This is a genomic window from Corynebacterium sp. H128, assembly GCF_037482625.1.
Taxonomy (GTDB): Bacteria; Actinomycetota; Actinomycetes; order Mycobacteriales; family Mycobacteriaceae; genus Corynebacterium.
The window spans coordinates 1-115,343 of sequence record NZ_JBBHKW010000005.1 but is presented as its reverse complement, the minus strand read 5'-3'; the positions used below and the strand labels follow the sequence as shown (position 1 = coordinate 115,343).

The following is a 115,343-nucleotide window of genomic DNA, read 5'->3' as shown; positions in this document are numbered from 1 at the left end:
TGTCCGCGAAGCGGGAGGAGATGACTACGCGGAAGCCGTAGTCCATGAGCGCCCAGACTGCGTGCTCGCGCGAAGATCCAGTGCCGAAATCTGGACCGGCGACCAACACCGAGCCCTGCTGATAGGCGCTTTGGTTCAGGACAAAGGCTGGATCCTTACGCCAGGAGGCAAAGAGCCCATCCTCAAAGCCAGTGCGGGTGACGCGCTTGAGAAAGACCGCCGGGATGATCTGGTCGGTGTCCACGTTGGAGGCCTGCAGGGGCACGCCAACACCGGTGTGAGTGCTGAACTTTTCCATGACGTTGCCTTCTTTCCTTAAATGTCTGCCGGGCTGGCCAGATGACCGGCGACGGCGGTGGCTGCGGCGACTGCTGGGGACACGAGGTGGGTGCGTCCGCCGGGGCCTTGGCGCCCCTCGAAGTTGCGGTTGGACGTGGAGGCGGAGCGTTCACCAGGGGCGAGCTGGTCTGGGTTCATTCCCAGGCACATTGAGCAGCCCGGTGCGCGGAACTCGGCGCCGAAGTCGGTGAAGACTTTGTCGATGCCTTCCGCAATGGCTTGTTCCCGAACGCGCGCGGAGCCGGGGACGACGAGCATGCGGGTCCCGGCTGCGATGGTGCGGCCACGGACAATGTCGGCGGCGGTGCGCAGGTCTTCCAGGCGGCCGTTGGTGCAGGATCCAACGAAGACGGTGTCAATCTTGATCTCCCGCAGCGGTTGGCCGGGGGTCAGGTCCATGTAGGCGATTGCTTTCTCGGCGGCGGCGCGTTCGCCGTCCTCGGCGATCTCCTCGGGCACAGGAACCGTGCTGGCCAGGGGCAGCCCTTGTCCAGGGTTGGTGCCCCAGGTGACAAAGGGAGTCAGCGCGGAGCCGTCAATGTTGACTACTGTGTCGAATTCGGCGTCGTCGTCAGTGCGCAGTGAAGTCCAGTAGTCCACGGCGGCATCCCAGTCTGCACCCTGTGGCGCATGTGCTCGCCCCTGCAGGTAGTCGAAGGTGATCTGATCCGGCGCGATCATGCCAGCGCGGGCACCGGCCTCGATGGACATGTTGCAGATGGTCATCCGGGCTTCCATGGACAGCTTCTCAATCGCCGGGCCCCGGTATTCGATGATATGCCCCTGGCCACCACCGGTGCCGATTTGCGCGATGATTGCTAGCACCAGGTCTTTGGCGGAGACGCCGGGTTGTAGCTCGCCGGAGACGTTCACCGCCATCGTCTTGAAAGGCTTGAGCGACAGCGTCTGGGTTGCCAGCACGTGTTCAACTTCCGAGGTGCCGATACCCATGGCGATGGAACCGAAGGCACCGTGGGTGGAGGTGTGGGAATCGCCGCAGACGACGGTCATACCGGGCTGGGTGAGGCCGAGTTGGGGGCCAACGACGTGAACGATGCCTTGTTCGATGTCCCCCATTGGGTGCAGTCGCACACCAAATTCGGCAGTGTTCTTGCGCAGCGTTTCCACTTGGGTGCGGGAGATCGCGTCTTTAATTTCTTCGATTGCGCCGCTCTCGACGCCGGTCGTGGGCACATTATGGTCTTCGGTGGCAATGGTAAGATCTGGGCGTCGGACCTTGCGGCCAGCTAGCCGCAGACCGTCGAAGGCTTGTGGGGAGGTCACTTCGTGGACAAGATGCAGGTCAATGTAGATGAGATCGGGTGAGCCCGCCTCGCCTTTGGTGACTATATGGTCATTCCAGACCTTTTCTGCCAGGGTTAAACCTGTCCCCATGATGAGCCTCCTACTGCCCGTCGTTATGGAATTCACTCCAATAATTGAATTCCACATATTGAGATGTTAATATCATAGCATGGAACACGATAGCACAGGAGACATTACAAGCGGCATTAAAGTGCTGGATCGCTCAGTACTCATTTTGCAAGCTGTCGCCGATGGCCCGCGCTCCCTCGCGCAACTTTGCGAAGACACCGCGCTCCCCCGGGCCACGACGCACCGCCTCGCCACCGCACTGGAAGCCCACGAATTCTTATCCCGCACTGAGGACGGCCGGTGGCGCATCGGCCCCGGTCTAGTCTCACTCTCAGCCGGCCACGGCGATCTCCTCATCGAGGCCGCCACCCCCCTGATGCACTCGATCATGGAAAAGACCGGCGAATCAGTGCAGCTCTATCGCATCTCGGGAAACAAGCGCCTCTGTGTCGCCGCCGTCGAACCCTCCTCAGGCTTGCACAACACTGTGCCCGTTGGCTCGCGCCTCTCCCTCAGCGCTGGCTCAGCCGCCCAGGTATTCGCCGCGTTCAGCGCCCCTGAGGTACGTGAGCGCGTGCTTGTCGACGCCGCCTTCACCGCAGCCGACCTGGAAAAAGTCCGTGCTCAAGGTTGGGCCGCTTCCTTCTCAGAGCGCGAAGCCGGCCTGGCTTCCGTTTCCGTCCCAGTCAACAACGCCAGCAACACGATCATTGCTGCCCTATCCATCTCCGGCCCAGATGCCCGCTTCCCGCGCGATGCTGGCCAACAATGGGGAGCCTTGCTCATCGACGCCGCGCAGCAGCTAGAAAGCTAAGACAGCAATGACTCCCCACGTCCCCGAGGCAGCTCGCCAGCTGGTAGCGGAAGCCGAGCACATTGTCGCTTTCACGGGCGCCGGCATGAGCGCCGATTCTGGACTGGAGACCTACCGCTCACCCAAAACGGGGCTGTGGGAAAACGTTGACCCCACCGCGATGGCCAGCATCGATGCGTGGGCCCGGGATCCAGAACCGATGTGGACGTGGTACCGCCACCGCGCCTTGATTGCAGCGGCGGCGCAGCCCAATGCCGGCCACGTCGCGCTCGCCGGAGTGCCGGTGATCACTCAGAACATCGATGACCTACACGAGCGTGGCGGAGCAGGTGAGGTAGTCCACCTGCATGGCAGCCTGTTCAGCTACCGCTGCACCATCTGCAGTCGGCCGTTTCGTGGTGAATTGGGCGATACTCCCCCACAGTGCCCGCTCTGTGGGAATCTTATCCGCCCCGGAGTCGTGTGGTTTGGGGAGATGCTGCCCAGCGCAGAATGGGCTCGCGCCGAGGAGCTCATCCGCGATTGCGATTTGCTGCTCGTGGTGGGCACATCGGGCGTCGTCCAGCCGGCAGCTTCGCTGCCCCGACTAGCGCGGCGAGTGCTGGAGATTTCACCGGATCCCACGGAGCTGACGAGTAGCGCTGACTTTTCCTGGCGTACCACGGCTGCGCTGGGATTACCGCAATTGCTGACGAGTAAATAAAACAAGGGAAATCAGCTCTTGCTTTTCGCAAATTATCAAGCTTTTCTTAAGGTCGGACGTTAGCATCAGATACATGGGCCAAAATCTGACGCGAGAACGCATGGTAGGAGTGCGCGAGCGCCTCCTGCTAGCGGGAATCGCGGCAGTCGGAGCGAATATCAATCGCGAGATATCTCTTCTCGATGCAGTTGCACAGACTACGGTGCCCCTCACCGTGGCCCACAAGTATTTTCCCGATGATGAACACTTCCGGGCTGCGATGCTTGATCACCTCGAAATGCGGCTCCAGCACTACGTCCCGAGCAACCCCGAGGGTGAGCTTCCCCAGCAATTGGAAGTTCTAAGCGCGGGCTATTTCACCTTTGCGCAGTTCGAGCCCCCTAATTTCCGGGCACTGCACCTGTTGCTACCCCAGCAAGGCAAACTTCACCCGTCGCTTAGCCTATTTAGGAATCTCTCCAGTGCCGCCGGTATTGAAGACTGGAAAACCAAAAGCCTGGCGATCATGGCCAGCATCCACGGCATGTGCTGCCTGTGTACCTGCGGCGCAGCCCGTTGGCTTTTGCCCACCGCCAAGTCCCAACTGCTGCGCCGCCTCATCAGAAACCTCACGCACATCATCGACGCGCCCGCGCCCGCCCCGATCAAACCCGCGTACCCGCAACGCCTTACCCACGCACCCGCGAGTTCTTCCTACTCCAAGTCCACGCGCGAAGGCATCAAGCACGCGCTATTCCGCGCGGGCATCGAGAACGCCGCAGAACAGGGTCTCGACGCACTCACCCTTGAGGCCGCAGCCAACCGCATCGGCGTATCCCCCGGCACCGCCTACGCGCTTATCGACGGCGATTCCGCCCTCTCCCAAGAACTGGAAGACTGCCTTGACTCCCGCGTGCGGGTACGCATCCAAAGCCAAATCCACTCGCTACCGCAGACAGCTAGCTGCTTGAACAACATCAAGGCCGGCTACACCGCCTACCTCAGCTATGCAAAGAGTGACCCCCAGGGATTCGATGTACTCACCGCCATTTCCAGCGGCTCCGTCATCCCCGTCCCAGAAGAATCGCCAGTACCCGAGTCTGCGTTTGGCGAGCTCACCAGCTTCGCCAGGGCCGTAATGTCCGAGGTTGGCCAGCCCCACAACTCCTGGCATGCCTTCGAACTCAACTTTGACCTATGGTCCATCGCCCAAGGCATGGCACACCTGATCTCCACCGGCTTCCTGCGCGAACTCAACTTAAGCGCGCCAGTTATCTCCAAGATCGCAGACTACGTCCTCTTCGCGATGGCCGATAGGCTCGAGTTGGACACCACTGCGGTCCTGATTGAGCCGGAAGAAGCCTGCGTTTAAGTGGGCGTTTGCGCGACGATAGCAGAATACAAAATGAGGTAGCTAGTCCTAGTGGACCTGCTACCTCATGTGGTACCCCAAACGTTACGCAACATATACAGGGACTTGTCAAGGCTTACGGAAGTACCAAATCTGGCAGCACAGACCGTATAAAGCTAGAAAGATTGACTACTCCAATCTGCTGTGAAAATTGGGCTCAACTGGATCCACTTGCCATGCGGAGATGTACAACACATAAACCTCTATTTCGAAACTAGACAGAAGATCACAGCTTCACTCTCCAATGGTGACGATGTTCCAACCACTGTTACGGAGCGTGTTTATGGAGTTCAACTGGAGAGCATCTTCGCGGCTGCTGAAGCCCAACGAGGAATATGGCATCGCAATCGCTACCAGGGATGTTGGACGCGTTAAGGCAACATAGCATTCACGCATTCGGCTCAGCCTTCTCTTTCCCTTCTTCTGCGAATTCTCTTCCGTACCGGAGATAAACGAAAACACGTCCTTTATTTTGTGATCGTATGCGAAGGTCTCAAGAAGGAGTGTTGCAACGTGAGTCTCCCCTTTTACGGAGTGTATGCTTCCCAATTCAATCTTCACCCCGTCATAAATGAAAGTATTATCTTGAGTGCCACTTGACTTCGCTGCAGAAATTCCTCGACTATTATCGAACGCTGACGCAAAGCGTTGTTGACGATCAGTCGGAGGTGCTACTTCACCTAGCAGTACCAGATCTCTTTGCACTTCCAAAACAGCAGCCTGAATTTCACTAAACGAGTCTTCCGACAGTAATAGATCTGGGCTAACGGTCTTCACGATTCGAGAGATCAGAATTTCTGACACTGATGAAGAAGTGATCAACCCTTTAAGTTGCAGAAAAGGCCTAGAATTTTTGCGCACCCCCAAGGCAGTCAGTACTCCCGTACTTAGGAGGTTTACACCATCCCCAGTTCGCCCAGTATGTAAGACTATGTTTCGACTCTGTAGCCAGTAGTCGTGCAATGTAAAGAGTCCCGATTCCGAGACATCCTTACCTTTGGGCCTATAGGTTGGCAGGTAGTCCGCGATAGAATAAGGCTTGTTTGCTTCTCGCTCTTCAGGGGCTCTATCGTCGGTATGCCTACCCCCCACTGCAGCGATCTTCCCGGAATGAATTTGCTTTGCCGTTAAGTTCTCGATACATATTTGCCCAAATGTAGGCAATACGCTAACGATGTCGTCTTTGGGATTGAACAAGATCAAATGACGAGAAGAAGCAACTGATTCCGCGGCAAGGCCCTTTAGGCCATTTGGCTTTACAGATTCAACGGCAAGACCATTGGCAGCGTCCGCAATACTGGGACTGAATCGGAAACTGTCCGAGATCGAGTGACATTCCACGGATGGAAACGACTCGTCAATGTCTTCGTCTCCCAATCTCTGATTTGGATCTCCTATTCGCTGAACGACCGATCGCCCATCGAATATCAGTTTAAGAATTTCCGAGCGCAAGACATTGGTATCTTGCGCCTCATCCACGATTACGAAGGGAAATCGACGGGAGACTGCTTTTGCAATCGAGGGGTTTTCCTCGAGACAATTCTTGGCAAAAAGGAGTATCTCGTCATAGGTAAACAGACCCTGACTCATTGAGCTGCATATCGCGGAGCTTACTTCCTTGTAGGTTTTAGTGTCTTTTCCTATGGTTTTCTTTCCGCTGCCTAGAAGCTTACCGCAGGGATTTATTGTCGACGCAACTTTTGCTTGCAGGATACTGTCGATATCTCGCCTCTTTGACAGGCTACCTCTTATAATATTCGCAGGTAACAAGTTTTTGCGTCGGCTCAACACTGTGTCGGTATCAATAGTCGACGGAGTACATTCTAGGGATGCTAAATATGGTGTAGCCAAGAATCGGTTGAGGAAATTATCAATAGTACCGACGAAATGCGGCCGTCCGTCGGTATTGATAGCCTCACCAAGGTTGTTAAGTCTCGAGGTTATTTCATCTTTAGCTACATTTGTGTGAGAAAGTACGCAAATACCCGAACCTTCCTTGCTCCACCTCCTGGTTAACGCGATGAATTTAAGAACCACGAGCGTTGTTTTACCACTACCAGGACAAGCGGCAATGTCAAGTGATGTTGTGTTTCTAACAAACTCGCTCCGGGATGAGTCGAGCTCGCTTAAACCCAGTTCTGCTGCCAGTGATTGAACGAGGTCGTCATCGAGTTCTGGGATCATGATTGAATTCGGGTTATCCATCCTGACTATCACCGCTCACGGCCCATTCAATTGCCTCGTTTAGATATCGCGGTAGTACTTTGGAGAGCCCGTCTGGATCGTTTACAAACTTCTCTTCAAGAAGGTCACAAAGATACTGGGCTGCCACCGCTTTTGATGCCCCCTGCGAAACGAACTTCCGATAGACATGCGAGGCAATTTGATCGCTGTCGTTTTGTTTGACCAGATCATCAAAACTATATTCGGCTGTGCATCTGACACTCTCCAGACCCATTTCAGGTTTATTCGGGTCATGAATAGCATCGTCTTTGAGAGCAAGCTCTGCAGAAATAAATACTTCCCTCGCCAGACCCGCCTCAGCAAGGTCGTATTCGAGCGTCCAATGGTCTGAAATAAACGTCTTAACTAGACCACTGTCAGCCGCTTTCTTTTCTTCAAGGTAGATGTCCTTTCCTAGAGTAATAAGACTAGTGTCTCCATACTTTCCACCTTCCGGCAACAGTGCGAAAAGTGGGTCATTTTCGCTTCGCCATTTCCTTTTGGCACCATTAGGTAGATCGTTCTTATCAGGGTCTTTCTGGTAATCCAACTCATTCTTGGACTGCTGGAACTTATTCGACATGAGGCTAATAGCTGTATCTGGGACAATATCTCGGTCGGTGATACACGCCACCCTTATCGGAATTTCGTCTTCCTTGAGATCTCTCCTGAGAAATATCCTCGCATACCTTCTTAGACCAACCCCTCGTACATTTACCACTGATACGCCGAACTTAGTGAAGTCGCATCCAATCAGTTTTGCGATAGTTGGAAGAAGGATTTCTTCAGCATCGCCCTCAACGATTAGGACATTTTCTGAAAAGAAAAGGTTTGATCTAGTTACGTCGAGGAACCTGTCGAGATACCTGTAATCACTTGAGGAAAGTTTTGTGCAATTTTTAGCTAAAGAAAAAGGGCCTTTACGTGTGACTAGAACTGCATTTTCAGTCTTAGCTTTCGACGCCAGAACAGGGCTATGAGTGGTAACGATTACTTGAAGGCCATCTTTTTCGGCCTTTTCTCGGAGAAACACAAGAGTTTGAAGCTGTCGCTGGGGGTGAATGTGAGCTTCGGGCTCTTCTACTAAAAGCAGACCTAGCCCCTCACTATCCTGGGCAATAAGCAATAGCTCGCATGCAATGTATAGAAGATTGTTGGAACCAAGACCATATCGACCACGAGCCCTCTCAGTTTCACCCATGTTAAATAGGTTGAGTTGTAGACGTTCCAGGATTTGCCTTAACTTTTGAACATTGTTTTGCGGCGAGACTAGTCCGATCGCTCCTCCAAGCGAATCGTTTTTCAAAGTGAGGTTTTCAAGATACTGCGTGTTAAGAGTTTTGGCAGCGCTATCAACACCCTGGTTCTTATTTACCAGATACTCAAACAGTTGTGCTTGCGCTGAAAGACTAAGTCCTTCTAGATCCGCCTTACTTTGCGGAACGTTTTCTGAGTCAAACTCTCCACCAAGATCAATCGCCTGATAGCTTTGCAGAACCCTGGATAGTCTTGATCCTCTACCGGGCGCGAGCTCTCTTTCCGCATCTCGAAGAGGTCTGAGGTAGGTACACGCGAGTAGTTCGCGAGTCAACGAGTCAACTAATGCCCCTAGCCCATCTTTCCCTGAGGTAACTGTTGTATAGACACCTGTCCTACCGGCTCTTTGCCTTATCTTCGCGGTCAGCGTGAGGTCTAAGAAGTAAGTCTTATCTTCGTAAGTTAAATACTCAACGAATCTGGAAATATCGCTCGCCCCAAGATTCGAAAAGCGGGCGCTAATTTCATATTCCTCCGCTTGTTTTCCATTTGAGGCAATATGAAAATCGTTAAGATCTGAGCGAATGTATTCCTGGTCTCGAGTCGTCAAGATGTATCGAATTGCATCTAGTATTGCAGTCTTACCACTATCATTTGGCCCTAAAAGTACGGTCACTCCCGGCTCGAACGGAATATTGACCCCGCTTCCGCCAAACTGGCGAAAGTTACGAATCCTCAGTTGACTTAGATACATCGGCCCGTGAGCATCGTCGTTTCCATTTTGTACTGTTGACCCCACCTGCGAAGTGTCCGTTGCGCCTAAAGCAAGGTTTGCTAACTCATCGATGCTCATGGTTTCCGCATCCTTATCTGTTCTCATATGCCAATAATTATATCAAATTCAATTTCTATAGTGGAGAGTCTTGCGCCTCCGGATATTTTTTCGACGTCGCACAATCAACGTTATATGACATACAACCGAACAAAAACAGTATTCTACCCACCCGCCAAAACACTGAACAGTAGAGCGAGGACGGGACACTATTAAAATAAGTTATGTGTCTAATGGTACCACTTTCACCATTTGAATCTTACACATAATTCATGATTTTAACAGAGGTGATCCCGCTTATGGCTGGATCATTTTTGATTACATTCGACGACCGACATGTAAACACAATTCTCGCAATTCAGCGATTTTTGCGTCAATTTGCTCAAAACTTTCTTACCGTTTCCTATTAGGTTAATTGGGAATATAAACCCACCCTCCAGTGCGCACTTTTACCGAAGAAATCAGCTCATATTCATCTTGTCATTTTCGATTTCTGCATCAGGAACCCGACTCGCAAGCTGCTGCACCAGTCTCTCCCGCTCAAACCCACCAACCGTCGGAACAATCGGCATTTTCAGCTGTCGCATTGGGTTGCGATCGTCAAGATGTCCCTCACACCACGACAGCCACTCCACTGCCCGATCATGCTCGTCACCAGAAAGCTCTCCTACCCGCGCACGCATTTCCTCTATATACCGCCGAACCTTCTCAAACCGATCCCACGCCATCGCCTGCTTCTCCAACTCATCGTAGAGACCACGATTGCGAAACACCTCGTCAGCTTGTTTCTCAGCGATGGCCACCTTTTTGGCCCACCTGCCTTTAGCCCGGCGATCCATTTCAGCATCGTAATCTGACCAGAACTGATCCAGGGTAATTCCAGCCAGTACCTTCGCAAATCCATCTTCAGCCACCCGTGTTTTCGTATCCTTGGCTTGGTAGCGACCAATCGTGATAGTCAACAGCCCGTTGTACGGATGGTCATAGAACTTCTTCAGCTCAGCCTTTGGATACCACCGCTTGCGGTCTTCGAAGCCCGCCAGCTCTTTCTTCGTCGCCGGCCGCTCCACCCGATCAACCTGCTCAGTAGCAGAGACAAAGAAATCACGCCCATCGACCTGGAACCCATAGCCGGTATCCCGCGCGTTTAGTGAACCTCGTTCCCGCGACGTCTTATGTCCCGAGTACGGATCAACCTCCACTGCTCCGTACGACCAACCCCGAGCATCCACCTCTAAAAACAGCTGATGTAACAGACGTCGGGCACGAGGCTTCATTTCTGTCGACACATTCGTCGAGTACTTCATCACCTGACTCACAGCTCGGTGATGACGCTTGATTTCCTCTGGAAGCGGATCACTGAGCCAATGATCTACCGGCACTAACGCTATATCCACGTCATACTTTTTCTTGCACCAACTCCCGACGTTTCGTGACCGAGTGCTCACCCGCCAGGTATCACCAAGCAACGTTTTCGCTGAACGCAGCTCATTAGCCCTCTGGTTCCAATCCACCGCCCCGTCATCCTCCAGCTCAGGACGAGCCACGATGTGAAACTCCGTCTCCAGAATCTCCTCAAACAACAACCTAGTGCGAGCCGACACGACCGGCCCCATCGCTACCACCGGCCGCGATGCTGGCTTTTCGGACACCACTGGCTTAGGAGCTTTTCTGTTTGGACAGCGTTTCCAAGGCTTTTTCGTGGCAAGCGTTGCCCCTAATTCCGAGATGGAAAGATTCGGCCATTTCTTCCCGAGCTCAGTTAGCCAAACTTGCCAAGAATCTCCTCTTCCATAGATCTCAACCAGCCCAAGCCGCTCAAGCTTGCGCGCATGACCCCGGTAAACAAGATCCGAATCCTTGATCGGATCATCCTCAGGCTGACCAGCCCTAATCCACTCCAAGACTTCGACCTGAAGAGCAGTTAACCCCTTGATCTTATGCGCCACAACGACCACCGATCTCGCTCGCTATCTGAAGTCATTGTGCCACGAACTCGCGCCTAACACGCGCCTTTCGCTGTGCGATCTGAGGTTAGCCGTTGCGCCTACAACATTTTGTCCTTTAACCCCAGGTGTGGCCGTTTAAGGGCGAAAATAAAGAGCTCCTTCCGAAGAAGGAGCTCTTTATTTGGTACCCCGTACGGGATTTGAACCCGTGTTACCGCCGTGAGAGGGCGGCGTCCTAGGCCGCTAGACGAACGGGGCGCGGCATCTGCTTTTAAAAGCGGACTAGGCAATAGTAAACATAAGGGAACAAAAGCACCAAATCTAGGCCATAGCCTGCAGATTTGCTAACTTGCCACATTCTCACTTTCATCTCGTGTACAAGTGAAATCGGCAATAGACTGTAGGCATGACCACTGCCAAGTTTCCTGTTCTCATTGTCGTCGCCACGCTTGCTCTTGGCCTTTCCTCCTGTGGAGCAGATAAAAAGCCTGAGCCGGAAGTTCACACCGCCGTCGTCACCGTCACGACCACGTCGGAGTTGGCACCCACCCCACCGCCGATAGCAGCAGTGACGACGACGTCGACAAAACAGATTCCACCACCACCACCGCCTCCTCAACAGGCCTCGCCTAGCAACTTCCAGCAGGAGATGGCGGCGAAGCTGCAACAAAGCATGCATCCAGGAGACCCCATCGAGATCTATGGCAACAACATGACGCTGTGTACCCAAGGCGACGGCTACGGGATCCACATGCTGGCGGCCGGAGAAAACACAAGCTGCGAGTTCGCCCTAGCGTTGATGGGTGCTCAGATCGCTGGCCTCAACGCTACTGATGACAACGTCCGCGAACATCTGCAACCTTCTGTAGCCGTCACCAGTCCGGTAACCCATCAGCCTTACACCATGACCTGTGGCACTGACGCGAACAAGGTGATCACTTGCTCAGGCGGCAATGACGCGCTCGTGGTGCTGTACTAGCACTCCTGCAGTTCTTCGACCAGTGCAGAATACTGCGACAGCACTGGCGAATCCGGGATTCGCGCCTGTGCCACCTCTAGGATCGAGCGGTACCACCACTGTTGGCGCTCCTTCCCAGCGTTGAAGCGCTCCCACAATTCCGCGCCGATTTCCGAATGATCAGTCAGGATGCTCATGAGGTTGTGCATTTTGTCGCAGAGTGAGACCAGCACCGATTCTGGCGATGCCTCATAGCGTAGGTGCTCCAAGTAGGCGTCCGCGCGTTCTTGCCAGGTGGGCAATTCCTGCTTCGTCACGCCCAGCACGATGGCGGTCACTCGCTCACCAAAGTCTGCGCCCATCTGGGCAGCGCCATACTTTTCGGGAACGTCCTCGATGGCGTCGTGAAGCAGGCAGGCGATCAGTACGTCCTCGTCGGTTGTCGCACTGGCGGCGATACTCATGACACCAAACAGATGAGAAACATAAGGGATGTTCGTGCCTTTGCGGAGGTGTCCATCGTGGGCCCAGGCTGCGGTGTTGATGGCGCGCATAAGGCGAGGTGTGAACATGGATTCTCCTATGACGTGGAAGAAGCCCCACCATTTCGGTGAGGCTTTCCGTTGATAACGCAGTGGCCGTATCTAAGCGGTGTTCACAGCTTAGTTCGACATCCGGAGCGGAAGTTTCGTTTACACCATTTGCTTTCGATGCAACGTCCGCCATATCTCTGAAGGGAAGTTATGTCGAGTGTGCGCTTAGCTGACCGTATTTGCGGACGCTCTTTCGCATTCACACTTCTTTCTGTTAGCTCCACCTTCGCGCATATCTGGCGCTTGTAGAAGGATTGGATTACGGCTGGGCACGCTTTACAGAAGGTGCGATTGGAGTGCGTCGATAATTTTTCAGCTCTTCCATTCACTCTCCTATCTAAGTTGGGTGCTACTTGCGATACAACGTTGTATACCTGAAGCATAAACACCGCCCCAGCTGCAGGGAAGCCTTTGTGAGAAGCTCCATTATCCGGTGGTTATGACCAGTTTTTCACTCTTTTGCCAAACCGGGTACACGGGGTCCGTTAACCAATTAGACTTATTGAGGTTGCTCGCGCTTCGCTCCTACGGCTTGATCAACATGCAAGTTCCAACTGTGGCCGTTTAAGAGCGAAAACAAAAAGCTCCTTCCGAAGAAGGAGCTTTTTATGTTGTACCCCGTACGGGATTTGAACCCGTGTTACCGCCGTGAGAGGGCGGCGTCCTAGGCCGCTAGACGAACGGGGCAGGACTTCTGTTGATTATGCAGTACAGATAACTGCGGCTGGCCTACCAGGACTCGAACCTAGAATGACGGTACCAGAAACCGTAGTGTTGCCAATTACACCATAGGCCAATGTTTCCAGCGTTTTGTGCGCTGTGCAACGAGGAATACTATAACCACAATCGCGCAACTTCAACAAATCCGCTGGTGGCAGGTGCCCTCTGAGTTGGATTTCTGCCCCGGGGTCGGATTACTCACCCCGGAACGTCGGAAAACCGGCTGAAACTTCCACCCGAAGTGGGAAATTCCGCAACCGCCACCTAATCCCTAAGCGAAAGGAGTTGCTTCCCGCGCAGCGCGCAGACGGTTCAGCGTGGACTCCTTGCCCAGCAGCTCCATGGACTCGAATAGCGGTGGGGACACCGCAGCACCGGAAATTCCCACGCGCAGGGCGCCGTAGGCTTTACGAGGCTTGAGCTCGAGGTCGTCGATAAGCGCCTTGGACAGCGCTGCCTCGATGCTCGCAGTGTCAAAGGACTCGAGCGCGGAAAGCACCGAAATGGCCACCTCCAGTGGCTGCACGGCGTCCTCCTTCAGATTCTTGCGCGCCGACTTCTCGTCCAGCACCAGGTCAGAATCCGCGGTGAAGAGGAACTTGATGAGCTCCCAGCCCTCGGAAAGGGTCTTGATGCGGGTCTGGGTCAGGGAGGCAAGGAAGGCGAACTTCTCGGCGTCATAGGACGCTGGGAAGTCCGTGTACTCCTCCAGGTAGGCGCGGAAGCGCTCGGCGAAGTCTTCCGCCGAAAGCAGTCGAATGTGGTCCGCGTTGATGGCCTCGAGCTTCTTCTGATCAAAGCGAGCCGGGTTGGAGAGCACGTCGGCGACGTCAAAGTTGGAGATCAGATCATCCACAGAGAAGATGTCCTGATCGGCGGACAGGGACCAACCCAGCAAAGCCAGGTAGTTCAGCATGCCCTCTTTGATGATGCCGTTGTCGCGGTGATTGAACAGGTTGGACTGCGGATCGCGCTTGGAGAGCTTCTTGTTGCCCTCGCCCATCACGAACGGCATGTGGCCGAACTCCGGCGTAAACGAAGTCACGCCGATGCGCTGCAACGCCGCGTACAGGGCGAGCTGACGCGGGGTGGACGGGAGCAAGTCCTCGCCACGCAGCACATGGGTGATGCCCATGAGAGCGTCGTCGACCGGGTTCACGAGGGTGTAGAGCGGCGCACCATTGGAGCGAGCAACCACGTAATCCGGCTGGGTGGCGGACTGGAAGGAGATCTCGCCGCGAACGAGGTCATTCCACTTCCACTCCTGATCCGGCATACGCAGGCGCCACACCGGCTTGCGGCCTTCTGCCTCGAAGGCGGCAATCTGCTTTGCGGTCAGCTCACGATCGTAGTTGTCGTAGCCCAGCTTCGGGTCACGTCCGGCAGCCTTGTGGCGCTCTTCCACTTCTTCGGCGGTGGAGTACGCGGGATAGACTTCGCCGGCGTCGATAAGCTTGCGCAGCACATCCTCATACAGGGACATGCGCTGGGACTGACGGTACGGCTCGTGTGGCCCGCCGATGACCACGCCTTCGTCCCAGTCCATGCCGAGCCAGGTGAGGGAATCGATGATTGCTTGGTAGGACTCTTCGGAGTCCCGGGCGGCGTCAGTGTCTTCGATGCGGAAAACCAGTTTGCCACCAGTATGGCGAGCATAGGCCCAGTTGAACAGTGCGGTGCGGACCATGCCGACATGCGGGGTGCCGGTGGGCGACGGGCAGAATCGTACGCGTACTTCAGTCATGGCACCCAAGTCTAGTCCAGTAAGCTGTTGTGATTATGAGTAACCCTCGGCCGTCCACCGCCCCCGATTTCCTGCTCTCCCGGTCGCATGGCTCCGTGCGCACCCAGGGCAGTTTGGAGACATACACCGACGCCTGGGATGCCGCCGCCGCGTTAAAGGCCGGCAAGCACGACATGATCGTGGGTGCACTCCCCTTCCTGCGTGACGCCCCAGCCGCCCTTACCGTCCCTGCCCAGGTGATCCGCGAGGACGGCCCACTGGAGCCGCACTCCTACTACCGGATGGGCCCCGGCTCCGAGCTATCGGCACGCGTCACCGGATTCGACCCCTCACCCGCCGAGCATGTGGAGCGCGTCGCTGCCGCCGTATCGACGCTGTCCTCGACCCTGTTGGAGAAAGTGGTGCTCGCCCGCGCTGTGGACATCCGCTTTTCGACGCCCGTAGACCCCCGACTCGTCGCCGCGCGGCTGATCGACAACTCCCACAACTGCGACGGCTTCATCGCCAACCTCTCCCCCGTGGGCCGCGGCTTCCTGGTGGGTAGCTCCCCCGAGGTCCTGATCAAACGCCAGGGCTCGACGGTTTCTGCCTACCCGCTCGCCGGCTCCGCACCGCGTGTCGACGACCCGGTGGCCGATCACCTGGCCGGCGCCAACCTCCAGGCCAGTGCAAAGGATCTCTCCGAGCATCGCTTCGTAGTCGAGCACTTGCAACGGATCCTCACCCCGCTGTGTTCTTCGCTTTCAGTCCCAGACCAGCCCGAGCTCACCAAGACTGACGAGATGTGGCACTTGGCCACGCCGATTGTCGGCACTCTTGCGCAGCCGACAACTGCCCTTGAGCTCGCGCTACGCGTCCACCCAACCCCCGCGATCTGTGGCACGCCTGTCGACGCCGCCGAAGCGCTCATCGAATCCGTGGAAACCCCCCGTGGCTTCTACGCAGGAGCCGTCGGCTGGTGCGATAATGCCGGCGACGGCGAATACATGGTGGCCATTCGTTGCGCGGAAGTTTCTCCAGACGGTCTCACAGCTCGCGCTTGGGCAGGCGGAGGGATTGTTTCCTCCTCCTCACCGACCGCAGAGCTTGCGGAAACCGATGCCAAGCTTCGCACGATCATGCGCGCTCTGGGGTTGGGATCTCAAAACCGACGGTGAATGCAGCACTTCCACCCGAAGTGACAAATCCGGCGGCCGGAGCACACAACAAAGCCCAACCACTCAAAGAGCGGCTGGGCTTGATGCATCTGGCGTTAAAGAACTAGGCCCGCTCGATCGGGTTCCCCAAAGAGCCGATGCCTTGGACCTCGATCTCGATGAAGTCGCCGGGGACCATTTCTTTGGTGCCCGCTGGGGAGCCGGTGATGACGATGTCGCCGGGCAGCAGGGTCATGGACTCGGTGATCATTTCCAAGATCTCGCCGAAGGTCTTGATCATCTGGTTGGAGTTGGAGTCCTGCGGCGTGGTGGTCTCGCCGTCGTGGGTTAGGTGCGCCTTGATGGAGATGTTGTCGAACTCAAACCTGTCCAGGTCGGTTTCGATCCACGGGCCCATCGGCGCGAAGGTGTCGATGCCCTTGGCACGCGCCCACTGGCCGTCAGAGAACTGGAGGTCGCGGGAGGAGACGTCGTTGAGGATGGTGAAGCCGAGGATGTAGTCGCGCCAGTCGTCGGCCTTGACGTTCTTGCACGGCTTGGAGATCACCATGGCGACCTCGCCCTCAAATTCCACCTTGGTGGCAAAGTCTGGGATTTTAATGGCTGCGCCTGGCCCCACGACTGCGGTGGAGGGCTTCAGGAAGATCGTCGGCGGCAGCGCCTCGGCACTCTTGTGGAAAACCTCTGCCACGTGATCGGCGTAATTGCGCCCGAGGGCGACGATCTTGCCCGGCAGCATCGGGGCAAGCAGGCGTACCTCGGAGAGCGGCCACTGCTTGCCCGTGAATTCTGGGGCCTGAAATGGGTGGCTAGAAATCTGCTTCGCAGTGGTTCCTTCGTCGTCGATAACGCAGAAACACATTCCCTCTGGGGTGGCAATTCTTCCGATACGCATAGGGTGATCATACACACACTACGCAATTAAGGCTGCAGTTCCCTTAAGGTACGTAAGGAAAATTGCGCTACCAAGCAAAGGTAGAGTTCCGCACAGGAAATTGCATCCATTAAGGCGTTGTGAGCTCGGTAATTGGGCAAACCATAGCGCTGCCGAATCCGCGGGAGTCGAAGGTCCTCGCCGCGCGGATAGGTGCCCATGCGTTCCATGTGGCGTCGTTCTAGGGCGAAAGTATCCACTACTTGGGGTTTGAATCGCCGACCGATCGCGTGACGGAGGAACTGGGTTTCTATGGACGCATAGTGCGCGAGCAGCACTCGCCCCGAGAGCGCCTCTTGGAACAGCGGTAGCACGCTGTCCAGCGCTACGCCCGCGGCCAGTTGATCATTGGTGAGGCCGTGGATGTTGACGCTCCCGCTGACGTCGCCGGTGTCTGAAATGACAAAGTACTGTGCTTTGCCGAGGTGGATCACGCCGGCGTCGATAGGCACCCATCCGATGGACAGGATTCGATCCTTGCCTGCCTTGAGGCCCGTGGTTTCGATGTCGACGGCCAGCAAGCGCAGCTGCGAGACTGGGGTTGAGCGCGGGATTTTCATATGCTGCGGACCGGGAATTTCGTGGCCAGCGCGGTCTGCATGCTCTTGATGATCTGGAAGGCATCGCGCAGGTGCTCGCGGTCCATCTTGCTCAGCGCCTTCGGGTCCACGTGGTAAGAAGGTCGCTCCCCCGCCCGGACTTGGTCGGCCTGCCACCGCAAGGACATCGTGAAGAGGAACTCATAAGCATCGACGAGGTCACTGGCTCCCTGCGCCGAGACGGCCTTGCCTGCCGACGCCTGGAGCCGCGCAACCGTGCCCACCTCAGCGACTCCTGAAGCCAGCGCATACAGGCGCGCCATTTGAACTACCGCCGCGATACCGCCCTTCTTGACGTCGAGCGTGTTTGCGTATTCGCCGGAGCGATCCAGGACGAAGCCCCGGAAAAAGCCGAGTGGCGGTTCACGCCGTGCGGCCAGCGCAGCCAGGTGGGCGTGCATTCGGCCCGCCCCCTGAGCCATCTCGACGGCCGCCGCATGCACCTGCTCCGCTAAGTCGAGCGCACCATAAATCCCGCGGTAGTCGAAGAAGGTCTGCGCGTGCAGCAAGGCGTCCGGTTCTGGGGCGGAGATCCAGGTGCGGAAGGTGCTGATCCACTCGGAGACCGTCATCCGCCAGTTGGGGTTCATCGCCATCATGTCGCCTGGGCAGCGCACCTGGCCAGCTTTGTCGAGGCCTTCGCAGACGAAGGTGGTGAGTTGCGCGAAGTACTCTGCGTGTTCGGGGCGGTAGTCGTCGGAAAGCACCAGGCAGTTGTCCTGGTCGGAAGCGAGCCCCATGCCGCGACGCCCCTGGGAGCCCACGACCACGAAGCAATATGGCACCGGCGGTGGGCCGAGCTTCTCTTCCCCGAGCACTAGGAGCCGACGGGCCAGGGAATCCGCGGCAACTGTCAGCAACGCGGTGACTTCCTCCGCAGAGGCACCCCGCTCAATAAACCGCACAGCGACCTCCGCCGAGTTGGCATACACCGTGCCAAGCTCCTCCGGCGAGTTACGGCGGGAGAGGTCTGCGGTGAGGTAGATCGGATCGTGGCGCAGCAGTCTCATGATGTCGGCGGAAGCAATGATGCCGGCGATCTCGCCGTTGGACACCACTGGCAGATGATGGATGCCCCGCTCGGCCATCATGAGCATCGCCTCAAAGGCGAGTGCGTCTGGTGCAGCGAAAATCGGCGAGGGGGTCATCACCACGGAAACTGGTTGCGTGATGTCATCGCCGCGGGCAACTACTTTGCGCAGGTCTCGGTCGGTCAAGATCCCCTCGAGTGTGGACTCCGGCGCAATGAGCAGCGATGATACGTCCGCGTCCTGCATAGCTTGTGCAGCCTGCTGGATCGTGGCCTCTGGGCTGATCTGGGCCGGCTCCGGAATCATGAAGTCTGCCAGCTTGGTGCGGAGCACCTCGGCGGAGGTGTTGTCCCGCAGCTGGCTCGCGGCCTGGCGGATGCGCGCGCTCTGGGTGGAGAAATAGCTGTCCAACAGGGGGTTTCGCTCCGCCAAGATGGTGAACTGCTCGCGTAGCAGGCGCAGCAGCAGCGAATCTTCCTCCGCAAGCATCGTATAGAGGGAGGAAGAGTCGCCCTTGAGGGTGGAATAGCCAAAGGAACGGCCCGCTTCCCGCCGGTCCAGCAGCACCCCTTCGGAATCGAGGACGTCCACGGCCCCGGAGCGGATGACATAAAGGTAATCGTTCTTGTCACCTGCTTCGAAGATCTTTTCTCCGCGGCGAACATAAATCGCTTCCATTTGCCCTGGCAGCGCGGCCAACTCTGGCGCGGGCAGCTCGGAGTACGGGGTGAAGCCGGAAAGGAAGTCGCGGATCTCCTCGAGTTCAACTGTCATGCCATGAGACTAAACGCTGGCGGCGATCCTGTCTCCGATTTCGGTCGTAATAATCTCGGTGCGGGAAACTACATCGGCAGCCACGGCTTTTTCAATCCGCAGCGCATTGGGCTCGTCCCCTAAGTGGCGTAGTAGCATCGCGGCGGACAGGATCGCGGCAGAGGGATCAGCAATGCCTTGTCCGGCAATATCCGGTGCCGAGCCGTGGACGGGCTCGAACATGGACGGATTGGTGCGGGTGGCGTCGATGTTGCCGGAGGCCGCGAGGCCGATTCCGCCGGTAACGGCGCCGGCGAGGTCGGTGAGGATGTCACCAAAGAGGTTGTCGGTAACGATGACGTCATAACGCTGCGGGTCGGTGACCATGTAGATGGTGGCAGCATCAATGTGGTTGTAGTCCACCGTCACTTCCGGGTAGTCGCTGGCTACCTCGGCGACAGTACGTTCCCACAGGCCGCCGGCGTTCACCAGCACGTTAGTCTTGTGCACCAGGGTGAGATGCTTGCTGCGAGCCATTGCCCGCTCGAAAGCGTCGCGCACCACGCGTTCCACGCCGAAGCGGGTGTTCTGGCTGACCTCCGAGGCGACTTCCTGTGGGGTGCCCACACGCAGCGCTCCACCGTTGCCGCAGTACAGCCCCTCAGTGCCTTCCCGCACCACCACGAAGTCGATCTCCCCCGGGTTTGCCAGCGGGCTTGTCGACGTCGGGTACAGCTTCGCCGGCCGCAGGTTCACATGGTGATCCAACGCGAAGCGCAGTTTCAACAGCAGTCCCCGCTCGAGCACGCCGGGTGGCACGGCACCCGGGGCTCCGATCGCGCCCAAGAGGATCGCGTCATGTTTCCGCAGGGATTCCAGATCGGCGTCGGTGAGGAGTTCGCCGTTCTTCAGGTAGCGGCGCGCGCCGAGGTCGAAGTCGGTGGTTTCGATGTCTTCGCGCACAGCGCGCAGGACTTTCAGCGCTTCGGCGGTGACCTCAGGGCCGATGCCGTCGCCACCAATAACAGCAAGTTTCAACATTTGGGATTCCTCTCTCACCTAATGGGATGAGTGAGAGTGTAGCACGCACCAGCGTGTTAGGAACCGATAATTCCGTTCGCGTACACCATCGGGGGATTCCCTGACAGCTCAAGGTGGGAAACCGCGATGGTAACGATGGTGTGATCGCCGCCGGGAAACAATCCGGCCACGCGGCCGGAAATCCAACCGGCAGCATCTTCGATCACTGGAACGTCTCCTAGGCGTCGACAAGCAACGCCAGCAAACTTATCGGGCAGTCCGCTAGCAAACTGCCGCGCCACCGCGCCCTGATGCGCTGCCAGGATAGACACCGCGATCGGAGCCCCCACCGACAGCACCGCCAGTGTCCGAGAGGAATTGTCGATGCTGACCAACACCATCTCTGGATCCAAAGAAAGTGAGGCGAAGGCACTCACCGTCAGCCCTAGGTCCTCACCTTTATGGTGAGTAGTCACCACGGTCACCCCCGAAGGGAAAGCGCCGAGGACCTGCCGAAATGTTGCCTTCGCCATCAAATTAATCCAGCTCCAGCTGGAACTTCTTGGCACCGCCGAGGGATGCGCCGATCTCCTCGAAGAGCTCGTCCGGAACTTCCTTGTTCACGCGCAACACGAGGATAGCGCCGTTGGACTCCTGCTCCAGGGACATCGCGGCGGCTTCAACGTTGATGTCTTGAGCGCCCAACAAGGTGCCCACCTTACCCAGGGCGCCAGGCGCGTCTGGGTAGAACATGAACAGGTTGCGGCCGGTGGCGCGCATATCAATCCCGCGGCGGTTGATCCGCACGATCTTCTCCTGGCCTTCCAGACCGGCGCGCGCACCAACTACCGATGCCTTCGAGCCATCAGCAGCGAAAGCCCGCACGATCAGGGAGGAACGATGCGTGAGCGACTCAGAAGAAGAGGAAACCTTCAGCTCTACTCCGCGGTCAGCGGCGAGCTGAGGCGCGTTCACGAAGGTGACCGGCTGATCTACCTGGCCTGAGAACAGGCCACGCAGTGCAGCCAAGCCCAACACGTCCGTGCTCTCGGAGGAAAGCTCACCACAAGCCTCAACTTCGATGGTTACCGGCACGCCGTCCAGCAGGTTACCCACGACCAAGCCCAGCTTCCGGGCCAGCTCGAGCCACAGGGAAACCTCTTCCCCAACACGGCCACCGGAAACGTTGACTGCGTCAGCTACGAACTCGCCGGCCAGTGCCTTCAACACGGAATCGGCAACGTCGGTGCCAGCGCGATCCTGGGCTTCCACCGTAGAGGCGCCGAGGTGCGGCGTGACAACGACCTCGGGACGCTTATACAGTGGCGAATCGGTGCAAGGCTCAGTATCAAAGACATCGAAGCCAGCGCCACGGATGTGGCCGGACGCAATGGCGTCGCATAGCGCCTGCTCGTCCACCAGACCACCGCGGGCAGCATTGATGATGATCTGCCCCTGCTTCGCCTTGGCCAACAGCTCGGCATTAAACATGCCGGCAGTTTCCTTAGTCTTTGGCAGGTGGATGGTGACGAAGTCTGCGCGCCCCATCAACTCATCCAGCTCAACGAGCTCCACGCCCAGCTGCGCGGCGCGCGCAGGATTAGCGTATGGGTCATAAGCGATGATGTTGGTTTCGAAAGCGGCAAGACGCTGCGCAAACAGCTGACCGATGTGACCGAAGCCGACAATGCCGACAGTCTTGCCGAAGATTTCCACACCCTTGAAGGAGGAACGCTTCCACTCGCCACCACGGAGGGAGGCATCGGCGGCAGGAATCTGGCGCGCAGTGGACAGCAGCAGCGAAATAGCATGCTCACAGGCGGAGTGAATGTTGGAGGTTGGGGCATTACAGACCATCACGCCGCGATCAGTAGCAGCCTGGATATCAACGTTATCCAGGCCGACGCCTGCGCGACCAACGATCTTCAGATTAGGGGCAGCGGCGAGCACCTCTGCATCGACAGTGGTGGCGGAACGCACCAGCAAGGCATCTGCCTCTGGGACGGCCGCGAGCAATTCAGCCCGATTTGGACCATCTACCCAACGAACTTCAACAGCATCTCCGAGCGCATCAACAGTGGACTGCGCGAGCTTATCGGCGATGAGAACTACAGGACGGTCATTCGAGGCCACTTAAACATCTCCTGAGGATGGGATTGACCACTTCACGCAGGCACGACCGCGTCGGCGCGAAGCAGGTTGCCGCCGGCACGAGTGGCGACAACTGGTTCAACAGTCTAGCTTCCAGCGCGACTTAGGCAATGGCTACTCACAAATATAGGGGTGATTCTATTCATCCCATTGCATAGCTACTGGTACGTTACCAACCACGGACGCGGCGAGACGCCCATTGTGCGCTGCGTATCAAACATCGGAGTGTCCTCATCGTGGAAGTTCTTCCAGGCCAGGAAAACGCGGGGATCCAGGTCCTGCTTGACTGCCTCCCAGGTAGCCAGCTTGTCCCCTTCGCTCCCGTGGCCGTCGACATGCAGCACCGTAGCCAATTCATCATGGAATTGCATATTTTCCCGATCCCGGATCATTTGCAGCTGGAATTGGTGCAGTACGAAAGGCTTCTGCGGCAAATCATTGTCCCGGGTGAGCTGCGCTAGCCATTCGGAGACTTCATTCACCTCAGCGATCTCGACATGCCCCACTTCCTGCATAGGCCGTTGCTCCCCATACAGTTTCCATTCTGGGTCCAACGCTAGCCCGACATTAGGGCGCTTGAGCAGCTCCTCGTAGCGCTTGGCCTGATCCAAGAAGGAAGCCCGGCCCGGCTGGAGATCCAGGATCGCATAGCCGCCCGCCGCAGTGATGGCATCGATGTAGGGCGCTAGTTCTTCTGGCTTCGATTCATTGGAAAAGTCCCCGTCTGCCCCCGGGCCACCGGAGGCAACCGTAGCGATGATCTCAAACGCGGGAACCACGGGGTCTGCCGTGTGTTCCTGGTACTGCGCAACCCGGCGCTGCACCTCAGCCGCGGCCTCAGCTGGAGGTTGCTCGCCCATCACTCCCAGTGCAGGGCCACTTGGGTGCCCGTAGAGCGCCACTACGTGACGGCCGGGGAATACGAGTCCCCCACCTCCGGGCTGCTCGGCCTGCGTTTGAGCTGCCTCGATCCGCGACTTGAGCTCTGCCGAGGTTCCAAACTCGTCCCCCAGCGCCAAAACTGGTTTATCTGCCAGTCCGACCGTCGCCGCCTTCGATTCAGCGTTAAAGCGCGGATCGGCATAATCCAGCACTTTCACCGGCGCCCCAAAGGCGCGCGCTGATGCGACCGCAGCTACGGAAGTTTCTGGCCCCGCGAGCACCGGCGGAGCGGTCCCACCATCTTGGGTGCTTTGCATCGGGAAGCCCTTGGGGGCAGTAATATCCCGCGGCGCTAGTTCCTCCCCCGGCACGTTGAGCAGCACCGGGTGATCCAGATCCAAGCCAGCGACATCGCTGAGCAAATGCTCTGCAGGCCGCTCCTCAAACTGCACGGCTGTGAGGTCTCCCAGTGCTTCCTTGGTCCCGGGATCCGGAATGATGCTGAGGCCGGGCTGTTCCACCGGCGTGGCATCACCGACCATCAGCACGGTGTGTACACCCAGCTCCCCGAGCGCTGCGACCACGTCCTGCTGTGTTTCCGGTGTGGAGATCAGCATCGGTGCATGCGCCACGACGCTTATCGACGCCGCTCGCGCTTGCGCCGCCACCTCGGGCCCGGACACCACCGCTACTTCCGACTTCTCGAAGATCAGCTGAGCCACAGGCGCCCCCGATTTTTTCGGATCCGAGACCACCTGTGGCTCTTCACCAAATCGCGGTGCCACCTGGGCGGTCTCCTTCATATTCTGCTCGGCTGCGCTCATGCCGTCCTGCGAAGGCGCCACGTTGCAGGACGCGAGCAGCAAGCTGCAGGCGAGGATAATCGAAGCACGAGAGATGGAAATAATGCCGGCACCTTTCGAAGTGTTTAACTATGTTGCAAGGGTCAACAATACCCGAGGCGTGGGTTCGTGCATGGAAATGCAAAGGCCGCGGCCCTCGGGAATCCCGGAGCCGCGGCCTTGAGAAAACTAACTAGACGAGTGGATTTTTGACCCAGCTCATGAGTTCCCGCAGCTTGGCGCCAGTGGCTTCGATTGGGTGGTTGGCAGTTTCCGCGCGCAGCTCTTCGAGCTCCTTGTTGCCACCCTCAACATTGGCAACGAGGCGCTTAGTGAAGGTGCCGTCCTGGATGTCTTTGAGGATTTCGCGCATGGCGGCCTTGGATTCCTCGCCGATAACGCGTGGGCCGGAAAGGTAACCGCCGAACTCTGCGGTATCTGAGATGGAGTAGTTCATGGCAGTCAGACCGCCCTCGAACATTAGGTCAACGATCAGCTTCATCTCGTGCATGCACTCGAAGTAGGCCATCTCCGGCTCGTAGCCTGCCTCGACGAGCACGTCGAAGCCAGCCTTGATCAGTTCCTCGGCGCCACCGCACAGGACAGCCTGCTCGCCGAAGAGATCGGTCTCGGTCTCGTCCTTGAAGGTGGTCTCGATGATGCCGGCACGGCCACCACCGATCGCCGAGGCGTAGGACAGGCACAGTGCCTGCGCCTCACCCTTAGGGTCCTGATCAACAGCGATCAGACACGGCACACCCTTGCCATCTTCGAACTGACGGCGCACCAGGTGTCCTGGGCCCTTAGGGGCAACCATACCGATGGTGACATTGGCTGGTGGGGTGATCAGGTCAAAGTGGATGTTCAGGCCGTGGCCGAACAGCAGAGCGTCGCCGCCCTTCAGGTTGGGCTCAATGTCCTGAGTGAAGATCGCTGCCTGCGAGGTATCAGGGGCCAGCAGCATGATGACGTCTGCCCAGGCAGCGGCATCCGAGTTGGACTTGACCTCGAAGCCAGCCTCGCGGGCCTTATCGGCCGAGTTGGAGCCATTACGCAGGCCGATGGCAACCTCAACGCCGGAATCACGCAGATTCTGCGCGTGGGCGTGACCTTGGGAGCCGTAGCCGATGATGGCAACCTTGCGCCCCTGGATCAGGGAAAGATCGCAGTTGTCATCGTAAATCATCTCGATAGCCATGGTGATGTAGTGCCTTTCTATAGGTGGTTTCTAAAGTCTATTGGGGGCCATGGTCTTTGGCCCGCGGTTCATTGCAATTTCACCCGAATGTAGGATCTCCCGGATGCCGAAGGGTTCCAGCACCTCCAGCAGTGCCCGGAGCTTACCAGGAGTGCCGGTGGCCTCGATCACAACTGATTCGGGCGCCACGTCGACCACACGAGCTCGGAAAATATTCGCAGCATCCACGACGTGCGGACGAGTGGTGTTATCCGCGCTGACCTTGACGAACATCAGCGCGCGGGCAATCGTGTTTTCCTCATCCAGCCGTACAACTTTCAGGACGGGCACCATCTTGTTGAGCTGCTTGGTGATCTGCTCCACGGCATGTTCCTCACCGTAGAACACGATGGTGATGCGGTTGATGCCTTCATTCTCCGTGCGCGCCGAGGACATGGAATACATGCTGAAACCGCGGCGGGCAAACATTCCGGAAATGCGGGAGATGATGGCGTCTTGGTCTTGGACGAGCACGCTCAGGGTATGGCGTGGTCCGCTTGGCGTGATCATTAGTGCTCCCTCTCCATAACCTCGGAAACGTCCTGTGGGCTGTCTTCTTCAAACAGTGGCTGCAAGCCCTTGGCGTACTGGATATCTGAGTTGGAGTGACCGGCAGCGACCATCGGCCACACCTGAGAGTCCTCCCCCACGATGAAATCAATCACCACCGGTCGGTCATTGATTTCTCGCGCCTTCTGAATGGTCGGCAGGACTTCCTCATCTTTGGTAACGCGGAATGCCGCGCAGCCCATCGCCTCAGCCAGCCCGACGAAGTCCGGAAGGTAGTTGTCCCGCTCGCCCAGGTTGGAGTTGGAATGTCTACCGTCATAGAACAGCGTCTGCCACTGGCGGACCATACCCAGGTTACCGTTGTTGATCAACGCCACCTTGATAGGAAAGCCCTCCACAGCACAGGTAACCAGCTCCTGGTTAGTCATCTGGAAACAGCCGTCGCCGTCGATCGCCCAGACTTCCTTGTCCGGGTGTGCGGCCTTGGCTCCCATGGCTGCCGGGATGGCATACCCCATGGTCCCGAGACCGCCGGAGTTCAGCCATGTGCGGGGCTTCTCAAAATCAAGGAACTGCGCTGACCACATCTGATGCTGACCGACGCCCGCACAGTAGATGGCATCAGGACCTGCCTCCTGCGAAAGCGTCTGAATCACAAATTGCGGCTCCACGATGTCCGGCCCCTGCTCCTCATAGCCACGCGGAAAGCGACTCTTGAGGTCATTGAGGTAGGTCAGCCACTGGGACATACGCGGCGCGGGCAGGTCATGTGCCCGATATGCCTCCAGCAGTGCGCTGAGCACTTCGGCAGCGTCTCCGACGATGGGAACTGCGGTTTCGCGAATCTTGCCGATCTCCGCCGGGTCAATATCAGCGTGGATGACCTGTGCGCCGGGGGCGAAGCTCTTGACTTGTCCGGTGACGCGGTCGTCGAAACGCGCGCCGATGGTGATCAGCAGATCGGCGCCTTGTAGCGCACCGACGGCAGGAACCGCACCATGCATCCCCGGCATGCCCATGTGCTGTGGATGGGAATTCGGGAATGCTCCGAGTGCCATGAGGGTGGTGACAACCGGGATGCCCGTGTGCTCCGCAAATGCGTGGAGCTGGGCGGAGGCGTTGGCTTTGATCACGCCACCGCCGATATAGAGGACAGGTCGTTCTGCTGCGGCGATCATCCGCACTGCCTCATCGATCTGGCGCGCGTGCGGGGTAGTGACCGGGCGATAACCGGGCAGATTCATCACCGGCGGCCAGGAAAACTCCATCAGCCCTTCCTGGACGTTCTTCGGAACATCCACCAGAACCGGCCCTGGGCGGCCTGTCGACGCCAGGTGGAAAGCCTCCGCGATCGCGGCCGGGATTTCCTGTGGATCAGTGACCATGAAGTTGTGCTTGGTCACTGGGATGGTGATGCCGCGGATGTCGGCTTCCTGGAAGGCATCGGTACCCAGCAGACCAAGACCCACCTGGCCGGTAATGGCGACGATAGGGACTGAATCCAAGTTGGCGTCGGCAAGCGGAGTGACCAAGTTCGTGGCGCCCGGGCCGGAAGTCGCGATGCACACACCGACCTTTCCGGAGGCTTGAGCATAGCCGGTGGCGGCATGGCCCGCGCCCTGCTCGTGTCGCACAAGCACATGGTTGATCTTCGAGGAGGAATGCAGCGGATCGTAGAGTGGGAGCACCGCTCCACCTGGAATACCGAATACAACGTCGGTGCCTAGTTCTTCCAGCGCACGAACGATGGCCTGCGCGCCGGTCATTTTCTCCGGCTGCTGAGATCTAACTCGCTTGGCCAACGCCGCAGGGGACGGGGCCGGACCGGTGGTTCCTGGCTCAGTCACAAGATGCTCCTTTAAGTATCTGCATTGATTTCCTCTCCTCGCTTTGCCTGGGGTCCTGCGGGTGGTGGTCCTGAGCTACAGCAACTTGATGTGAAAACGGGGCTTAAACGTCAAAACCCTCGTCCAACACTGTGGTGGGTGTTGTCGAGGGCGCTTGACTGGGGACGACTTGAAGCAGATGTCGCTACGGCAAGCGCCGTGTGCGTACGAGTACTACAAGTCGAATAATGTGCATGCCTCGATAATACACATTGCAGTTCGGGCGGTTGGTGGTTTTGGGAATTTAGTTCCACTCCCCAGAATTGTCCCACACTTTGAAACAGTTGTCCCATTTTTTCCCCCATTGCTGGCGAGTGACTTCGATCACCTGCGCAAATGTGACCGCCGCTACCAGGCGGCCTACCCCGACTGCCTCAAAACCGCTCTTCCATGCCTACAATGACAGCTATGAGTTCTGACACCGCCCAGGCATCACAAGTGCCCTCGGCAACCACGTTCAACGCAGACCGCACCCACCTACTTGGTGCGGGTGTCATGGGACTGATTTCGCTCCTCGTGATCGGCGCTAAGCCGCTGTATCTGTTCTGGCTCTTGGCTATTCCCCTCGTATTCGCCTACTGGGTCCTCAAATCTAAGACCACGGTCGACGAGCGCGGCATCACCGCGCACTACGCCTTTTCCAAGCCAAAATCAGTGATGTGGGAAGAATTCAGCGGAATCCGCTTCGGAGGCAGCAAAGCCTACGCGCGGACAACATCAGAATCAGAGTTTTCCCTCCCGGGTGTCTCATTCAACTCTTTGCCTGCGCTCAGCCAGGCCTCCCAAGGTCGCATCGTCGATGTCCTGACCGCGGGCCGCGAAGCAGCTGATGAAAAGGTGGTCATCTTTCACCGCGACGGCCGCCAAGTCATCATGAGCAAAGAGGAAGCCGAGAGTCGCACAGACTGAGGCGCCACGGGAACGAACCAACCCAAGAAAATGAGCCTGAAGCCATGATTCCCCTTCGTTCCACCGTAACCACCGTTGGCCGCAACGCTGCTGGTGCCCGCGCGCTTTGGCGCGCAACGGGCATGGGCGACAATGACTTTGGCAAGCCAATCATCGCGATCGCCAACTCATATACTCAGTTCGTTCCCGGCCATGTCCACTTGAAGAACGTGGGCGACATCGTAGCGGAGGCTATTACAGCCGCCGGTGGCGTAGCCAAAGAATTCCACACGATTGCTGTCGACGACGGCATCGCCATGGGCCACGGTGGCATGCTGTACTCACTGCCTTCCCGCGAGATCATCGCCGATTCCGTGGAATACATGGTCAACGCACACACCGCTGATGCCCTGGTATGCATTTCCAACTGCGACAAGATCACCCCAGGCATGCTCAATGCCGCCCTACGCCTTAATATCCCCGTCGTTTTTGTTTCCGGTGGCCCGATGGAGGCTGGCAAAGCAGTAGTGGTCGATGGCGTGGCGCACGCACCGACGGATCTGATCACCGCGATCTCCGCCTCAGCAAGCGATGCCGTAGATGACGCCGGACTCAGCGCTGTGGAGCAGTCCGCCTGCCCAACCTGCGGTTCCTGCTCCGGCATGTTCACCGCAAACTCGATGAATTGTCTTACCGAAGCCCTCGGGCTTTCACTGCCAGGCAACGGCTCCACGCTGGCGACTCATCAATCCCGCCGCGCGCTCTTTGAAAAGGCGGGCAGCACGATCGTCGAGTTAGCACAGCGCTACTACCAGGATGGCGACGAGTCCGTCTTGCCGCGCAACATCGCCAACCGGGCAGCCTTCGAGAACGCAATGGCGCTGGACATGGCGATGGGCGGCTCGACCAACACCGTCCTGCACATCCTCGCTGCAGCTCAGGAAGGTGGGATAGATTTCGACCTGGCTGATATCGATGCACTGTCCAAGAGGGTCGGATGCCTGTCCAAGGTCTCCCCTAATTCGAATTACCACATGGAGGATGTCCACCGAGCAGGCGGTATCCCGGCGATCCTCGGCGAACTCTATCGTGGCGGCCTCCTCAACACCGCCGTCCACTCGGTGCACGCCGACTCGCTGCAGGAGTGGATCGCCCAATGGGACATCCGCTCGGGCACGGCCAGCGCGGAAGCTATTGAGCTCTTCCGCGCCGCGCCAGGCGGCATCCGGACCACCGAGCCTTTTTCCACAGCCAACCGCTGGGAAACCCTCGACACCGACGCAGAAAACGGCTGTATCCGCGACGTGGCCCACGCCTACACCAAAGATGGCGGCCTCGCCGTTTTGCGTGGCAACGTCGCTCCCGACGGCGCGATCATCAAGGCCGCGGGCATTGAAGAAGAGCTCTGGCATTTCAGCGGTCCTGCCCGCGTGGTCGAGTCCCAAGAGGAAGCCGTGTCCGTGATCCTCAATCGCACTATTCAGGCCGGCGAGGTCCTGGTGGTGCGCTATGAAGGCCCCTCCGGCGGACCGGGGATGCAGGAGATGCTGCACCCGACAGCCTTCCTCAAGGGCGCAGGACTTGGCAAGAAGTGCGCCCTCATCACAGACGGCCGCTTCTCCGGAGGCTCCTCTGGGCTCTCCGTCGGCCACATCTCCCCTGAGGCCGCACATGGCGGAGTTATCGGGTTGATCGAAGACGGCGACATCGTCACCATCGACGTGCACACCCGCGAGCTGTCAGTGGCTGTCGACGAGGATGAGTTGCAGCGGCGTCGAGAAGCGATGACGGCAAGCGATCGCCCCTGGCAGCCACGCGCGCGCAACCGCCCGGTGACCAAGGCATTGCGTGCCTACGCGGCGTTGGCAACCTCCGCCGACAAGGGGGCCGTCCGCCAAGTGGACTAAGATACAGTCCCATGACTTTTGAGGTTTCTCCGAAACTCCGGAAAACGATCACCGCCATGGGACTGACAATCGGCCTCTGGCAGATCATTAACTACTTTCTCAACTGGCATTCCCGCATCGATATGGAGGTGTACCGGGCGGGGGCGCGCGCCTTCATCGACAACAAATCCTTATACGAAAGCCCCTTTGATGTTGGTGGCATCGCGCTGCCCTTCATCTACCCACCATTCGGTGCGGCGATCCTGACTCCTTTCGCCTTGATGAGCGACGTGGTGGCGGGAATCGCGATCATTCTCATGTCGGCGGCGCTGACCTTCCTATGCATCTTCGTCATCGCACGAGCCCTGATGCCCCGCACCCCAGAGCTCGCGCTGATGTACACCGCGCTGATCTGGCCACTGGCGCTGCTGTCCGAACCCCACACACAGAACGCCAACTTCGGCCAAATCAACGTCCTAGTGATGGCGCTGTGTGTGCTCGACCTCGTCCCACGCAAGCGCTTTCTGCCCCAAGGCACCCTGATCGGTATCGCCGCCGCAATCAAGCTCACCCCGGTGATGCTGTGCCTGTACTTCCTACTCCGCAAAGACTTCAAGGCCATTGGATTCGCCGCGCTCTCTGGTGTCATCGTCACCGCACTCGCCGCCTGTATTCGCCTGAGCGCGACCAAGGAATACTTCCTCGGCATGCTGCTAAAGATGAATTCGACCTCCGGGGCCGGAGTCGGCACTGCCTACTTGTCGAATCAGTCGATCAAGGGCATGCTTGCGCGCTGGGCACCTTCGGAAGAGGCCGCGATGGCGCACCAAGGCTTGATCGATACAGCCTGGCTGGTGATCGTGCTGCTCGCAATTGCGCTCTGTGCGCATTTGATGCTGCTGATGCTGCGCCGCGGCATGCTTATCGACGCCGGGCTGGTCAACGCCGGCCTGATGCTGATGATCTCCCCCATCTCCTGGACCCACCACTGGGTCTGGATGCCGCTTTTCGCCATGGCTCTCATTTACCGCTGGGTGAACACGCCAGGAAACCCGGTTGAGCTGGCAGTTTCCGGAATAGCGACGTGGCTATTCTGTCTCCAAATCAAGCCGCAGTGGATCTTCGGCGACCTTGGCAACGAGATGTTCCAGCTCAACTTCGGCCAGAAGTTCATCCTGTCCGGTTACTTATGGCTGATGATCGCGATCCTGATCAGCCTGTATGTGTCGCTGCTGCGAGGTTCGCGGCGAACCATCGATAGCTAACTTCCCTGGATGTCACTGGTTTTCACTAAGCCTGTACTGGGAAGTTCGGCATTTAAAGTTCAGCGGAATACCCGACTGTTCGGCTTAGGCAAACGCTTGCAGTTGATCGCGAACCCCTTTTGCCGAACTTCCCAGGGCGGTGTCACCGGTTTTCACTAACCCTGAGCACGGAAGTTCGGCATTTGAAGTTCTACAAGTAGCCGCCGAACATGCAAAAAGACCGGAGCCCACCTCGGGGCTTTCCGGCCTTTTCAAGAACTTAAACTGCTAGCCCAGCGGGTTGGTGCCCGCCAAGAACCACCACATGAGGACTGCACCAGCGATACCGATGATGACCCAGATCCACGAGGAAGCCAGTGGGCGACGAGCCCAGCTGCGGGAGACGTCGAGGGAAACTTTGCCGGGGCCGGTGAATTGCAAGCCAAGTGCGAGCACAGCAAGCAGGATCGGCAGGAGGAGTTCCGGTGCTGGATTGAGCAGGTTAAGTCCCTCGGATTGCGCGATGGCGTGGACGGCGTTGAAGCCAGTGACCGCAGTGGCTACCGCTGCGGCTACCGGGGTAAGCAGGCCTACCAGCAGGAAAACGCCTGCGATAAGCTCCATGGTTGGCACCATTAGCGACAACAGTTCCGGCATCGCGTAGGTACCGTACTCGCTCTTGAGCTCGTTGAGGCCTGGGGCGCCGCCGAGCTGGAAGAAAGTGCGCAGCGCGGACAGGAGCAAAACGGCACCAACCACTACGCGGATAATCATCAGGCCGAGGTCGATGGTGCCGCGGCGACCGTCGCCGTGGCGGTTATCGATAACTGTCTCGTCCTCGCTGTACGTACCGACCGCCGGAGCTGCGTATGTGTCATCAGGTAGCGGCGCAGCCATGGTTTGCGGCTGGTAGTTGTTAGTAGGCGCGGAAAACTCCGCGGTCGGCTCGGGCTCACTGCTTACGCGGTAAAGATTACTGGTGGCTTCGGGCTCGTTCTTCATCTCTGCCTCGCTCGTTGTAGTTGTTGGCTTGTCAGTAGCATCCGGCTCGATGTTTTTCGGCGCGGTCCTACCAAAACGCTGATAGAACTTACCCATCGAACCAGTGTCCGAAGATTCATCCGCCTTGTAGGTGGGTACGTCCTCAAGGCCGTCTAGCTCGTTTGGCTGTGCTCGATCTGGCGTTGGTTGGTTGCTCATGCACCAAGATTAAGTCAGAAGATCTGCTTACGTGCCCACAAACACGGCAATTTCTGGAGTCGATTGGGTAACGGCAGGGTTGACTCCAAAGGAAAGCCCCCATATGGTTGACACATCATCATTGAGGAGTGGAGGCGAACATGTGCGAAGACTGGGCAGGGGATCCACAGAACGCGTCCCCGGATGGCGAATTCATCCGCGACACCAATTACATTGAAGATCGAATTGTGGCGGGCAGCAGCGAGGTCACGAGGCAACCCGACGGCACCTATCATTGGCCAGTTGCAGCGGGCCGGTATCGACTCATGGCGGCCCGCGCATGCCCGTGGGCACACCGCACGATCATCACTCGGCGCCTGCTCGGCCTCGAGAAGGCGATCTCACTATCGCTCGCCGCACCGACCCATGACATCCGCTCCTGGAACTACGAGCTCTACGCAGACGGGGCCGACCCCGTGTTAGGTATCCGCCGTCTGCAAGAAGCCTATTTTCGGCGCTTTCCCGACTACCCGCGCGGCATCACCGTACCCGCCCTGGTAGATATCCCCACTGGCAAGGTAGTGACTAACAACTATCCCCAGATCACGCTGGATTTCGGCTCCGAATGGCGCGAGTTCCACCGCGAGGGCGCGCCAGATCTCTACCCAGCACAGCTGCGGGAGGAGATTGACGCGATAAACCGGCGAATTTTCACAGAAGTAAACAACGGTGTCTACCGCTGTGGCTTCGCGGGCAGTCAGGAGCATTACGATGCCGCCTACCAGCGCCTATTCAACGCACTCGACTGGTTGGAGGAGCGGCTAGCAACGCGCCGATACTTAGTCGGCGGGCACATCACCGAGGCCGATGTGCGCCTGTTCCCCACGCTAGTGCGCTTTGACGTTTGTTATTACTCGCACTTCAAGTGCAGTCGCAATCGAATCAAGGATATGCCCAACCTCTGGGGCTATCTGCGCGACCTCTTCCAAACTCCCGGCTTCGGCGACACCACCGATTTAGCGCAGGTCAAGCAGCACTATTTCATCACGCACGCCGAGATCAACCCGACCCGCATCGTGCCCCAGGGGCCCGACATGAGTGATTTACTCTCCCCACATGGGCGCGCGGAGCTGGGTGGGGAACCATTTACGGCAGGAGCAACCCCACCCGGCCCAGTCCCTACCGACGAGCAAGTCCCGCCGCTGCTTTAGCGCAAGTACTTGGCGGCGGCCGCCACCACCGAGTTAGTGAGGTCTTGGAGCATGGCGGACTGCAGTCGCCAGTGCTGCCAATAGAGCGGGACGTCGACGACACTGTCGTCGAGAAGCACCAGCTCACCCGAGTCCAAAAGTTCCTGACCTTGAATCTCCGAGACGAATGCCCAGCCCAGGCCGGTGCGCGCCGCCTCCAAAAATGCTTCCGAAGACGGGATTTGGGATACTCGGCGCTCGCGCGGACGTTCGGGAAGTCGGCCCCGCCAGTCATTTTCCTGCAGCGCGTCGTTAGGCCCATAACGCAGGACCGGCATTTCGGCCCAGTCGATACCCGAATCAGTAGTGTAGGCGGCCTTGAGCTGGGGAGCAGCGACCGCGCGATAACGCATAACACCCAGGTCGCGCACATCACAACCAGCGACCGGATTCGGTTCCGTCGTGACAGCACCCAAACAATCACCGCGGCGCAGCAGGGCCAACGAGTGCGCCTCATCTTCGATGCGCAGCTGTAGCGTGACATGATTCCACCCTGCGACTTCCGCAAACACCGAACTGAACCACGTGGCCAGCGAGTCCGCGTTAATTGCCACCGATAGCGGTACCCGCGCGATGCTCCGCTCGAGCGCAACATCCGTTTCTGCCTGCAGTAGTGCCATCCGTCGCGCCGCCTGGGCCAGGATTTCGCCAGCATCTGTGGCCGCGACGGGACTAGTGCGTCGAATGAGGACTCGCCCCATGTCCGACTCCAAGGCCTTAATACGCTGACTCACCGCACTGGGAGTGATGTGGAGCGCATCTGCGGCACCTTCAAAGCTGCCTTCGTCCAGCACTGCAAGCAGCGTGGATAGGTGGTTTTGGTTCATGAAGCAATTCTAACCTAGCTTAACGGAAACACGATAAAGAAACGCTCTCCAAGGATCCCCCAATGTAAGCGCCATTCAACTAGGATCAAAACCGTTAATTTTGCTTAAGTGATGATATTGGAGAGAAAAAGGCCATGAGCATCTTCTTGAGTGGCGTATTGATCGGACTATCCCTCATTGTGGCGATCGGCCCCCAAAACGCACTCATTATTAAACAGGGCATCAAACGCGAGCACGTGGTACCCGTCATCGGCGTGTGCCTACTCTCCGATGTCATCCTCATCCTGGGTGGCACGATTGGCGTCGGCAAGCTCATCGATAGCGCCCCCGAGTTCCTCACCGCCCTGAAGTGGCTCGGCGTCGTCTATCTGAGTTGGTTCGCCTTCACCTGTTTCCGCGACGCAACTCACCCCGCCACCAGCACCGTCGTAGCAGAGGTGGCGCCAGAACCCGCCAGCTTATCGACGTCCGCAGTGCTCACCCGCACCGTCACCCGCAACAAGCCCACGACAACGTGGCACAAACCAGTCCTCGCAGCTTTGGCTTTCACCTGGCTCAACCCAGCAGCCTATATAGATGCCCTCATCATGCTCGGCGGAATCGCCAATCAACACGGCGATGTGATGCGCTGGTATTTCTCGGCCGGCGCACTACTGGCAAGTGCGATTTGGTTCCCTACCATCGGATTCCTGGCTATCAAAGGTGCCGGTGCACTACAAAAGCCACACATCTGGCGAATCCTCAATGCTGTCATCGGCATCATTATGGTGTACATGGCGCTGCGGCTAGCCCTGCACTAGCAACAGTCGGCGCAGCAAAAAGCTCGCTGCCCATCCCCCTCTCATTTGGGATGGACAGCGAGCTTTAATCAGCTGTTAAGCAGCTCCTAGGCAGCAAACTTGCGGCGAGCAGCGAAGCCGCCAGCAGCGATCAGAGCCAGCAGCACGCCTGCGAGCAGCTGAGCAGCAGTATTATCGCCAGTCTCAGCCAGCACGCCACGCTTTTGTGGGCCTACACCCTTCACTTCGCCGGTTGGAGCAGGGCCACCATTAGCAACGCCTCGAACGTCACCCTTTGCGCCACCTTCTATGTCACCCTTCGGAGCCTCTGGCTTAGCAGAAGAACCCTTAGCAGCAGCGCTGGAGCCTTCAGTGGAAGTATCCGAAGATCCGCTAGAGCCGGCAGTGGAGCCAAGGTTCGCGCCGCCCTCAGAGGAAAGGATGCCACCGAAGGACAGCAGAGCAAGGGTCAGGCCGGTGAAGCCCAAGATGGTACGCGCATCCAGGTTGGCGGACGATCCCGTCTCATTCTCACGAGTAGTGGTGGTTGGCTTTGCGGAAGAGCCAGTCTCTAGCGCGCCTTCAATGCTGGTGGACAGATCCTGCGGCAGCGTAGCACCGGTGGAACCTGCAGTCACATTGCCGTTGATGTTCGCATCGGCAGCCTTGGTGTCAGTCGTTGGCTTCTTGGTGGTATCGCTAGCACCAGAGGATAGCAATGAAGCGGCAGCGCCAGCCTTCTCGGTGGAACCGGCGTTAGCCACTGCGTTGTCAGTGTCCTTTTCGCTGGCGGTCTCCCCCTCAGCCTTAGCGGCAAGTTCCGCGTCGGCCTTGATCTTCAGCTCGACCAGCTTCATGAGGTCGCCTGCCTGGATAGCCAGGTTGATCTCAGCTTTCAGCCCCTCGGACAGTTTGTTGTAGTTTTCCAGGGAACCAGCGATCCCCTCGATCGAGTAAGAGGAACCGTAGCTTGCCGACTGCGCAGCAGCTGCAGGCATCACTGCGAGAGACATGGCACCAGCAACGGCGAGTGCGGTAACGGAAGTCGCAAAACGCTTCATAGTAATCCTTCGTATAAAAATTAGGGCCATCACTGGCGTGCCACAATGTCGCCCCAGCCATGCGTGAGCCGGTCACTCACTTAAGCAATATCATTGCGCACTTCAGCAACTTTGGAAACTTAAACCACTCCAGTCACTTACATCACTTTCGTACCATTATCCACAATTGCCAGCTTATGGCATGTTTTTAAGGGCTGCCACCTACCCTAATGTAGGGGTAATTCCCATAAAGAAAATAGACTCCACTAGGGAAATTCCCAGTGAAGTCTACAAAAAAGCTATAACCGGATTTCTGGCAGCGGTGGCAGCGGCGGCGGAGGAAGCACCGGTGGCGGTGGCAGCGGTGGCAACTCCGGTGGCGGTGGCAATGGCGGCAAGGCCGGTGGTGGCGGCGCCGGTGCAGGCGCGGGCGCGGGTGCGGGTGCGGGAGCAGGTGCCGGTACCGCTGGCGCCATTGGAGCCCGGGGTTGCGGCACAACACTCGACGTTGGAGTCGGTGTCGCTTCAGTTGTCGGCGTTGCTGTTGGGGTCGGCGTCTCGGTTTCCGTCGCAGGTGGCGTCGATAAGCCCGCCTCTTCCCCGCCTGTTATCCCCTCAAGCTGCCAACCAACAACAGCGTTCTTCACCGAGCTAGCAAGGGGGTTGGGTGGCTGAATACAGCTAATCGTGAGCAGTCGGCCCGGCATAGCCGCCGTTCCCCAGATCTCATCTTGTCCACTGAGCGTGTCCTTGCTCGGCGCATGGAAATCGGTTGCCCGATACACCAACCAGCGCTCCCCCGAGTTGGCGGTGCGCACGAACAGCTTCGCGCCTTCACTAATCGTGTGGCGGTCTTCCTTGCCGTCATAGAGGTTATTGAACACCGCCGGAACCCCAGCACCCGTATGCCCGGCGATTACGACGATGTCCTGAGAATTCGTACCTGGCAGCGTGTAGGGCCGATCATCAGCGGTATAAACGCAGGCGTTTCCCATGGATTCCGGATCGATGGCGCCATTTTTGACCCGGCAGGAATGCTCATCCACATTGGCCCGGATCCCCACATCGGGGATGACGATCTCGAGCGCCTGGCTCGGATCAATGCGCGGCAGATCCTGAGTCTGCACTGTCCCCGCGGTCACCGCCGCGGGCATCTCCGCCTCGCGTGAACACCCAGCTGCGAACATCAAAGACGCACACAGGGCCGCCGCCACGACCGCCTGTTTTCCCATCGCCAGTGACCTTTCTTCAAACGCTATATTTTGGGAATATTAACACCGCTTATCGACGCCCCGGTTGCGCCACACTCATCCCACTGGCGCAAACACCAAAACCCCGTCACTCAAGGAGCGACGAGGTCAGGTAGAACTAGCAGAACTAGACAGTCTTGCGACGCAGGATGAAGGCAGCACAACCTGCAATCGTCACAGCGAGCATAGCCAGGATGGCCATGGAGCCAGACTCCGAGCCGGTCTGGGCAAGCACGCCACGCTGCTGGGTAGCAGGAGCAGCTGGCTTAACGCCCTTCTGTGGTGCGTTAGGGTCAATGCCCTTCTGCGGTGCGTTAGGGTCAATGCCCTTCTCTGGCGCAGCTGGCACCTCTGGAGCAGGGGCCGGAGCCTCAGGGGCTGGCTGCTGCTGGTCAGAAGAAGCACCGGAAGACAGCAGCGCGGAGGAACCCAGTACTGACAGACCAACGCCTGCAGCACTCAGGGCATCCTCGGCAGAGGAACCTTCATCAGGAGTAGGAGCATCAGTTACGGACAAAATACATACGGTTTCGCCGGCAGCTGCATTCTGCGCCGCTACGAGGGCCTGAACCTGGGCCAAGTTCGCAGCTCGCTCCTCAACTGGAAGAGCATTGTGAGCTTCAACAGCAGCCAGCACAGCAGCCGAGCACTCGCCATTTTCAGTGTTTTGTGCAACCACTACCTGAGCGGTCTGAGCATATGCAGGGTTAGCACCGAGAGCCATTGCGCCAGCGATTGCAATGGCGGAAGCAGACTTTACAAAGCGCTTCATAGGATATTCTCCTCTAGTTCAACGGTGCCGACTTGTTTCAGCACCTCTCCCAGAACCTAACGTGCCAAACCACTTCACAACACCGGTACGACGGCCAACTAAGTCACAACCTCGCTTTGGTAGCTTTTTTGCTACTAAGAACTTGCCAGCTGGCAGCTATTAATTTCACATACAAAAGCAAATATTACAAAACCGTAACAACACCCCGAAAGGGGGTGAATATTGTGACGTTTGATGTCAGTTAAACATACTCCAGCCACTCCAACCACAAGAAAACCACCCAACGCGGCGTGGGAGCCGTGCTGGATGGTTCTTTAGGACTAAGCTATTTGCACTTTTGCGCAATCAGCTTATTCACAGTCGCCGGATCAGCCTTACCTCGGGTGGCTTTCATAACCGCACCAACGATGGCGCCGCCAGCCTTCGCATTGCCGCCCTTAATCTTCTCAACGATGTCAGGGTTCGCAGCAAGTGCCTCATCAACAGCCTTTTCGATGGCACCATCATCCTGCATGACCTCTAGGCCACGCTTCGCGACGACCTCATCGACATCGCCTTCGCCGGCGAGCACGCCGTCGATAGCCTGTCGGCCCAGTTTATTGGTGAGCTTGCCGTCCTTAATGAGCGCAACAACCCGAGCCACCTGCGCTGGCGTGATCGAAAGCTGCTCGAGCTCCACCTCGGCTTCTTTGGCCTTTTGTGCAAGATAAGAGACCCACCAGGAACGTGCTTCGTCAGCGGTTGTGCCCGCCTCCACGGTGTCAATGATCAGCTCAAGGGCACCCGCATTCACCAAGTCACGCATCTCGGCGTCGGAAAGCTGCCATTCCTTCTGAATACGAGCCTTACGCACCCATGGCAGTTCGGGCAGCGTGGCACGAATTTCCTCGACCCATTCCCGTGGTGCAATGACCGGTGGCAGATCCGGGTCGTTGAAGTAGCGATAGTCCTCCGCGGTCTCCTTCACGCGGCCGGAGGTCGTGGTCCCATCAGTTTCCTGGTAGTGACGAGTTTCCTGAATGATCTCCTCGCCGTTCTCGATGGCTGCTGCCTGACGCTGCATCTCGAAGCGGACAGCCTGCTCCACAGACTTCAAAGAGTTGATGTTCTTGGTCTCCGTGCGGGTACCGAACTCAGTCGTGCCGACTGGGCGCAAGGAAAGGTTCGAGTCCACACGCATCGAGCCCTGGTCCATGCGGGCATCAGAAACGCCCAAGGCCTTCACCAGGTCTCTTAGCGCGGAAACATAAGCGCGAGCTACCTCTGGGGCGCGTGCCCCGGCTCCCTCGATTGGCTTGGTGACGATCTCAATCAGCGGCACACCAGCACGGTTGCAATCGACCAAGGAGGAGGTAGCGCCATGAATACGGCCACTGGTGCCACCGAGGTGCGTGAGCTTTCCGGTGTCTTCTTCCATGTGTGCACGTTCGATTTCAATGCGCCAGGTTTCGCCATCATCCAACACCACGTCGAGGTAACCGTCATAAGCGATTGGCTCGTCATACTGGGAGATCTGGTAGTTCTTCGGCTGGTCTGGGTAGAAATAGTTCTTGCGGGCAAACCGGGAAGACTCTGCGATGGAGCAGTTCAGGGCGAGGCCAATCTTGATGGCCCATTCGACGCCCTTTTCATTTACCACTGGCAGCGCGCCCGGCAGTCCCAGCGAAACCGGATCCACGTTCGTGTTGGGCTCCGCACCAAAGTATGCGGAGCTGGCGGAGAACATCTTGGTTTCCGTCGCCAATTCGACGTGAACTTCCATGCCCATTACCGGGTCGAACTTCTCTAGGACCTCGTCAAAGTCCATCAGATCATAAGCCACTGCAGTCATGCAGAACAGTCTACTAAGAACTCAGCAGCCGGGGCGCTTGGGGCTGCAACTAGCCGAACAAAGCGCGTGCAGTTTCATAACGCCGGAGCGGAACCTTCTTCAACGTGCCCACTGCTTCCTCGAGATCGATGAGTTCAATGTGCTCACCGTGCAACGCCACACACTTGCCACGCTCGCCACGGTGGGCAGCGCGTGCGGCCTGAACGCCATAGCGCGTTGCCAATACCCGGTCAAAGGCGGTTGGGGTGCCACCTCGCTGGATGTGCCCCAGCACGGTCGTGCGGACGTCGTGACCAAGACGCTGGTTAATTTCGTCGGCGATCACTTGGCCGATGCCGTTAAAGGTCTTATGCCCATACTGATCCTCAGAGCCCTCATCGAAGTCCATCGTGCCTTCTTCCGGCAGCGCGCCTTCTGCAACGACGATAATGCCGTATTTTTCGCCCATCTGGAAGCGACGCTCCATTTGCTTAGCAATCGCCTCGATGTTGAAGGGCACCTCGGGGATCACGATGTGGTGCGCACCGCCGGCCATTCCGGCATGCAGCGCAATCCAGCCGACGTGGCGCCCCATGACCTCCACGATCATCACGCGGTTGTGGGATTCTGCCGTGGTGTGGAGACGATCGATGGCGTCGGTAGCCACTGCAACTGCGGTGTCGAAACCAAAAGTGTAGTCGGTGCCGTTGACGTCATTATCGATGGTCTTTGGCACACCAATCACAGGGATACCATTGTCCGACAGCCACTTGGCGCCCTTGAGTGTGCCTTCACCACCGATGGCGATCAACGCGTCCACGCCGGCATCTTCTAGGTTGGCTTTGATGGTATCCAGGCCGGCCATGAACTTGTCCGGATGTAACCGACCGGTGCCCAATATGGTGCCGCCACGCAGCAGAATCTTGTCGATGTTGGCGTCGTCATACAACTGAACTCGGCGATCTTCCATGAGTCCGACCCAGCCGTCTTCATAGCCCACAACTGTAGAGCCAAACTCCGAAGAAGCAGTACGGACAATGCCGCGGATAACCGCGTTGAGGCCGGGGCAGTCGCCACCAGAGGTAAGAGTCGCAATTCGCATGAGCCCCATAGTAGTCAGCTCCCCCGCCGCTGTCTGGTTGAGTCCCTTAAGCCTTAAAGCGGGACACGCTCACAAAACCAAGGATTAGCACCACCATGGGGACAATCATCGCCAATCCCATGGCATTTGCCACACTAGTGTGCTGCACAAACACCTGCATAGCAGCACCGATAGCTGCCGAGCCCACCACTGCGCCAACTTGCCGCGAGGTGTTGTACACCCCAGAAGCAGCCCCCAGCAAAGCGACGTCCATGTCTCGCATCGTAGTGGCAGCGTTCGGCGACCACACACAAGCATTCCCCAGCCCCAGCAGGGCGGAACCCGCAAACATCCACCCCACTGGCACCGAATCCCGCATGATCAGCACCAGGCTCAGCATCGACGCGACCATCAACCCGAACCCCAGCATCGACAGCACGCGCGGGTGCAAACGATCCGCCAGCCGTCCCACGATTGGGGCGAAGAAACCCGAGAGCAAGGCCATCGGAACCAGCATCAGCCCTGCCCGCTCGGCAGACATTCCCCTGCCCTGTTGGAGATACATCATGATCGGCAGCATCGTTCCAGCCACCGCAAATCCCATGGTGAAGATGGAGAACGCACCGTGTGAAAAGTTCGAGTTGCTAAACAGCTGCAGTGGCACCAGCGGATGAGCCGCACGAGATTGCAGCCACACGAAGCCGAGCAGCAGCAAAAGACCCAGCACCAGCCCGAGCAGCAGCCACCACGCCCAGCCGAAATTCGGCCCCTCTTGCAGGGAGAACACCACAAGGAACATCGCAGGGATGATGGTGAGGACACTGAGGACGTCGATACGCGAGGCGGTGGCGTGCAGGTCAGGCACCCAAGCAAGCACCATCGCTATGCACAACACGCCCACGGGAACATTGAGGAAGAAGATCCACTGCCAGCCGACGGTGCCGACGATCAGACCGCCCAATACCGGACCGATCAGCGAGGCCAGGCCTGCCACTGCTCCCCATACTCCCATGGCTGCGCCGCGTTTCTCGCGCGGAAACACCCGGTTGATCACGCTCATTGACTGCGGGGTAAGCAAGGAGGCCCCTAGGCCCTGCACCAACCGCGCTAGGATGAGCAGCTCGATGGACGGAGCGAGGCCACAGGCCAAGGAGCTCACCGTAAATACCGCCATGCCGGCGACGTAAAGGTTTCGCTGCCCGAAGCGATCCCCGAGTCGGCCAGTCACCAGCAACGGAACGGCGTAGGCCAGCAGATAGATTGAGGTCACCCAGACCACACCGCCCAATCCTGCGCCCAGTTCCGCCTGCAGCGCCGGCGTCGCGACGGCCACAATCGTCTGATCCAGCAGGATCATGAAGAAGCCGGTGCACAACGCTGCCAACGCTTTCCAGGCGCCCCGCAGCTCGGATTGAGTCTGGTTCATTCGTACTACTCTGCAGGCACTGGCTCCTCCAGCGCAACATAGCGTGGCAGCACCTGCAAACCGCGCAGCAGCGCCCACCCGCCGGCGAGTACCCACAGCGCCGCGATAACCGCTGCTACCTGGTAAATGCTCGCACGCGCCAGGAAGAGGGTCGCCAGTGAGAGGCCGATGGGCGCGGCGAACAAATTGATCGCGCTAAACAGGGAGAACGCCCGGCCGCGCACGCTTTCCGCGATATTCTCCGTCACCAACACCATCTGCAGTGGGCCGATGAGGCCGATCGATAGACCTCCCAGCACCATCCCGATCAGCACGGCAGCGGTGTGCTGGAGAAATCCGAGTCCCAGGAACCCACCGGTGATCAACAGCATGCTGGTGGTCCAGAGCCGGCGTCGATAAGCAGCGCCGACCACCGCAACCAGGCCGCCGCCCGCAATCATCCCTACCGCATAGGCCGACAGAGAAATGCCCAGTAGCGCCGGCTGAGCGACCTTCTGGAAGTGTGCTGGCAGGAGCACGCTGAGATAGGGGCTGATCAGTGCCGTGGAGACAAACATCACCACCACCAGCAACCGGACTGGGGCGCTACTGAGCACAGAGCGCCAGGCGCGGACCCCACTGAGCTGATCTGCTGTGGGGTCCGCGGAGCGAGCGCGCAGGCGCAGCATGGCGGTAAGAGCGGCCGCAAGCAAGGAGCATGCGGCAGTGATCCATAGCACGGCCTCGATCGGCAACACTTGCATCAGAAAGCCCGCGACCGCCGGACCGAGCAAGAACATCACGCCCATGACGGATTGGTTCGCGCCGGAAATCTTCTCCACGCTCATCCCAGAAGTGACAGAAACGTCCCCGACCAGCGCTGCGCGCGCCGCCATGCCGGGAACATCGCCAACGGCGCCGAGAATGCCGATGGCGATAAACCACCACAGATCAAGACCTAAGGATTGGCCCACCATAATCAAGGCGATGACGGAGAGTCCGCTAATGATGTCCGAAATGATGCTCATCCGCTGTCGGCCCACGCTGTCAATCAGGTGCCCTCCCAGCACGGCAACTGCAATAGCAGGCAGGGCTATACATGTAGCCACCAATCCGGCGGCGGCGGGGTCCCCGGTGCGTTCGAGCACCAGCCACGGCCACACGATATTGGCCACGGCGTTACCGAACATGGAGGTACCGGCACTCGCCAGGTAAATGGCCACAGCTTGGTTGCCCTTTGCGCTCACAAAAATGAGACTACATTGGGGGCCATGGAATTCAAGACGAAGGACGCAACAGACGTCAACACTGCATCGATTATCGCCACCGGACTCATCGGCGGCTGGATCACCGCCCGCGAAACCGGCATCCGGCCTCTCGGTGGCGTGGTGCTCGCGGCCGCTGGAATCTGGGCAGGCCGCTCCTGGCTCGCCAAGCAGGGGCCAGTAACCACCGCAGCACTCACCGCCACCTACCTTGGGGCTTTCGGGGCATCCCATCCCCTAGCAAAGAAGATCGGCGCCTGGCCAGCCGTCCTACTGGTGACGACGGTAGCCTCAGGCGCCGCGTGCGTGCTCTCTGATATCCGCTAGAAGGTAGCTGTATCGATGACGAAGCGGAACTGGACGTCGCCAGCGACCACGCGGTCATAAGCCTTATCGACGTCCTGCACCGCGATCTTCTCGATCACCGCGCCAAACCCATGCTCCGCACAGAAATCGAGCATTTCCTGGGTCTCCCGGATGCCACCGATGTTGGAGCCGGTGAGCACCTTGCTCCCCATGATCAGTGAACCGAAGCTCAGCGCTTGCTTCTCGGGAGGCAAGCCGACCACAGCCATCACGCCACGTGGCTTGAGCAGCTTTAGATAAGCATCGAGATCAATGTCAGCGCTAATCGTGTTCAGAATGAAGTCGAATTCGCCGCGGTGCTCCTGGAAGAAGCCCTCCTCGGTTGTGGCTAGAGTGCGCACCGCGCCGAGCTCCTTGGCTTTCTCGGCCTTCTTGAGGCTGCGGCTCAACACGGTTACTTCGGCGCCTTTTGCAGCGGCGATCTGCACGCCCATGTGGCCGAGGCCGCCGAGTCCCAAAACGGCCACCTGTTGCCCTGCTTCCACCTTCCAGGCGGCCAGCGGCGAATAGGTGGTAATGCCCGCGCACAGCAGTGGCGCGGCGACATCAAAGTCTAGTTCCTCCGGGATGCGGCATAAGAACCTCTCATTGACCACCACTTTCTGGGCATAGCCACCCTGGGTGATGGTGCCATCGACGTCCTCGGAATTGTAAGTTCCCACGGCACCGTTTAGGCAGTTGTTCTCATAGCCTGCCTGGCATTGCTCGCATTCGCCACAGGAGTTGACCAGGCAGCCGACGCCAACCCGGTCGCCTACCTGCCACTTGCTAACCTTCTCGCCGACCTGGGACACCACACCTGCGATCTCATGACCCACAGTGAGCGGGAAGTGCGCCTCGCCCCACTCGTTGCGGATGGTGTGGATATCGGAGTGGCAGATCCCGGCGGCTTTGATGTCGATCACGACGTCATCCTCGCGAGGATCACGGCGCTGAATCGTAGCTACCTGAAATGGCGCCTCAGGGCTGGTCTTCTGGAGGACTTTGGTCTCAATAGTCATGGGGGCCAGTGTAGGTTTTCACACTCCGAGCTGCATAAATGCATTTGTTTTCAATTGGCGTGTTGGCTTCAGCGCAAACACCGAACCACAAATGCCGAACTTCCCTGGTCATCGTTAATGAAAACGACTGACATCCAGGGAAGTTCGGCAAAAGGGGTTCACGCAAACCCCAAAACGCAACTACGCGCGCCCAGCCTCAAACGCTGCGCCAACTCGGTACAGACGGTCATCGGCAAAAGCTGGTGCCATGATCTGCAGACCAGTCGGCAAGCCAGTATCCGAAGCTAAACCGGCAGGCAGGGACATGCCACACAGTCCAGCGAGGTTCAGCGGCAGGGTACATAGGTCGAAGTTGTACATCGCCATCGGATCGGAGACCTTTTCGCCCAGTTTGAAGGCGGTGGTTGGCGTGGTTGGTGAAACCAGTACGTCGCACTTTTCGTAGGCCGCAGCAAAGTCCTGCGCAATCAGCGTACGCACGCGCTGTGCCTGGATGTAGTAGGCGTCGTAGTAACCCACAGAGAGCGCGTAGGTGCCCAGGATGATGCGGCGCTTCACCTCAGGACCAAAACCCTCCGCGCGCGAAAGTGCCATGACTTCGTCCGCGGAGCGGGTGCCGTCGTCGCCAACACGCAGGCCGTAACGCATGCCGTCGAAACGCGCGAGGTTTGAGGACACTTCGCACGGCAGGATCAGGTAGTAGGCGGCGAGGGCGTCGTCGAAGTGCGGGCAGTCCACTTCCACTACCTCTGCGCCCTGCTCTTGCAGCTGCTTGACGGCGGCGTGGAATTGCTCGAGCACGCCCGGCTGCCAGCCCTCGCGGTCGAATTGCTTGACCACGCCGATGCGTACGCCCTTGAGGTCGCCGTTAGCGCCTTCGCGGGCCGCTGCCGCCACAGGGGCGACTGCACGGTCAACGGAGGTGGCATCGAACTTGTCGTGGCCAGCGATGACCTCGTGCAATAGCGCGGTGTCAAGCACCGTACGGGCGGTGGGACCGGCCTGATCCAGGGAAGATGCACAAGCTACTAGGCCGTAGCGAGACACGGTGCCGTAGGTCGGCTTAACACCAACGGTGTTGGTCAGTGCGGCTGGCTGGCGGATGGAGCCGCCAGTGTCGGTGCCGATGGCCAATGGAGATTCGCCGGAGGCCAGCGCGGCGGAGGATCCACCACCGGAACCACCCGGGGTGCGCTCCAGATCCCACGGGTTCTTGGTGGGACCGTAGGCAGAGTTTTCGGTGGACGAGCCCATGGCGAATTCGTCCATGTTGGTCTTACCGAGGATCGGGATTCCCGCCTCGCGGATCTTACGAGTGACGGTAGCGTCGTAAGGGCTGATGTAGCCATCGAGCATCTTGGAGGCACACGTGGTGGGCGCGTCGGTAGTGGTCAGCACGTCTTTTAGCGCCAGCGGCACACCAGCGAGTGCAGATTGCACCTCACCGGCTGCAATGCGCTTATCGACGTCCGCAGCCGCGGCCAACGCAGCATCTGCACCCACATGCAAGAACGCATGCAGTTCACCATCGACTGCCGAGATGCGATCCAGGTGTGCCTGGGTTACCTCAACCGAGGAGACCTCGCGGGAGTGGATCTTATCCGCGAGCTGTGCCGCGGTCATGGTGGTCAGCTCGGAGGATCCTTCGCCACCAACTAGGTATTTGCTCATGTTCTTTACTCCCCCAAAATCTGTGGCACGACGAATCGCTGCTCGGCTACGTCTGGCGCTTGGTCAAGGGCCTGCTCTGCGGTGAGCGTCTTTTCTACGACGTCGGCACGCATGGTGGTTTCGATGTCGTGTGGGTGGCTCATTGGCTGGACTCCCTCGGCAGCAACTTTGCCGACTGCACTGACGTTGGCGATGATGCCATCGATTTGAGCTGCGTACATGTCCAGCTCTTCATCACTCAGGGCGAGTCGAGAAAGTTTTGCCAGGTGAGCGACCTCTTCGCGCGAAATTTCAGGCACGAGCGTAACTCCATTCAATTGGGCTTTAGTACTGCATTAAACGCTACCCGAAAAGTGTAGCCGACCGGGGCTGCAGGCTACCCCAGAGGGCAACATGGAACATTTGATAAGTGACGAGCGTTATAGTTGTAAAGCTGTGTTATCTATCCGCGAAAGGCGGCATCAGAAATGTCCTACCTCATTCGTGTCATGATTCCTGACATGCCAGGTAGCCTCGGCAAGCTGGCTGATGCAATGGGAACCATGGGCGGCAATATCGAGTCCGTGGATGTCGTGGAGGCGAACGGTGACCTGGTCACCGATGACATCGTCGTTTCCCTGCCCGCAGGTACCCTCCCGGACAGCATCATCACCGCAGCCCAGGCAATTCCGGGCGTCCAGGTCGATTCGATTCGCCCCTTCTCTGGCCGGGTGGATCGACGTGGACAGATTGAGATGCTCGCGACGGTCTCGCAACACCAGCGCAAACGCAATCAGGCCATGGCAGACTTTGTGGACGTGCTGCCACGAACCATGACTTCCGGCTGGGCAATTGTGTTGGAAAACGCGGAGCGGATGTCCCGGATCGCGGCATCCAGCGCAGCACCAGAAGATGACGGCACCAACCCACCGCACGCTGACGTTGCTACTGCGCGCATCCTTCGCGAGGAGGAGGACTGGGTTCCCGAATCCTGGCGGATGCTCGATGCGTCGCTGTGCGCCGCGCCCATCGGAAAGACCGACATGATGCTAGTAGTCGGTCGTCCCGGTGGCCCCGATTTCCTCGCCACTGAGGTCGAACAGGTCGGGATGCTGTGCAACATCGTCGGGTCGATCCTGAACTAGTCTGCGGAGCCGCTTTCCAGCAGCCGGGTGAATTCCGCCTCACTCAGAATTCTCAATCCTAGCTCGCGAGCCTTCGTTTCCTTGGAACCAGCGTTTTCCCCCACCACCACATAGTCCGTTTTCTTGGACACCGAACCGGATGACTTCCCGCCACGACTGACGATGGCCTCTTTTGCGGAGTCTCGGGAGTAGTTGTCCAGCGTGCCGGTCACCACGATCGTGAGGCCGGCGAGTACCTGCTCCGGCAGCTCACTGATCTCGTCTGCCATGCTCACGCCCGCGGCCTCCCAGCGAGCGACGATGTTGCGATGCCAATCCAGCTCAAACCATTCCTGGAAGGACTGGGCGATGATCATCCCGACCCCCTCAGTGGTAGCCAGCTCCGCGACCGAAGCTGCGCGCAGATTCTCCATCGAGGTATAACGCTTGGCCAGGGCGCGCGCGGCAGTCGGACCCACGTGGCGGATCGACAACGCAACGAGGACGCGCCACAGCTCCGTGTTCTTGGATTCCGCCAGGTTCTTCAGCAGCTTCTTTCCCGAGGCGTTCACCGCCCCAGCTTTGGTGGTGTACACGCTGGTCTTCTTCAGATCCTCCTCCGTGAGGTCGAAGAGGCCAGCTTCGTCGATAAGCACGCCGGAGCGGATCAGGTCGTGAGCCCCTTTCTCCCCGAGCGCCTCAATGTCGAAGGCACCGCGGCCTGCCAAGTACGTCAACCGCGCCCCGAGCTGGCCCGGGCAGGATTGAGTGTTGGGGCAGCGCCAGTCGGCGTCCCCTTCCTTGCTCGGCGCGAGCACCGCGTCACACTCGGGGCAGGTGCTTGGGAAGACGTACTCGGTCTCCGTGCCGTCCCGCTTCTCGACAATCGGCCCCAGCACCTCAGGAATGATTTCACCCGCTTTGCGGATCACCACCGTATCTCCGATCAACACTCCCTTGCGCTTAACCTCGCTCGGATTATGCAGCGTGGCCATGGAGACCGTCGAACCAGCCACCAGAACCGGATCCATCACTGCAAAGGGAGTGACCCGACCGGTGCGACCGACACCGACCTGAATATCGAGCAACTTGGTGGTGACTTCCTCCGGCGGGTATTTGTAGGCAATTGCCCAGCGGGGCGCGCGGGCGGTAGCGCCGAGTGCGCGTTGGGAGGCCAGATCATCGACTTTGACGACCAACCCATCCATTTCATGGCTCGCGTCGTGCCGGTGCTCCGCCCAGTACTTCACTTTCTTCAGCACCTCGGCTGGAGAACTCACTGCCTCGGTGTAGTCAGATACCGGCAGCCCCCAGGCTTTAAGAGCAACGTAGGCGTCGTGCTGGCTCTCCGGGGTGAAGCCTTCGAGGGCGCCGATGCCGTGACAGATCATGCGCAAGCGGCGCTTCTTCACATCTGCGGGGTTCTTTTGGCGCAGGGAGCCGGCGGCCGCGTTGCGAGGGTTAGCGAAGGGCTTGCCGCCTTCTTCAATGCGCTGCGCGTTCACATCCGAGAAGTCCGCCACAGCGATGAATACCTCGCCGCGCACCTCCAGGAGTTCAGGGATGGGATATTCCGACGTTTCAGTGAGTTGCGCCGGAATGTCCTCGATAACGCGGGCATTTTCCGTTACGTCTTCGCCGACTCTGCCGTCGCCACGCGTTGCGGCGCGCTCGAAGCGGCCCGCGCGGTAGACGAGGTCGATGGAGAGGCCGTCGATTTTCAGCTCGGTGAGATAACGCTTGGCAGGGGTGCGCGCGAGCCAATCGGAGAGCTCGGCTTCGTCAAAAACGTTATCCAGGCTCATCATCCGCTCGAGATGCGCCACGTTTGCGAAGCTGCTACTCGCTGCAGCCGGGGCGCCTACCTCCATGGTTGGGGATTCTGGCACCGCCAGCTCAGGGTGCGCAGCCTCTAGTTGTTGCAGCTGCTGGAAGAGGGCGTCGAAGTCGGCGTCGGGAATTGCGGGCGTGTCGTTGTAATACAGGTCGCGGTGCCGACGCACCTCGCCTGCAAGTTCGTCCCAGCGCCGCCGCAGTTCCGCATTATTCTCAGTCACGGCTGTCTATGATACTTCCGCTTCGAACGCTTGGGGGCACCCCATGTCCGGTGGCAACGTCTAAAGTCAACATCATGAACTCCTTTAGTCCACAGCGCATGCTCTCCTTTGACCTGGAAACCACCGCAGCCAACCCTTTCGAGGCGCGCATCGTGACCTCGGCTTTGGTCCGAATTGAGGGGAAAGAGGTCACCGCGCAGGAACACCTGGCGGATCCGGGCGTGGAAATTCCTGAGGGCGCGCAGCGCGTGCACGGCATCACCACGGAACACGCCCGCGAACATGGTCGACCTCACGAGGATGTACTCAGCGACACCATCGCTGCGATCGAGCAGGGTTGGTCGGATGGGCTGACGCTGATCGTTTTCAACGCTTCCTATGACCTCACCGTCTTGGGACAGCTACGTCCCGGTTTTGTGGTTAGCGGTCCCGTTTATGATCCTTATGTCATCGACAAAGTGAAGGACCCCTACCGCCGGGGCAAGCGCACCCTCACCGATTTGTGCCAGCTTTACGACGTCAAATTGGGCAACGCGCACGAGGCCACCTCCGATGCGCTCGCAGCTGCTCGCATCGCGTGGAAACAGGTTCACCAGTGGCCTGAGCTTGGCACTCTGCCTTGGGAGGAACTGATGGAGTTCCAGGCCGTGGGCTATTACAAGGCTCAAGACAGCTTCAAGCGCTATCTGGAAGGCAAGGGTGAGGACGCCAGTTCGGTGAACCTCTCCTGGCCCATGCAAAGCTAATCACCCACGTTCCAATTGATTAGCTTTACCTTTCCGTGCAGGCCAGTCCATATCATAACCTATTCCTATCCTGATTAAACACACCCAAAGGGTGAAACTCTTGCCGGGCCATGGGAAGGCGGGCATAATGGCTATCAAGTTCGAAGCACACACTTCGACTGGCACACAAAACACTAATCCAGGAGGATTTCACATGGCACTGATGACCATTGGCGATAAGTTCCCAGAGTTCAAGCTCACCGCACTCAAGGGTGGCGACCTCCACGAGGTCAACGCCGCACAGCCTGAGGATTACTTCGAAGAGGTTTCCCTCGATTCCTACCCCGGCAAGTGGAAGGTAATCTTCTTCTACCCGAAGGACTTCACCTTCGTGTGCCCAACCGAGATCGCTGCCTTTGGCAAGCTGGACGAAGAGTTCCAGGACCGCGACACCCAGGTCCTCGGCGGCTCCATCGATAACGAGTTCGCACACTTCAACTGGCGCGCAACCCACCCAGAACTCAAGACCGTTCCGTTCCCAATGTTCTCCGACATCAAGCACGAGCTCATCAAGGAACTCGGCGTCGAGAATGCCAACGGCGTTGCAGACCGCGCGACCTACATCGTTGACCCAGACGGCATCATCCAGTTTGTCTCCGTGACCCCAGATGCAGTCGGCCGCAACGTAGACGAGGTCCTCCGCGTCCTCGACGCACTGCAGTCCGAAGAGGTTTGCGCTTGCAACTGGCAGGCAAACGACCCAACCAAGAACATCGACAAGTTCGCCGAAGTACAGGAAGCCCTGAAGTAAGGTCTTCCCTTCTACCCCGCCTGCCCACCCGTTGGCGGCGGGGTTCACTTTTACCTAAAAGGAGTCAAATATGTCTATCGATAACCTGAAGAACGCCCTGCCCGAGTACGCCAAGGACCAGAAGCTGAACATCGGTTCCCTTGCCCGTTCCACCGAGCTGAACGAAGAACAGCTCTGGGGCGCACTCGTTGCGGCAGCTGCTGCAACCAAAAACGAGACCGTGATCTCCGAGATCGTCGATGAGGCCAAGGGACACCTTTCCGAAGCAGCCCTCGAGTCCGCTTTCGGCGCCGCTACCGTCATGGCAATGAACAATGTTGCGTACCGCTCCCGCCACATGCTGGGTGAGGATTACACCAACGTCAAAATGGGCCTGCGCATGAACATCATCTCCAACCCAGGCGTGGAGAAGGCCAACTTCGAACTGTGGTCCATCACCGTGTCCGCAATGAACGGCTGCGAGGCCTGCCTCGTTTCCCACGCCGAGACCGTGAAGGCTGAAGGCCTCACCAAGGAGCAGGTCTGGGAGGCCGTCAAGATCGGCGCCGTTGTCAACGCAGTGGCACAGGCAATCCAGATCCAGGACGCTCGCTAAGCACGGCCCTTACAGCTGAACCGCGTCACACTAGCTCCCCATTAGTTGGACTGAGAAATCAGAGTCTAACTGGTGGGGAGTTTTCTATGACCCGAGACCAAGGATTGGGACACCCCGCACACCAACTAAAGGTCCCCTGCATCGCGCGTCAGCATCTCCGACACCACCCGCGCAAAGCGCAGCGCAGCACCGGCATCAGCCAAGGTCAGCTTCTCGACGCCCACCGGATACACATCCACGTCAGCCAATAACTCGCGAGACAATGCGAGCTCATCCCACAGCCGTGCCAGTTCCACAGCCACTCCGCGTGGCCTTTCCCCCAGCTCATCGACGCGGGCCGGCGCGATGCCGAGTCCCACGCGCACCCCGTCGGAAACCATCATCCCGAAGCCGTCGAGGTTAGCCGAGCCAGAAATCAAGGTGCGATCCACTAGAATTTGCGGTGCGCGCAGCTGCCAGAGCGGATCTGAGAGCTGCAGGATGTCACAGTCAAGCAGCTCTGGCTCAGGCACGGCTGGGATAGTTTCCCACTGGGTGATGCCCGTTACTCCCCCAGAAGTAACCGCACCCAACAGTGGTTCGTCTGCCTGAACTAGCACCTCAGCACGGAAACGATTCCGTACGTCCGCGACGTGGTCCGCCAATCCGTGTGCCAACCCTTCGCGAATATCCCGCATCGCACCACGATCGGTTATCGCACGGTGCCCGTTAGGTAGCTCGAGCACCGCTCCAAGGGTCCATGGCCCCACCACCTGAACCTTCACGGTGTCAATCGAGGAGCCCCAAACCTCTTCACACGTATCTAGATCTGCTTCTAGCCGGTCCCACACGCGACGCGTTACCAGTTGCGGTCGGTTGACCAAGCGCCAGGAACGGGGACTTACGTCCACGTTGAACGGCAGCACACCGCAGGTGCGCCCAACCGCATCAGACCCGACCCCGCGCTGCGGCAATTGCGGGATAGCCAGCACCGAGCATTCACCAGCGATCACCTCCGCCGCTTCGCGCATGGAGGTGCCGGGCAGTGGACCTAGTGCGAAGTGCATGAGATTGTTCCCGATCCGAGCACAATGTCTCCGTCCGAGTCCGGCAGATACAGCACGGCTGCCTGTCCGCGCGCGACTCCTTGGAGTGGTTGATGCAGGGTGAGTTGCATGGAATCGGCGTCGATAAGCGCGGTGCATGGGACGACTTCCCCGTGCGCACGCACTTGAACCTGGCACTCGATCTCACCCGTCATCGCTGGGTGCAGCCTTTTAAGCCGGTCTGCGGTGATGCCCGTTACCGAAAGGTCCGCGCGCGAACCGACGGTCACTTCCCCGGTGGCGGCGTTGATGTCGGTGACATAGCGCGGTTTACCATCGGCAGCGGGCTGTTTGATGTCGAGGCCCTTGCGCTGGCCGATGGTGAACTCGTGGATGCCTTGGTGCTCTTTCAGCACATTGCCATCCAAATCCTTCACGAGTCCCGGGCGCATGCCGATGTGTTTGCCCAGGAAGGCCTGGGTGTTGCCATCGGGGATGAAGCAGATGTCGTAGGAATCCGGCTTCTTTGCCACCGAGAACCCGTGCCGAGCGGCTTCCTCCCTAATCAATGGCTTAGGGGTATCCCCAACCGGGAACATACAGTGGTCGAGCTCGTCGCGGGTGAGCACGCCGAGCACATAGGACTGGTCCTTTTGAGGGTCGTCGCCGCGGCGCAGGTGTCCGTCGATGATCTTGGCGTAGTGGCCGGTGGCGACGGCATCGAAGCCTAGTGCACGTGCGCGCTCTAGCAGTGCGCGGAACTTGATCTTCTCGTTGCAGCGCAGGCAGGGATTCGGGGTTTCGCCGGCTTCGTAAGACTGGACAAAGTCATCGATCACGTCTTCTTTAAAGCGGTCCGAAAAGTCCCATACATAAAACGGGATACCGAGCTTGTCACACACTCGGCGTGCATCGGCTGAATCCTCCAGTGAACAGCAGCCACGGGAGGATTCGCGCACTGCCTGCGGGTCGCGGGAGAGCGCCAGGTGCACGCCGACGACGTCGTGTCCAGCCTCCACCGCACGTGCAGCCGCCACTGCGCTATCGACGCCACCACTCATTGCTGCTAAAACTCGCATCGTTTCCCCTTTCAGGGCTCACAGCTTAGTCGCTGATTCCTCGCATGCTAAATGGACGGTCAGCGAGGTTCTCACTCGGGATCTGTAACTCTCCTAGCGCCGGCACGCTGCGCAGCCGGTGAGCGATTCCTCCTTGCTCTCCCTTCGTCATCTACCCACCACGGCACGCCACCGAACATATCCATGTGTCTTCGGATCTTGTTGTCATCGTTGCGCCTGTGATAATCCCGGCAGAGGAATCCTAGGTTTTCGATGGAGGTCGCTCCACCTCGATTCCAAGCGGTTACATGGTTTGCTTCACATCGACTGGCCGGAACGTCACAGCCTGGGTGGTGGCAGACGAGGTCTCGGGCAATCAAGCTCACCCTTTGGTGGAAGTTGGCGCATCGCTGTGCAGTGACAAGCGTTTTGATCGCTCCGTTGCGCTCGTGCACCACGATATAGTCGGTTATTCGATCGTCGCGCAGCATGTCAATATCGAAAAGGTTGAGATCAATGCCGGCATTTGTGGCGAAATTGGCGCGCCAGTCGAAGCCGTCGCCTTCAGTGATCGATACGACCAACGAAGCGTGCCCTGTAGCAATGCGACGATCCGAGGACGCCCACTTCACCACCATGTCAAAGGCATCAAAGCTGCGCTGCGCAACTGTGCGGTGTTCCGCTTTCCCATTGTCATCTGCGCGATACGCCTGATCCAGCAGCGCCTGCAACAGCGCAGCTGTCGCTGCGGGCGCATAGCCGTTGAACAGGCATCCGCCATGTTCGTCTTGTTGGCGCATCGCGAAGCGCCGTTGGCGATGCGCCTCTCCAGGATCACACGCGAGCGCTTCATTTTCATCACGCACCAGCTGCTTGACATATTTGTATGTTGCTTGAGGTGTGGACTCCAACGCCGCTGCAGCACCCAGGTCATCGATCTCCTGCCTACGAGGCGAGCTGCCAGAAAGCTTCTCCAAGGCCGACAGGATGAGATCTTGATGCTCGACCGAAACACCTTCCGACCATAAATAGGAAGCCCTAAGCTCAAGCCTCCGCGCTGTGGGCCGGGATAGTCCGGCATCGACAAGCTCGTAGACTTCCCGGCCACGCGCCATCTCGGTTTCTAGGCGGGCGATTGATTCCTTTAGCGCTAAGAGTTCGCCAAAAGAATCGAAGCCTGTGCCGTCGATAAGCTCGCGCTCAATAGCTTTGTTAGCTGTAGCAATCATTTCCCCACCCCCGTAGTTCTACTCCCATTATAGCAGAACAAAAGTAGAACACAATAGCTAATTAGAACTAAACGCCAACGGACGCAAGCACGGAAGTCGCACATCCCTAAGCACAACTTTCCATTTTTCTGTATTTTTAGAATTATGGATTCTGAAGTTCATAAGAAGCTGCAGGAACTCGAGGAACGCCTCAACAAGCTGGAGCAGCAGAGTCCACCGACGTACGAAGGTGGCATCGTACAATTCAGTGGCGATGTCACGGTTGGCTCCCGGCACTTCGTGTACGAGTGGGCCCGCCCAGCGCAATTCTTGACCGATGAAATCTTTGACGATGCACTCGAGCGCATATCTGCCCTCGCCCATCCGATCCGACATACGATCCTGCGCCGCTTACTCGAAGGACCTGCTTCAGTTGCGGAATTGGTGACAGCCGGGCTGTCGTCGACAGGCACTGCCTACCATCACCTCGGCGCACTACAGTCGGCAGGTTGGGTTCGCAAACGCGACGGCCATTTCGAGGTTCCCCCAGCCCGCGTCGTGCCGCTCTTGACCATCGTCGCCTCCAGTGAGGACCACCGATGAAGAAGCTATTCGCCACACTGTGCGGCCTCATGGTCACCGCCGCACTGATCTTGCTGGGTCCGCACCGCGTCCAGCTTTCCGACGACCAAACCGGCGACGCCGAACTCGCCGCTTTCATCCATGACCACGCCCCGCAGGGAGCTCACAACGTCACCGGCTTCGTGATCGCCGGAGATAAGCCGACCTTCGCTCGCCTTGGTGCCGACGCGAACACGGAGATAGAGATCGGCTCCATCACCAAGACCTTTAATGCTGAACTGCTACGTCAGGCGGTAGCGCGAGGTGACGTCAGTCTAGACACCCGCGTCTCCGAGATCATTGATACGCAGGGCGCACCTATCGGCGAAGCCACCCTGGCATCCCTGGCAAATCATGAAGCTGGGCTCCCCCGCAACCCCGGACTCGACCCACTTGCTTCTATCACAGAACGCAACCCCTACCTCGACGTTTCTCGCCAAGACATCTTTGACATGGCGCTAGCGGCAAAGCTGAAGAATCAGGGCACCCAGACCTATTCCAATCTGGGCGCAGCCCTGCTGGGTCAGCTACTGGCCGAAAAGGCCGGAAAGCCCTGGGAAGAACTGGTCCGGGAGAGTATTTTCGTTCCACTGGAAATGACAGACAGTTACGTCGCAGTCCCAGGAACCGCCAGCGACGCCCCACAGGGATTCAACCAACGTGGTCGACTCACGGCGAACTGGGAGATGGACGGATACGCCCCCGCTGGCGCGATACGCTCCACACCAGCGGACATGGCCAAGTTCACCACTCACGTCATGACACACGGCGTGCCGGAGTACACCTGGAAACAGGAAGAGGAATACATCTCACACAACGGCGGCACCGGCGGCTTCCGCTCCATGTTGGTGTTCGATCCGGCTGGAAAGCAGGCTGCCTTCGTCAATACCGATTCCAGCGTGTGGGTCAATCAACTCGGAAAGGATATGTTGTCATGGAAGCCATAACCTCCTGGATCCTTGTACTATTGCTCGTCTTGTGGCTGGCTTGGGAGTTCTGGAAGACCCCGAAACGCAGTCCCGGTATGGCCATCGCAAATGCCCTGATAGTTGCCCTATGCTGCTGGATCCTATCCATGGGCAAGGTGAATTGGCTCACCACCGTCCCGGTTCAGCTGTGGTGGGCGATCGCGGTGACGGCCGGGGCGCTGGTGACATACTCAATGTGGCCCCGCAAGGCAGTGTAATTGCCGGATCTGCGCGCTAATCGACGTCAATAGTGCAGCTTCTAATGTTAGAACATGTCCACCAACCACTACCCCATTTTCCTGGCTTCTATAACGCCATAATAGCACTTGCGTTCTAATGTCACAATGGTATAATGAAAATATGGAACACGGGGGAATCGGGACACTAGCCAAGGTGCGGGAGCTGTTGCAGCTCGCCGTCGACTTTGGTGAAGATTTCCAGCACTTCCCCGAATTGCTCCACATCAAGGAGCTCATTGCGCGACTCGAAACAGACATGGTGGCTGGGCGCGAAAAGAACGATTTGGAACGTGCGGGAGCTTCCGCAGGCGAGGCCTTCCGCATTCACCGGCGCTCAGCCAATACGTGGTCGGCAGAAGTCCCCGTCGAGCATCAAGATTTGATCCTTTCCGCTTTGGAAAAGCTCTCCTCCGCATCAACTCGACGCGAGGAGATCTACGACCTCGCCGCCGACGCAGCCCGTGAGTCCTCCCCTAAATCCACACATGCCTACGCCAAAGAACTAGTCCGAGAAGAGAATTTTCGCCTGACACAAGACCCGCACGAGGCCTACCGTCAGCGACGCTTCCAACTCCGCGACCAAGACGAGCACGGCGGGTGTTCCTTCCATGGCTACGCCCCTGCAGCCCACGCTGCGCTTCTCAAGGCACTCATGGATGATGCGTGGCGCGTCGAACAAGCCACCGAGGATCGCCGCAAGGACGACAACCGCACTGTCACCCAACGACACGCAGACAACTTTTTCCAAGTCCTACGCTGGGCTTCGAATACCCGGCAAGACACCGCAGGCCACTGCTCCCTCACCATTGGCGTCACCGAAGAAGCCGAGTTCAACTGGCGCGCCAAGTTCGGTAGCAACGTCGGCATCGACCTCACCCTCTACGACCTTGCGCTTCTCGACGGCCACCGCATCAGCGACTACATCATCGTCCACGACCACCACGGCGCCGTGAAATCGATGGTTTCCGCCAGCAGATCAGCCACTTTCCACCAGCGTCTCGCAATGTTCTCCCGAGATGGCTGCTGCGTCTACCCTGGGTGCGATGCGCCACTCAGTCGCTGCGAATCGCACCACGTTATCCCCTGGTCGCGAGGCGGCCCCACGAGCATCGATAACTTGGCACCCCTGTGCTCGAAACACCACGGATGGAATGATGACAGCGCAGTTGAAGCCCACATCAAGATGATTCTGAACGGGGTTCCGATACACGTCGACGGCAGTGGGAACCGGCGAAGAAACAACAGCCCTAGGGCCAGGAGCTCCAATGCCCGGAGACTGGCCCACAGCAACTAACCCTCGACCACCGGCAAATACACGCGCTCACCCGCGGCTGAAAACTCTGCGGATTTCTCTTTCATGCCTGCCTCCAGCGCCTCAACGGTCTCCAAACCGTGCGCAGCTGCATAGTCCCGCACATCCTGCGAGATCCGCATCGAGCAGAACTTCGGCCCACACATCGAACAGAAATGTGCAGTCTTGGCAGGCTCGGCAGGCAAAGTCTCATCGTGATACTCCAAGGCAGTATCCGGATCCAACGCCAACGCGAACTGGTCATGCCAGCGGAACTCGAAGCGCGCCTTAGACAGGGCGTCGTCACGCTCCTGCGCACGCGGGTGCTGTTTGGCCAGATCGGCGGCGTGGGCAGCAATCTTGTAGGTGATCACGCCGACCTTGACATCATCCCGGTTCGGCAGTCCGAGGTGCTCCTTCGGGGTGACGTAGCACAGCATCGCGGTGCCCGCCTGTGCAATCATCGCCGCGCCGATCGCGGAGGTGATGTGGTCATAACCTGGCGCAATGTCGGTGGCCAGCGGGCCCAGCGTGTAGAAGGGCGCTCCGTGACACCAGTCCTCTTCCCACTCCACGTTGACGGGGATCTTGTGCATCGGCACGTGTCCCGGCCCCTCGATCATCACCTGCACGCCGCGCGAACGGGCGATCAAAGTGAGCTCGCCCAGGGTGCGCAATTCGGCCAGCTGGGCCTCATCGTTGGCATCTGCGATAGAGCCCGGACGCAGCCCATCGCCCAGCGAGAACGTGACATCGTAGGCCGCCAGGATGTCGCACAGTTCCGCAAAGTGGGTGTACAGGAAGGACTCACGATGCTCCTTGAGGCACCAGGCTGCCATGATCGAACCACCGCGGGAGACGATTCCGGTCACGCGATCGGCGGCCAGCGGTATATAGCGCAGCAGCACACCAGCATGGACGGTCATGTAGTCGACGCCCTGTTCGCATTGCTCAATGATGGTGTCGCGGTAGACCTCCCAGGAAAGACGCGTCGGATCCCCGCCGACCTTCTCCAGCGCCTGGTAGATCGGCACGGTGCCCACCGGAACTGGGGAGTTGCGGAGGATCCATTCGCGGGTCTCGTGGATATCCTTACCCGTGGACAGGTCCATGATGGTGTCCGCACCCCAGCGGGTCGCCCACACCATCTTCTCCACCTCCTCGTCGATCGAAGAAGTCACAGCCGAGTTGCCGATGTTCGCGTTGATCTTCACCGCGAAGGCCTTGCCGATGATCATCGGCTCAATCTCCGGGTGATTCTTGTTCGCACAAATCACCGCGCGACCAGCCGCGACCTCATCCCGCACAAAGGAAGCCGGCATGCCCTCGCGCGCCGCACAGAACGCCATCTCAGGCGTGATGATTCCTGCGCGCGCCCACGCCAGCTGCGTTTGCACCTTCAGTTCTGGATGTTCCTCGGAAGCCGACACTGCCGATGCTCGAGACCAGGTCTCGCGAGTGCGCGGCAGCCCCTGCTCTAGGTCAATAGCGGGGTCATCCAGCGTGTATGGACCAGAGGTGTCATACACATCAAAGTGCTCACCGGTGGTCAAGTCGATCCGCCGAGCGGGGATCTGCAGCTCCGTGTCCCCGAAAGTGACCGGGGTGTACACCTTGTGGCTACGGTAGATAGGCCCAGTAGTAATCATAAAAAGAACTCCCTACGCCGGCATTATCCGGACAGGTTAGACGGTCGACGCTCCGTATCATGTTGCGTCCTCTCAGCGTGGAATCGGCCACACTCCCGTGGTGAAATGAGGTGCGTCTCTATAGTAGTTGTTCCGCCGAAACTATGTCGCGACCGACCAACCCAGACACCAAGGGCGCCCACGGCAGGCACAAGCGCGCAGCGTGCATCTTTTGGACGTCGCTAAGCAAATCCGGACTCCCCACCAACAGCTCCCCCGCACTGAGCAACCCCACGGAGGTCGCGAACGCGTAGGCGAAATCCACCTCGTGCGTCGAGATCACCACTGTCGTTCCCGCGGCGTTGAGTTCCAGCAGTGTCGCCAACAATCGCTCGCTGGCATAGGGGTCAAGCCCAGCGGTGGGCTCATCAAGGAGCAACACTCGTGGCTGCATCGCCAGCGCCCCCGCCAGTGCCACCTGCTTGCGCTGGCCATAGGAAAGCTGATGCGGCACCCGATCTGCCAGGTGCGAGATCTCACAGCGCTCGAGCGCGGCGGCCACCCGCTCCGACACCTGCGCTGTGGACAAGCCCAAATTCACTGGGCCATAAGAGACGTCGGCCGAGACCGAGGTAGCAAAGATCTGCTCGTCCGGCTCCTGCAACACCAGCTGCACGTTGCGTCGCATGTGGTCGCGCCCACGCCGCGAGTAATCCAGCTCGCTGCCGTCGAGAAGCACCCTGCCGGAATCCGGCCGCCAGGATCCGGCTAGTAGTTTAAGCAACGTCGACTTGCCGGAGCCGTTCGCGCCGAGGATCGCCAGGCGCTCGCCCTTAGCGACGTCCATAGTCACCCCACTCAGCACCGGCTCATCATGCGCGAAGTGTACGGCGTGGGTTTCTAATACAGACATATCAAGCTCATTCCGATCAGCGCGCCGATGACGCGGAACCAATTGACGGGGCGCGAAGTACTCAAGACGCTCATGGCTGCTGCGTCCGCACGCAATTCCAGGCCTTCTTGCAAGGCGCGGGCCCGGGTGAAAGACAAGACGAATAACGAGGCCGCTTGTGAAGCCACTGACCGCAGCCAGCGGCGCACGCTACTGTGCCCGAGCCGGGCGGCCTGTGCATCCCACATTGCGCGGGCCGTGAGGATCAACGTTCCGATCAGCCGGTAGGTCAGCGCTGTGACGTGGATCAGAGCTTCCGGAGCGTGGCAACGCCGCGCGAACATGAGGATTTCCGACATGGGCGTGGTCAACGCAAACAGCATGGTGATGGACATACCGACCACCGAACGCGCCAGCACCATGCCCGCATGCGTCAGGCCACCAGGAATCATCACGACCCCCGAGGTGGTGATCGCAAAAATGAGCGGTCCCAAGCCAACAGCGATAAAGGTGGCTGGGGCAGCAATCAACCCCGCATACAACCGCCAATTGACGCCTGCTATCGACGCCAACATGCAGGTCACCACGCCAATAATGGCTAGCTTGACCCCAGAGACAGAGATGGCGAGAAAGAGCAGCACAATGAGCAGGCTCTTCTCGCCAACATTGATGTGCGCCCACCGGCTGCGCGAGGCAGCGAGTTCCAGCGCGTTCATTTAGGCCGTTGCGGGGGCTTCACGCTGGCTACGGCCGCGGTAGACACCAAGCACATAGCCCACTACGCCCGCGCCGAGGCCAGCTTGCAATGCAAAGCGCCCTGCCTCGACCTCACCTGGTAGCTCCCCTGCAACAGACTCGAACCACGGCTCATAGCCCGGGTTATTTTCCGCAACCACGGTCTCGGCCCCCGCATCGGTGCCCGCGAATGGTTCTTCAGCAGCAGGGTCCCCCAAGTTGAAGAACATTGGGAACATGATCAGGATCGCAGCTGCGGCGATCAGCAGTAGATTCTTCATTTAAGCGTGCACCAGCTCTCGCTTCGGACCGGCAACTGGGATGCCGAGAACGGTCAATTCCTTCTTCGCAATCACTCGCAGGCTGCGGAAAATCAGCACCGTGACGAGGCCTTCCACCACTGCAAGCGGAACCTGCGTTGGTGCATAGAGCGCGAGGAAGGTACCGGCAGCATTCCCGAAGCCCGCCGCATGGTGTGCACCCGCCAACTGCATTGCGGTCACGCAGTAGGTGGACAGGTTGCCAAGGAACGCGGCGCAGAAGATCGCGATTTCTGGGCTGCGCCCGCCGAAGGCCTTCCACACGCCATAAGCCACCCACGGGCCGACGATGGCCATGGAGAACACATTGGCGCCCAGCGTGGTCAGCCCACCATGGGCCAATAAAATCGCCTGGAACAGCAGGACAACGGCCCCTAGGAACGCCATGACCGGCGGTTTAAAGAGCACGGCACCAAGCCCGGTGCCGGTCGGGTGCGAGCTAGAACCCGTCACGGACGGGATTTTCAACGCGCTGAGCACAAAACTGAAGGCGCCTGCAGCACCGAGCAGCATGGCCGTTTCGGGACGGGTCTTGATTTGTTTATTCACTGCGTAGGCACCGTGGATAACGAACGGCGCAGCGGCCACTCCCCACGCTACGCAATGCTCGACCGGGAGAAACCCCTCGGCAATATGCATGACACTTCTTCTTTCCAACCGGGGCCCGTCCATCTCGCGGGCCGCAATGAGTAGGCACGCTGCAATCGGTCTCCTGGCTTAGCTTCTGCGCTTAACGGCCTGCAGTCCTTCCCGCCCGAAAGCAGTGAACTCAGACCACGCCTAATACATGAAGCAATACAGTGGCGAGGACCGCTGCCGGATTCACACCGACATTCCCGTACATTGCAGCTAATACAGATTATCAGAAGGCCATGCCAGCTTTTCGGGCTTTGTCCACGACCCCGCCCAGATGCGCGAGCAAAAAATCCACGTCAGCTGCGGTTGTGGTGCGTCCCAGCGTAAATCGCAGCGCTCCGCGTGCGACGTCCTCAGCCACCCCCATCGCTAGCAGCACATGGCTCGCGCGGTTCACTCCGCTCGCACAAGCGGAACCTGTGGATGCTGCGATCCCCAACATGTCCAACAGCATAATGAGGCTGTCTCCCTCCGCACCAGGAAAGGACACATGGACGTGTCCGGGGAGGACCTGGCCACGGGAGTGCACTACTGCGCCGTCGATAAGCGCGATGCCGGCCTGCAGCCGCTCTCGCAGCTCAGTGAGCCGCGCCGTTTCCGCAGGAATTTCTGACACCGCCTCCGACAGGGCCGCCGCCGTGGCCACCGCACCCGCCACATCGACAGTGCCAGGGCGTATCCCGCGCTGCTGCCCGCCACCGAAGATGGTCGGTGCGGGACCGTTGCGCCGCGCCAGCAGGATACCGACGCCGCGCGGGCCACCGAACTTGTGCGCCGAACCGGCGAGAGTGGTGGCTCCTAGGTTCGCGAAAGACACCGGAACATGGCCCACGGCCTGCACCGCGTCCACATGAACCGGGGTATGCCCCGCTGCCGCCACTAACTCGGCAACCGGCTGGATAATCCCGGTTTCGTTGTTGGCCCACATGCAGGTTGCCAGCGCAGCCGGCGTAGCCAGCGCCGCGAAGGAGGACACTCGACCGTCCGTCAGCGGTAGCATCTCTACCTCAGCGTCGAGCGCCGCCACGGTTTCCAGGACCGCAGGATGCTCGATCTCCGTGGATACCACCCGCTGCAGCGGGGACTTGCGAAAGAGCCCTTGGATTGCCAGGTTGTCCGCCTCCGTGCCGGAGCCGGTGAAGATTACTTCGATCGGTTCGCAATCCAGCGCAGCTGCCACGGTTTCTCGCGCCTCAGCCAGCGCACGGTTCGCCGCGCGACCCGCTGCGTACTGGCCACCCGGGTTCAGCATGTCGGCGGCCGACAGCCATGCCGTGCGGGCGCTCTCCCGCATTGGGGAGGTCGCGGCATGATCGAAGTAGCGCATTAGCGCAGTTTAGCCAGCAGCTCAGGGACGATCTCTGCCGCATCTCCCACAACGCCCAAGTCCGCGATCTTAAAGATCGGGGCATCTTCGTCATTGTTGATCGCGATGATCTTGCGGGAGGTTTGCATGCCCGAGGTGTGCTGGATCGCACCGGAGATACCGACCGCGATGTAGAGGTCCGGCGAAACGGTGACACCGGTCTGGCCCACCTGGTATTGCGCCGGGTAGGCACCGTTGTCTACTGCGTCACGGGTAGCGCCGACGGCGCCGCCGAGAGCATCGGCAAGCGGCTCAACTAGCTCGCTGAATCCGCTATCTCCCACACCACGTCCGCCGGAAACGACGACCTTTGCGGAGCTCAGCTCCGGGCGGGAGCCCTGCACAGCCGGGGTGAAGGACAATACTGCGGCGTCCATCGCTCCCGCGGCGGGCAGCGCCATCGTGGTCTCGGTGGCGCTGCCCGCCGTCACCGGCGCGACAGCACCCGCGCGCACCGTGTAGATCGGGCTGTTGCCACCGACGGCTGCGGCGACCTCGTAAGAATCACCGAAGATGGACATGGTAGCCGTGCGGTCGGCATTGATACCGACGACATTGGTCAGCACACCCGAAGCTAGGCGGGCAGCTAGCCGACCCGCGATCTCATTGCCCACGCTATCGGCTGCCAGCACGATCGGGGCCGGAGTCTGCGCGGCAAGCATGGACAGCGCGTCCACGGCGGGCATGACCACGCGGCCCTCACCGGAGCAACGGATCACCGGTACCGGGTAAGGAGCGTCATCGAAAGCGACGACAGTGACATCGCCCAAGACTTGGGCGGCTGCGATGAGCTCGAGGGTGTGTTCACCTGATGCAAGTACGTACGTCATGGGTCAAATACTCCTAGATGAACTTTTCTTCGGAAAGGAACTGGTGGATGCGCTCGGCGCCGTCGGTATAGACCATCTCGCCGCCGTCGCGAGCCGGCCGTAGCGTGGCCGACGTGACTGCGGTAGAAGCATGCGCGAGGCCGACGTACTCCGGAGCGACGCCAATAGCGGCGAGGTCGAGCATCGAGATCTCGGCCTTCTTCGCAGCCATGATGCCCTTGAAATTCGGGAAGCGTGGCTTGTCCGTCTTTTCCGTCACCGAAATGAGGGCCGGCAGTGCCGCCTGCAGCTCATAGGACCCTTCCGGGGTTTCCTTGTGGCCGGTGACCGTAGCGTTGGCCACGGAAACCGCAGTGAGATTGGTCAGGGAAGGAAGCTGCCGGTACTCGGCGATGATGCCGGGGAGAGCCCCCATCGCGCCATCGGAGGAGGCATTACCTGCCACGATGAGCTGCACATCTGCGATGGTGTTGATCGCGCAGTTGAGCGCCCAAGCAGTGCCCAACACATCGGAGCCAGCCAGCGCCGGATCGGAGAGCAGGACGGCACGGTTAGCGCCCATTGCGAGTGCCTTACGCAGCGCTTCCTGCGCGCGCTCCGGACCAGCACTTAAGGCAACAACTTCAAAGCCAGGGTTGGCATCGCGGATGCGCAGTGCCTGTTCGACGGCGTACTCGTTGATCTCGTCGATGACTTCATCGACGCCCTCGCGGTGCATGGTGAAATCTGCATTCAAGGTCCGAACGGACCACGTGTCCGGTACGTTCTTCACTAGGACCACGATTGCGGGCATTATTCCTCCTGGTTGCTTAAAGGTTCAGCCCTCGATCATACAACTTCTGGCCTCGCAGATAAGAGCCACGCCCTGGCTGCCGATTCTGGTGACCACCACTGCCATTGCCTGCTTGCCCCGCAACCGCAGCTTCTTACGAAGTGCGTCCGGATCAACATCTACTCCGCGCACCAAAATCTCCAGGGCGCCGACGTCATAGGGTGCGAGCGCGCTCTTGAGCTTCTTCAGCGGTACCTGCTCCAGGATCTTAAAGCCGGTGTAGCCCGCCGGAATCCGGTCACCTGTGAGATAGGCGATCCGCTCGTCCAGCATCCACAGCCCTTCCCGCACTGCGAAGTGCCGTACCAACCCGGCGCGCACTACTGCCCCATCCGGGTCGATGAGATAGCTGCCGTGGGGCCCCGCAAGCTCCGTCTGCGTGGGCAGCAGGTCAGTGAGACGATCGATGCTCCCGCGAATCACCACCGCCTCGCGGCTGGCCCCCTCCGCGAGTTCCGGTGTGTAGAGGCATGCTTCTTTCACCCCGCCATTGACGCTGACTAGGGATACCAGCCCATCCCACTCGGAGAAATCAAGCCCGGGGGCGCATTTCACGGCCAGTGGTCCGTTATGAGCATCGAGGAGTGCTGGCAGCGGTGGCAGCAGGTCTGCTGGATTCGTGATCCGACGGCCGCCGGCCCGGCGCGCAGGATCAGCCACCACCACATCGGCCGTGATACAAGGCTGGAGTGCGTCCGCTTGGAAGAACGATGCCTCTGGCACATTGTGTTGTGCCATCACCAGGCGTGGCAGGGAAAGATCCGAACCGAAGTAGCGCAGCCCCGCAGCCATGCTTGCCACACCTTCGGTCCCGATGGAACAGGTCACGTCGTGCACTGTGCACTGACCGAGCACCCGACGAATACGCTCGAAACGCACTTCAGATACGGCCAGTGGCGTGGCCTGCTGGGAACTATCGCTATCCATCAGCCATGTGGCGGGGAGCTTGCCTTTGGAACGAGCGTCGAGCAGCTCGGCGACTGCGCGGCCGTACTCGCCGAAACGGGTCGTGAGCGTGGCGACGCGCTTGAGTGGATCCGTGGGCAACTCGAGGTCGGCGAACTGCCCAGTGTGCGCGACGAGGAATCGGGCTTCAGCGAGGGATATCAAAAGCGCTCCGGTAGGTCCCCGTAGCGGAAGAAGTCCTCGAACCAGGGATCATCTGGGTCACCGATGATCGGGGTCATGTCGACGTTGGTCAAAGAAGCTTCCAGTTCTGCGACGGTGTGAAATTCAGTGAGGGCCGTCAGCTGCGCCCAGGTCGGGATGACAAGGCGCACCAAGCCGGTCCGGAAACCAGTGAGGATGAGCGAAGGCAGGAACCAGCCCGTCGAGGAGGCCTCGCGGGTCGCGCCATCAGGCAGCTGTCCCATCGGTGTCTGCGCCACGAAGGAAAACGTGTCAAAGCGCGGATCGACGGGCCCCGGCCCTACCCAGCGGGCGAAAGGATACAACAAGTCTGTGGCAACGGTGAGCTCGTTGTCCGCCAGAAACTGTGTGAAAGACAGCTCGTGGTTCTCCAGCAGCGGCCGCGCGGCAGCGTACTGCACAGAATCCGAGACTAATTCTCCGGTGCGGTGGCGGGCCAGGAGGATCCCCGACTCTTCGAAGACCTCCCGTACTGCGGCCATCACCAGGCCATGCGCGATGTCAGCCTCGATGCCCAGGAGCTTGCCCCAGCGCTGTGCTTCCACGCCATCGACGGGCCCACCCTGGCCGAGGTCACGCTCGTCTAACCCACCGCCGGGAAAGACGGTGGTGTTCGGGAAGGTGGGCATCTCCGCCACACGTTCCTGTACGTATACCTCGAGGCCAAGGGGAGAATCGCGGACGAGGATCACTGTCGCTGCGAGCTTGGCGCCACGGATTCCTTTCATGAGCGCCAAGTCTAGCCTGCGCGGTGGCTGCCTTGTCCGCGAATCCGGCGGGCGAAGTAACGACCGTCGATCCTTTCGAGGTGGATGGCCTGGTGAAATGTTGTAGTCAGGTTTTCACTCGTCATCACGTCATCGATCAGGCCTTGGGCTACCACGGTGCCTTCGTCGAGAAGCAGCGCGTGGGTGAAGCCGAAGGGGATCTCCTCCACGTGGTGCGTGATCATGACGATCGCTGGGGCGTCCGCATCCAGGGCCAGCTCGCCCAGGTACCCCACCAGGTCCTCGCGACCGCCGAGGTCGAGGCCGGCGCCGGGTTCGTCGAGAAGCAACAGCTCGGGGTTGGTCATGAGGGCGCGGGCAATCAGGACGCGCTTGCGCTCACCTTCGGAGAGGGTGCCCCAGGTGCGCTTGGTCAGATGAACTGCGCCGACGCGCTCGAGGATTTCCATGGCCTGGTCGAAGTCCATCTGGTCATATTCCTCCCGCCAGCGCCCCAGGATCGCGTAGGCGGCGGAGACCACGAGGTCCTCCACCGTTTCCTCTTTCGGGATGCGGTTACCAAGCGCCGAGGAGGAGACACCGATCATGGTCCGCAAGTCACGCATGTCCGTCTTGCCTACCTGCTCCCCCATGATGCGGGCACTACCCCCGGACGGGTATTCCTCCGCGCCGGCGAGCCGCATGAGGGTGGTTTTTCCGGCACCGTTCGGTCCGATGATGACCCAGCGCTCATCCAGTTCTACCTGCCACGACAACGGACCGAGCAACGTGCGGTTATTGCGGACGAAGGTGACGTCGTCAAAGTCGATGATCAAGTCAGGGTTGTAATCACTCACCACACCATCATGGCAGCGAATTGCCGTCGCCGTGTGCGATCGTGGCCGAACACCTACTCTGGATCTAGTAATCCCCAAGTGGAAAGGACCTTAACATGACCGGACGACTCGGCCTCGATGACGTAAGACCACAGGTTTCGGGCGGCGCGCCTGCCAAGGCGGTTGTTGGTGAAGTTGTGCCCGTTTTCGCGATCGCCTGGCGCGAGGGCCACGACGCAATCTCGGCAACGCTCAACGTCAAAGGTCCGGATGACTCCGCCGTCGCGGCGAAGACGAGTCGCACCATCATGTCCCGCGGGGAGGACCCTGACCAGGTGCATGGCATCTTCGTCCCGGATGTGCCGGGCATGTGGTCCGTGCGTGTCGACGTCTGGAGCGACCCAGTAGCCACCTGGCGTCATAACGTCACCGCCAAAATCGAGGCCGGCCAGAGCGCCGCTGAGCTTGCTAATGACATTGAAATCGGCGCACAGCTGTTTGACCGAGTCGCCTCCGGCGCACCTAAGGTCCACCGGGAAGCACTCCGCGCAGTCTCCGAATCCTTGCGTTCTAGCGGCGATCCCCGGGCCCGCGTGGCTCCTGCCTTTAGCCGTGAGGTCTCCGCGATCCTCAATATGTACCCGCTACGTGACCTGTTGACCCGGGGCCAGACCCTGTACGTGCAGGTGGATCGCCGTAAGGCGCTGGTGAGCTCCTGGTACGAGTTCTTCCCACGCTCTACTGGCGGCGTTGACGAATCCGGCACCCCAGTCCACGGCACCTTCGCCACCGCCGCTGCCGAGTTGGAGCGGGTTAAGCAGATGGGTTTTGACACCGTTTACTTCCCGCCGATTCACCCGATCGGTGAAGTCAACCGCAAGGGGCGCAATAACACGTTGACCCCAGGCCCGAAGGATGTTGGATCCCCCTGGGCAATCGGCTCCAAGGACGGCGGCCACGACGCCGTGCACCCTGCGCTCGGCACCCTCGCGGACTTTGACGCCCTGATGCAGCGCGCTAAGGAACTCGATCTGGAAATCGCGCTGGACCTGGCACTGCAGTGCGCCCCCGATCACCCGTGGGCAACAGCGCACCCAGAGTGGTTCACTGTGCTTCCCGACGGCACCATCGCTTACGCGGAGAACCCGCCCAAGAAGTACCAGGACATTTATCCGCTGAACTTTGACAACGATCCCAAAGGCATCTACGAAGAAATCCTGCGCGTGGTGCTGTTCTGGGTCGAGCACGGCGTAACCACCTTCCGTGTGGACAACCCCCACACCAAGCCAGCGAACTTCTGGGAGTGGCTCATCGCCCAGGTGCACGAGGATCACCCGGAGGTCATCTTCCTGGCGGAGGCATTCACCCGGAGGCCACGCCTCTACGGGCTAGCCAAGGCCGGATTCTCCCAGTCCTATACCTATTTCACGTGGCAGACCACGAAGCAGGAGCTCACGGAGTTCGGCGAAGAGATCGCCGGCATGGCGGACATCTCTCGCCCGAACCTGTTCGTGAACACCCCGGATATTCTGCACGCCTCGCTGCAGTACGGCGGTCGCGGCATGTTCGCTATCCGCGCGGTCCTCGCCGCCACCATGTCCCCACTCTGGGGCGTCTACTCCGGCTATGAGTTATTCGAGCACGAGGCCGTGAAGCCGGGCTCGGAGGAATACCTGGACTCCGAGAAGTATGAGCTGCGCCCGCGCGATTTCGCGGGTGCCCTCGAGCGGGGTGATTCCTTGGAGTCATTCATCACGATGCTCAACGGCATCCGCCGGGAGCAGCCTGCACTCCAACAGCTGCGCAGCATCCATTTCCACGAGACCAACAATGACCAGATCCTGGCCTATTCCAAGGCAGATGCCCTCACCGGCAATGTGGTACTAGTTGTGGTCAATTTGGACTCCTACAACGCCCAGTCCGGAATCCTGCGACTGGACTTGAACAAAATTGGCATGCCTGCATCTTTCGAAGTGGCAGATCAAATTACCGGGCGCACTTACACTTGGGGAGAGAGCAATTACGTCGAGCTCAAGCCGTGGGAAGATGTCGCGCATATCTTCGTGCTGCCGGAGGTCGTGGAAGAGCGTCGAGAAGCACTCGCTTGGCGCGAAGTAACCGAGTACAGGAGCTAAAATGACCGATCTGTCCCGTCTGTTGCACTGCCAGCATCACGACCCGCACTCCTACTACGGTCGCCACGGCGAAGTCATTCGCACCCGCCAGCTTGGCGCTAGCTCCGTCGTCGTCCTGTCCGGTGGCAGCCGCTACGAGATGAGCCCGCTTGGCGACGACATCTTCGAAGCCACCGTCCCCGCCGGCAATTACCAGCTGGAGGTCACCTGGCCGGAAGCAACCGTAGCCATCGAGGATCCCTACCGCTTCCTGCCCACGCTGGGAGAACTGGACATCCACCTGATCGCCGAGGGGCGCCACGAGCGCCTCTGGGACGTGCTCGGTTCGCATGTGTGCACCGTCGACGGTGTGAGTGGTACCAGCTTCGCGGTGTGGGCCCCGAACGCCATCGGCGTTGCTGTTGTCGGCGAGTTCAACGGCTGGAACGCCTCGCAGCACCCGATGCGTTCCTTGGGTTCCTCGGGCATCTGGGAGCTCTTCCTCCCCGGGGTTGGCGAGGGCACCGTCTACAAATACGCCATCCAAACCCCGGAAGGGCACCGTCGCGATAAGGCAGACCCGATGGCCCGCAAGGCAGAGATCCCCCCTGCTACCGGCTCCATCGTCACAGCCAGCTCCTACGAGTGGAAAGACGCCGAATGGCTGGCCACCCGTGAGGACGTCGCACAAAAGCCGATGAGCGTCTACGAAGTACACCTCGGCTCCTGGAAAGAAGGGCTGAGCTACGCCGATTTGGCGACCGAGCTGGTGGACTATGTCGCCGATCAAGGCTTCACCCACGTGGAGTTCATGCCCGTCGCCGAGCATCCCTTCGGCGGCTCCTGGGGCTACCAGGTGTCCGGTTACTACGCCCCCACCTCCCGCTGGGGCGAGCCGGATGAGCTGCGCGCGCTTATCGACGCCTTCCACGCTCGAGGCATCGGCGTCCTCGTCGACTGGGTCCCAGCACACTTCCCCAAAGACGACTGGGCACTGGCCCGCTTTGATGGCCGACCAGTCTACGAACACCCAGATTGGCGGCGCGGCGAGCAGAAGGACTGGGGCACCTATGTCTTCGACTTCGGTCGCCCCGAAGTCCGCAACTTCCTGGTTGCCAACGCCCTGTACTGGCTGGAGGAATTCCACTTCGACGGCCTACGTGTCGACGCAGTAGCCTCCATGCTCTACCTGGACTACTCCCGGGAGCCGGGTGAATGGGCCCCGAACCAATACGGTGGCCGCGAGAACCTCGAGGCAGTGCAGTTCCTGCAGGAAATGAACGCAACCGTGCACAAGCTCCACCACGGCGTACTCACCATCGCTGAGGAATCCACCTCTTGGCCAGGAGTCACCGCCCCCACCGATCACGGCGGCCTCGGTTTCTCCCTCAAGTGGAACATGGGCTGGATGAATGACACCCTGGAGTACTTCTCCAAGGACCCAATCCACCGCAGCCACCACCACGGCGACATCACCTTCTCGATGATCTACCAGTACAGCGAGAACTTCTGCCTGCCGATCTCCCATGACGAAGTTGTTCATGGCAAGGGCACCCTGTGGACCCGGATGCCAGGCGACACCTGGAACAAAGCCGCCGGCGTACGTACCCTCTTCGCCTACATGTGGGCGCACCCCGGCAAGCAGCTGCTCTTCCAGGGCCAGGAATTTGCCCAGTCCCGCGAGTGGACCGAGGAGCATTCCCTGGACTGGCACGAGTTCGACGGCTGGGAATCCGAATACCACCGCGGTATCCATCGGATGGTTCGTGACCTCAACCTCGTCTACACCGGCTCCCCAGCCCTGTACACGCAGGATAACGAGCAGTCCGGGTTCTCCTGGGTCAAATCCGACGATGCAACCAACAACATCCTGGCGTTCATGCGCTACGGCAACGACGGCCAGAAATACCTCTGCGTCTTCAACTTCGGCGGTGGCACCCACCCTAATTACAGCCTCGGTGTACCCGCAGGCGGCACCTGGACGCGCGTGATCAACACCGATGACGCGGTCTACGAAGGCGCAGGCAATGACTTGCCGCTCTCCGTCTGGGCGCACGACTCACACTGGGATGGCTATGAGCACTGCGTGACGCTGCATATCCCGGCCATGTCTGCGCAGTGGTACCGCTGGGACGGTTAGTCTGGCAGAGTTCTTAGGCCACTATAGGTACGCTGTCTACTAGTTACTACCTGCGCTTTTCACGAGGGCGAGGGGCAATGACGCCCCCGCGAGGGCGCACAGCAATTACCCACATAATCATGGCTACGGACAGCACTACAGCGATCCCTGCCGTGGCTGGTGCGTATTCTTCGGGTCTCGGTCGGACTAATGCAACCCTGAGCACGCAAACAAAACAAAACACGAATGGCAGCGGCATTAGATCAGGCAATACCTGATCATGTCGTTCTTGCCACCACACAATTGCCAGGAACAGGTCTGCCGCTGCACAACTAGCAAGGCCCAGCCAAATCCCCTTCAACTGCATCAAAAAAGTTTGCTCGCCATTTTCGCCCGCGCGACCTTCACCCGTGGATCGCCAGCCTCGAACACCGCGAACAGTTCGATGAGACGCTTCTTCACGTCCTCGTTCGGAAGTAGCTGGATGAGACGCTCGAAAGCCTCCTCCACTGCGCCAACCGCGATCTGGGCGTCGGCAGCCGCCAGTTGCTTGTCTACATCCTTAGGATCGGCATCGGCAGCCAAGATTGGGTCGCCTTCCGCAGTCGCGAGTCGCGCCACCAGCTTCGCGTTGTCGAGCGCCGTCTTGGCTTCCTTGTTTGCGGGTTCCTTTTTCAGGATCTCCTCATAGGCCGCGATCGCGCCCTCAAAATCGCCTGCATCGAGCAGGCCAGCCGCCGCCACGAGACGGGGATCTTCTGGCTTCTCCTCACCCAAGCCCGGTAGTTTTCCGGCCACCGCATTGACCACCGCCGCGGTCCACTGTTGCAGGGCATCCAGCGGCTGACCGCCTTCAAAGTTGGCGAGCGGCCGGCCGTCGGCAAGCGCAATGACGCTGGGCAGGCCGGTGATGCCGAAGGCCTGCGCGATCTGCGGCGTGGTGTCGGCGTCGACATAGGCAAAGAGCCAGGTGCGGTTTGCTTGGGAGGCCAGGGTGCTCAGATTGTGCCGGAGTTCTTCGGATTCCGGGCTGCGGGAGGTTCCTACGAGGACAACCACCGGCACCTTCATTGACAACCCCAGGGTCGCTTCGAAATTCTCCTGCGTCAGGGTCGTGGTGGTGGCGACGTCCCCGCCGGCGGCTGCGGCCTTGGCATCAGCGCGTGCTTTCAGTTCTGCTAGATCAACTACGGCCATTATTGCTCCAATCGTTTCTCTACGGAGGCTACCTTCTGCTGCAGCTGTCCCGTGTAACCGGGCCGGATGTCCGCCTTGATTACGAGGGAGGCGCGCGGGCTCACTGCGAGCACCGCATCCGTCGCGCGCTTCACGACGCCCATAACCTCATCCCACTCCCCCTCAACCAGCGTAAACATCGCATTCGTCTCATTGGGGAGCCCGGACTCACGAACAATGCGCACGGCCTCCGCAACAGCGTCGGCCATGTCCGCGCTTTCATTGGTTACCGCAGGGGCAACTGAAAAGGCAATAATCATGAACCCCAGCATAGTGGGATAGCGCGAACTAGAATGGGATCATGTCTGATATTGCAAACATCGAAATCCCTCACGAGTACATCACCTGCCTCGACCACGTCGGCATTGCCGTCCCAGACTTCGACGCAGCGGTTGAGTTTTACCGTTCCGCATTCGGCTGGGTCAACCACCACGAAGAGGTCAACGAGGAGCAGGGCGTCCGCGAGGCAATGATCGGCCCTAAGGATATGACAGCGCGCGATGGCATGGTTCAGCTGCTCGCTCCGCTGAACGAAGAGTCCACCATCGCGAAGTTCATCGACAAGAAGGGCCCCGGCCTGCAGCAGATGTGTCTGCGTACCAACAACATGGATGCCCTTTGCGAGCACTTGCATGCCAACAATGTGCGTCTGCTCTACCCAGAGCCAAAGATCGGCACCGGCGGCGCGCGCATCAACTTCGTGCATCCTAAGGATGCTGGCGGCGTGCTACTGGAGATCACCGAGCCTAAGTAAACCTCGCCCAGCACGGCTTATGCCAGTGCCTGCGGTCGTCCTCCCGTCCGGGCTCCCACGCCACCACGTGGGCGATTCCGGGCGGGATATTTTGGTTGCACCCCGGGCAGATATAGAACTTAGTGGCCCGGCTTGCACCCATCTGCCGGACTAGATACTCCACGCCGTCGCGGTCGGTGGCGGATCTGGTACCCCAATAGGCCGCGCCGTCCCGGGGTAGTTCGCGCGGCGCCGGCCGGTTGTACTTGTTCCGGCGCGACATTAGAACAGACGCAGCTCGTTGGATTCAATGCCCCGCAAGTCCTGGTAGTCCAACACAACGCAGCGGATACCGCGGTCTTCGGCCAGAGTACGCGCCTGGGGTTTGATCTCCTGCGCGGCAAAGACGCCATGCACGGGCCGCAGGAGCTCGTCGCGGTTGAGCAGCTCCAGGTAGCGGGTGAGCTGCTCCACGCCGTCGATACCGCCCCGACGTTTGATCTCCACAGCGACGGTCTCCCCGGACTCGTTGCGGCACAGAATGTCCACCGGACCGATGGCGGTTGGATATTCGCGGCGGATGAGCTTGTAGCCGTCGCCTAGCGTGTTGATGTGCTCTGCCAGCAGCTCCTGCAAATGCGCCTCGACACCATCTTTTTCCAACCCTGGGTCGGTGCCGAGCTCGTGGGTGACATCGGCAATGATCTCACGGATCGTAATGCGCAGCTGCTCGCCCTTCTTGTTCTCAACGATCCACAGCTGCTCACCGGTGTTCGTGCCTTCGAGGTCCAGGACGGGCTGTTCGACGAGCGTACACGGGGGTGTCATCCAATTTAGTGGCTTATAGGCGCGGTCGTCGGCATGCACACTCACGGAGCCATCGGCCTTCACCAACAGCAGGCGCGTGGCTTCAGGAAGGTGTGATTCGAGCCGACCAACGTAGTCTACGACGCACTGGGCGATCACTAGTCGCATTTATTTTTCTTTCCTCAAGTACTTTTGCGCGGTCTTAACATCCATCCGCTGCAAAGGCTGAGTAGGCGCGGATTCAATCCAGGCTAGCAAGGCCATCTCCGCATGTGGGTCAAGCGCCCATTCAAATTCGCCTTGGTTAGTCTTCAACGCAATAATCCGGCGGCTTGATTCCATGAATTTTTGTTCAAAGACCGTCTGGTTACGACGGTCTTTCAACAAAAACCCACAGCGATCAAAGCTGATATCTGGGTTGGGACTGATGGAGCGGAGCTTGTAAAAGTCAAGTTTCTCGCCGTGATATTGAATCACTCCGTGTCGCCAACCTCGCGCATCCTGAGCGGGAACTCGGCGCATGAGGACCTGGGTGCCGGAATGGCGATGGTTGAGGAAGCGCCAAACAGCTAGACATGCCAGAAGGGCGATAAGCGCGATAAAAGTTAGCACGAAAATATCCACTGAAACCTCCTCGTTATAAGGGCCTATTGTAGATCAACTTGCCCCGAAAACGACAACAGAGCCCACCGAGTGATCGGCGGGCTCTGTTGTCCTTAGAAGCCTTAGGCTTCCTGAGCGCGGCGAACCGCGCGTAGTTCTGCTTCAGCGCGTGCCTTTGAAGACTCATCCCCGGCAGCAGACAGTGCAGACTCAGCGTCGGAGGAATTAACCTCTTCGGCCCAGATAGCGTAGTCAGCCAAGATGGTCACCTTGTCGGTACTAACCGAGAGGAAACCACCCTGGACGGCAGCAGTAAGCTTCTTGCCGTCCACGGGGCGGATGGTCACAACGCCATTTTCGACCAGCTGGCCGAACATTGGCTCGTGGCCTGGCAGCACGCCGATCTCACCTTCGGTCGTCTGAGCGGTAACGATGCTGGCTTGGCCAGACCACAACTTGCGCTCGACGGAAACCAATTCAACGGTGATATCAGCCATGGTTGCTGCCCCTTACTTCTCGGTGAGCTTCTTGTACGCAGCCTCGACGTCGTCCAAGCCACCCAGACCGTTGAAGGCCTGCTCTGGGTAGGTGTCGAACTCGCCGTTGCAGATGCGCTCGAAAGCATCGATGGTGTGCTCCAGAGGAACGTAGGAACCAGGGATACCGGTGAACTTCTCTGCGACGAAGAAGTTCTGGCCCAGGAAGCGCTCGAGGCGACGCGCGCGGGCAACGGTGATCTTGTCCTCTTCAGACAGCTCGTCCATACCAAGGATGGCGATGATGTCCTGGAGTTCCTTGTTCTTCTGCAGAATACGAATCACGCGCTGCGCGATTTCGTAGTGACGCTCGCCGACGATACCTGGCTCGAGGATACGAGAGGTAGAGGTCAGTGGGTTCACTGCAGGGTAGATACCCTTGGAAGCGATACCACGGTCAAGCTCGGTGGTGGCATCCAGGTGGGCGAAGGTGGTGGCTGGCGCTGGGTCGGTGTAGTCGTCGGCAGGCACATAGACGGCCTGCAGAGACGTAATCGACTTACCCTTGGTGGAGGTAATGCGCTCCTGGAGAACACCCATCTCATCAGCCAAGGTTGGCTGGTAACCCACTGCAGACGGCATACGGCCGAGCAGCGTGGAAACCTCAGAACCAGCCTGGGTGAAGCGGAAGATGTTGTCGATGAACAGCAGCACGTCCTGGTGCTGCACATCGCGGAAGTACTCCGCCATGGTCAGACCGGACAGCGCCACGCGCATACGGACTCCCGGTGGCTCGTCCATCTGGCCGAACACGAGTGCAGTGTCCTGGAGAACGCCCATCTCTTCCATTTCGAGGAAGAGGTCGGTGCCCTCACGGGTACGCTCGCCGACGCCTGCGAAAACGGAGGTACCGGAGAACTCGCGTGCAATACGGGTAATCATTTCCTGAATCAGGACGGTCTTACCCACACCTGCGCCGCCGAAAAGACCAATCTTGCCGCCCTTAACGTAAGGGGTCAGCAGGTCAATGACCTTAATGCCGGTCTCGAGGATCTCGGTCTTGCCTTCGAGCTGGTCGAATGGAGGTGGATCGCGGTGGATGCCCCAGCGCTCTACACCTTCACTGACTGAAGGATCATCGAGGCAGTCGCCGAGGGCGTTGAACACGTGGCCCTTAACGACGTCACCGACAGGCACAGAAATTGGCTTGCCAGAGTTCTTTACCTCAGTGCCGCGGACGAGGCCGTCGGTAGGTGCCATGGAGACGGCACGAACCAGGTTGTCGCCGAGGTGCTGTGCAACCTCGAGGGTAATGGTCTTTGCGACTGCTTCGAGGGTGACCTCAACAGTCAGTGCGTTGAACAGGGCCGGCAGCTCGCCACGCGGGAATTCCACGTCGACGACCGGACCGATGACACGCACGACACGGCCAGAGGCGTATGCGCCTGGCTGTGCGTTCTGCTCTACAAGAGCTGTAGTCATAATCTAGTCACTTTCTCCGCTTTCGGCGAGCGCACCGGCGCCACCGACGATCTCTGTGATTTCCTGGGTAATTTGAGCCTGACGTGCCTGGTTTGCCACGCGAGAGAGGTCATTTACCAACGCCGTAGCGTTGTCGGTTGCAGACTTCATTGCGTTGCGTCGCGACGCCGACTCGGAAGCAGAAGCCTCCAGAAGCATCGCAAACAGGCTGCGAGATACGTACTTTGGCAGCAATTCTGCCAAAAGGGTATCCGCGTCTGGCTCGAACTCGACATCAGAGTGGATCTCGCCTGGGTCGGCGAGGATGCCCTGCTCGAAGTCGAGCTCCTTGTCTTCGATCACTGGCTCAATTGGCAGCAGCTGATGAGCAACAGGCGTCTGCGTCAACATGGACACAAACTGCGTGTACACAACGTGTACCTGATCGAATCCCTGAATCGCTTCGCCTTCATCAGCGCTGAGACCCGGACGCCACTTTGCAGTGCCCTCCGAACCTGCGATGAAACCGTCAATCAGGTGGCGACGCAGGTCGTGCGTCTCCTTGTAGCCCGGATCCTGGGTGTAGCCGGTCCAAGCGCCTGCTACCTCCTGACCACGGAACTTGTAGTAGCCGACACCCTTGTTGCCGGATACGTAAATAACTGGCTCGTAGCCCTTCGCCTCAAGGAGAGCACGCAATTCGCGTGCCTTCTTGAAGACGTTGTAGTTGTAACCGCCGGCCATGCCGCGGTCACTGGTGACCACCAAAATGGCAGCGCGCTTACCGTTTGGTCGTTCGCGAAGCATTGGGTGATCCAGGCTGGAAGCAGCAAGCAGCTTTTCGGTAACCTTGCGGATCTCCTCTGCATACGGCTTAGCGGCCTCGACTCGTCCTTGAGCTTTGGTGATACGCGAAGTAGCGATCAGCTCTTGAGCCTTGGTGATCTTCTTCGTTGACTTGACCGACTTGATGCGGTCACGCAGTTCGCGAAGATTAGCCATGGTGTTACGCCTCCCTTCTCATGCTCGGTTGAACTTGTTGATTCATGTGATGAAACTACTTGTTCACCTTGCGGGAAACGGTCAGCTGCTCCTTGCCGAGGTCACCCTCGGACATTGGGTCAACCTCTGGCTCACCGATGACTGGGGAGCCCTCGGTGGTCACGAAGATGTGCTTGAAATCCTCGGTGCTCTGGATCAGAGTCTGCTTGGACTCGTCGGACAGTGCAGCGCCACCAGCGATCTGATCGTAGACACCTGCAGCGTTGGAGCGCAGGTAGTCATGCAGCTCTACCTCGAAGCGACGGACATCTTCGACGGGAACGTTATCGAAGTGGCCATCACCGGCGAGGAAGATGGAGACGATCTGGAACTCAACAGCCTGTGGAGAGTTCTCCGCCTGCTTGAGCAGCTCAACGAGACGCTGACCGCGCTGCAGCTGAGCCTTGGATGCAGCATCCAGGTCAGAAGCGAACGCAGCGAATGCCTCGAGATCGCGGTAGGCAGCGAGGTCCAGACGCAGGGAACCTGCGACCTTCTTCATGCCCTTGGTCTGAGCGGCGCCACCAACACGAGACACCGAAACACCAACGTTAATTGCTGGACGAACGCCCTGGTTGAACAGGTCGGACTCCAAGAAGACCTGGCCGTCAGTAATGGAGATGACGTTGGTCGGAATGAAGGCGGAAACGTCATTTGCCTTCGTCTCAATGATCGGCAGTGCCGTCATGGAGCCCTTGCCCATGTCGTCGGAAAGCTTTGCAGCACGCTCCAGCAGACGAGAGTGCAGGTAGAACACGTCGCCTGGGTATGCTTCTCGGCCTGGTGGGCGGCGCAGCAGCAGCGAAATCGCACGGTAGGCTTCTGCCTGCTTGGTCAGATCATCGTAAATGACCAGAACGTGCTTGCCCTGGTACATCCAGTGCTGGCCCAGTGCGGCACCTGCGAATGGTGCGAGCCACTTGAAGCCGGCGGAGTCAGATGCTGGAGCAGCCACGATGGTGGTGTACTCCAGAGCGCCATGATCTTCGAGGGTCTTGCGGACGGCGGCAATGGTCGAGCCCTTCTGACCGATGGCGACGTAGATGCAACGCACCTGCTTGTCGACATCGCCGGACTCCCAGTTTGCCTTCTGGTTCAGTATGGTATCGATGCAGACCGCGGTCTTGCCGGTCTTGCGGTCGCCAATGATCAGCTGACGCTGACCGCGACCGATTGGGGTCATTGCGTCGATTGCCTTGATACCAGTAGCCAGTGGCTCTTCGACCGGCTGGCGCTGCAGCACGGAAGGTGCCTGCAGTTCCAGGACGCGGTCTTCTTCCTTATCGATGGCGCCAAGGCCGTCGATAGGCAGACCCAGTGGGTTGATAACGCGGCCGAGGAATGCATCTCCGACCGGAATGGAAAGGACCTCGCCGGTCCGCTTTACTTCGTCGCCTTCGGTAAGAGTCTCGTAGTTACCCAAAATTACGACGCCGATGCGATCGGTGTCGAGGTTCTGTGCGACGCCAATAACGCCGTTTGGGAACTCGAGCAGCTCATTCGCCATAACAGACGGCAGACCAGAAACCTGGGCAATACCGTCAGCTGCCGAAATGACCACGCCGACCTCCTCACGGGAGGCCTCCGGGGAGTAGCTCGAGGTGTAGTTCGCAATCGCGCTACGGATCTCATCGGAGGAGATCGTCAGCTCCGCCATGTTCTTCCTGCTCTCGGTTGTTTCTTCCAGCAATTTATGTCTTCTAATAGTCGTGTTCTAAACAAAGCTCGTGCGGAGCTTCTCGAGCTTGCCCGAGGTGCTGCCGTCGATTACTTCATCGCCAACGCGGATGACCAGTCCACCGAGGAGGCTGGGATCAACCTCAGTGTGGATGCTCACCTCACGACCGTAAATGTGGCCCAATTTGACTGCCAGTGCATCGGTCTGGATCGCATTCAAAGGTTCCGCAGACTGCACAATGGCTACTTCCTTGCCACGCAGACCAGCTGCGAGGGAAGCAAGAGCTGCCATGTCATCGATTGGGTTGTCCTCTGGGCGTCCGACTGCCTGCTTAGCCAGTGCCTCGGTGACGGCGGTTACCTTGCCGTAGAGGACGTTGGCCAGCAGCTCGCGCTTGCGATCAGCATTCGTGTTGCGGTCCCCCAGCAGCTGTGCAAGTTCGGTTTCATCCTTGAGGATGCGACCGAGGGAGAACAGTTCGTCCTCTACCCTGTCCAGCTGGCCCTGCTTCTCAGCAGAACGCAGTAGGGCGCGACGGCCCAGCTCAACGAGTCCGGTACGGAACTCGCGGGGAGTTGACCAGATCTGCTGTGCTGCTTCGAGGGCAAAATCCAGAGTCATCTGGGAAACTTTGCCACCGAATACAGCGCGCATCAGGCCAGTTCGCTGCTCGGCAGTGGCTGAAGAATCAGCCACAGCGACACGCAAGCCACGGTCGCCGTCGAGAACCTCGACGATGCTGAACAGCTCAGCACCGGTTTGGGAGGCAGCTGCGATCGCCTGATCAGAGTTGTTGATCCATTGATCAAGCGTCTGAGCAGTCTTCGTCAGTGCTTCGCGGCTAGCTGCGTGCATGTCGCCTACTTTCCGGCCGGAGCCACAGAATCGAGCTCGGACAGGAACTTATCAATCGTGCCGGAACGCTTAACGTTGTCGGACAGCTGCTCGCCGATGAGGCGCTCAGCCAGATTGATGGAGTTCTGACCCATCTCTTGGCGCAGTTCGGTGACAACCTGCTGGCGCTGAGCCTCAAGCTGCTTTTCACCGGATGCGATGATGCGGTTGCTCTCTTCCACGGCCTGTGCCTTCATTTCTGCAACGATCTGCTTGCCCTTTTCACGGGCTTCTTCGCGGATCTGTGCAGCTTCAGCGCGTGCCTCAGCGAGCTGTGCGTTGTACTTCTCAAGGGCAGCCTTGGCTTCAGCTTGAGCAGCCTCAGCGCGCTGGATACCACCCTTAATCCGGTCCTCACGCTCAGTCAGGACCTCCTGGAACTTCGGAAGAACGAGCTTCCAGAAGATGAACAGGACGACGACGAGCGGAACGAGGGACCAGACGATGTCGTAAGCCTTCGGCATCAGGAGTGGGTTGCCGGTCTCGAGTGGCAGTCCACCTCCCTCAGCGGCGAGGTAAGTGATGACGTTCGTCATAATCCTTGTGCTTTCTTTTTGCTATCGAGGTCTGTTCGATTAAACAAACAGGAAGCCGGCGACCAGGCCGATGAGGGCGAGTGCTTCAACGAATGCAATGCCCAGGAACATGGTGGTACGGAGCTGGCCGGCCATCTCAGGCTGACGTGCCATGCCCTCGAGTGCCTTGCCGACGAGGATGCCGATGCCGAGGCCTGGGCCGATGGTAGCGATGCCGTAGCCGATGGTTGCGAGGTTACCGGACATGCCAGCAGCGTCCTGAGCGAGGATCAGTTCGTTCATTGTGTCGTTCCCTTTCTGGGTGCTCCCCCGGTTGTCGGGTGAGCAAGTGATATTGATGATTTTCAGATTATGGAGCCGTTAAAGCTCCGTGGGGTCAGTGTTCGTCTGCGTGCAGCGATAGTTCGATGTAGACGGCCACCAGCAGGGCGAAGATGTACGCCTGCAGGAAGACGACCAAGAGCTCGAAGAACGTGAACGCAATCGCGGCAAAGATGGTCACGACGGACATCCCGGTCCAACCGTTGAACTGCCAGAAGAAGAAGTTAGTGGCAGAAAACAGCAAAACCAAGATGATGTGACCAGCCAGCATGTTTGCCAGAAGACGCAAGGTCAACGTGGCGGGTCGCATGATGAACGTCGAGAAGAACTCGATTGGCACCACCAAAACGTGAAGCAGTGGCGGCAGGTTAGGAATAACCACAGAAGACTTCAGGTACTTGAAGAAGCCATAGCGCTTAGCGCCGGCGTAAATGAAGACCACGTAGCCGAACAGCGCCAAAATCAGTGGCATACCAATGCGCACGTTTGGCGAAATGTTCAGTCCAGGAATGACTGTCGGCGCATTCATAAAGAGAACGAGGAAGAAGATGGTCGCAATTACCGGAAGGAACCGACGACCCTCTTTCTTTCCAAGGATGTCCTCAGCGATATGAATACGCACGAAGTCTAAACAGAGTTCTGCGAAGTTCTGCACACCAGAAGGGATGAGCTTCGGGCTGCGCATTGCGACAACAAAAAAGACCGCGAGGATGAGAGTCATCAGAAGACGAATCAACATCAAACGATCAAGTGCGAACCAGTTGTTAGCAAAACCAGTGAGCAGCATGCCCACTACGTCGCCATCATCGGTCACATGCCCCGGGAAAAGTTCATGGTCCAGATTAGGTGCGTGAAACTCACCCTTCATGGACAAAGTTGTAACGCTCAGCGTTCTCTCCCGTGTTCGGGCCGTTTCTTCTGCAAGAAACGGTGCGATGGAGGTCTAAAAATCTTGCTTGATCCACTTTGGACTCCGTCGCACATCATCAAAGTGAACCTGCGGGGAAACCCCATCAGTCGTTTCCCCGCGCACTGAGCTGCGGATTCTGATGGAGATTGCCCGTCTTGCAGACTATCAGGACTGATTGCGTTTTTCCCAAGTTGGGTGGGGGGTAGGAAAAAGCAATATACAGCACAAAAGCAAAATATAGCGTGACCGGGGAATTTCCACTTTGTAAGCTAGGTCACAAGGTTGAATAGGTGGGCTATTCGGGGGTACTCATCAGCCCCCTTAGTGAACATAAGTCACCTTAGAGGTAACAACTCCCCAGACTTCGCTACCCAGCACTACGATCAGCGCAACCACAACTGTGACAATGAAGGCGATCCGATCATAGAAGTGCATATCGCGCAGGAAGTACAGCGCGATCAGGAGCACCACGATTTTAAAAAGCCAGCTGCCCAGCACTACCGCACCCGTGGTGGCGGGGCTGGTATTTGAGGTAGCCAGCACGCTCAGCACGGTCAACAACATGAAGCCGCCACCTATCGACGCCCCGAGCACCACGCCCCATATCCCGGGCAAATCACGGAAGGCTCCCCACGCGGCCAGCGAAATAACGGTGGCTACTGCCAAGCCCAGCCACCCGAATTTGAGGGCGCGCAATAGCGGACGCCGATGGTCATCATACTCACTTTTCACAAGCAGCTACCCTACCTCACCGAGCTCTTCGCAACGGCAGGAGTGTCCAGCCGATAGCCAGCAGCACACCGATCGCAATGCCCACGATGGCCACCTGGGCCGGAAAAACCGTAAAGCCCACGGCGCCGAATGCAACCACTGAGACCCACCCGTAGAGCACAAGTACCACGTGTCGATGCGAATGCCCGAGGGCCAGCAGCCGGTGATGCAGGTGCATTTTATCCGCAGCGAAGGGCGACTTCCCCTGCGAGACACGACGCACGACTGCCAGGATCAGGTCCAAGGTAGGCACGAACACTGCAGCGACAACGACGATGAACGGGGAAAGCACGGCCACGATGTCAGCAGCGCCATACAAACTCATGTTGATCTTGCCCGAGGCGGAGGTAGCCGCCGCTGCGAGCAGCAGCCCGATCAGCATCGAACCGGAGTCCCCCATGAAGATGCGCGCCGGCTCAAAGTTGTGGGGCAAGAATCCCGCGCATACTCCCACCAACCCAGCAGCAATAATCGCTGGCGGATACGCGGACACGGTACCGCCCTGGTCATGCAGGACGGTGATGGCAAAGATAAGGATCGCCAGCCCCGCGATCATGCCAAGCCCGGCGGCGAGGCCATCAAGGCCGTCGACAAAGTTAATGGCGTTGATCAGCATCACCGTAAACAGCGTTGTCAAGACAGTTGACTGGACTTGGTCGAGTACTAGCGTGCTCCCCTCCCCGAAGGGCATATACAGCAGCGTCCAAGACAGGCCAAGCAAACTCATCACCACCGCGCCGGCGAGCTGTCCGATCAGCTTGGTGATGGCATCTAATTCAAACAGGTCATCCAGTACTCCAACGAGCACGATGACAAAGCCAGCCCACACCACTGCATCCATTTCTGGCGTGATTGGGCGAAAGCCTCTAGTAAGGGCGGGCAACTGATCCGCCAGAAACACTGCGGAGAGGAACCCGGAAAACATAGCGACACCACCCAGACGTGGCTTCGGAATCGTGTGGACGTCACGCTCGCGAATCGCCGCCATCCGGCCCCATCGGACTATCAGATAGCGGACGATGCCTGTGCTCAGGAAGGTCACCGCGGCGGCGACGATCAAGACCAAGGCTATTTCGCGCAGCGGTACCCCCACTGCTCCGGCTCCCATTTCAGCGCAGGCTTTCTGCCGTTACCCCTAGCACTTCCGCGATCTGCTGAGCTGAGATTGCTCCTTCGCGCAACAGCTTTGGTTGTTCTCCCGACAGGTCAATAATGGAGGATGGCTGGCCGACTGGGCATTCGCCACCGTCGAGGTAGACGTTGACCGCGTTGCCCAGCTGCTGCTTCGCCGCAATCGCGGTGGTCGGTGGAGTGTGTCCCGAGATATTTGCAGAGGACACCGCCATTGGACCAGTTTCGCGCAGCAACTCGATTGCCACCGGATGCAGTGGCATACGCAGCATCACGGTGCCACGGGTATCCCCCAAGTTCCAGCTCAACGAGGGAGCCTGCGGAACCACGATGGATAGTCCGCCCGGCCAAAAGGCCTCGACCAGCGTGCGCGCCTGGTCAGAGTAGGTGTGGACCAAGCCTTGGATCGTATCCCAAGAGCCGACCAACACCGGAACGGGCATATCAGGACCACGTTGTTTAGTCTGCAGCAAGGAAGCCACAGCGTTGTTGTCAAAGGCATCGCAGCCCAGGCCGTACAAGGTATCTGTTGGCAGGACCACAAGTCGACCGGAGCGAACCGCGTCGCTAGCAGCGCGCAGTCCGAGGGCGCGGGTGGCTGGGTCTTGGCAGTCGTAGACTCGACTCACTGTTGTACTCCTAAGACATTGTGGGTAATCAAACGATTAGCTTACTCGCAGATTTTCTCCGCGCTAACGTAACGGTCACGGCCAGCGAAGTCGCGGTGCGAAACGATGTTTCCGAAACAGCCCGCTTGTTCCAGCACCGCACGAACCTGCGCCGCCGTTGAGTCATCGTGTTCAATCCCGAGCGCTCCCCCGACCTTGAGTAGCCGTGCCAGCACCGGAAGCATCGCTTCGATGACATCCATTCCACTATCACCGCTGAACACGGCGTGGTGCGGATCCACCCGAACCTCGGGATCTACCTGCGTACTCTCTGGCACATAGGGTGGATTGCTCACCACGAGATCGCAACTGCCGCTTAGTTCGGTGAGCACGGTGGGCGAGGTGACATCGCCCAGCTCTAGCCGAACCTGCGGTGCTAGCGTCGCAATATTCCGCTGCGTCCAGGCTGCGGCCCGCGGGTCCAACTCGACAGCGGTGACCTCCGCATCCGGCAGCAGCGTGGCAAGGTAGAGCGCCAGCGCCCCGCTGCCGGTACAAAGATCAACCACACGCGGCTTATCGACGCCCCGAGCCCGCACCCACTGCACCGCCCACTCTCCCAGCAACTCCGTCTCCGGGCGTGGGACAAAAACCCCTGGCCCAACGGCCAATTCGAGATGCCCAAAAGGAGCTGTTCCTAGGAGATGCTGCAGCGGCACGCGCTGCGCGCGCCTGGCCACTAAGTCCGCAAACTTTTCAGGCAGGTTTTCCGTGTCATGCAGGATCAGATCCATTCGGGAGCACCCGAGGACATACGCGGCGAGGGTTTGGGCGTCGAAAAGCGGCGAAGCCACCCCGGCTGCAGCTAGGGTGGCGGTCGCTTGGCGGAGGCTAGCCAATTTACTCGGCTTCGAGCCTGGCCGCGCGATCTGCGGCTTGGAGAGCTACAAACAGATCGTCCATGTCACCGTTCAATACTGCGTCCAGGTTATTGGACTTGTAGTTGATGCGGTGGTCGGAGATGCGGTTTTCCGGCCAGTTGTAGGTACGGATGCGCTCAGAACGATCCATGGTGCGCACCTGCGCGGCGCGCCCCTCGGCGGCCTCCGCGTCGGCTGCTTCTTCCTGCATCTGCTGCAGGCGAGCGGCAAGCACCTGCATCGCGCGGGCCTTGTTCTGAATCTGAGAGCGTTCCTTCTGACAGGTCACTACCAGGCCCGTTGGCAGGTGCGTGATACGCACTGCGGAGTCAGTAGTGTTCACGCCCTGGCCGCCCTTACCGGAGGAACGGTAGACGTCGATACGCAGCTCCTTCTCGTCGATTTCCACGTCCTCAACCTCGTCGGGTTCTGGGTATACCAGCACACCGGCGGCGGAAGTTTGGATGCGGCCCTGCGACTCAGTGACTGGGACGCGCTGGACGCGGTGGACGCCACCTTCGAACTTGAAGACGCTCCACGCGCCGTCGCGGGAAGGCTGCTTCGACTTGATCGAAAGGGTGATGTCTTTAACACCGCCCAGATCAGATTCGGCCAGACCGAGGATTTCCGTGGCAAAGCCATGCTTCTCGGCGTACTTCTGGTACATCTTCAGCAAATCACCAGCGAACAGCGCGGCTTCTTCGCCACCAGCACCCGCCTTGATCTCCATGACGATATCTTCGGAGTCATGCGGATCGCGCGGCGCTAGCAGGTCGGTGAGCTTTTCCTCAAGCTCCAGCACCTGCGGTTCGAGGCGATCCACCTCTCCTTGAAAATCATGGTCCTCGTAGGCCAATTCCTTGGCTTCTGCGAGGTCCTCCTTAGCCTGAGTGAGCTCGCGGTAGACGTTGATGATCGGCTGCAACTCGGAGTAGCGCTTACCGGCCTTGCGCACCCGCGCAGAGTCGTTAGCGAACTCCGGGTCTTGCATTTGGGCCTCGAGGCCCTGGTATTCCGACAAAATATCGTCGACAACGGAAACTTCAGACATTAGGAGTATTCCTCTTCATTTCCTTGATCTGCAGCCATCGGCGCGGAAGAAGCAATTTGCATGAGGAACTCACCATTGGACTTGGTCTTCTTCAGCTGCTTAATCAGCAGGTCAATGGCCTGTTGATTATCAAGCGCGGAGAGGATGCGGCGCAGCTTGTGCATGATGCGAGCCTCTTCCGGAACCAGCAGCAGCTCGTCCTTACGGGTGCCGGATGGGTTCACGTCAACGGCTGGGAAGACGCGTCGCTCGGAGATCTTGCGATCCAGCTTGAGCTCGGCGTTACCGGTGCCCTTGAACTCTTCGAAGATCACGGTGTCACCAGCGGAGCCGGTCTCCACCATCGCGGTGGCGATGATGGTCAACGAACCGCCGTTTTCGATGTTGCGGGCAGCACCGAGGAAACGCTTCGGTGGGTACAGGGCGTTGGAGTCCACACCACCGGAAAGAATACGACCGGATGCTGGGGAGCTGTTGTTGTAGGCGCGGCCCAGGCGGGTGATGGAGTCAAGCAACACGACGACGTCCTGTCCCTGCTCCACGAGGCGCTTCGCACGCTCGATTGCCAGTTCAGCCACGGCAGTGTGCTCTCCTGGCGGGCGATCGAAGGTGGAGGCAATAACCTCGCCTTTCACGCTGCGCTGCATGTCGGTGACTTCTTCTGGTCGCTCGTCCACCAACACGACCATGAGGTAGCACTCTGGGTTGTTGGTAGCAATCGCATTGGCGATGTTCTGCAGAATCGTCGTCTTACCGGCCTTCGGCGGGGAGACAATCAGGGCGCGCTGGCCTTTACCGATCGGCATGATCAGGTCGATGACACGGGTGGTCAGGATCTTCTGATCCGTCTCCAGGCGCAGGCGCTGATTCGGGTACAGCGGCGTGAGCTTGGCAAAGTCTGGCCGGTTGCGAGCTTCCTCGACTGGCTTGCCGTTCACCGAGTCAACGCGGACGAGCGCATTGTACTTCTGGCGATTTCGGCCGCCACCATGATTATTAGGCTGGCCCTCACGTGGCATCTTGACCTGGCCGGTGATGGCGTCACCACGGCGCAGCCCGCACTTGCGGATCATCTGCTGGGTGACAAACACGTCGGCGGTGCCAGCCTGGTAGCCGGTGGTGCGGACGAATGCGACGTTGTTGTCCACGATGTCGAGGATGCCGCCCACAGGCTGAAGTACGTCGCCTTCGCGGATTTCGTCGTTGGTGTCGGTGTTGCGGTTGTCGCGGTCACCGCGGTCGCGGCGATTACGGCCCCGGTCACGGCGGTTGCGACGACCACGGCCACCCCGCTCGTTGCGGTCCTCTTCGCTGCGATCTCCACGGTCATTTCGCTCGTTGCGGTCACCACGGTCGCCACGGTCGCCACGCTCAGGGCGTTCAGAGCGCTCAGAGCGTTCCTGCTGCTCAGACTGCGAGTTCTTGGAGTTGTCGTTGTGGGATTCGCCCTTAGCAGAGTTCTGGTTGCCCCCCTGCTCGGAATCCTGAGCTGAGTTCTCGCTGCGGTTGTCCTCCCGCTGTGCGGAACGCGCCCGGTTGCGGCGAGCGCGGCGGGCGGCGGAACGAGACTCGTACTTGTTCTCGTTATTGTCCTGGCCACCGTTGTGCTCGCTCTCGGCGTGCTGAGGCTGTTCCGACTGAGGTGCAGTTTCCGCCGCGTTCTCTGCAGCGGGCTGCGTCTTCGTCACGCGACGACGGCGTGGTGCGCGTGCGCCCTCGCCGTCGTCAGCATTGCCAGCTTCGGGTTTCTCCGCTGCTGGTGCGGACTTGCCACCGGATTGAATGGCGGCGATGAGTTCCGACTTGCGCAGTCCGGAGATTCCTCGAATACCACGCTCTTCCGCGAGTTTGCGGAGTTCGGGCATACGGAGTGCGCCAAGGTTTTGGGAAGCGCCGTCGCTTTGTGCGGCGCTGTCTGGTTGAGTCACAGATATCCTTTCGTCGCTTCAAGGGTTCAATTAAGAGAACCGGAAGCTTCTGTGGAATTCATAGCGAGGTGCATTGCACCTATAACCGCAGGCCCGGGGAAGTCCCCACGATGCGTGCGAAAAATAAAACAAGAGTCACCGACCGCTAGAATTGCCGCCCAAGTTGGTTTCTTTGGGACCTACTGCGCTGAAGCTCTCGATGGCTTTAGATAGCTCTCGACCAGCTTCACGTCGGTTCACCAGCAAGTGTAGCGCATTGGTTTTCATTTTCTGACATCGACGCAACATCAACGCACCACTGGACTGATCATGTCAAGCCACTGCCATGCCCCCTGTCACACCGCTAGAGTGGTATTCATGCTGAGCACGATGTCGGATATGCCGCTGCTGGTTTCGCGTATTCTGGAATACGCGAGAACCGTTCACCGAGAAACCACGGTAACCACCTGGACCAGCGAGGGAGGCTCCGAGCAGACCTTCGCACATATCGGTGCCCGTGCATCCGCGCTCGCCCACGCACTGGAAAACACCTTAGGTATTGACGGGGACCAGCGGGTCGGAACCTTGCTCAATAACCGTGTCGAACACCTTGAAGTGATGTTCGCCACAATGTGTAAGGGTGCCGTGTTCACTCCGCTCAATAAGCAGCTGATGGGCGATCAGATCCAGCACATCATCAATCACTCCGAGATGGAAGTGGTCTTCGTCGAGCCGCAGCTCGCCCCCTTGCTGTGGCCGCTGCTCCCCAACTGCCCCAAGGTGCGCGCCGTGGTGTTTACCGGATTGACGCCGGTGGATACTTCGGAAGCCCCCGAGCGCATCGCTACTTTTTCGCTTGAGGCGCTTATCGACGGCCTCCCCAGCACCTACGAGTGGCCGGAGCTCGACGAGCGCACCGCTGGCGCCATTTGCTATTCCACCGGCACCACGGGCGCGCCGAAAGCGGTGGCGTATTCGCACCGCTCGATGTATTTGCAGACGATGAGCCTGCGCACGATGGACTCGATGGGCATTGCTTATGGCGATCCTTTCCTCTGCTGTATCCCGATCTATCACGTCCTGAGCTGGGGCGTTCCGATGGCCGCCTTCATGTCGGGCACTCCCCTGGTCTTCCCCGGCGCGGAAACCAGCTCTGAGGGCCTGGCGGAGATCATCGCGCAAACCCACCCACGCGTGGCCCACGGTGTGCCAACGATCTGGATTTCCCTGATGGTCCACTATCTGAACAACCCGCCGGAGCGCATGAGTCTGCAGGAGATCTTCGTCGGTGGCTCCCCGGTCCCGCCGGTGCTGATCAAACTGTGGGAAGAACGCTATGGCGTGGATATTGTCCACGTGTGGGGTATGACGGAGACCTCGACGGTTGCAACCGTCGCCCGACCACCACGTGGTGTTTCTGGCGCGCAGCGCTGGCAGTACCGAGTCAGCCAGGGTCGCTTCCCTGCCTCAGTGCAGTACCGGGTGGTCAACGACGGCCAGGTAGTGGCATCCTCGGACCGCAACCAAGGCGAGATTCAAGTCAAAGGCCCCTGGGTTACGGCGAGCTACTACCATTCGGTGGCTGAGGACGATCAGGGTCCAGCGGCAGTGTTTCGCAATGAGCCGGTAGAGGACGCTCCGGAACAGTTCACTGCGGATGGTTGGCTGCGTACCGGCGATGTCGGCTCAGTGACTCAGGATGGATTCCTGACCGTGGAGGATCGTGCCCGCGACGTGATTCGCTCGGGTGGCGAGTGGATCTACTCGGTGCAGCTAGAGAACATGGTGATGGAGCACCCGGACGTGGTGGAATCCGCCGTTATCGGCTTTCCCGATGATAAGTGGGGTCAGCGCCCCTTGGCAGTCACCGTGCTACATCAGGGTATCGATCCGAATAAGGCGACTGCCGAAGCCCTGCGCGATAGTTTGCGGGACCGGTTACCACGGTGGATGCTTCCGGAGTACTGGGCGTTCGTTGATAGCATCGACAAGACTTCGGTGAACAAGTTTGACAAGAAGGATCTGCGACAGCACCTCGCCAACGGCGAATACCACGTGATTAAGCTGACGGGCCCAGGCGAGTCCAAACCTGAATGGTGAACACCTTTAACCAGCGCTGAAGGCCTGGGCATGCCTATACTATTGCGGTGAAGAAACTGTTGGCTTCAGGTGTGGAGTCCTTGGTGATTCCGGTTCGGGCCCTCACGTTGCTCTTGAGGCATTTCCCGGCGCTGTTCGTAGTGCTTTGTCTCGCATTTGCGGTACGTGCGGCAACTTTGTGGCTAGCTGTCGTGGTCTCCGACCATTCTCCGTTATTGGCGCACTTGATCCTGCCGCTAGCTCCTTTGGCGGTGATGGCTGGTCTCATCGTCGCCTTGTGGATCATGCAGCCGAGCCTGCCTTTCCTGTCCACCGCGGTGAAGTCTCCGGGCGCCAGCAAACTCACTAAGACTCGCTTGCTCACCATCGGTGGGCTACTCGTCCCGTTTCTCACCGTTTATGCTTCCAACGGTCTGTTGAAGGAAGATACCCGGGCGTTTGTCTACGATGCGACGCTGGACGAGGCCGTCAACACTTTTAGCACCACCGACTACGGCCGCATGCTTATCGACGACACCGTTTCTGTCCTCGCGCTCATCATCCTGGTCCTTTTAGCCCGCAAACTGATCGGCTTCTTTGCCCTTGGCGAGCGTAATTTCGGCTTCGCTACCCTGTCCGCCTATTTAGAAGCCTTGTGGATGGTGTCCTTGTCCGCGACGTTGGCGATCAAATTTATGGAGATCAAGCAGTGGCTATACACCCGCGAAGTGATCGCACCCGCTTACCACAATGCCCTGGAGCTCAAAGCTCTTCTCATTGCGAAAGCTGGATTGCTAGGCAAACTATACCTAGGCGCGGGCATGGTGATCGCCAAGCTTGATGACGTCATCGTTGTCCCCTTGGCGTGGCTGACGCTGGGCGCAGTGCTCTTCGGAACCACCCTGGTGCCCACGGCTACCACCAACCAGGCCACCGCAGCAACGAGTAGCAAACATGTCAAGAAGTCACCGCGCTGGTCGTCGCTAAGCACGGCAACACGCACCCAGGCACAATCCCTGCTCGATACCGCCGCGCAGCCCATCTGGGGTCCGATCAAGTTGTCCTGGGAAGGGCTGAAGAAACTGGCGGTGGCCGGGCTGGTGCCGATGATCGTATTCTGCCTGATCTTCATGCTGTGTTCTGTGGCCGAATTGGGCATTGTGTTCGCAGGGCGAGCACTAATTGGGCCGCGAGAGATGCTGGTCTACGCCACGTTACAATCCTACGTACTCGTTGTGGCGCGAGTTGGCTACTTCATGGTCGCATTGCCGCTGCTAGCTGCAGCATTGGACCGTTATCTTCAGCATTCCTACGCCGAGGATGCTTCAGCCGCTGCGGAGGAAGAAATCACCGCTACCACGGCGACTTAGACAAGGTCGTGCCCCGGTTCTGGCAGCTCTAGGTCAATACGGAACGGTGGTTCCCAACCGATGTGCACACTGTCCGGGGTGACTCCTGGAGGCAGGGCAAACACGATCACTTTGTTCCATTCCTCCGGTCGCATCGCTGCGGGGTCCACAGTGGGGTTTGGCTCGAACATAGATGGCGCATTTGGCCCGGGTGTTTTCGGAGGGACGCAAGCGAAGTTGCTATCAAAGTTTTGATCGAATTTTTTGTCCCCGATCAACGCGGAATAGTTGCCGTATTCCACACCGGCAGTGTCCTTGAGCCAGGTTCGACAATAGGACAGCGTTGTCTCTGGAGCTGCCTTCCACTTCAGGGCCACGGCCCAGAGCTCTACATCGGCCGTCGGCTGGAAATCTGGGATCTGCCCTGGCGCTAGTTTTTGCAGCGCGAATGCCTCCACCGATGCAGCACGCCGGAACGTGTACTCCTCGGTGACAAATTCCCGGTCAAACGAGGTTGTCTCTCCGGCGGGGACGGCGAGGGCATCCGTGAAGTGATTCGGTTGGTAAATGTGCACAAATCTGAATGATGATGCCACAATGAGCACTGCCGCGGCGGGAATTGCCGCAAGGCACCACCATTTGTTTCGGCGCAGCCAGGAGCGCTCATCTTTCCCGGCTTGGGTCTTGATTCGCTCGAGCTCTTGGTCTACGGCTTGTTCGACTTCCCAGCGCTGGGCGTCGCTAAGCTCCTGCTCAGCCATTGCTTCCTCCAGTGATTTCCAGTGGCCGGACGATCACGGGCGCGCCAGCTTCGGTCCAACCCGGGGCGAATCTTAACTGCGACCCTGCGACGGCATCCTTGGCAACCTCGAACTCCACCGTGCACGTTCCTGGCACTCCGGTTTGACTGGAGCTACAGCGCGGGATCTGGAGGGACCGCACCTTGCGCTTCTTTCCGTCAATCATCCCGACCATCGGAGCGGCTTCATACTCGGATCTAGTGAACTCGAAGGTCACAGCAACGAATGTCTCTGTGGTGTGGTACCCATCGACACTGTCGCTCAGCCGCGCCTCCACTGTGCCCAGCGTCCCGAATCGGGGTGCGCTGGTCTCATATTCGAAGGGGCGGTTGTAGACAGCTTCCGCTTGTGGCATCTTCTCCCGAACCGCAGTGCCAATGATTACTGCGAGCAGCACCAGCACTGCCAGACTGATTTTCTGCTTCACCGCACAGTCACCTGCGCTACCGGAGTGGGGTCCAGCCACTGCATCGACCCGTCTAAGGAGGAGGCACGCCAGATGAGTGAATTAATGACCAGGGTTTTCTCACCGGGAGAATCGGGCCACACTCCCACAACTTCGGTAGTAACACCCGGCGACAACGTCAACACGCTCCGCGGAAATGGGTCCGCTGATCTTTCGAAGGTCGGATAGCCTTCCACGCCTTCCAAGGTGAAAGCATTGTTCAGGTCCCAACTGCCGTTCATCGGTTGCCCACCGGTGATGGTAATTCGCATGGGGACCTCGATCTTTCCGTCCACGGAGCGCGACCTGCCCACCTGGACGCGATATGCCTTGGCATCGATGTCCTGGGTGTACGCCCCTGATGCGTCTATGGCGCTCACCTTCGTTAGGGTGCTGGGGGCTGCCTGCCCGAAGCCACCCGATAGGCCCAACAGACCTACCACCGCCACGGCCATGAGCAGCGCGATGTTGCCTCGTGTCAACAGACCCGACAGCAGATACGCCACAAAGCCCAATATGGATCTATTTGTGGTCACGCAGAAAGCATAAGCAGCATTCAGGAAACCCGCAGGCTAATCGAGTGTCTCAACTTCGGCGCCGTCGACGATCGGGAGATCGAGCACCCGCAACCCGGCTGCAAGAGCCTCGTTGCGCAGTTGTTCCGGGAAGGCATCGGTATGCAATGCCAGCGCGGTGGGCCCAGCACCGGAGACAAAAGCTGCAAGGCCCTCGCCACGCATGCGCTCCACCCATTCGGTGGTCACAGGCAGGGCTTTGGCACGATACCCCTGGTGCAGACGATCCTTCGTTGCCTCAAAAAGCAGCGCCGGATCATGCTGTATGGCATGGGTGAGCAAAGCGGCACGGGCAAGGTTAAAACGGGCGTCGACATGCGGCACCGACGCGGGCAGCACGCGGCGCACCTCGCTTGTCGACGCAAACGTGTCCGGCACCAATGCCGTCGCCCGCAGCTCGGGGTGCGGATTCGCCCGCACTGCGCGATAGACGGTGCCTTCCTCTGCATCCTGCGTCCAGGAAATCACCATCCCGCCCAACACGGAGGCGGAAGAATTGTCCGGGTGCCCTTCAAAAACCGAGGCCAGGTGCACCAGCTGCTCTGGGCTCAATGCCCCACCGGCGAGCGCATTGCCCGCCATCACCCCGGCCACCGCTGCCGAGGCAGAGGAGCCGAGGCCACGCGACTGCGGGATCCTGTTCACGCAGCGCACCCGCATCCCAGGAACCGTTACCCCGGCGGCAGTGAGCGCACTCCGGATGGCACGGACCACGAGGTGTTTTTCCGTACGGGGCAGGGTGCCGGCCCCTTCGCCTTCGATCTGAATCTCGAAGCCGTCCTGGGTTTCCACCTCGACGTCGTCATAAAGCCCTAGCGCGAGGCCGAGGGAATCAAAGCCCGGGCCGAGGTTTGCTGATGATGCAGGTACGCGGACGTGGACCTTCACAGACCTAGTGCCTCTACCACAGCTTGCGGATCCACCTCGATAGGATGCGGCTCAGGCATGGACAGCAGCGCGGTATCCGGGTCCTTCAGGCCATTGCCGGTGACGGTGCACACGATGGTCTGTCCCTTCTCCAGCCAGCCGTCGTCCAGAGCTGCTAGTACGCCAGCAACCGAAGCCGCAGAGGCTGGCTCAACAAAGATGCCTTCCTTGGCCGCGATGAGACGGTAGGCTTCCAGGATCTTTTCATCCGTGGCGGCGTGGAAGCGTCCCTGCGACTCTTCCTTTGCCGCCATCGCACCGTGCCAGGAGGCAGGGTTGCCGATGCGGATCGCGGTGGCAATCGTCTCCGGCTGCAGTACCGGCGCGCCTTCTACCAGCGGAGCTGCGCCAGCGGCCTGGGTACCCAGCATGCGTGGCAGCTTCGTCGCCTTGCCTGCAGCGTGGAACTCCTTGTAGCCCTTCCAGTACGCGGTGATGTTGCCCGCGTTACCGACTGGCAACGCGTGGATATCTGGGGCGTCGCCGAGGACATCGATGATTTCGAAGGAGGCCGTCTTCTGGCCCTCAATGCGCATCGGGTTGACGGAGTTCACCAGTGCGATCTCCGGGTGATCCACACAGGTCTTTTGGGCTAGCTCGAGGCAATCATCAAAGTTGCCCTGGACCTGGATGATCTCCGCGCCGTACATGACGGCCTGGGCGAGCTTGCCCATCGCAATCTTGCCCTCGGGGATCAGCACGCAGCTCTTGATGCCTGCGCGAGCCGCATAGGCGGCTGCAGAGGCCGAAGTGTTGCCCGTAGATGCACACATCAGGACTTTCTTGCCTTGATGCACAGCATCGGTGACGGCAACAGTCATACCGCGATCCTTGAAGGAACCGGTAGGGTTGGCACCTTCTACCTTGAGGTAGACCTCACAGCCAGTCAGCTCGGAGAGGTGATTCGCCTTGATGAGGGGGGTTGCGCCCTCCTGCAGGGTGACGGCGGCTACGTCATCACCAAAGGGCATGTAGGCGCGGTATTCGTTGATCAGGCCCTGCCAGCCACGGTGAATTGCGTTCATTCTTACTCACTCTCCAGTCGGATCACGCTGTTTACAGACTTTACTTCGTCCATCTGGGCGAGCTTTTCCACTACCCCCGCTAGATCGCGTTCGCGAGCTGAGTGCGTGACCACGATGAGGCGGGCGTTCTCGCCCTTTTCCTCTTGGCGCACGGTGCGGAGGGAGATGCCGCTGGAGGAGAACTGCTCCGAAATGTGCGCGAGCACGCCAACCTGGTCGTTGACGTCCATGTCCACGTGGTAGCGCGTGGTCACATCGCCGAAATCGCAGATCGGCAGGTTTGCGTAGGTGGAGTCCCCGGGCGCGCGACCACCGTGCACCTTGTTGCGGGCGGCGCCCACGAGGTCACCGAGGACCGCGGAGGCGGTCGGCGCGCCACCGGCACCATTGCCGTAGAACATCAAGCGTCCAGCAGCTTCGGCTTCCACGAAGATGGCGTTGAAGGATTTGGACACGCTTGCCAGTGGGTGTTCGCGCGGAATCAGCGTCGGGTGGACGCGTGCGGAAACTTTGCCATCTACGCGCTCACAGATAGCCAGCAGTTTGATTACGTGGCCAGCGCGTTTAGCTGCGTTGATGTCAGCTGCGGTGATCTTGGAGATGCCCTCACAGTAGACATCCTTGGAGGTGACGCGGGTATGGAATGCCAGGGTTGCCAGGATGGCTGCCTTGGAGGCGGCATCGTGGCCTTCCACGTCTGCCGTAGGGTCTGCCTCCGCGTAGCCCAGTCGGGTGGCCTCGGCGAGCATCTCGTCATAGGAAGCTCCCGTGGAATCCATTGCGTCGAGGATGAAGTTGGTGGTGCCGTTGACAATACCCATGACGGACTTGACGCGGTCACCAGCCAGAGAGCGACGCAGTGGGCCGATCACGGGGATGGCAGCGGCCACTGCGGCTTCGTAATAGAGGTCAACGCCGGCTTCGTCGGCAGCAGCTGCCAGTTCTGCGGCGTGAGCTGCTACCAGGGCTTTGTTCGCGGTCACTACTGACTTACCAGCCTGCAAAGCCGCGAGCACTAGCTGGCGTGGGTATTCGATGCCGCCGATAACCTCGACCACGATGTCCACGTCTGGCCGCTGGATCAGGGCCATGGCGTCCTCGGTGAGCAATTCGGCAGGAACGGAGTCCCGATGTTTTGCCACGTCGGACACCGCCACGCCCTTGATCTCCAGCTGTCCCCCGATGCGCTGCGTCAGGTCTTCAGAGTATTCACCCATGAGACGGAGCACCTCGCTACCGACGGTGCCATGACCCAAGATGGCGATTCCCACCGTGGCTTGGTTCTTCTCAGGATTTCCACTCATCAATGCTCCCCTTTTACAGTCGCGAATAATTTACCCATTATTGCAGATTATTCGTGGTCTGACTAGCTCGTTTGCCAGTCTCATCATAGCGAGAACGGGGCCTCCGGCACGTTCAGGTGTGCGAGAGACCCCGTTTGGGTGGCTGCGTTAGTTAGGGCTCGAGGGCAAGGATGTCGTCCAAGGTTTCCCGGCGCAACATGAGTTTTGCGCGACCGCCACGGACCGAGACAATCGCCGGGCGGGCGAACTGGTTGTAGCGCGAAGACATCGCATAGCAGTAGGCGCCGGTGGCGGCGAGAGCAAAGAGATCCCCCGTGGCAATGTCATCGGGGTACTGCTCGGAGTTAATGAGGATGTCTCCGGATTCACAGTGACTGCCCACCACGCGGCTGGCGGTGGGTGCGCCGTCGACAAAGCGACTGACCACGCGGCCGTCATACTGCGCGCCGTAGAGTGCGGGGCGAATGTTATCGCTCATCCCGCCGTCGACGGCAAGGTAACGGCGGGTTTCGGTATCGCTGACATGGACATCTTTGATCATGCCTACTTCATAGACCGTCACTGTGGAGGGACCTGCGATGGCGCGCCCTGGTTCCACCATGACTGTCGGCGTCGGCTGGCCCAGTTCGGTGGCGAACGCGGCCACCTTGGTGATCAAATCCTGAGCTACTTCGGCGACGTTGAGAGGCTGTTCCGCCGCGGTGTAGGCGATGCCATATCCGCCGCCGAGGTCGAGGACGCTGAAAGATTTGAAGAGGTCCTCATATTCCTCGTGCAGCTGCTTGACCAGTCCCAACACGCGCTCGGCGGCCAGGGCGAAGCCATCGGCGTCGAAGACCTGGGAGCCGACGTGGCAGTGCAGGCCCACGAGGTTGAGGTTCTCCGCGTTGAGGGCTGCAGCCGCTGCCGAGAATGCGGAACCGGAGGCGAGCGAGAATCCGAACTTTTGGTCTTCGTGCGCTGTAGCGATCATCTCATGGGTGTGTGCTTCCACCCCCGGCTTGACCCGCACGAGCACGTTCTGGGTTGTGCCACGCTGCGCCGCAATGAGGTCAAGTAGCTCCAGCTCGGCAGCATTGTCCAGCACTACGGAGCCAACACCGACCTCCACGCACTGCTTAAGGAAGCCGCCCGACTTGTTGTTGCCGTGCACTGTGATTCGCTCCGCGGGAAAATCAGCGGCGAGGGCGATACCCAGCTCGTTTTGGGAGGCAACATCCAGGCCCAAGCCCTCCTCGTCAACCCACTTGGCTATTGCGGTGGTCAGGAATGCCTTGGACGCATAGTGGACATTGTCCGCACCGAAGGCCGCTGCCATGTCCCGGCAGCGCGAACGGAAGTCGTCCTCATCTACCACGAACAATGGCGTGCCGAATTCTTCGACCAGCTCTGGCAGCGGCACACCACCGATGGTGACGATGCCGTCTTCTTCCCGGCGCGCAGTACGAGGCCATACGTGTGCTGGCAGAGCATTAAAATCCATTACATTTTCTCCGGGGCATCAACGCCGACGAGGGTCAGCGCGTTCGCCAGGGTCTGCCGGGTCGCCGCGGCCAGTGCCAGACGCGCGGTGTGTACTGGCTCCTGGTTCTCATCGGCCTTAGGCAAGATCTGGCAGGAATCATAGAAGCGGTGGAAGGTGCCGGCGAGTTCTTCTGCGTAGCGAGCGATGCGGTGTGGCTCGCGCAGTTCGGCGGCGGATTTCACCACGGCCGGGAATTCACCCAGCGTACGGATCAGGCTACCCTCCCGCTCGTGTGTGAGCAGTGCGAGATCAGCCCCCTCCCGCGAGACACCGAGCTCCGCGGCCTTGCGCGCGATAGAGCACAGGCGGGCGTGCCCGTACTGCACGTAGTACACCGGGTTGTCGCTGCTTTGCGACGCCCACAGGTTCATATCAATATCCAAGCTGGAATCGACGCTGGAGCGGATCAGCGCGTAGCGCGCCGCGTCCACACCAATCAGCTCGACCAGGTCATCCAGGGTGATCACGGTGCCGGCGCGTTTGGACATCTTCATCGTTTTGCCGTCGCGTACCAGGTTCACCATCTGGCCAATCATTACTTCAACGGCATCTGGGTTGTAGCCCAGCGCAGCCGCTGCCGCCTTCAGGCGCGCAATGTAGCCGTGGTGATCCGCGCCCAGCATGTAAATGCATAGGTCATGGCCACGATCGATCTTGTCCTTCACGTATGCGATGTCGCCTGCGATGTAGGCCGCGTCGCCATCGGACTTGATTACTACACGATCTTTGTCATCACCGAAGTTAGAAGAGCGCAGCCACCAAGCGCCCTCGTTTTCGTAGAGGTTGCCGTTGGCTTTCAGCGTCTGAATTGCCTTCTCCACCGCGCCGGATTCAAACAGCGAGTTTTCGTGGAAATACACGTCGAAGTCGGTGCCGAACTCATGCAGGGAATCCCGGATATGCGCGAACATCATCTCGACGCCTACTGCGCGGAAGGTCTCCTGCATGGTGGCCGGGTCTTGCTCCAGCACGCCCGGCAGCTTCTCGACGACCTTTGCTGCGATCTCCTGAATGTAGTCTCCGCCATAACCGTCTTCCGGCGTCGGCTCGCCCTTGGCTGCCGCCACGAGAGAGCGCGCGAAACGGTCGATCTGAGTGCCGTGATCGTTGAAGTAGTACTCGCGAGTTACTTGTGCGCCACTGGCTACAAGGATGCGACCCAGGGAATCCCCCACGGCCGCCCAGCGGGTTCCACCAAGGTGAATAGGTCCGGTTGGATTCGCAGAGACGAACTCTAGGTTCACGCGTAGCCCCTGATAGGCATCGCTGCTGCCGTACTTTTCCCCTGCATCCAGGATGCTCTGCACGATTCCGCCTTGGGCTGCCGCGTTCAGACGAATGTTGAGGAAGCCAGGTCCGGCGATGTCGGCCTCGGCGATGGCGTCGCTAAGCTGCAGTGCCTCGGCCAGCCAGGTGGCCAGCTCGCGCGGATTCGCCCCTACCTTCTTGGCGATTTGCAACGCCAGGTTGGTCGCATAATCACCGTGCTCCGGGTTACGCGGTCGCTCAACCACCACCTCAGCTGGCAAAACAGAGGTGTCAAGACCTCGGGATGCCAATACTTCGGTGGCGGTGCTTTTAATCAGGGAACCTAAATCTGCTGGAGTCACGATGCGTAATTCTAATGCAGACTCCGGCAAGTGCGTGAATAACCTAAACCCGGCCCCTAAATTCCGCTTCGCCAGGCAGCAGTGCTACACTTTTGTCTCATTGCATCGCCTTGTGCGATTCAATCCCCGCCCTCGTAGCTCAGGGGATAGAGCGCTGGTTTCCGGTACCAAAGGTCGGAGGTTCGAATCCTCTCGAGGGCACTTTCCAACCGAGCAGCCTTGACCATTAACTCCCGTGGTCAGGGCTACTTTTTATTTCCCACCCGCACGCGGAGGACGCGAAAGTCCCCTCGAGACTTTCTGGAGTCTTCGAGGGGACTTTCTTCGCAGCTGCAGACACCTAGATTAGGTGTTCCACATCAAGACCGCTGCCACGATGTAGATCAAGATCTGTGGCCCTGGGAACAGCATGGAGACCAGAAATAGGATGCGCAGGACATTGGGATCAATCCCGTATGTCTCGCCGATGCCACCAAGCACACCGGTCACGACCTTGTTGGTCTTACTGCGGGTGAGCTTGCGGTTCAGGAACGGGATAGAACCGTCAAGCTTGGTGTAGTCGTTGAAGTTGCTGCCACTGTTAGGGGTAGTCATTGTTTCGGGTCCTTTCCAAAACTCCGGGTTAGTGTTTGTCACACTTCCCATTGTTGTTGCTGGACCCGCAATGCGCATCAGGTTTTACCCTGATCTTCTCCCCTAGTTAGTCTTCCGTTTTGCAGCCAGTTGGTTCCGGTGGCGGCGTGACTAGGCGTTCCAGCAGTGTGCGCAGGAAGTCCACTTCCTCGCCAGTGAGCTGGTCAAATACCAGTCGGCGAACCGATTCCACATGACCGGGGGCGGCTGCCTCGAGGCGCCGGAGGCCGTCGTCTGTGATGGTCACCAACACTCCGCGGGCATCATCGGAGCACTTGTGTTTGAGCACCAGTCCCCGTCGTTCCATTCGGGTGATCTGGTGCGATGCGCGCGAGCGATCCCATTCCAGCAGCTGACAGAGGTCGCGCAGGCGCATTCCGCAGTCTTCTGCTTCCGATAGGGAAACGAGGACCGCAAACTCGCTGGCCCCTATCCCAGATTCTTGTTGCAGTGTGTCTTCCATTCCGCGCTCTAGGTGACGGATGGAGTTGAGGATGAGTCGCCACAAGATCTGCTCTTCATCAGTTAGCCAGCGTGGGCTTGCCATAAGTGTTGTCCTGTTCTACACCCGCGCCGACCGTTTTAGTCACGCCTTTAGGGTGCTCGCATGCAATGAATATTTAAATTTTCTTCCACCTTATGCGATAACTCTGCCTGCGCCAAAAATCAATTATCAATTTGAATAAAAATTTCTTAGATTTTTAAATTTGCTGCTCAGGTATCGTTTTTTCGCCAAAAGATACAATTTCTTCATTTTTTGTTGACACGTCACCACTAGCTAGTTATAGTGAGTTCCACGCCAGCGGGCAGCACGCTCGAAGGCGCAAAAGAACCGCACAATCAAACTTTGGAGACATCATGAGCAACTATGCAGGCACCTACGCACTCGACAGCACCCACTCCCGTATCGGCTTCTGGCTCCGCCACGCGATGGTAACCAAGGTGCACGGCGAGTTCACCGACTACGAGTCCAATATTGTTATCGGCGAGGACTCCTCTGCCACCGCCGTCATCAAGACCGCATCTATAGACACCAAGAACGCTGACCGCGATGCTCACGTCAAGGGCGAGGATTTCTTCGACGTAGCCAAGTTCCCAGAGATGACCTTCACCGCCACCGATTTCAACATCGCCGGCAATGCAGGCACCGTCACCGGCGACCTGACCATCAAGGGCATCACTAAGCCAGTCACCCTCGACGTTGAGATTTTCGGCGAGGCCGTTGACCCTTATGATCAGACCCGCGTCGGCTTCGAGGCCACCACCAAGATCAACCGCAAGGACTTCGGCATCGACTTCAACGCACCGCTGGGCACCGGCGGCGTCCTGCTCTCCGAGGACATCAACATCGTCATCGAAGGCTCCGCTATCCGCCAGGGCTAATCCCCTTTCTTTAGACCAAAACCCGCTAGGACCATGTGCAGTCCTAGCGGGTTTCCTCATGCCGAATCCTTAAGGCCGGCTAGTCACCGGATTTCAGCTCATCCATCGGGTATTCGCGCATTCCCGCGACATTCTCGTAGCGCGTTGGCATACAAGTCAATACAAACACCTGGTGGCTCTTCCCCATGTGACTGAACAGAAAGTTCATCATCTCCAAGCGGGAAGTGTCCGTGCTGCCCAGTGCGTCGTCGATGAAAATGGGCACGCCATCCTCAGCTGCGATCATCTCGGCAACTGCGAATCGCACGAGGATACCAAGCTGTTCCTTTGCGCCCCCGCTCAGTTCCCCGAGGGCAATCGGGGTATCGGCTATCACACGCTGTTCGATCTCCAGCTGCTCATTCAGGGCGAAGCTCACGCCTGGGCCAAAAACGTTGTGCGCCAATTCGTGGAGTTTCGCGGCAAACGGCGCGGCATAACGTTCCCGGGCCGCGTCGCGGTGGCAGTGGAGCGTGTGACGCAGCAGCTTGATACTTCGGGCCTGCCGGAGCACGCTTTCATGGCGGTAGTGCGCAGCTGCCATTGCTTCTTCCGCTTTGATCAGCGCCTCCGCCGCGCCTTCCGCGCGCTCAATCTGCCCCTTCTTTTCTGCGACCTTGAGACGAGCATCATCAATCTTCTGTTTCAAGGTCACCACTTTTGCCTGCGCTCCTGCCAGCAGTCCCTCCGCCTGAGCTAGCTGGCAATCCGCGGCCTTAGCCTGGACTGTCTCGAAGGCTTCTTGCGCTGCTTTAAGATCTTCTGCAGCGGCATCCACTGCCAAGCCCAGCTCTCGTTCTGCCTGCGTAGACTCGGCCGCAGCTAGCAGACCTTTCTGGCGCTCCATGCTGTGAGACACATCCTCGATGCGTGCTTCCACCACCGTCAGCTCCGTATTTCGGAGCGCGTGCTGCAGGCGCTTTTGTTCGGCCACCGCTGCCTTTAGATCACTGTCTAGCTGCTCGGAGGTCTTTTCCAAAACCCGGATGTGCTCGGCCAGTTCTTCCGCAGACTGCTCCGGCACCGCCGCATCCGCCAGCTGCCTGCTCAGCTCCGCCAATTCACTGCGCAGCTGGAACTCATCGCGCCCGGCGAGCACTGCCGTCCGCTCCCCTTGGGCAGACTGCAGCGCCTGCTTCGCAGCCTGTTGTTCTTCATATTTCACGCGGGCCCCATCGACGCTATCGCAGCCCAAGTCGCCGAGCAGCGTATCCAGCCGCTGCTTGGTGTGCTGTGCATGAGCAATGAGGTCGGCCGCCCCTAACGCTGGGGTGAAGGTAGCGGTCACCGCTCCAATGCACATGTCTGTGGCCGCAGTGAGCGCGATTTCAACTGCGTCGCTTCCGAGCTGTATCTCTTCGCCTCCTACAGATATGTCTGTGGTTTCAGTGGCGCTCAGCCGCAGTGAGGCCGCGCTGGCATCCAGCGCCGCCTGCGCCACCTGCGCTGCAATCGCAGCTTCGCTGGCCTCCGCAAGACTCTCTTTACTCACCGCGTGTTCGGGAAGCTCCGCTCGTAGCTTCGTTATCGCCTTATCGCGCCTATCAAGGTCTGCTACTAGCGCTTGTTGCTCTGCCAGGGTTGCCGCCGCGTTCAGCAATTCTTGTTGTTGGCGCGCGGTGGCAATGTCTGCCTTGTTTTGCTGTGCGAGCAGCTCGAAGCTGGCTACGGCAGCGCTTAGTTCTGCCAGTTTGTCGGACTGTTCAGAGACGCTCGCTGCGAGTTCGCTACGCCGCTCACTCAGCTCGGCAAGCTTCTGCTCATGTTCAGTTAATGCCGCTCGCAGTTCCGCGCGCTGCGTTTGTTCCTGCTTCGCTGCTTTGAGTTTGAGCTTGTGGTGCTCCACTGCGGCCTGCGCCTCATGCAACTGCGCATGGATCGCTGTCGCGGCTTGATGAAGTTCCTGCCGTTGCTTCAGCTCCGCCTCGGCATCCGGCAGCCGCTGTTGGAAGTCCACGAGTCGGGCAGTCTCCCGCTCGACGAAGTCCACATCGCCGTCCAACTGTTGCTTTGTGGCCAGCGCAGTGGCATGGGCCTGTTCGGCCTCTCGCAGACTGTTCGTGGCTTGGGCCAACTCCCCGGTTTCCTTGGCGGTCTTGGTGTAAAAGCGCAGGTATTCCTTGTCCACCGTCTGCATGAACTCGGTGTCATCCACCACTGCCGTGGACTCATCGCCAGCCCGTTCCAAGGCGGCGCTGAGGGACGGGATTCCGGCGGCCTTGATCGTGGCATCTACTTGTCCTTGGCTCACGAACAACGTGTCTAGGAGGCTTTGGTCGGCGTACTCAGAAAACAGTTCTGCGAGTTTTTCTTCCGCCTCTCCCCCGGTGAAGCTCTCCCGGCGCGGAGTCTCTAGCTCCAGCACAGCCGCGGTTTTGCGCAGGTATTGCTTGGTAATTCGGAATCGGTGCGGACCAAGGGTCAGCCGCAGGGAAATCTTGACCCCCACGTCGCGCCCCTTGGGCTGCAAGGCCTTGACCGCCTTGCTGCTTGATCCATGCCGAATGTTTTTCAGCGTGTGGATCGCCTCCAGGATCGTCGATTTCCCAGCCTCATTTTCTCCCGAAATGACGATCACACCGGTGTCGGGTATATCCCGCAGTGCAAGGTGCTCGATTCCCCGAACGTGCGCGAGCTCTATGTCATGAATCCGCATCCTAGGCCCCCTTTGCCAATCGGAACATCAGGCGAACCGCAGCATCGGCATCAGGATCTTCGGCGGCGAGCAACTCCTGCAGCGCGTCTTTGGCATAGCCAGAGATGTTCAGCGCCTCCAGATCCGAGGCTTCCGGCTGCAACACCAGGTCCATGAGTCGCGCGCGGGGCTTAAGCGAGGCAAAAACGGGTTCTAGTCGCTCGAGTTCCCGCTCAAGGAGTTGCATCGCGGAAAGATCCAGGGTGCCCCGCAGCCCGTATTTTATGGCGACCCGGGACTTGTTCTCATAGGCGTCGAGACGCGCGATGAACTGCTCGACATCAGCGCGGGAGTTGAGGTCAGCTTCGATGGCGTGGAAGAGCCAACTACCCGTGGGCACTTGTTCTACGGTGACTTCTCTAGTTCCGTCGATGCTAACCACGAGCACGTTCCCGGAGTTGCTTTCTCCGCCCCCTGCAGTGGTGAAATCGTGAAAGTCGGTAACCTCCGGGGATCCGGAGAACCATACCGCCCCGGTAGTACCGACTGGGCTGGTGGAGTGGGTATCACCGAGCGCCAGGTAGGAGATCTTGCCGCTGGCGATGGCGGCCTCAACTGTGGGCAGGTCGATGAGGTCAGGTTTGACTTCACCACGGCCCGCTACTTGGCCGTGTCCAACTAGGATCCGCAAGGAATCATCATCGGGCACTGTCTGCAAGGCGGCAGCAACCCGATCCTCCACTGCCCGTTTCGAGAGCAAAGGCGCGCCAATCAGCTGCGCCCCCGGGACAATATCCACAGGAGTAAAGTCACTCAAGACGTGCACGCCAGGGACCTGCTCTGCAGAGTAAAAGACGCTGTCCGCGGTCAGCGGATCATGGTTTCCAGGCAGCAAGTACACCGGTACCGGAAGCGCCTTGAGCACTTCGAGCACTCTGCCGAGAGTGCGGCGATGTAAAGAATTGGACTCAAAGACGTCCCCAGCTACGACGATAAAGGCGCAGCCCTGAGCTGCCGCGATCTCACCGATCCGACTAACAGCTGCCAAGCGGGCATCGTCAAATCTGGCCTGCGCCTCACCTTCTAAAAACCATCGGGTCATCCCGAGCTGCCAGTCGGAGGTGTGCAGAAACTTCACTTCAGTCATGCTTCAACTTCTAACGGTTAGTCCGGACACGGGTACCCCCATGCGTTCGAAAGTGCAGGTCAACGCGGATGTGTGAGGTGATGATAGAGATCCTCAATGTCACTTACTGCCCGTAGCTCGTCAATAGAGGTATAGGAGATCGAGCGCATGGCTTTGTGCAGTGCGTCGAGGTCAGAGTCGTCGATAGCCGGGGCGGTCTTGGGGTTCGGCAGCAAGGGTAGTTCGCCCCCCTCCCAGAAAGATTCGTTGCTAGCCCCGGAGCTGACTTCCGAGTGTTTCTTCGCCGCCGCTTGCATCGAGAGTTCGAGCTGGGCGAAGCTCAAGCCCCGCAGCTCAAAAAGCAGCGCCGGTTCCTTTTCCACCTTGTCCGCAAACACTTCCAGCACCGCGATGGCATGCTTGCAGCAGCCCGAATAATCAGGGCATTCGCACAGCAGTCGCACCTCGTGGGGCTGCTCGGCAAGAAGCGTCCCCACCATCGCTGGGGGAAGTTTTCCAGACCGCACCTCGCCGAGCACACTCGAGGACTCCAGCAGCGCAGCTGTCACCGTTTCTAGTTCCTCAGCGCTGCGGTGTGGAAAGACAATGTTGACCCCGAAGGGCTCGTTTTGCGAGCCAGCGACATCCGCGACAACACGGTCCCGGGAGACGGAAATTGAAACCACGTTGCCGTTTCGGGCATAAGATTTTCCCCGGGAAATACGGCCATCGTCCGCCAAGGTGTAATAGATGTCCCGCAGGAAAGCCTGCTGATGAGTTTCGGCAACCACGCGGCGTTTCGGCGCCGGCGGCGGCGTGCTCACTCGTGTCTTCTTGCCAAAGTTGGCGTAAATGACGTTGTCATCATTGGAACGCACTGCCATCAGTTTTCCCTCCCGCGATAGCTCAAGAGCAACGCCAGTTCCTCAGGCGAGAGCTCGGTGATCCAGCCTTCCCCTTCACCCACAATGGCGATAGCCAGGTGCATCTTGCCGTCCAGAATATCTTGGATCGATTCCTCCATCGTGCCCTGCGTGATCATCTTGTACACGTGGACGTCCTTGCGCTGGCCGATGCGGAAGGCACGGTCCGTGGCCTGGTTCTCCACCGCCGGGTTCCACCAGCGATCCATGTGGACCACCACGTTTGCAGCGGTGAGGTTCAAACCGGTGCCGCCGGCTTTGAGGGACAGCACCATCGCTGGCGGCCCATCAGCGTTTTGGAACTGCGCCACCATCCGGTCGCGCCCGATCTTGGACACCCCACCATGCAGGAACGGGATCTCCCGCCCCATGCGTTCGGACAGGTACGGCACGAGGATGTCCCCGAAGGCCTTGTATTGGGTGAAGATCAGCATCTTCTCCCCGCGTTCGGTAGCGCGATCGACCAGCTCCATCAGCGCCTTGACCTTGCCAGAGCGGTGCCTGCCCATCACTGTGACAAAGGAACCGTCCTGCAGGTAATGCGCGGGGTGGTTACAGATCTGCTTGATGCGCGTGATGGTGGAGAGCACGAGTCCCCGTTTTGCAATTCCCTCGGTGTCGTTGAGGCGGGCTTGCACGTCATCAACCAGTGCCTTGTAGAGAGCGGCCTGCTCTTTAGTCATCTCCACGGTGAGAATTTCTTCGCGCTTCTCAGGCAGGTCGTCGATGATCGCCGGGTCTGTCTTGAGGCGGCGCAAAATGAACGGCGAGGTCAGGTCCCGCAGTCGTTTCGTCATGGCTTCGTCCTGTTCCCGCTCGATGGCCTTGGCAAAGTGATTGCGGAAGAAGGAGGCCGAACCCAACACACCGGGGTTGCAAAAGTCCAGGATGGAACGCATTTCGGATAGGCGATTCTCCACTGGGGTGCCGGTGAGCGCCACCCGGTGCTGGGAGGGCAGGCTCCGCACGCTTTTCGACGCCCGCGTCCCCGAATTCTTAATCGCCTGCGCCTCATCGAGGACCACGCGGAACCACTCGACCTGCCCCATCATCTTGAAGTCACGGCTGACTACCCCGTAGCTGGTCACTACGATGTCGGCATTACTCGCTGCGCTCAGGAATTCCTCACCGAGGAGACGATCTGAGCCATGATGGCTCAGCGCACTGAGGCCGGGAGTGAACTTGGATACCTCATTGATCCAGTTGCCCACCACGGAGGTCGGACACACCACAAGGGTTGGCCCCACCGCGGGATCTTGCTCACGCTCCACTGCGAGCAGCGTGAGCAGCTGGAGGGTTTTACCCAGGCCCATGTCGTCGGCAAGCACGGCCCCGAGGCCGTTTTGGGTCATCCACCACAGCCAGTCCACTCCGCGCCGTTGGTACTCGCGCAGATCGGCGTGCACGCTATCTGGGATCGCTACGCGCTGCGGGGCGGGGACCTCGGCTTGCCCGCCGAGCAGCGCAGTTTGCCAGTTGGTGCCGACGAACTCAACCGGGGTATCTTCCGCAAGTTTGAGCGCCAATTCCCGCAGCTGAGCCAGGGTGACCTTGTCATCGCTCAAACCGGCATTGTATTTCTCGCGCAGTTCTTCGGCGAGTGCTTCTAATTCCTCAGCCCGCGGGTCCCCATTCGCCCGTGCCAGCTGAGACTCCATCATGGCGGTCTCCATGCGTTTGCGCAGCCCGCGGCGCGAACCCTTTGACAGTTCTTCCACGTAGGCAGAAACGCGACGGAGCGCGGCGGCATCTGCCATGACCCACTGTCCACGCAGCTTCACCAACCCGGCTTTGGAGCTGACCAGCTCGTCCATTTCCGCGTCGGAGAGCTCAACATCGCCCAAGCTCAGCTTCCAGTTGTACTCCACCAGCTGGTCGAGCCCAATCACGGATTTGGTGGCAGCAATGGCTCCGTCATGGGCTTGGGAGGTCTCGAGGCTGAGCTTCGGCTCAAAGGTGGACCAGGACTTCGGCAGCATGACATTGACGCCCGCTGCCCGCAGCTTGGCCACCTCATGGGTAATAAAATGCACCATTTGTTCGGTGGTCAGCGCGATGTCCAGCTCTCCGGTGTCCTCGGAACCATAGTGGGCCGCTGCGCGGGCTTCCGATAGCCCGGCCTCATCGCCGAGCACGGGCGCGATGTCCCGCACCTTAATAATGTTCTTCTCGATCAACTGCGTGGTCGGCTTGTCCAACTGGGCAAAGTGCACTGGACGCGGGGCGTCCACACCGAGTCGCGCCTGCACGCGCACGTACCAATCGCGTCCTTCCACACCAAAGTCCTCGGAGGCAGGTTCCTCCACGATGATCACGAGGGATACTTCCCCACCGGTCATCGATTCTTTCCAGGTCTTCAGTTGGGTAACCAACTGTGGCCCGCCGCGTCGCAATGGCGTGCTGGAGAGCAGCGCTTCAGTGAAGTCGTGCCAGGGAGTCACACGCGGGATGGCGTAGAGATCCTGCAGCACTGCGTTTGCGATCCAGTGCGGCAACTCGTCCGCGATGTCCTCAACTACCGAAGAACCGCCATTAGCGATGATCACCCCAGGCGCGCACGCCGTCATTTGGGCCTGCCAGCCCAATTCCCCGAGGCCCGTCATGAGTTGCCATTGTGGCCACCACTTACCGTCCTCCCAGCGGGTGCGCAGTACCACGCGCCCTGCTTGAACGAACTGTTCCAGACCTAGGTACAGGTGGATCAGCCACAGCAGGTCGGGAGCAAGGTAAGCACGCTGTGCGGTTGGAGTGGCTGGGGTTTCCAGATCAAATATTGCCAGCTGTTGCAGCAGCTCTACCGCTTGTTGTGGGGTGTAGGCCGCGGTGGGAATGTCCAGGGATACTTCGCGGCCTTTGGGGGTGCGCAGTGTGGTGGTGCGCACGTGACGGAAGCTTTTGCCGTCGATAAGCCCGCGGATCAGCGGTGGCAGGTCACCATCGCCGAGGGTGTCGGGGAGCACAATACGGTGCCCTTCCACCTGCTCGATCCACAAGTGGAGCCCGGACGTTTTGGTCCAGAATCCGTGGAGCAGGTGCGAAGTCATACATCTGTTTGTACCAGTTCGGCGGTGGGTGTACTGCCAGAGCACCCCATGTAGCACTAATGCTATTGCAACGCGGAGGCAACGATAAGATAACCAACCAGTAACAAACACCTTGAGGATTCCTTGCGCCCTCTGTTAACTGCCTAGGCTGCAAGGAGCGTTGTTAAGGAAATAGAGTGCCAAAAGCTTAAGTATCTATTTGGGACGACACGACTTATGGAGGCACTGTGAGCACGCAGACTTGGTTCATTATCGCGATCGTCATCTATATGGTGGCGATGCTAGCTATCGGCTATTGGAGCTACCGGCAAACCAGCAAATACGACGAATACATGCTGGGAGGTCGCGGTCTCGGACCCGGAGTGGCTGCTCTGTCCGCCGGCGCTTCCGACATGTCGGGCTGGCTCCTCATGGGCCTGCCTGGCGCACTGTTCGTCTCCGGATTCTCTGAGCTATGGATCGCCATTGGCCTGCTGGTCGGCTGCTGGGCGAACTGGAAGTGGATCGCCCCGCGCCTGCGCTCTTACACCGAAGTGGCTAAGAATTCCATCACTGTGCCGAGCTTCATCGAAAACCGCGTCAAGGACACCTCTCGGATGCTGCGCGTGATCTCGGCAGTGGTCATCCTGGTCTTCTTCACCTTCTACGTATCCTCCGGCATGGTCTCCGGTGGCAAGTACTTCGAATCCACCTTCGGCGGGGATTACCTCACCGGCATGCTGATCGTCGCCGTAATCACCGTGGCGTACACCTTTATCGGCGGCTTCCTGGCCGTGTCCTACACCGATGCGGTGCAGGGCCTGATCATGTTCGCCTCGCTCATCATCGTGCCGATCATGGCTCTGATTGCGCTGGATAACCCGATGGACATCTTCGGCTGGCAGGCCCACAATGACTACGGCCCGTACACCAGTGGCACCGGTAACCCGACGTTCTTCAACATGGTCTCTGGCGTATCCATCGCAGCGATCATCGGCAACCTCGCGTGGGGCTTGGGTTACTTCGGCCAGCCACACATCATCGTTCGCTTCATGGCCATGCGTAAGCCTTCAGATTCCGTTGCTGGCCGTCGCATCGGCGTGTTCTGGATGCTGCTCTGCGTGGTCGGCGCGGTGTTCACCGCAATGATCGGTACCGTATTCTTCGCCCAGAATGCCGATATCCAGGTCACCGACCGGGAAGCCTTTGAAACTGTCTTCCTGGACATGGGTCGCATCCTGTTCCACCCACTGATCGCTGGACTGGTGCTCACTGCGGTGCTCGCAGCCATCATGTCCACCATCGCCTCTCAGTTGCTGGTCACCAGCTCCGCGCTGATCGAAGACCTGTACATGATCGTGGTCAAGCGCCAGCCGACCCAGAAGAACCTGATCTGGATGTCCCGCATCGCGGTTCTCAGCGTCGCGATTGTCGCAGGCCTGCTCGCCATCAACCCTTCCGATTCGATCCTGGGCCTGGTTGCTTTCGCCTGGGCTGGCTTCGGCTCCGCATTCGGCCCGATTGTGATCGCTTCGCTGTACTGGAAGCGCCTCAACGCTCCAGGCGCTATGGCCGGCATGGTCGCAGGCGCTATCGTCGCTTTCGCGTGGGGCCAGAGCCCGCTTTCCGACGTCATGTACGAGATCGTCCCCGGCTTCATCGCCAGCGTGGTAGCCATGGTCACAGTAACCCTGATGACCAAGCCACCGGTAGAAAAGATCCAAATCCAGTTCGCGCAGGCCACCCGCCTGTCCAAGGTGAAGGGCAACCTGACCCCGGAGATGCTCCGCGAACAGTAAATAAAACGCAACCCTTTCGGGCGGCTCGGCAGTCTATCTAAGTATGACGCCGAGCCGCCTGTTGCTGTTTACCCTTATCCTGTTCACCTGCCTGCTGCTCTTTCTGGATCGCCCAGTCTTCCCCACCGACGCCCCTGCGCTCTCCGCGACCCTGCCACACATACCGCGCGCCCCGCAGCGCCAATCCGTGCACGGCTACGAGCGCGAGGCGTTCAGCGATTGGGCACCCACGCTTATCGACGGCCATAGCTGCACCACCCGCACCCAGATCCTCACCCAAGCCTTCGCCGCGCCAGCCGCCGCCGATTGCTCCGTGACGCCAACCCCAGGCATCAAGGATCCCTATTCCGGTGCCGAGCTCAGCAACCCCGTGGAAATCGACCACATCTTCCCCCTGCGTGCCGCCTGGGATTTGGGCGCGCATTCGTGGACCCCGGAAACCCGTGCCAGGTTTGCCAATGATCCCAGCAACCTGGTGGCTGTATCCAAGGAAGCCAACCAAGCCAAATCTGACCTGCTGCCGAGCCAGTGGCTACCTTCGCGCACGAACACCCGATGTTGGTATTCGCGGCGGCTGGCCCATGTTGCCGCCACCTACCAACTTGCCTTGCCGACTGCCGATATCCGGGTGATGCAACAGGCATGCTCAGTTAGCGAATTCCCCGGCGTGTGGCTAAGGTGACCTGTTGAACTATCACCCAAATGTTTTGAAAGGCCCGACCGTTGAGCACAATAATGATCGCCCTCCACGTCCTGAGCGCAGTCCTTTTCCTCGGACCAGTAACCGTGGCAACCTCCAGCTTCCAGGTCAAGGCGCTGGCTGCCCACAATGGCGATGACGCTGCCCGCGGCGCAGCAAAACTGCTCCACCAAATCTCCACCACCTACGGCATGCTCTCCCTGCTCGTCCCCCTGCTGGGCGTAGGCGTATTCATGATGGACTCTGCGTACATGAAGCAGGGCCAGTTCCACGCAGCCATCGGCCTGTCCGTCATCGCCTGGGCACTCCTGTTCTTCCTGATCCTGCCACGCCAGAAGAAGTTGATGGCAGGCCTCGGGCTACTCGACGCCGATGAAATGCCAGCTAACCCGGAGGTTGCCGATTGGAAGAAGGCGAAGGGCCAGCTCTCCATGTTCGGCGGCATCTTCGCACTGCTGTGGCTGATCACCGCAGTACTGATGTTCATCTAGCATCTGTCACTAACGTCGCCTGATCCCGCTGAACAGCCAGTGCGGGACGGGCGACTTTCGCGTTCTTAGGCCGCGGTCGCGCTTCCCGCCGAACCCCTTTTGCCGAACATCCCAGGATGCCCCCAACCCCCAAAACCAACCACCTGCAAAGTTCGACAACAAGGGTTCGCCAACAACCCCAACCCCATTCACACTCACGCCATTCGGGCAACCAGAAAGCCCCGTTTGAGTTCCTCCCCGAACCCCTTTTGCCGAACATCCCAGGGCGGTGTCAAGCTGTGAATGCACCATTGAGTGTTTTCATCAGTATCTCACGAGGAGTGCACCCACCCAGCACGATTCGCGGAGTGTCATTGAGCTCATCTTGCACAAACTGGACATGCTCGGCAGT

105 protein-coding genes, 4 tRNA genes, 1 pseudogene and 1 riboswitch (1 of these 111 running past the window's edge) are annotated in these 115,343 nt (G+C 59.2%); of the genes and pseudogenes, 29 read left to right on the top strand and 81 right to left on the bottom strand.

Annotation, left to right across the window (positions count from 1 at the left end; translation table 11 throughout):
• Nucleotides 1-298, bottom strand: the 5' portion of a protein-coding gene (gene leuD, locus WG915_RS06300; RefSeq protein WP_339564527.1) for a 3-isopropylmalate dehydratase small subunit. 290 nt of this gene lie to the left of the window's left edge; the window shows 298 of its 588 coding nt (coding positions 1-298); it begins with the start codon at nucleotides 296-298; the stop codon falls past the left edge of the window.
• Nucleotides 299-315: 17 nt separating this feature from the next.
• Complete coding sequence (gene leuC, locus WG915_RS06295; protein ID WP_339564587.1) at nucleotides 316-1,734, bottom strand: 3-isopropylmalate dehydratase large subunit; 1,419 nt, start codon at nucleotides 1,732-1,734, stop codon at nucleotides 316-318.
• 79 nt (nucleotides 1,735-1,813) lie between these two features.
• On the opposite strand from leuC, the gene WG915_RS06290 reads away from it, so the two are divergent.
• The 3 genes from WG915_RS06290 (at nucleotide 1,814) to WG915_RS06280 (ending at nucleotide 4,581) form a co-directional block, all read left to right on the top strand.
• Nucleotides 1,814-2,527 carry an IclR family transcriptional regulator gene (locus tag WG915_RS06290; protein ID WP_339564526.1) on the top strand — a complete coding sequence of 238 codons (714 nt, stop codon included), beginning with the start codon at nucleotides 1,814-1,816 and terminating at the stop codon, nucleotides 2,525-2,527.
• A gap of 7 nt (nucleotides 2,528-2,534) precedes the next feature.
• The gene (locus tag WG915_RS06285; RefSeq protein WP_339564525.1) at nucleotides 2,535-3,230 is read left to right on the top strand and encodes an SIR2 family NAD-dependent protein deacylase; all 696 of its coding nucleotides are present in this window, start codon (nucleotides 2,535-2,537) and stop codon (nucleotides 3,228-3,230) included.
• 73 nt (nucleotides 3,231-3,303) lie between these two features.
• Nucleotides 3,304-4,581, top strand: coding sequence for a TetR/AcrR family transcriptional regulator (locus WG915_RS06280; RefSeq protein WP_339564524.1), 1,278 nt, complete (start codon nucleotides 3,304-3,306; stop codon nucleotides 4,579-4,581).
• 273 nt (nucleotides 4,582-4,854) lie between these two features.
• Here WG915_RS06280 and WG915_RS06275 read toward each other — a convergent pair whose 3' ends face one another.
• The 4 genes from WG915_RS06275 to WG915_RS06260 all read right to left on the bottom strand — a co-directional run bounded on the left by WG915_RS06275 (nucleotide 4,855) and on the right by WG915_RS06260 (nucleotide 11,139).
• Nucleotides 4,855-6,804, bottom strand: a complete 1,950-nt coding sequence (locus tag WG915_RS06275) for a UvrD-helicase domain-containing protein (protein ID WP_339564523.1) — start codon at nucleotides 6,802-6,804, stop codon at nucleotides 4,855-4,857.
• 13 nt (nucleotides 6,805-6,817) lie between these two features.
• Nucleotides 6,818-8,953: an ATP-dependent nuclease gene (locus WG915_RS06270; protein ID WP_339564522.1), complete on the bottom strand. Its 2,136-nt coding sequence runs from the start codon at nucleotides 8,951-8,953 to the stop codon at nucleotides 6,818-6,820.
• Nucleotides 8,954-9,393: 440 nt separating this feature from the next.
• Nucleotides 9,394-10,881, bottom strand: a complete 1,488-nt coding sequence (locus tag WG915_RS06265) for a hypothetical protein (RefSeq protein WP_339564521.1) — start codon at nucleotides 10,879-10,881, stop codon at nucleotides 9,394-9,396.
• Between the two features lie 182 nt (nucleotides 10,882-11,063).
• Nucleotides 11,064-11,139 (bottom strand) — tRNA-Glu (locus WG915_RS06260).
• Nucleotides 11,140-11,287: 148 nt separating this feature from the next.
• Here WG915_RS06260 and WG915_RS06255 point away from each other — a divergent pair.
• Complete coding sequence (locus WG915_RS06255; protein WP_339564520.1) at nucleotides 11,288-11,860, top strand: hypothetical protein; 573 nt, start codon at nucleotides 11,288-11,290, stop codon at nucleotides 11,858-11,860.
• Here the strand turns inward: WG915_RS06255 and WG915_RS06250 are convergent.
• The 4 genes from WG915_RS06250 to gltX form a co-directional block, all read right to left on the bottom strand.
• Entirely contained in the window at nucleotides 11,857-12,411 is a 555-nt protein-coding gene (locus WG915_RS06250; protein WP_339564519.1) for an HD domain-containing protein, read from the bottom strand. The genes WG915_RS06255 and WG915_RS06250 overlap by 4 nt on opposite strands.
• A gap of 635 nt (nucleotides 12,412-13,046) precedes the next feature.
• A tRNA-Glu gene (locus tag WG915_RS06245) sits at nucleotides 13,047-13,119 on the bottom strand.
• A gap of 37 nt (nucleotides 13,120-13,156) precedes the next feature.
• Nucleotides 13,157-13,228, bottom strand: a tRNA-Gln gene (locus WG915_RS06240).
• A gap of 195 nt (nucleotides 13,229-13,423) precedes the next feature.
• Nucleotides 13,424-14,905: a glutamate--tRNA ligase gene (gltX, locus tag WG915_RS06235; protein ID WP_339564518.1), complete on the bottom strand. Its 1,482-nt coding sequence runs from the start codon at nucleotides 14,903-14,905 to the stop codon at nucleotides 13,424-13,426.
• Between the two features lie 26 nt (nucleotides 14,906-14,931).
• Here gltX and WG915_RS06230 point away from each other — a divergent pair, with 26 nt between their 5' ends.
• Nucleotides 14,932-16,053 (top strand): isochorismate synthase, encoded by a 1,122-nt coding sequence (locus tag WG915_RS06230; protein WP_339564517.1) that lies wholly within the window; start codon nucleotides 14,932-14,934, stop codon nucleotides 16,051-16,053.
• Between the two features lie 103 nt (nucleotides 16,054-16,156).
• On the opposite strand, the gene WG915_RS06225 is transcribed toward WG915_RS06230, so the two are convergent.
• From WG915_RS06225 to WG915_RS06180, 10 genes are all read right to left on the bottom strand, one after another.
• Nucleotides 16,157-16,948, bottom strand: a complete 792-nt coding sequence (locus tag WG915_RS06225; RefSeq protein ID WP_339564516.1) for a fumarylacetoacetate hydrolase family protein — start codon at nucleotides 16,946-16,948, stop codon at nucleotides 16,157-16,159.
• 26 nt (nucleotides 16,949-16,974) lie between these two features.
• Nucleotides 16,975-17,547 (bottom strand): 3'-5' exonuclease, encoded by a 573-nt coding sequence (locus WG915_RS06220; protein WP_339564515.1) that lies wholly within the window; start codon nucleotides 17,545-17,547, stop codon nucleotides 16,975-16,977.
• Nucleotides 17,544-19,391, bottom strand: a complete 1,848-nt coding sequence (locus WG915_RS06215; RefSeq protein ID WP_339564514.1) for a DUF294 nucleotidyltransferase-like domain-containing protein — start codon at nucleotides 19,389-19,391, stop codon at nucleotides 17,544-17,546. Before WG915_RS06215 ends, WG915_RS06220 begins: the two co-directional genes overlap by 4 nt.
• A gap of 9 nt (nucleotides 19,392-19,400) precedes the next feature.
• Entirely contained in the window at nucleotides 19,401-20,408 is a 1,008-nt protein-coding gene (locus WG915_RS06210; RefSeq protein WP_339564586.1) for a 3-isopropylmalate dehydrogenase, read from the bottom strand.
• A gap of 59 nt (nucleotides 20,409-20,467) precedes the next feature.
• Entirely contained in the window at nucleotides 20,468-20,923 is a 456-nt protein-coding gene (locus WG915_RS06205) for a flavin reductase family protein (protein WP_339564513.1), read from the bottom strand.
• Nucleotides 20,924-20,927: 4 nt separating this feature from the next.
• Entirely contained in the window at nucleotides 20,928-22,523 is a 1,596-nt protein-coding gene (gene serA, locus WG915_RS06200) for a phosphoglycerate dehydrogenase (protein WP_339564512.1), read from the bottom strand.
• 176 nt (nucleotides 22,524-22,699) lie between these two features.
• A complete protein-coding gene (locus WG915_RS06195) occupies nucleotides 22,700-24,268 on the bottom strand; it encodes an MBL fold metallo-hydrolase (protein ID WP_339564511.1) in 1,569 nt (522 codons plus the stop codon).
• Between the two features lie 190 nt (nucleotides 24,269-24,458).
• A complete protein-coding gene (ilvC, locus tag WG915_RS06190; RefSeq protein WP_339564510.1) occupies nucleotides 24,459-25,463 on the bottom strand; it encodes a ketol-acid reductoisomerase in 1,005 nt (334 codons plus the stop codon).
• A gap of 30 nt (nucleotides 25,464-25,493) precedes the next feature.
• The gene (gene ilvN / locus WG915_RS06185; RefSeq protein ID WP_339564509.1) at nucleotides 25,494-26,012 is read right to left on the bottom strand and encodes an acetolactate synthase small subunit; all 519 of its coding nucleotides are present in this window, start codon (nucleotides 26,010-26,012) and stop codon (nucleotides 25,494-25,496) included.
• A complete protein-coding gene (locus WG915_RS06180) occupies nucleotides 26,012-27,859 on the bottom strand; it encodes an acetolactate synthase large subunit (protein WP_339564508.1) in 1,848 nt (615 codons plus the stop codon). The genes ilvN and WG915_RS06180 overlap by 1 nt, the downstream gene beginning before the upstream one ends.
• A gap of 447 nt (nucleotides 27,860-28,306) precedes the next feature.
• Between WG915_RS06180 and WG915_RS06175 the strand changes: the two genes are divergently transcribed.
• From WG915_RS06175 to WG915_RS06165, 3 genes are read left to right on the top strand one after another with little or no spacing between them, the layout of a single operon-like run.
• Nucleotides 28,307-28,807 carry a PH domain-containing protein gene (locus tag WG915_RS06175; RefSeq protein ID WP_339564507.1) on the top strand — a complete coding sequence of 167 codons (501 nt, stop codon included), beginning with the start codon at nucleotides 28,307-28,309 and terminating at the stop codon, nucleotides 28,805-28,807.
• Nucleotides 28,808-28,851: 44 nt separating this feature from the next.
• A complete protein-coding gene (gene ilvD / locus WG915_RS06170) occupies nucleotides 28,852-30,693 on the top strand; it encodes a dihydroxy-acid dehydratase (RefSeq protein ID WP_339564506.1) in 1,842 nt (613 codons plus the stop codon).
• A gap of 11 nt (nucleotides 30,694-30,704) precedes the next feature.
• Nucleotides 30,705-31,937 carry a glycosyltransferase family 87 protein gene (locus tag WG915_RS06165; protein WP_339564505.1) on the top strand — a complete coding sequence of 411 codons (1,233 nt, stop codon included), beginning with the start codon at nucleotides 30,705-30,707 and terminating at the stop codon, nucleotides 31,935-31,937.
• A gap of 267 nt (nucleotides 31,938-32,204) precedes the next feature.
• Here WG915_RS06165 and WG915_RS06160 read toward each other — a convergent pair whose 3' ends face one another.
• Nucleotides 32,205-33,116: a DoxX family protein gene (locus WG915_RS06160; RefSeq protein ID WP_339564504.1), complete on the bottom strand. Its 912-nt coding sequence runs from the start codon at nucleotides 33,114-33,116 to the stop codon at nucleotides 32,205-32,207.
• Between the two features lie 140 nt (nucleotides 33,117-33,256).
• On the opposite strand from WG915_RS06160, the gene WG915_RS06155 reads away from it, so the two are divergent.
• Nucleotides 33,257-34,306, top strand: a complete 1,050-nt coding sequence (locus WG915_RS06155; RefSeq protein WP_339564503.1) for a glutathione S-transferase family protein — start codon at nucleotides 33,257-33,259, stop codon at nucleotides 34,304-34,306.
• Here WG915_RS06155 and WG915_RS06150 read toward each other — a convergent pair.
• Nucleotides 34,303-35,172, bottom strand: a complete 870-nt coding sequence (locus WG915_RS06150; RefSeq protein WP_339564502.1) for a LysR family transcriptional regulator ArgP — start codon at nucleotides 35,170-35,172, stop codon at nucleotides 34,303-34,305. The two genes, WG915_RS06155 and WG915_RS06150, sit on opposite strands and share 4 nt — an antisense overlap.
• 134 nt (nucleotides 35,173-35,306) lie before the next feature.
• Here WG915_RS06150 and WG915_RS06145 point away from each other — a divergent pair, with 134 nt between their 5' ends.
• Entirely contained in the window at nucleotides 35,307-35,972 is a 666-nt protein-coding gene (locus WG915_RS06145) for a LysE/ArgO family amino acid transporter (protein WP_339564501.1), read from the top strand.
• Between the two features lie 86 nt (nucleotides 35,973-36,058).
• Here WG915_RS06145 and WG915_RS06140 read toward each other — a convergent pair whose 3' ends face one another.
• The 7 genes from WG915_RS06140 to WG915_RS06110 form a co-directional block, all read right to left on the bottom strand.
• On the bottom strand, nucleotides 36,059-37,012 hold the full coding sequence (locus WG915_RS06140; RefSeq protein WP_339564500.1) for an LPXTG cell wall anchor domain-containing protein: 954 nt from the start codon (nucleotides 37,010-37,012) through the stop codon (nucleotides 36,059-36,061).
• Nucleotides 37,013-37,290: 278 nt separating this feature from the next.
• Entirely contained in the window at nucleotides 37,291-38,223 is a 933-nt protein-coding gene (locus tag WG915_RS06135) for a hypothetical protein (RefSeq protein WP_339564499.1), read from the bottom strand.
• Nucleotides 38,224-38,368: 145 nt separating this feature from the next.
• Entirely contained in the window at nucleotides 38,369-39,013 is a 645-nt protein-coding gene (locus WG915_RS06130; protein ID WP_339564498.1) for an LPXTG cell wall anchor domain-containing protein, read from the bottom strand.
• Nucleotides 39,014-39,338: 325 nt separating this feature from the next.
• The gene (gatB, locus tag WG915_RS06125) at nucleotides 39,339-40,844 is read right to left on the bottom strand and encodes an Asp-tRNA(Asn)/Glu-tRNA(Gln) amidotransferase subunit GatB (protein WP_339564497.1); all 1,506 of its coding nucleotides are present in this window, start codon (nucleotides 40,842-40,844) and stop codon (nucleotides 39,339-39,341) included.
• 49 nt (nucleotides 40,845-40,893) lie between these two features.
• Nucleotides 40,894-41,925 (bottom strand): 6-phosphofructokinase, encoded by a 1,032-nt coding sequence (locus WG915_RS06120; protein ID WP_339564496.1) that lies wholly within the window; start codon nucleotides 41,923-41,925, stop codon nucleotides 40,894-40,896.
• Between the two features lie 46 nt (nucleotides 41,926-41,971).
• A complete protein-coding gene (locus tag WG915_RS06115; protein ID WP_339564495.1) occupies nucleotides 41,972-43,330 on the bottom strand; it encodes a DHA2 family efflux MFS transporter permease subunit in 1,359 nt (452 codons plus the stop codon).
• A gap of 5 nt (nucleotides 43,331-43,335) precedes the next feature.
• On the bottom strand, nucleotides 43,336-44,556 hold the full coding sequence (locus WG915_RS06110) for an MFS transporter (protein ID WP_339564494.1): 1,221 nt from the start codon (nucleotides 44,554-44,556) through the stop codon (nucleotides 43,336-43,338).
• Nucleotides 44,557-44,580: 24 nt separating this feature from the next.
• On the opposite strand from WG915_RS06110, the gene WG915_RS06105 reads away from it, so the two are divergent.
• The gene (locus WG915_RS06105) at nucleotides 44,581-44,901 is read left to right on the top strand and encodes a hypothetical protein (RefSeq protein ID WP_339564493.1); all 321 of its coding nucleotides are present in this window, start codon (nucleotides 44,581-44,583) and stop codon (nucleotides 44,899-44,901) included.
• On the opposite strand, the gene WG915_RS06100 is transcribed toward WG915_RS06105, so the two are convergent.
• From WG915_RS06100 to gatC, 3 genes are all read right to left on the bottom strand, one after another.
• Nucleotides 44,898-45,941, bottom strand: a complete 1,044-nt coding sequence (locus WG915_RS06100) for an NAD(P)-dependent alcohol dehydrogenase (protein ID WP_339564492.1) — start codon at nucleotides 45,939-45,941, stop codon at nucleotides 44,898-44,900. The genes WG915_RS06105 and WG915_RS06100 overlap by 4 nt on opposite strands.
• A gap of 180 nt (nucleotides 45,942-46,121) precedes the next feature.
• Entirely contained in the window at nucleotides 46,122-47,612 is a 1,491-nt protein-coding gene (gene gatA, locus WG915_RS06095) for an Asp-tRNA(Asn)/Glu-tRNA(Gln) amidotransferase subunit GatA (RefSeq protein ID WP_339564491.1), read from the bottom strand.
• Nucleotides 47,613-47,617: 5 nt separating this feature from the next.
• Nucleotides 47,618-47,911: an Asp-tRNA(Asn)/Glu-tRNA(Gln) amidotransferase subunit GatC gene (gatC, locus tag WG915_RS06090; RefSeq protein ID WP_339564490.1), complete on the bottom strand. Its 294-nt coding sequence runs from the start codon at nucleotides 47,909-47,911 to the stop codon at nucleotides 47,618-47,620.
• 168 nt (nucleotides 47,912-48,079) lie between these two features.
• On the opposite strand from gatC, the gene WG915_RS06085 reads away from it, so the two are divergent.
• A complete protein-coding gene (locus WG915_RS06085) occupies nucleotides 48,080-48,736 on the top strand; it encodes an amino acid-binding ACT domain protein (protein ID WP_339564489.1) in 657 nt (218 codons plus the stop codon).
• On the opposite strand, the gene ligA is transcribed toward WG915_RS06085, so the two are convergent.
• Entirely contained in the window at nucleotides 48,733-50,772 is a 2,040-nt protein-coding gene (gene ligA / locus WG915_RS06080) for an NAD-dependent DNA ligase LigA (RefSeq protein WP_339564488.1), read from the bottom strand. The genes WG915_RS06085 and ligA overlap by 4 nt on opposite strands.
• A gap of 74 nt (nucleotides 50,773-50,846) precedes the next feature.
• Here ligA and WG915_RS06075 point away from each other — a divergent pair, with 74 nt between their 5' ends.
• From WG915_RS06075 to WG915_RS06065, 3 genes are all read left to right on the top strand, one after another.
• On the top strand, nucleotides 50,847-51,518 hold the full coding sequence (locus tag WG915_RS06075; RefSeq protein WP_339564487.1) for a 3'-5' exonuclease: 672 nt from the start codon (nucleotides 50,847-50,849) through the stop codon (nucleotides 51,516-51,518).
• 193 nt (nucleotides 51,519-51,711) lie between these two features.
• On the top strand, nucleotides 51,712-52,308 hold the full coding sequence (locus WG915_RS06070) for a peroxiredoxin (RefSeq protein ID WP_339564486.1): 597 nt from the start codon (nucleotides 51,712-51,714) through the stop codon (nucleotides 52,306-52,308).
• Nucleotides 52,309-52,378: 70 nt separating this feature from the next.
• On the top strand, nucleotides 52,379-52,903 hold the full coding sequence (locus WG915_RS06065; RefSeq protein ID WP_339564485.1) for a carboxymuconolactone decarboxylase family protein: 525 nt from the start codon (nucleotides 52,379-52,381) through the stop codon (nucleotides 52,901-52,903).
• 125 nt (nucleotides 52,904-53,028) lie between these two features.
• Here WG915_RS06065 and WG915_RS06060 read toward each other — a convergent pair whose 3' ends face one another.
• From WG915_RS06060 to WG915_RS06050, 3 genes are all read right to left on the bottom strand, one after another.
• Nucleotides 53,029-53,949, bottom strand: coding sequence for a methionine synthase (locus tag WG915_RS06060; RefSeq protein ID WP_339564484.1), 921 nt, complete (start codon nucleotides 53,947-53,949; stop codon nucleotides 53,029-53,031).
• Nucleotides 53,934-55,007, bottom strand: a complete 1,074-nt coding sequence (mnmA, locus tag WG915_RS06055; RefSeq protein ID WP_339564483.1) for a tRNA 2-thiouridine(34) synthase MnmA — start codon at nucleotides 55,005-55,007, stop codon at nucleotides 53,934-53,936. The genes WG915_RS06060 and mnmA overlap by 16 nt, the downstream gene beginning before the upstream one ends.
• 71 nt (nucleotides 55,008-55,078) lie before the next feature.
• Entirely contained in the window at nucleotides 55,079-56,215 is a 1,137-nt protein-coding gene (locus tag WG915_RS06050) for an HNH endonuclease signature motif containing protein (RefSeq protein ID WP_339564482.1), read from the bottom strand.
• A 144-nt stretch (nucleotides 56,216-56,359) separates the two neighbouring features.
• Between WG915_RS06050 and WG915_RS06045 the strand changes: the two genes are divergently transcribed.
• From WG915_RS06045 to WG915_RS06030, 4 genes are all read left to right on the top strand, one after another.
• Nucleotides 56,360-56,797: an ArsR/SmtB family transcription factor gene (locus WG915_RS06045; protein WP_339564481.1), complete on the top strand. Its 438-nt coding sequence runs from the start codon at nucleotides 56,360-56,362 to the stop codon at nucleotides 56,795-56,797.
• Nucleotides 56,794-57,762, top strand: a complete 969-nt coding sequence (locus WG915_RS06040) for a serine hydrolase domain-containing protein (protein WP_339564480.1) — start codon at nucleotides 56,794-56,796, stop codon at nucleotides 57,760-57,762. The genes WG915_RS06045 and WG915_RS06040 overlap by 4 nt, the downstream gene beginning before the upstream one ends.
• Nucleotides 57,750-58,001, top strand: coding sequence for a hypothetical protein (locus WG915_RS06035; protein WP_339564479.1), 252 nt, complete (start codon nucleotides 57,750-57,752; stop codon nucleotides 57,999-58,001). Before WG915_RS06040 ends, WG915_RS06035 begins: the two co-directional genes overlap by 13 nt.
• A 142-nt stretch (nucleotides 58,002-58,143) precedes the next feature.
• Nucleotides 58,144-59,316 (top strand): HNH endonuclease signature motif containing protein, encoded by a 1,173-nt coding sequence (locus WG915_RS06030; RefSeq protein ID WP_339564478.1) that lies wholly within the window; start codon nucleotides 58,144-58,146, stop codon nucleotides 59,314-59,316.
• Here WG915_RS06030 and thiC read toward each other — a convergent pair.
• The 11 genes from thiC to WG915_RS05975 form a co-directional block, all read right to left on the bottom strand.
• A complete protein-coding gene (gene thiC, locus WG915_RS06025; RefSeq protein ID WP_339564477.1) occupies nucleotides 59,313-60,962 on the bottom strand; it encodes a phosphomethylpyrimidine synthase ThiC in 1,650 nt (549 codons plus the stop codon). The genes WG915_RS06030 and thiC overlap by 4 nt on opposite strands.
• 118 nt (nucleotides 60,963-61,080) lie before the next feature.
• Nucleotides 61,081-61,854, bottom strand: a complete 774-nt coding sequence (locus WG915_RS06020; protein WP_339564476.1) for an energy-coupling factor ABC transporter ATP-binding protein — start codon at nucleotides 61,852-61,854, stop codon at nucleotides 61,081-61,083.
• A complete protein-coding gene (locus WG915_RS06015) occupies nucleotides 61,842-62,549 on the bottom strand; it encodes a CbiQ family ECF transporter T component (RefSeq protein ID WP_339564475.1) in 708 nt (235 codons plus the stop codon). Before WG915_RS06015 ends, WG915_RS06020 begins: the two co-directional genes overlap by 13 nt.
• The gene (locus WG915_RS06010; protein ID WP_339564474.1) at nucleotides 62,550-62,849 is read right to left on the bottom strand and encodes an energy-coupling factor ABC transporter substrate-binding protein; all 300 of its coding nucleotides are present in this window, start codon (nucleotides 62,847-62,849) and stop codon (nucleotides 62,550-62,552) included.
• Entirely contained in the window at nucleotides 62,850-63,527 is a 678-nt protein-coding gene (locus WG915_RS06005; protein ID WP_339564473.1) for an energy-coupling factor ABC transporter permease, read from the bottom strand.
• 46 nt (nucleotides 63,528-63,573) lie between these two features.
• A riboswitch (cobalamin riboswitch) is annotated at nucleotides 63,574-63,751 on the bottom strand.
• On the bottom strand, nucleotides 63,751-64,851 hold the full coding sequence (locus WG915_RS06000; protein ID WP_339564472.1) for a cysteine desulfurase family protein: 1,101 nt from the start codon (nucleotides 64,849-64,851) through the stop codon (nucleotides 63,751-63,753). Its footprint overlaps the riboswitch before it by 1 nt.
• On the bottom strand, nucleotides 64,851-65,720 hold the full coding sequence (locus WG915_RS05995; protein ID WP_339564471.1) for an electron transfer flavoprotein subunit alpha/FixB family protein: 870 nt from the start codon (nucleotides 65,718-65,720) through the stop codon (nucleotides 64,851-64,853). The genes WG915_RS06000 and WG915_RS05995 overlap by 1 nt, the downstream gene beginning before the upstream one ends.
• A 13-nt stretch (nucleotides 65,721-65,733) precedes the next feature.
• The gene (locus tag WG915_RS05990) at nucleotides 65,734-66,513 is read right to left on the bottom strand and encodes an electron transfer flavoprotein subunit beta/FixA family protein (RefSeq protein ID WP_339564470.1); all 780 of its coding nucleotides are present in this window, start codon (nucleotides 66,511-66,513) and stop codon (nucleotides 65,734-65,736) included.
• Nucleotides 66,514-66,537: 24 nt separating this feature from the next.
• Nucleotides 66,538-67,662 carry a THUMP-like domain-containing protein gene (locus tag WG915_RS05985; protein ID WP_339564469.1) on the bottom strand — a complete coding sequence of 375 codons (1,125 nt, stop codon included), beginning with the start codon at nucleotides 67,660-67,662 and terminating at the stop codon, nucleotides 66,538-66,540.
• Complete coding sequence (locus WG915_RS05980; RefSeq protein ID WP_339564468.1) at nucleotides 67,659-68,429, bottom strand: NUDIX hydrolase; 771 nt, start codon at nucleotides 68,427-68,429, stop codon at nucleotides 67,659-67,661. The genes WG915_RS05985 and WG915_RS05980 overlap by 4 nt, the downstream gene beginning before the upstream one ends.
• A gap of 11 nt (nucleotides 68,430-68,440) precedes the next feature.
• Nucleotides 68,441-69,265 carry an ABC transporter ATP-binding protein gene (locus tag WG915_RS05975; protein WP_339564467.1) on the bottom strand — a complete coding sequence of 275 codons (825 nt, stop codon included), beginning with the start codon at nucleotides 69,263-69,265 and terminating at the stop codon, nucleotides 68,441-68,443.
• Nucleotides 69,266-69,360: 95 nt separating this feature from the next.
• Between WG915_RS05975 and WG915_RS05970 the strand changes: the two genes are divergently transcribed.
• Entirely contained in the window at nucleotides 69,361-71,379 is a 2,019-nt protein-coding gene (locus WG915_RS05970; protein ID WP_339564466.1) for an alpha-1,4-glucan--maltose-1-phosphate maltosyltransferase, read from the top strand.
• Between the two features lies 1 nt (nucleotide 71,380).
• The gene (glgB, locus tag WG915_RS05965; RefSeq protein ID WP_339564465.1) at nucleotides 71,381-73,498 is read left to right on the top strand and encodes a 1,4-alpha-glucan branching protein GlgB; all 2,118 of its coding nucleotides are present in this window, start codon (nucleotides 71,381-71,383) and stop codon (nucleotides 73,496-73,498) included.
• 345 nt (nucleotides 73,499-73,843) lie between these two features.
• Here glgB and WG915_RS05960 read toward each other — a convergent pair whose 3' ends face one another.
• Together WG915_RS05960 and WG915_RS05955 are read right to left on the bottom strand one after the other, a co-directional pair.
• A complete protein-coding gene (locus tag WG915_RS05960; RefSeq protein ID WP_339564464.1) occupies nucleotides 73,844-74,674 on the bottom strand; it encodes a tetratricopeptide repeat protein in 831 nt (276 codons plus the stop codon).
• Nucleotides 74,674-74,973 (bottom strand): thiamine-binding protein, encoded by a 300-nt coding sequence (locus tag WG915_RS05955; RefSeq protein ID WP_339564463.1) that lies wholly within the window; start codon nucleotides 74,971-74,973, stop codon nucleotides 74,674-74,676. The genes WG915_RS05960 and WG915_RS05955 overlap by 1 nt, the downstream gene beginning before the upstream one ends.
• A gap of 41 nt (nucleotides 74,974-75,014) precedes the next feature.
• Between WG915_RS05955 and mce the strand changes: the two genes are divergently transcribed.
• Nucleotides 75,015-75,467, top strand: coding sequence for a methylmalonyl-CoA epimerase (gene mce / locus WG915_RS05950; protein ID WP_445227788.1), 453 nt, complete (start codon nucleotides 75,015-75,017; stop codon nucleotides 75,465-75,467).
• On the opposite strand, the gene WG915_RS05945 is transcribed toward mce, so the two are convergent.
• The 17 genes from WG915_RS05945 to rho all read right to left on the bottom strand — a co-directional run bounded on the left by WG915_RS05945 (nucleotide 75,460) and on the right by rho (nucleotide 90,582).
• Nucleotides 75,460-75,729 (bottom strand): hypothetical protein, encoded by a 270-nt coding sequence (locus tag WG915_RS05945; RefSeq protein WP_339564462.1) that lies wholly within the window; start codon nucleotides 75,727-75,729, stop codon nucleotides 75,460-75,462. The two genes, mce and WG915_RS05945, sit on opposite strands and share 8 nt — an antisense overlap.
• Nucleotides 75,729-76,421: an endonuclease NucS gene (gene nucS / locus WG915_RS05940; RefSeq protein WP_339564461.1), complete on the bottom strand. Its 693-nt coding sequence runs from the start codon at nucleotides 76,419-76,421 to the stop codon at nucleotides 75,729-75,731. Before nucS ends, WG915_RS05945 begins: the two co-directional genes overlap by 1 nt.
• Nucleotides 76,422-76,877 (bottom strand): DUF2550 domain-containing protein, encoded by a 456-nt coding sequence (locus tag WG915_RS05935; RefSeq protein WP_339564460.1) that lies wholly within the window; start codon nucleotides 76,875-76,877, stop codon nucleotides 76,422-76,424. It lies immediately after the preceding gene.
• Between the two features lie 101 nt (nucleotides 76,878-76,978).
• Nucleotides 76,979-77,353 carry a F0F1 ATP synthase subunit epsilon gene (locus WG915_RS05930; protein WP_339564459.1) on the bottom strand — a complete coding sequence of 125 codons (375 nt, stop codon included), beginning with the start codon at nucleotides 77,351-77,353 and terminating at the stop codon, nucleotides 76,979-76,981.
• Between the two features lie 12 nt (nucleotides 77,354-77,365).
• Nucleotides 77,366-78,814 carry a F0F1 ATP synthase subunit beta gene (gene atpD / locus WG915_RS05925; RefSeq protein ID WP_339564458.1) on the bottom strand — a complete coding sequence of 483 codons (1,449 nt, stop codon included), beginning with the start codon at nucleotides 78,812-78,814 and terminating at the stop codon, nucleotides 77,366-77,368.
• Nucleotides 78,815-78,817: 3 nt separating this feature from the next.
• Nucleotides 78,818-79,795: a F0F1 ATP synthase subunit gamma gene (locus WG915_RS05920; RefSeq protein WP_339564457.1), complete on the bottom strand. Its 978-nt coding sequence runs from the start codon at nucleotides 79,793-79,795 to the stop codon at nucleotides 78,818-78,820.
• 55 nt (nucleotides 79,796-79,850) lie between these two features.
• Nucleotides 79,851-81,491, bottom strand: a complete 1,641-nt coding sequence (atpA, locus tag WG915_RS05915; protein WP_339564456.1) for a F0F1 ATP synthase subunit alpha — start codon at nucleotides 81,489-81,491, stop codon at nucleotides 79,851-79,853.
• A 57-nt stretch (nucleotides 81,492-81,548) separates the two neighbouring features.
• Nucleotides 81,549-82,367 (bottom strand): F0F1 ATP synthase subunit delta, encoded by an 819-nt coding sequence (locus WG915_RS05910; protein ID WP_339564455.1) that lies wholly within the window; start codon nucleotides 82,365-82,367, stop codon nucleotides 81,549-81,551.
• 5 nt (nucleotides 82,368-82,372) lie between these two features.
• A complete protein-coding gene (locus WG915_RS05905; protein ID WP_339564454.1) occupies nucleotides 82,373-82,942 on the bottom strand; it encodes a F0F1 ATP synthase subunit B in 570 nt (189 codons plus the stop codon).
• A 39-nt stretch (nucleotides 82,943-82,981) separates the two neighbouring features.
• A complete protein-coding gene (locus tag WG915_RS05900; protein ID WP_339564453.1) occupies nucleotides 82,982-83,224 on the bottom strand; it encodes an ATP synthase F0 subunit C in 243 nt (80 codons plus the stop codon).
• Between the two features lie 94 nt (nucleotides 83,225-83,318).
• The gene (gene atpB / locus WG915_RS05895; RefSeq protein WP_339564452.1) at nucleotides 83,319-84,131 is read right to left on the bottom strand and encodes a F0F1 ATP synthase subunit A; all 813 of its coding nucleotides are present in this window, start codon (nucleotides 84,129-84,131) and stop codon (nucleotides 83,319-83,321) included.
• Between the two features lie 363 nt (nucleotides 84,132-84,494).
• Entirely contained in the window at nucleotides 84,495-84,905 is a 411-nt protein-coding gene (locus WG915_RS05890; RefSeq protein ID WP_339564451.1) for a hypothetical protein, read from the bottom strand.
• A 16-nt stretch (nucleotides 84,906-84,921) separates the two neighbouring features.
• A complete protein-coding gene (locus tag WG915_RS05885) occupies nucleotides 84,922-86,052 on the bottom strand; it encodes an MraY family glycosyltransferase (RefSeq protein WP_339564450.1) in 1,131 nt (376 codons plus the stop codon).
• A 1-nt stretch (nucleotide 86,053) separates the two neighbouring features.
• The gene (locus WG915_RS05880) at nucleotides 86,054-86,704 is read right to left on the bottom strand and encodes an L-threonylcarbamoyladenylate synthase (protein ID WP_339564449.1); all 651 of its coding nucleotides are present in this window, start codon (nucleotides 86,702-86,704) and stop codon (nucleotides 86,054-86,056) included.
• Between the two features lie 41 nt (nucleotides 86,705-86,745).
• Complete coding sequence (gene prmC / locus WG915_RS05875; RefSeq protein WP_339564448.1) at nucleotides 86,746-87,582, bottom strand: peptide chain release factor N(5)-glutamine methyltransferase; 837 nt, start codon at nucleotides 87,580-87,582, stop codon at nucleotides 86,746-86,748.
• A gap of 1 nt (nucleotide 87,583) precedes the next feature.
• A complete protein-coding gene (gene prfA, locus WG915_RS05870) occupies nucleotides 87,584-88,654 on the bottom strand; it encodes a peptide chain release factor 1 (RefSeq protein ID WP_339564447.1) in 1,071 nt (356 codons plus the stop codon).
• A complete protein-coding gene (gene rho / locus WG915_RS05865) occupies nucleotides 88,654-90,582 on the bottom strand; it encodes a transcription termination factor Rho (protein WP_339564446.1) in 1,929 nt (642 codons plus the stop codon). The genes prfA and rho overlap by 1 nt, the downstream gene beginning before the upstream one ends.
• A 357-nt stretch (nucleotides 90,583-90,939) precedes the next feature.
• Between rho and WG915_RS05860 the strand changes: the two genes are divergently transcribed.
• Nucleotides 90,940-92,661: a long-chain fatty-acid--CoA ligase gene (locus WG915_RS05860; RefSeq protein WP_339564445.1), complete on the top strand. Its 1,722-nt coding sequence runs from the start codon at nucleotides 90,940-90,942 to the stop codon at nucleotides 92,659-92,661.
• Between the two features lie 47 nt (nucleotides 92,662-92,708).
• Complete coding sequence (locus tag WG915_RS05855) at nucleotides 92,709-94,010, top strand: hypothetical protein (RefSeq protein ID WP_339564444.1); 1,302 nt, start codon at nucleotides 92,709-92,711, stop codon at nucleotides 94,008-94,010.
• On the opposite strand, the gene WG915_RS05850 is transcribed toward WG915_RS05855, so the two are convergent.
• The 8 genes from WG915_RS05850 to argS all read right to left on the bottom strand — a co-directional run bounded on the left by WG915_RS05850 (nucleotide 94,007) and on the right by argS (nucleotide 102,200).
• Nucleotides 94,007-94,750 (bottom strand): hypothetical protein, encoded by a 744-nt coding sequence (locus WG915_RS05850; RefSeq protein ID WP_339564443.1) that lies wholly within the window; start codon nucleotides 94,748-94,750, stop codon nucleotides 94,007-94,009. The genes WG915_RS05855 and WG915_RS05850 overlap by 4 nt on opposite strands.
• Complete coding sequence (locus WG915_RS05845) at nucleotides 94,743-95,216, bottom strand: hypothetical protein (RefSeq protein ID WP_339564442.1); 474 nt, start codon at nucleotides 95,214-95,216, stop codon at nucleotides 94,743-94,745. The genes WG915_RS05850 and WG915_RS05845 overlap by 8 nt, the downstream gene beginning before the upstream one ends.
• A complete protein-coding gene (locus WG915_RS05840) occupies nucleotides 95,213-95,770 on the bottom strand; it encodes a hypothetical protein (protein ID WP_339564441.1) in 558 nt (185 codons plus the stop codon). The genes WG915_RS05845 and WG915_RS05840 overlap by 4 nt, the downstream gene beginning before the upstream one ends.
• Before the next feature lie 36 nt (nucleotides 95,771-95,806).
• On the bottom strand, nucleotides 95,807-96,697 hold the full coding sequence (thrB, locus tag WG915_RS05835) for a homoserine kinase (protein ID WP_339564440.1): 891 nt from the start codon (nucleotides 96,695-96,697) through the stop codon (nucleotides 95,807-95,809).
• Nucleotides 96,694-97,761, bottom strand: coding sequence for a threonine synthase (thrC, locus tag WG915_RS05830; RefSeq protein WP_339564439.1), 1,068 nt, complete (start codon nucleotides 97,759-97,761; stop codon nucleotides 96,694-96,696). Before thrC ends, thrB begins: the two co-directional genes overlap by 4 nt.
• A 2-nt stretch (nucleotides 97,762-97,763) precedes the next feature.
• Entirely contained in the window at nucleotides 97,764-99,065 is a 1,302-nt protein-coding gene (locus WG915_RS05825; RefSeq protein WP_339564438.1) for a homoserine dehydrogenase, read from the bottom strand.
• Nucleotides 99,066-99,216: 151 nt separating this feature from the next.
• Entirely contained in the window at nucleotides 99,217-100,548 is a 1,332-nt protein-coding gene (gene lysA / locus WG915_RS05820) for a diaminopimelate decarboxylase (protein WP_339564437.1), read from the bottom strand.
• Nucleotides 100,548-102,200 (bottom strand): arginine--tRNA ligase, encoded by a 1,653-nt coding sequence (argS, locus tag WG915_RS05815; protein ID WP_339564436.1) that lies wholly within the window; start codon nucleotides 102,198-102,200, stop codon nucleotides 100,548-100,550. Before argS ends, lysA begins: the two co-directional genes overlap by 1 nt.
• 128 nt (nucleotides 102,201-102,328) lie before the next feature.
• Between argS and WG915_RS05810 the strand changes: the two genes are divergently transcribed.
• Nucleotides 102,329-102,401 (top strand) — tRNA-Arg (locus WG915_RS05810).
• Between the two features lie 144 nt (nucleotides 102,402-102,545).
• Here WG915_RS05810 and WG915_RS05805 read toward each other — a convergent pair.
• Nucleotides 102,546-102,794 carry a PspC domain-containing protein gene (locus WG915_RS05805; protein ID WP_339564435.1) on the bottom strand — a complete coding sequence of 83 codons (249 nt, stop codon included), beginning with the start codon at nucleotides 102,792-102,794 and terminating at the stop codon, nucleotides 102,546-102,548.
• 106 nt (nucleotides 102,795-102,900) lie between these two features.
• Nucleotides 102,901-103,380, bottom strand: a complete 480-nt coding sequence (locus tag WG915_RS05800) for a MarR family winged helix-turn-helix transcriptional regulator (protein WP_339564434.1) — start codon at nucleotides 103,378-103,380, stop codon at nucleotides 102,901-102,903.
• A gap of 311 nt (nucleotides 103,381-103,691) precedes the next feature.
• Between WG915_RS05800 and WG915_RS05795 the strand changes: the two genes are divergently transcribed.
• The gene (locus tag WG915_RS05795) at nucleotides 103,692-104,216 is read left to right on the top strand and encodes a YceI family protein (RefSeq protein ID WP_339564433.1); all 525 of its coding nucleotides are present in this window, start codon (nucleotides 103,692-103,694) and stop codon (nucleotides 104,214-104,216) included.
• A 79-nt stretch (nucleotides 104,217-104,295) separates the two neighbouring features.
• On the opposite strand, the gene WG915_RS05790 is transcribed toward WG915_RS05795, so the two are convergent.
• From WG915_RS05790 to WG915_RS05775, 4 genes are read right to left on the bottom strand one after another with little or no spacing between them, the layout of a single operon-like run.
• Nucleotides 104,296-106,911, bottom strand: coding sequence for an AAA family ATPase (locus WG915_RS05790; protein WP_339564432.1), 2,616 nt, complete (start codon nucleotides 106,909-106,911; stop codon nucleotides 104,296-104,298).
• Between the two features lies 1 nt (nucleotide 106,912).
• Nucleotides 106,913-108,037, bottom strand: a complete 1,125-nt coding sequence (locus tag WG915_RS05785) for a metallophosphoesterase family protein (RefSeq protein WP_339564431.1) — start codon at nucleotides 108,035-108,037, stop codon at nucleotides 106,913-106,915.
• A 59-nt stretch (nucleotides 108,038-108,096) separates the two neighbouring features.
• Nucleotides 108,097-108,900, bottom strand: coding sequence for an SWIM zinc finger family protein (locus tag WG915_RS05780; protein ID WP_339564430.1), 804 nt, complete (start codon nucleotides 108,898-108,900; stop codon nucleotides 108,097-108,099).
• Nucleotides 108,900-111,983, bottom strand: a complete 3,084-nt coding sequence (locus WG915_RS05775) for a DEAD/DEAH box helicase (RefSeq protein ID WP_339564429.1) — start codon at nucleotides 111,981-111,983, stop codon at nucleotides 108,900-108,902. Before WG915_RS05775 ends, WG915_RS05780 begins: the two co-directional genes overlap by 1 nt.
• Nucleotides 111,984-112,210: 227 nt before the next feature.
• Between WG915_RS05775 and putP the strand changes: the two genes are divergently transcribed.
• Genes putP through WG915_RS05760 form a run of 3 tightly spaced genes read left to right on the top strand, consistent with a single transcriptional unit; the run spans nucleotide 112,211 to nucleotide 114,952 of the window.
• On the top strand, nucleotides 112,211-113,761 hold the full coding sequence (gene putP / locus WG915_RS05770; RefSeq protein ID WP_339564428.1) for a sodium/proline symporter PutP: 1,551 nt from the start codon (nucleotides 112,211-112,213) through the stop codon (nucleotides 113,759-113,761).
• A gap of 43 nt (nucleotides 113,762-113,804) precedes the next feature.
• The gene (locus WG915_RS05765; protein WP_339564427.1) at nucleotides 113,805-114,443 is read left to right on the top strand and encodes an HNH endonuclease family protein; all 639 of its coding nucleotides are present in this window, start codon (nucleotides 113,805-113,807) and stop codon (nucleotides 114,441-114,443) included.
• Nucleotides 114,444-114,484: 41 nt separating this feature from the next.
• Nucleotides 114,485-114,952: a DUF2269 domain-containing protein gene (locus WG915_RS05760; RefSeq protein ID WP_339564426.1), complete on the top strand. Its 468-nt coding sequence runs from the start codon at nucleotides 114,485-114,487 to the stop codon at nucleotides 114,950-114,952.
• 271 nt (nucleotides 114,953-115,223) lie between these two features.
• Here the strand turns inward: WG915_RS05760 and WG915_RS05755 are convergent.
• Nucleotides 115,224-115,343: pseudogene (locus WG915_RS05755) on the bottom strand (IS30 family transposase); the annotation flags it as partial.

Coding starts and splice junctions, on each gene's coding strand:
- leuC (WP_339564587.1), bottom strand. CDS start 1,734: ATGGGGACAGGTTTAACCCTGGCAGAAAAGGTCTGGAATGACCATATA.
- WG915_RS06290 (WP_339564526.1), top strand. CDS start 1,814: ATGGAACACGATAGCACAGGAGACATTACAAGCGGCATTAAAGTGCTG.
- WG915_RS06285 (WP_339564525.1), top strand. CDS start 2,535: ATGACTCCCCACGTCCCCGAGGCAGCTCGCCAGCTGGTAGCGGAAGCC.
- WG915_RS06280 (WP_339564524.1), top strand. CDS start 3,304: ATGGGCCAAAATCTGACGCGAGAACGCATGGTAGGAGTGCGCGAGCGC.
- WG915_RS06275 (WP_339564523.1), bottom strand. CDS start 6,804: ATGATCCCAGAACTCGATGACGACCTCGTTCAATCACTGGCAGCAGAA.
- WG915_RS06270 (WP_339564522.1), bottom strand. CDS start 8,953: ATGAGCATCGATGAGTTAGCAAACCTTGCTTTAGGCGCAACGGACACT.
- WG915_RS06255 (WP_339564520.1), top strand. CDS start 11,288: ATGACCACTGCCAAGTTTCCTGTTCTCATTGTCGTCGCCACGCTTGCT.
- WG915_RS06250 (WP_339564519.1), bottom strand. CDS start 12,411: ATGTTCACACCTCGCCTTATGCGCGCCATCAACACCGCAGCCTGGGCC.
- WG915_RS06230 (WP_339564517.1), top strand. CDS start 14,932: ATGAGTAACCCTCGGCCGTCCACCGCCCCCGATTTCCTGCTCTCCCGG.
- WG915_RS06225 (WP_339564516.1), bottom strand. CDS start 16,948: ATGCGTATCGGAAGAATTGCCACCCCAGAGGGAATGTGTTTCTGCGTT.
- WG915_RS06220 (WP_339564515.1), bottom strand. CDS start 17,547: ATGAAAATCCCGCGCTCAACCCCAGTCTCGCAGCTGCGCTTGCTGGCC.
- WG915_RS06215 (WP_339564514.1), bottom strand. CDS start 19,391: ATGACAGTTGAACTCGAGGAGATCCGCGACTTCCTTTCCGGCTTCACC.
- WG915_RS06205 (WP_339564513.1), bottom strand. CDS start 20,923: ATGGCGAAGGCAACATTTCGGCAGGTCCTCGGCGCTTTCCCTTCGGGG.
- ilvC (WP_339564510.1), bottom strand. CDS start 25,463: ATGGCTATCGAGATGATTTACGATGACAACTGCGATCTTTCCCTGATC.
- ilvN (WP_339564509.1), bottom strand. CDS start 26,012: ATGATCACGCCAAGCGGACCACGCCATACCCTGAGCGTGCTCGTCCAA.
- WG915_RS06175 (WP_339564507.1), top strand. CDS start 28,307: ATGAGTTCTGACACCGCCCAGGCATCACAAGTGCCCTCGGCAACCACG.
- ilvD (WP_339564506.1), top strand. CDS start 28,852: ATGATTCCCCTTCGTTCCACCGTAACCACCGTTGGCCGCAACGCTGCT.
- WG915_RS06165 (WP_339564505.1), top strand. CDS start 30,705: ATGACTTTTGAGGTTTCTCCGAAACTCCGGAAAACGATCACCGCCATG.
- WG915_RS06160 (WP_339564504.1), bottom strand. CDS start 33,116: ATGAGCAACCAACCAACGCCAGATCGAGCACAGCCAAACGAGCTAGAC.
- WG915_RS06155 (WP_339564503.1), top strand. CDS start 33,257: ATGTGCGAAGACTGGGCAGGGGATCCACAGAACGCGTCCCCGGATGGC.
- WG915_RS06150 (WP_339564502.1), bottom strand. CDS start 35,172: ATGAACCAAAACCACCTATCCACGCTGCTTGCAGTGCTGGACGAAGGC.
- WG915_RS06145 (WP_339564501.1), top strand. CDS start 35,307: ATGAGCATCTTCTTGAGTGGCGTATTGATCGGACTATCCCTCATTGTG.
- WG915_RS06140 (WP_339564500.1), bottom strand. CDS start 37,012: ATGAAGCGTTTTGCGACTTCCGTTACCGCACTCGCCGTTGCTGGTGCC.
- WG915_RS06135 (WP_339564499.1), bottom strand. CDS start 38,223: ATGGGAAAACAGGCGGTCGTGGCGGCGGCCCTGTGTGCGTCTTTGATG.
- WG915_RS06130 (WP_339564498.1), bottom strand. CDS start 39,013: ATGAAGCGCTTTGTAAAGTCTGCTTCCGCCATTGCAATCGCTGGCGCA.
- gatB (WP_339564497.1), bottom strand. CDS start 40,844: ATGACTGCAGTGGCTTATGATCTGATGGACTTTGACGAGGTCCTAGAG.
- WG915_RS06120 (WP_339564496.1), bottom strand. CDS start 41,925: ATGCGAATTGCGACTCTTACCTCTGGTGGCGACTGCCCCGGCCTCAAC.
- WG915_RS06115 (WP_339564495.1), bottom strand. CDS start 43,330: ATGAACCAGACTCAATCCGAGCTGCGGGGCGCCTGGAAAGCGTTGGCA.
- WG915_RS06105 (WP_339564493.1), top strand. CDS start 44,581: ATGGAATTCAAGACGAAGGACGCAACAGACGTCAACACTGCATCGATT.
- WG915_RS06100 (WP_339564492.1), bottom strand. CDS start 45,941: ATGACTATTGAGACCAAAGTCCTCCAGAAGACCAGCCCTGAGGCGCCA.
- gatA (WP_339564491.1), bottom strand. CDS start 47,612: ATGAGCAAATACCTAGTTGGTGGCGAAGGATCCTCCGAGCTGACCACC.
- WG915_RS06085 (WP_339564489.1), top strand. CDS start 48,080: ATGTCCTACCTCATTCGTGTCATGATTCCTGACATGCCAGGTAGCCTC.
- WG915_RS06075 (WP_339564487.1), top strand. CDS start 50,847: ATGAACTCCTTTAGTCCACAGCGCATGCTCTCCTTTGACCTGGAAACC.
- WG915_RS06070 (WP_339564486.1), top strand. CDS start 51,712: ATGGCACTGATGACCATTGGCGATAAGTTCCCAGAGTTCAAGCTCACC.
- WG915_RS06065 (WP_339564485.1), top strand. CDS start 52,379: ATGTCTATCGATAACCTGAAGAACGCCCTGCCCGAGTACGCCAAGGAC.
- WG915_RS06060 (WP_339564484.1), bottom strand. CDS start 53,949: ATGCACTTCGCACTAGGTCCACTGCCCGGCACCTCCATGCGCGAAGCG.
- mnmA (WP_339564483.1), bottom strand. CDS start 55,007: ATGCGAGTTTTAGCAGCAATGAGTGGTGGCGTCGATAGCGCAGTGGCG.
- WG915_RS06050 (WP_339564482.1), bottom strand. CDS start 56,215: ATGATTGCTACAGCTAACAAAGCTATTGAGCGCGAGCTTATCGACGGC.
- WG915_RS06045 (WP_339564481.1), top strand. CDS start 56,360: ATGGATTCTGAAGTTCATAAGAAGCTGCAGGAACTCGAGGAACGCCTC.
- WG915_RS06040 (WP_339564480.1), top strand. CDS start 56,794: ATGAAGAAGCTATTCGCCACACTGTGCGGCCTCATGGTCACCGCCGCA.
- WG915_RS06035 (WP_339564479.1), top strand. CDS start 57,750: ATGGAAGCCATAACCTCCTGGATCCTTGTACTATTGCTCGTCTTGTGG.
- WG915_RS06030 (WP_339564478.1), top strand. CDS start 58,144: ATGGAACACGGGGGAATCGGGACACTAGCCAAGGTGCGGGAGCTGTTG.
- thiC (WP_339564477.1), bottom strand. CDS start 60,962: ATGATTACTACTGGGCCTATCTACCGTAGCCACAAGGTGTACACCCCG.
- WG915_RS06020 (WP_339564476.1), bottom strand. CDS start 61,854: ATGTCTGTATTAGAAACCCACGCCGTACACTTCGCGCATGATGAGCCG.
- WG915_RS06015 (WP_339564475.1), bottom strand. CDS start 62,549: ATGAACGCGCTGGAACTCGCTGCCTCGCGCAGCCGGTGGGCGCACATC.
- WG915_RS06010 (WP_339564474.1), bottom strand. CDS start 62,849: ATGAAGAATCTACTGCTGATCGCCGCAGCTGCGATCCTGATCATGTTC.
- WG915_RS06005 (WP_339564473.1), bottom strand. CDS start 63,527: ATGCATATTGCCGAGGGGTTTCTCCCGGTCGAGCATTGCGTAGCGTGG.
- WG915_RS06000 (WP_339564472.1), bottom strand. CDS start 64,851: ATGCGCTACTTCGATCATGCCGCGACCTCCCCAATGCGGGAGAGCGCC.
- WG915_RS05995 (WP_339564471.1), bottom strand. CDS start 65,720: ATGACGTACGTACTTGCATCAGGTGAACACACCCTCGAGCTCATCGCA.
- WG915_RS05990 (WP_339564470.1), bottom strand. CDS start 66,513: ATGCCCGCAATCGTGGTCCTAGTGAAGAACGTACCGGACACGTGGTCC.
- WG915_RS05980 (WP_339564468.1), bottom strand. CDS start 68,429: ATGAAAGGAATCCGTGGCGCCAAGCTCGCAGCGACAGTGATCCTCGTC.
- WG915_RS05970 (WP_339564466.1), top strand. CDS start 69,361: ATGACCGGACGACTCGGCCTCGATGACGTAAGACCACAGGTTTCGGGC.
- glgB (WP_339564465.1), top strand. CDS start 71,381: ATGACCGATCTGTCCCGTCTGTTGCACTGCCAGCATCACGACCCGCAC.
- WG915_RS05960 (WP_339564464.1), bottom strand. CDS start 74,674: ATGGCCGTAGTTGATCTAGCAGAACTGAAAGCACGCGCTGATGCCAAG.
- WG915_RS05955 (WP_339564463.1), bottom strand. CDS start 74,973: ATGATTATTGCCTTTTCAGTTGCCCCTGCGGTAACCAATGAAAGCGCG.
- mce (WP_445227788.1), top strand. CDS start 75,015: ATGTCTGATATTGCAAACATCGAAATCCCTCACGAGTACATCACCTGC.
- WG915_RS05945 (WP_339564462.1), bottom strand. CDS start 75,729: ATGTCGCGCCGGAACAAGTACAACCGGCCGGCGCCGCGCGAACTACCC.
- nucS (WP_339564461.1), bottom strand. CDS start 76,421: ATGCGACTAGTGATCGCCCAGTGCGTCGTAGACTACGTTGGTCGGCTC.
- WG915_RS05930 (WP_339564459.1), bottom strand. CDS start 77,353: ATGGCTGATATCACCGTTGAATTGGTTTCCGTCGAGCGCAAGTTGTGG.
- atpD (WP_339564458.1), bottom strand. CDS start 78,814: ATGACTACAGCTCTTGTAGAGCAGAACGCACAGCCAGGCGCATACGCC.
- WG915_RS05920 (WP_339564457.1), bottom strand. CDS start 79,795: ATGGCTAATCTTCGCGAACTGCGTGACCGCATCAAGTCGGTCAAGTCA.
- atpA (WP_339564456.1), bottom strand. CDS start 81,491: ATGGCGGAGCTGACGATCTCCTCCGATGAGATCCGTAGCGCGATTGCG.
- WG915_RS05910 (WP_339564455.1), bottom strand. CDS start 82,367: ATGCACGCAGCTAGCCGCGAAGCACTGACGAAGACTGCTCAGACGCTT.
- WG915_RS05905 (WP_339564454.1), bottom strand. CDS start 82,942: ATGACGAACGTCATCACTTACCTCGCCGCTGAGGGAGGTGGACTGCCA.
- WG915_RS05900 (WP_339564453.1), bottom strand. CDS start 83,224: ATGAACGAACTGATCCTCGCTCAGGACGCTGCTGGCATGTCCGGTAAC.
- atpB (WP_339564452.1), bottom strand. CDS start 84,131: ATGAAGGGTGAGTTTCACGCACCTAATCTGGACCATGAACTTTTCCCG.
- WG915_RS05885 (WP_339564450.1), bottom strand. CDS start 86,052: ATGGGAGCCGGAGCAGTGGGGGTACCGCTGCGCGAAATAGCCTTGGTC.
- prfA (WP_339564447.1), bottom strand. CDS start 88,654: ATGTCTGAAGTTTCCGTTGTCGACGATATTTTGTCGGAATACCAGGGC.
- WG915_RS05860 (WP_339564445.1), top strand. CDS start 90,940: ATGCTGAGCACGATGTCGGATATGCCGCTGCTGGTTTCGCGTATTCTG.
- WG915_RS05850 (WP_339564443.1), bottom strand. CDS start 94,750: ATGGCTGAGCAGGAGCTTAGCGACGCCCAGCGCTGGGAAGTCGAACAA.
- thrC (WP_339564439.1), bottom strand. CDS start 97,761: ATGAACGCAATTCACCGTGGCTGGCAGGGCCTGATCAACGAATACCGC.
- WG915_RS05825 (WP_339564438.1), bottom strand. CDS start 99,065: ATGAGTGGAAATCCTGAGAAGAACCAAGCCACGGTGGGAATCGCCATC.
- lysA (WP_339564437.1), bottom strand. CDS start 100,548: ATGGATTTTAATGCTCTGCCAGCACACGTATGGCCTCGTACTGCGCGC.
- WG915_RS05805 (WP_339564435.1), bottom strand. CDS start 102,794: ATGACTACCCCTAACAGTGGCAGCAACTTCAACGACTACACCAAGCTT.
- WG915_RS05800 (WP_339564434.1), bottom strand. CDS start 103,380: ATGGCAAGCCCACGCTGGCTAACTGATGAAGAGCAGATCTTGTGGCGA.
- WG915_RS05795 (WP_339564433.1), top strand. CDS start 103,692: ATGAGCAACTATGCAGGCACCTACGCACTCGACAGCACCCACTCCCGT.
- WG915_RS05790 (WP_339564432.1), bottom strand. CDS start 106,911: ATGCGGATTCATGACATAGAGCTCGCGCACGTTCGGGGAATCGAGCAC.
- WG915_RS05785 (WP_339564431.1), bottom strand. CDS start 108,037: ATGACTGAAGTGAAGTTTCTGCACACCTCCGACTGGCAGCTCGGGATG.
- WG915_RS05780 (WP_339564430.1), bottom strand. CDS start 108,900: ATGGCAGTGCGTTCCAATGATGACAACGTCATTTACGCCAACTTTGGC.
- WG915_RS05775 (WP_339564429.1), bottom strand. CDS start 111,983: ATGACTTCGCACCTGCTCCACGGATTCTGGACCAAAACGTCCGGGCTC.
- WG915_RS05765 (WP_339564427.1), top strand. CDS start 113,805: ATGACGCCGAGCCGCCTGTTGCTGTTTACCCTTATCCTGTTCACCTGC.